This is a genomic window from Bacillus sp. FSL P4-0290, from assembly GCF_037975435.1.
In the GTDB taxonomy this organism is placed as follows: domain Bacteria; phylum Bacillota; class Bacilli; order Bacillales; family Bacillaceae; genus Bacillus; species Bacillus subtilis.
In genome coordinates, this window is record NZ_CP150253.1 from 35001 (window position 1) to 150343 (window position 115343).

At 43.5% G+C, this 115343-nt stretch carries 122 protein-coding genes, 11 tRNA genes, 6 rRNA genes, 1 pseudogene and 2 other annotated features (2 of these 142 cut by a window edge); of the genes and pseudogenes, 139 read left to right on the top strand and 1 reads right to left on the bottom strand.

Annotated features, from left to right (window positions below):
* The 13 genes from csfB to rsmI all read left to right on the top strand — a co-directional run.
* Nucleotides 1-176, top strand: the 3' portion of a protein-coding gene (gene csfB, locus MKY10_RS00180; RefSeq protein ID WP_003243294.1) for an anti-sigma-G factor. It extends 19 nt beyond the left edge of the window; the window shows 176 of its 195 coding nt (coding positions 20-195); its start codon lies beyond the left edge, outside the window; it ends in the stop codon at nucleotides 174-176.
* 119 nt (nucleotides 177-295) lie between these two features.
* Nucleotides 296-910, top strand: a complete 615-nt coding sequence (locus tag MKY10_RS00185) for a 5-bromo-4-chloroindolyl phosphate hydrolysis family protein (RefSeq protein WP_015253019.1) — start codon at nucleotides 296-298, stop codon at nucleotides 908-910.
* Nucleotides 911-928: 18 nt separating this feature from the next.
* Nucleotides 929-2089: a toxic anion resistance protein gene (locus tag MKY10_RS00190; protein WP_015253018.1), complete on the top strand. Its 1161-nt coding sequence runs from the start codon at nucleotides 929-931 to the stop codon at nucleotides 2087-2089.
* An 81-nt stretch (nucleotides 2090-2170) separates the two neighbouring features.
* Nucleotides 2171-3613 carry an aminotransferase class I/II-fold pyridoxal phosphate-dependent enzyme gene (locus MKY10_RS00195; RefSeq protein ID WP_033885429.1) on the top strand — a complete coding sequence of 481 codons (1443 nt, stop codon included), beginning with the start codon at nucleotides 2171-2173 and terminating at the stop codon, nucleotides 3611-3613.
* Nucleotides 3610-4248, top strand: a complete 639-nt coding sequence (tmk, locus tag MKY10_RS00200; RefSeq protein WP_015253015.1) for a dTMP kinase — start codon at nucleotides 3610-3612, stop codon at nucleotides 4246-4248. The genes MKY10_RS00195 and tmk overlap by 4 nt, the downstream gene beginning before the upstream one ends.
* Before the next feature lie 73 nt (nucleotides 4249-4321).
* Nucleotides 4322-4651 (top strand): cyclic di-AMP receptor DarA, encoded by a 330-nt coding sequence (gene darA / locus MKY10_RS00205; RefSeq protein WP_003242755.1) that lies wholly within the window; start codon nucleotides 4322-4324, stop codon nucleotides 4649-4651.
* 12 nt (nucleotides 4652-4663) lie between these two features.
* Nucleotides 4664-5104 carry a YaaR family protein gene (locus MKY10_RS00210; protein ID WP_009966249.1) on the top strand — a complete coding sequence of 147 codons (441 nt, stop codon included), beginning with the start codon at nucleotides 4664-4666 and terminating at the stop codon, nucleotides 5102-5104.
* A gap of 11 nt (nucleotides 5105-5115) precedes the next feature.
* The gene (holB, locus tag MKY10_RS00215; RefSeq protein WP_003226770.1) at nucleotides 5116-6105 is read left to right on the top strand and encodes a DNA polymerase III subunit delta'; all 990 of its coding nucleotides are present in this window, start codon (nucleotides 5116-5118) and stop codon (nucleotides 6103-6105) included.
* A gap of 2 nt (nucleotides 6106-6107) precedes the next feature.
* Nucleotides 6108-6935, top strand: a complete 828-nt coding sequence (gene ricT, locus MKY10_RS00220) for a competence/sporulation regulator complex protein RicT (protein ID WP_003226767.1) — start codon at nucleotides 6108-6110, stop codon at nucleotides 6933-6935.
* A 14-nt stretch (nucleotides 6936-6949) separates the two neighbouring features.
* Entirely contained in the window at nucleotides 6950-7309 is a 360-nt protein-coding gene (yabA, locus tag MKY10_RS00225; RefSeq protein ID WP_003218308.1) for a replication initiation-control protein YabA, read from the top strand.
* A gap of 58 nt (nucleotides 7310-7367) precedes the next feature.
* Nucleotides 7368-8111, top strand: coding sequence for a tRNA1(Val) (adenine(37)-N6)-methyltransferase (locus MKY10_RS00230; RefSeq protein WP_003244526.1), 744 nt, complete (start codon nucleotides 7368-7370; stop codon nucleotides 8109-8111).
* Entirely contained in the window at nucleotides 8098-8397 is a 300-nt protein-coding gene (locus MKY10_RS00235) for a GIY-YIG nuclease family protein (protein WP_046380716.1), read from the top strand. Before MKY10_RS00230 ends, MKY10_RS00235 begins: the two co-directional genes overlap by 14 nt.
* Nucleotides 8372-9250 carry a 16S rRNA (cytidine(1402)-2'-O)-methyltransferase gene (rsmI, locus tag MKY10_RS00240; protein WP_046380717.1) on the top strand — a complete coding sequence of 293 codons (879 nt, stop codon included), beginning with the start codon at nucleotides 8372-8374 and terminating at the stop codon, nucleotides 9248-9250. The genes MKY10_RS00235 and rsmI overlap by 26 nt, the downstream gene beginning before the upstream one ends.
* A 48-nt stretch (nucleotides 9251-9298) precedes the next feature.
* Here the strand turns inward: rsmI and abrB are convergent, their stop codons facing one another.
* Nucleotides 9299-9589, bottom strand: coding sequence for a transition state genes transcriptional regulator AbrB (gene abrB / locus MKY10_RS00245; RefSeq protein WP_003226760.1), 291 nt, complete (start codon nucleotides 9587-9589; stop codon nucleotides 9299-9301).
* A gap of 494 nt (nucleotides 9590-10083) precedes the next feature.
* Between abrB and metG the strand changes: the two genes are divergently transcribed.
* The 126 genes and pseudogenes from metG to MKY10_RS00875 form a co-directional block, all read left to right on the top strand.
* Nucleotides 10084-12078 (top strand): methionine--tRNA ligase, encoded by a 1995-nt coding sequence (metG, locus tag MKY10_RS00250; RefSeq protein ID WP_015382561.1) that lies wholly within the window; start codon nucleotides 10084-10086, stop codon nucleotides 12076-12078.
* Between the two features lie 79 nt (nucleotides 12079-12157).
* The gene (locus MKY10_RS00255) at nucleotides 12158-12925 is read left to right on the top strand and encodes a TatD family hydrolase (RefSeq protein ID WP_014475570.1); all 768 of its coding nucleotides are present in this window, start codon (nucleotides 12158-12160) and stop codon (nucleotides 12923-12925) included.
* A 155-nt stretch (nucleotides 12926-13080) separates the two neighbouring features.
* A complete protein-coding gene (locus tag MKY10_RS00260) occupies nucleotides 13081-14394 on the top strand; it encodes a ubiquitin-like domain-containing protein (protein WP_046380719.1) in 1314 nt (437 codons plus the stop codon).
* A gap of 144 nt (nucleotides 14395-14538) precedes the next feature.
* Complete coding sequence (gene rnmV / locus MKY10_RS00265) at nucleotides 14539-15099, top strand: ribonuclease M5 (protein WP_032725229.1); 561 nt, start codon at nucleotides 14539-14541, stop codon at nucleotides 15097-15099.
* Entirely contained in the window at nucleotides 15092-15970 is an 879-nt protein-coding gene (gene rsmA / locus MKY10_RS00270) for a 16S rRNA (adenine(1518)-N(6)/adenine(1519)-N(6))-dimethyltransferase RsmA (RefSeq protein ID WP_015253009.1), read from the top strand. The genes rnmV and rsmA overlap by 8 nt, the downstream gene beginning before the upstream one ends.
* 161 nt (nucleotides 15971-16131) lie before the next feature.
* A complete protein-coding gene (gene prtG, locus MKY10_RS00275) occupies nucleotides 16132-17004 on the top strand; it encodes a sporulation-specific protease PrtG (protein WP_014475574.1) in 873 nt (290 codons plus the stop codon).
* A gap of 210 nt (nucleotides 17005-17214) precedes the next feature.
* Nucleotides 17215-17475 (top strand): Veg family protein, encoded by a 261-nt coding sequence (locus tag MKY10_RS00280; protein ID WP_003218330.1) that lies wholly within the window; start codon nucleotides 17215-17217, stop codon nucleotides 17473-17475.
* A gap of 159 nt (nucleotides 17476-17634) precedes the next feature.
* Nucleotides 17635-17820 (top strand): small, acid-soluble spore protein, alpha/beta type, encoded by a 186-nt coding sequence (locus MKY10_RS00285; protein ID WP_003218333.1) that lies wholly within the window; start codon nucleotides 17635-17637, stop codon nucleotides 17818-17820.
* A gap of 147 nt (nucleotides 17821-17967) precedes the next feature.
* Nucleotides 17968-18837: a 4-(cytidine 5'-diphospho)-2-C-methyl-D-erythritol kinase gene (gene ispE, locus MKY10_RS00290; protein WP_003226742.1), complete on the top strand. Its 870-nt coding sequence runs from the start codon at nucleotides 17968-17970 to the stop codon at nucleotides 18835-18837.
* A gap of 55 nt (nucleotides 18838-18892) precedes the next feature.
* Entirely contained in the window at nucleotides 18893-19750 is an 858-nt protein-coding gene (gene purR / locus MKY10_RS00295; RefSeq protein ID WP_003218342.1) for a pur operon repressor, read from the top strand.
* Nucleotides 19747-20124, top strand: a complete 378-nt coding sequence (gene ridA / locus MKY10_RS00300; protein WP_003226738.1) for a 2-iminobutanoate/2-iminopropanoate deaminase — start codon at nucleotides 19747-19749, stop codon at nucleotides 20122-20124. Before purR ends, ridA begins: the two co-directional genes overlap by 4 nt.
* A gap of 194 nt (nucleotides 20125-20318) precedes the next feature.
* Nucleotides 20319-20612, top strand: coding sequence for a septation regulator SpoVG (gene spoVG / locus MKY10_RS00305; protein WP_003218346.1), 294 nt, complete (start codon nucleotides 20319-20321; stop codon nucleotides 20610-20612).
* 192 nt (nucleotides 20613-20804) lie between these two features.
* The gene (gene glmU / locus MKY10_RS00310) at nucleotides 20805-22175 is read left to right on the top strand and encodes a bifunctional UDP-N-acetylglucosamine diphosphorylase/glucosamine-1-phosphate N-acetyltransferase GlmU (RefSeq protein WP_015382564.1); all 1371 of its coding nucleotides are present in this window, start codon (nucleotides 20805-20807) and stop codon (nucleotides 22173-22175) included.
* A 22-nt stretch (nucleotides 22176-22197) separates the two neighbouring features.
* Nucleotides 22198-23151, top strand: a complete 954-nt coding sequence (locus MKY10_RS00315) for a ribose-phosphate diphosphokinase (RefSeq protein ID WP_339226038.1) — start codon at nucleotides 22198-22200, stop codon at nucleotides 23149-23151.
* An 84-nt stretch (nucleotides 23152-23235) separates the two neighbouring features.
* A complete protein-coding gene (locus MKY10_RS00320) occupies nucleotides 23236-23850 on the top strand; it encodes a 50S ribosomal protein L25/general stress protein Ctc (protein WP_003243443.1) in 615 nt (204 codons plus the stop codon).
* Nucleotides 23851-23956: 106 nt separating this feature from the next.
* Nucleotides 23957-24523 (top strand): aminoacyl-tRNA hydrolase, encoded by a 567-nt coding sequence (gene pth, locus MKY10_RS00325; protein WP_003226727.1) that lies wholly within the window; start codon nucleotides 23957-23959, stop codon nucleotides 24521-24523.
* A gap of 59 nt (nucleotides 24524-24582) precedes the next feature.
* Nucleotides 24583-24813 carry an anti-sigma-F factor Fin gene (gene fin / locus MKY10_RS00330; protein WP_003243417.1) on the top strand — a complete coding sequence of 77 codons (231 nt, stop codon included), beginning with the start codon at nucleotides 24583-24585 and terminating at the stop codon, nucleotides 24811-24813.
* Nucleotides 24814-24882: 69 nt separating this feature from the next.
* Complete coding sequence (mfd, locus tag MKY10_RS00335; protein ID WP_048654838.1) at nucleotides 24883-28416, top strand: transcription-repair coupling factor; 3534 nt, start codon at nucleotides 24883-24885, stop codon at nucleotides 28414-28416.
* Nucleotides 28417-28551: 135 nt separating this feature from the next.
* Entirely contained in the window at nucleotides 28552-29088 is a 537-nt protein-coding gene (spoVT, locus tag MKY10_RS00340) for a stage V sporulation protein T (protein ID WP_003218365.1), read from the top strand.
* A gap of 181 nt (nucleotides 29089-29269) precedes the next feature.
* The gene (locus MKY10_RS00345) at nucleotides 29270-30868 is read left to right on the top strand and encodes a polysaccharide biosynthesis protein (RefSeq protein WP_046380725.1); all 1599 of its coding nucleotides are present in this window, start codon (nucleotides 29270-29272) and stop codon (nucleotides 30866-30868) included.
* Entirely contained in the window at nucleotides 30858-32327 is a 1470-nt protein-coding gene (gene mazG / locus MKY10_RS00350) for a nucleoside triphosphate pyrophosphohydrolase (RefSeq protein ID WP_017696371.1), read from the top strand. Before MKY10_RS00345 ends, mazG begins: the two co-directional genes overlap by 11 nt.
* A gap of 2 nt (nucleotides 32328-32329) precedes the next feature.
* Complete coding sequence (locus tag MKY10_RS00355; protein WP_003226716.1) at nucleotides 32330-32590, top strand: S4 domain-containing protein; 261 nt, start codon at nucleotides 32330-32332, stop codon at nucleotides 32588-32590.
* Between the two features lie 78 nt (nucleotides 32591-32668).
* The gene (yabP, locus tag MKY10_RS00360; protein ID WP_003226714.1) at nucleotides 32669-32971 is read left to right on the top strand and encodes a sporulation protein YabP; all 303 of its coding nucleotides are present in this window, start codon (nucleotides 32669-32671) and stop codon (nucleotides 32969-32971) included.
* Entirely contained in the window at nucleotides 32968-33603 is a 636-nt protein-coding gene (gene yabQ, locus MKY10_RS00365; RefSeq protein WP_014478604.1) for a spore cortex biosynthesis protein YabQ, read from the top strand. Before yabP ends, yabQ begins: the two co-directional genes overlap by 4 nt.
* 17 nt (nucleotides 33604-33620) lie before the next feature.
* Nucleotides 33621-33998: a cell division protein DivIC gene (gene divIC, locus MKY10_RS00370; protein WP_003243211.1), complete on the top strand. Its 378-nt coding sequence runs from the start codon at nucleotides 33621-33623 to the stop codon at nucleotides 33996-33998.
* Nucleotides 33999-34078: 80 nt separating this feature from the next.
* Nucleotides 34079-34465 carry a S1 domain-containing RNA-binding protein gene (locus MKY10_RS00375; RefSeq protein WP_003218379.1) on the top strand — a complete coding sequence of 129 codons (387 nt, stop codon included), beginning with the start codon at nucleotides 34079-34081 and terminating at the stop codon, nucleotides 34463-34465.
* A gap of 168 nt (nucleotides 34466-34633) precedes the next feature.
* Nucleotides 34634-34710 (top strand) — tRNA-Met (locus MKY10_RS00380).
* Between the two features lie 9 nt (nucleotides 34711-34719).
* Nucleotides 34720-34791: transfer RNA gene (locus tag MKY10_RS00385), tRNA-Glu, on the top strand.
* A gap of 199 nt (nucleotides 34792-34990) precedes the next feature.
* On the top strand, nucleotides 34991-37474 hold the full coding sequence (gene spoIIE / locus MKY10_RS00390) for a stage II sporulation protein E (protein ID WP_046380726.1): 2484 nt from the start codon (nucleotides 34991-34993) through the stop codon (nucleotides 37472-37474).
* A gap of 84 nt (nucleotides 37475-37558) precedes the next feature.
* Nucleotides 37559-38296: a VWA domain-containing protein gene (locus MKY10_RS00395; protein WP_003243782.1), complete on the top strand. Its 738-nt coding sequence runs from the start codon at nucleotides 37559-37561 to the stop codon at nucleotides 38294-38296.
* Nucleotides 38262-39278, top strand: coding sequence for a serine/threonine protein kinase PrkT (gene prkT, locus MKY10_RS00400; RefSeq protein ID WP_015253001.1), 1017 nt, complete (start codon nucleotides 38262-38264; stop codon nucleotides 39276-39278). Before MKY10_RS00395 ends, prkT begins: the two co-directional genes overlap by 35 nt.
* A 103-nt stretch (nucleotides 39279-39381) precedes the next feature.
* A complete protein-coding gene (gene tilS, locus MKY10_RS00405; protein WP_061891274.1) occupies nucleotides 39382-40800 on the top strand; it encodes a tRNA lysidine(34) synthetase TilS in 1419 nt (472 codons plus the stop codon).
* Nucleotides 40797-41339, top strand: a complete 543-nt coding sequence (gene hpt / locus MKY10_RS00410) for a hypoxanthine phosphoribosyltransferase (protein WP_003226700.1) — start codon at nucleotides 40797-40799, stop codon at nucleotides 41337-41339. Before tilS ends, hpt begins: the two co-directional genes overlap by 4 nt.
* Nucleotides 41340-41436: 97 nt before the next feature.
* Complete coding sequence (gene ftsH, locus MKY10_RS00415; RefSeq protein ID WP_003243881.1) at nucleotides 41437-43350, top strand: ATP-dependent zinc metalloprotease FtsH; 1914 nt, start codon at nucleotides 41437-41439, stop codon at nucleotides 43348-43350.
* Nucleotides 43351-43544: 194 nt separating this feature from the next.
* The gene (locus tag MKY10_RS00420; protein ID WP_010886388.1) at nucleotides 43545-44321 is read left to right on the top strand and encodes a type III pantothenate kinase; all 777 of its coding nucleotides are present in this window, start codon (nucleotides 43545-43547) and stop codon (nucleotides 44319-44321) included.
* 11 nt (nucleotides 44322-44332) lie between these two features.
* A complete protein-coding gene (gene hslO, locus MKY10_RS00425; protein ID WP_003226695.1) occupies nucleotides 44333-45208 on the top strand; it encodes a redox-regulated molecular chaperone HslO in 876 nt (291 codons plus the stop codon).
* A 46-nt stretch (nucleotides 45209-45254) separates the two neighbouring features.
* Complete coding sequence (locus tag MKY10_RS00430; RefSeq protein WP_003226693.1) at nucleotides 45255-46148, top strand: peptidyl-prolyl cis-trans isomerase; 894 nt, start codon at nucleotides 45255-45257, stop codon at nucleotides 46146-46148.
* A 75-nt stretch (nucleotides 46149-46223) separates the two neighbouring features.
* Nucleotides 46224-47150, top strand: a complete 927-nt coding sequence (gene cysK, locus MKY10_RS00435) for a cysteine synthase A (RefSeq protein ID WP_003218399.1) — start codon at nucleotides 46224-46226, stop codon at nucleotides 47148-47150.
* A 165-nt stretch (nucleotides 47151-47315) separates the two neighbouring features.
* Nucleotides 47316-48728: an anthranilate synthase component I family protein gene (locus tag MKY10_RS00440; RefSeq protein ID WP_044052656.1), complete on the top strand. Its 1413-nt coding sequence runs from the start codon at nucleotides 47316-47318 to the stop codon at nucleotides 48726-48728.
* 13 nt (nucleotides 48729-48741) lie between these two features.
* Nucleotides 48742-49326 (top strand): aminodeoxychorismate/anthranilate synthase component II, encoded by a 585-nt coding sequence (pabA, locus tag MKY10_RS00445; protein ID WP_014475585.1) that lies wholly within the window; start codon nucleotides 48742-48744, stop codon nucleotides 49324-49326.
* Complete coding sequence (pabC, locus tag MKY10_RS00450; RefSeq protein ID WP_003244544.1) at nucleotides 49326-50207, top strand: aminodeoxychorismate lyase; 882 nt, start codon at nucleotides 49326-49328, stop codon at nucleotides 50205-50207. Before pabA ends, pabC begins: the two co-directional genes overlap by 1 nt.
* A complete protein-coding gene (gene folP, locus MKY10_RS00455; protein ID WP_003242672.1) occupies nucleotides 50189-51046 on the top strand; it encodes a dihydropteroate synthase in 858 nt (285 codons plus the stop codon). Before pabC ends, folP begins: the two co-directional genes overlap by 19 nt.
* Nucleotides 51039-51401, top strand: a complete 363-nt coding sequence (gene folB / locus MKY10_RS00460; RefSeq protein ID WP_014478613.1) for a dihydroneopterin aldolase — start codon at nucleotides 51039-51041, stop codon at nucleotides 51399-51401. The genes folP and folB overlap by 8 nt, the downstream gene beginning before the upstream one ends.
* The gene (gene folK / locus MKY10_RS00465) at nucleotides 51398-51901 is read left to right on the top strand and encodes a 2-amino-4-hydroxy-6-hydroxymethyldihydropteridine diphosphokinase (protein WP_003226679.1); all 504 of its coding nucleotides are present in this window, start codon (nucleotides 51398-51400) and stop codon (nucleotides 51899-51901) included. The genes folB and folK overlap by 4 nt, the downstream gene beginning before the upstream one ends.
* Nucleotides 51853-52062 (top strand): helix-turn-helix transcriptional regulator, encoded by a 210-nt coding sequence (locus tag MKY10_RS00470; RefSeq protein ID WP_003226678.1) that lies wholly within the window; start codon nucleotides 51853-51855, stop codon nucleotides 52060-52062. The genes folK and MKY10_RS00470 overlap by 49 nt, the downstream gene beginning before the upstream one ends.
* A 23-nt stretch (nucleotides 52063-52085) precedes the next feature.
* A complete protein-coding gene (gene dusB, locus MKY10_RS00475; RefSeq protein ID WP_014475588.1) occupies nucleotides 52086-53087 on the top strand; it encodes a tRNA dihydrouridine synthase DusB in 1002 nt (333 codons plus the stop codon).
* A gap of 91 nt (nucleotides 53088-53178) precedes the next feature.
* Nucleotides 53179-54678, top strand: coding sequence for a lysine--tRNA ligase (gene lysS / locus MKY10_RS00480; RefSeq protein ID WP_003226674.1), 1500 nt, complete (start codon nucleotides 53179-53181; stop codon nucleotides 54676-54678).
* A gap of 310 nt (nucleotides 54679-54988) precedes the next feature.
* A 16S ribosomal RNA gene (locus MKY10_RS00485) occupies nucleotides 54989-56538 on the top strand.
* Nucleotides 56539-56708: 170 nt separating this feature from the next.
* Nucleotides 56709-59636, top strand: a 23S ribosomal RNA gene (locus MKY10_RS00490).
* Nucleotides 59637-59691: 55 nt separating this feature from the next.
* A 5S ribosomal RNA gene (gene rrf / locus MKY10_RS00495) occupies nucleotides 59692-59807 on the top strand.
* A gap of 22 nt (nucleotides 59808-59829) precedes the next feature.
* Nucleotides 59830-59905, top strand: a tRNA-Val gene (locus MKY10_RS00500).
* 4 nt (nucleotides 59906-59909) lie between these two features.
* Nucleotides 59910-59985 (top strand) — tRNA-Thr (locus MKY10_RS00505).
* Between the two features lie 36 nt (nucleotides 59986-60021).
* Nucleotides 60022-60097 (top strand) — tRNA-Lys (locus tag MKY10_RS00510).
* 6 nt (nucleotides 60098-60103) lie between these two features.
* A tRNA-Leu gene (locus tag MKY10_RS00515) sits at nucleotides 60104-60186 on the top strand.
* A gap of 40 nt (nucleotides 60187-60226) precedes the next feature.
* Nucleotides 60227-60301 (top strand) — tRNA-Gly (locus tag MKY10_RS00520).
* Between the two features lie 14 nt (nucleotides 60302-60315).
* A tRNA-Leu gene (locus tag MKY10_RS00525) sits at nucleotides 60316-60401 on the top strand.
* Between the two features lie 9 nt (nucleotides 60402-60410).
* Nucleotides 60411-60487, top strand: a tRNA-Arg gene (locus tag MKY10_RS00530).
* Nucleotides 60488-60514: 27 nt separating this feature from the next.
* Nucleotides 60515-60591, top strand: a tRNA-Pro gene (locus MKY10_RS00535).
* 7 nt (nucleotides 60592-60598) lie between these two features.
* A tRNA-Ala gene (locus MKY10_RS00540) sits at nucleotides 60599-60674 on the top strand.
* Between the two features lie 171 nt (nucleotides 60675-60845).
* Nucleotides 60846-62395, top strand: a 16S ribosomal RNA gene (locus MKY10_RS00545).
* A gap of 170 nt (nucleotides 62396-62565) precedes the next feature.
* Nucleotides 62566-65493 (top strand): 23S ribosomal RNA (locus tag MKY10_RS00550).
* A gap of 55 nt (nucleotides 65494-65548) precedes the next feature.
* Nucleotides 65549-65664: ribosomal RNA gene (gene rrf, locus MKY10_RS00555) — 5S ribosomal RNA — on the top strand.
* Together the 16S, 23S and 5S rRNA genes with 9 tRNA genes alongside form the textbook arrangement of a ribosomal RNA operon.
* A 240-nt stretch (nucleotides 65665-65904) precedes the next feature.
* Nucleotides 65905-66369, top strand: a complete 465-nt coding sequence (gene ctsR, locus MKY10_RS00560) for a transcriptional regulator CtsR (protein WP_003225724.1) — start codon at nucleotides 65905-65907, stop codon at nucleotides 66367-66369.
* Between the two features lie 13 nt (nucleotides 66370-66382).
* Nucleotides 66383-66940 carry a protein-arginine kinase activator protein McsA gene (mcsA, locus tag MKY10_RS00565; RefSeq protein ID WP_015252993.1) on the top strand — a complete coding sequence of 186 codons (558 nt, stop codon included), beginning with the start codon at nucleotides 66383-66385 and terminating at the stop codon, nucleotides 66938-66940.
* Complete coding sequence (locus MKY10_RS00570) at nucleotides 66940-68031, top strand: protein arginine kinase (protein WP_003235007.1); 1092 nt, start codon at nucleotides 66940-66942, stop codon at nucleotides 68029-68031. Before mcsA ends, MKY10_RS00570 begins: the two co-directional genes overlap by 1 nt.
* A complete protein-coding gene (clpC, locus tag MKY10_RS00575) occupies nucleotides 68028-70460 on the top strand; it encodes an ATP-dependent protease ATP-binding subunit ClpC (protein WP_014475592.1) in 2433 nt (810 codons plus the stop codon). Before MKY10_RS00570 ends, clpC begins: the two co-directional genes overlap by 4 nt.
* Nucleotides 70461-70551: 91 nt before the next feature.
* Nucleotides 70552-71928 (top strand): DNA repair protein RadA, encoded by a 1377-nt coding sequence (gene radA / locus MKY10_RS00580; protein WP_015252992.1) that lies wholly within the window; start codon nucleotides 70552-70554, stop codon nucleotides 71926-71928.
* A 3-nt stretch (nucleotides 71929-71931) separates the two neighbouring features.
* Nucleotides 71932-73014 carry a DNA integrity scanning diadenylate cyclase DisA gene (gene disA, locus MKY10_RS00585; RefSeq protein ID WP_003225736.1) on the top strand — a complete coding sequence of 361 codons (1083 nt, stop codon included), beginning with the start codon at nucleotides 71932-71934 and terminating at the stop codon, nucleotides 73012-73014.
* A 115-nt stretch (nucleotides 73015-73129) separates the two neighbouring features.
* Complete coding sequence (locus MKY10_RS00590; RefSeq protein WP_003235014.1) at nucleotides 73130-74230, top strand: PIN/TRAM domain-containing protein; 1101 nt, start codon at nucleotides 73130-73132, stop codon at nucleotides 74228-74230.
* A gap of 14 nt (nucleotides 74231-74244) precedes the next feature.
* Complete coding sequence (gene ispD, locus MKY10_RS00595; protein ID WP_015252991.1) at nucleotides 74245-74943, top strand: 2-C-methyl-D-erythritol 4-phosphate cytidylyltransferase; 699 nt, start codon at nucleotides 74245-74247, stop codon at nucleotides 74941-74943.
* Nucleotides 74936-75412, top strand: coding sequence for a 2-C-methyl-D-erythritol 2,4-cyclodiphosphate synthase (ispF, locus tag MKY10_RS00600; protein WP_003225745.1), 477 nt, complete (start codon nucleotides 74936-74938; stop codon nucleotides 75410-75412). The genes ispD and ispF overlap by 8 nt, the downstream gene beginning before the upstream one ends.
* A gap of 90 nt (nucleotides 75413-75502) precedes the next feature.
* Entirely contained in the window at nucleotides 75503-76954 is a 1452-nt protein-coding gene (gene gltX, locus MKY10_RS00605; protein ID WP_004399675.1) for a glutamate--tRNA ligase, read from the top strand.
* Between the two features lie 2 nt (nucleotides 76955-76956).
* Nucleotides 76957-77187 (top strand) — a binding site (T-box leader).
* A 68-nt stretch (nucleotides 77188-77255) separates the two neighbouring features.
* Nucleotides 77256-77909, top strand: a complete 654-nt coding sequence (cysE, locus tag MKY10_RS00610) for a serine O-acetyltransferase (protein WP_003225749.1) — start codon at nucleotides 77256-77258, stop codon at nucleotides 77907-77909.
* Complete coding sequence (cysS, locus tag MKY10_RS00615; RefSeq protein ID WP_014478619.1) at nucleotides 77906-79306, top strand: cysteine--tRNA ligase; 1401 nt, start codon at nucleotides 77906-77908, stop codon at nucleotides 79304-79306. Before cysE ends, cysS begins: the two co-directional genes overlap by 4 nt.
* A gap of 3 nt (nucleotides 79307-79309) precedes the next feature.
* Nucleotides 79310-79741 carry a mini-ribonuclease 3 gene (locus MKY10_RS00620; RefSeq protein ID WP_004399685.1) on the top strand — a complete coding sequence of 144 codons (432 nt, stop codon included), beginning with the start codon at nucleotides 79310-79312 and terminating at the stop codon, nucleotides 79739-79741.
* Nucleotides 79725-80474, top strand: coding sequence for a 23S rRNA (guanosine(2251)-2'-O)-methyltransferase RlmB (rlmB, locus tag MKY10_RS00625; RefSeq protein ID WP_014478620.1), 750 nt, complete (start codon nucleotides 79725-79727; stop codon nucleotides 80472-80474). The genes MKY10_RS00620 and rlmB overlap by 17 nt, the downstream gene beginning before the upstream one ends.
* Before the next feature lie 6 nt (nucleotides 80475-80480).
* Nucleotides 80481-80993 (top strand): ribosome-dependent mRNA decay endonuclease Rae1/YacP, encoded by a 513-nt coding sequence (gene rae1, locus MKY10_RS00630; protein ID WP_003235032.1) that lies wholly within the window; start codon nucleotides 80481-80483, stop codon nucleotides 80991-80993.
* Nucleotides 80994-81055: 62 nt separating this feature from the next.
* Nucleotides 81056-81712, top strand: a complete 657-nt coding sequence (gene sigH / locus MKY10_RS00635; protein WP_003225758.1) for an RNA polymerase sporulation sigma factor SigH — start codon at nucleotides 81056-81058, stop codon at nucleotides 81710-81712.
* 92 nt (nucleotides 81713-81804) lie between these two features.
* A complete protein-coding gene (gene rpmG / locus MKY10_RS00640; protein ID WP_003156421.1) occupies nucleotides 81805-81954 on the top strand; it encodes a 50S ribosomal protein L33 in 150 nt (49 codons plus the stop codon).
* A 33-nt stretch (nucleotides 81955-81987) separates the two neighbouring features.
* Nucleotides 81988-82167 (top strand): preprotein translocase subunit SecE, encoded by a 180-nt coding sequence (gene secE / locus MKY10_RS00645; RefSeq protein ID WP_004399676.1) that lies wholly within the window; start codon nucleotides 81988-81990, stop codon nucleotides 82165-82167.
* Nucleotides 82168-82345: 178 nt separating this feature from the next.
* Nucleotides 82346-82879: a transcription termination/antitermination protein NusG gene (nusG, locus tag MKY10_RS00650; protein ID WP_003225764.1), complete on the top strand. Its 534-nt coding sequence runs from the start codon at nucleotides 82346-82348 to the stop codon at nucleotides 82877-82879.
* Nucleotides 82880-83046: 167 nt separating this feature from the next.
* Nucleotides 83047-83472, top strand: coding sequence for a 50S ribosomal protein L11 (gene rplK, locus MKY10_RS00655; protein ID WP_003156430.1), 426 nt, complete (start codon nucleotides 83047-83049; stop codon nucleotides 83470-83472).
* Nucleotides 83473-83566: 94 nt separating this feature from the next.
* Nucleotides 83567-84265, top strand: a complete 699-nt coding sequence (rplA, locus tag MKY10_RS00660) for a 50S ribosomal protein L1 (protein WP_003235040.1) — start codon at nucleotides 83567-83569, stop codon at nucleotides 84263-84265.
* A 45-nt stretch (nucleotides 84266-84310) separates the two neighbouring features.
* Nucleotides 84311-84451: a sequence feature (ribosomal protein L10 leader region), on the top strand.
* Between the two features lie 65 nt (nucleotides 84452-84516).
* Nucleotides 84517-85017, top strand: a complete 501-nt coding sequence (gene rplJ / locus MKY10_RS00665) for a 50S ribosomal protein L10 (protein WP_003235042.1) — start codon at nucleotides 84517-84519, stop codon at nucleotides 85015-85017.
* Nucleotides 85018-85062: 45 nt separating this feature from the next.
* Nucleotides 85063-85434 carry a 50S ribosomal protein L7/L12 gene (rplL, locus tag MKY10_RS00670; protein ID WP_003156436.1) on the top strand — a complete coding sequence of 124 codons (372 nt, stop codon included), beginning with the start codon at nucleotides 85063-85065 and terminating at the stop codon, nucleotides 85432-85434.
* 89 nt (nucleotides 85435-85523) lie between these two features.
* Nucleotides 85524-86129: a class I SAM-dependent methyltransferase gene (locus MKY10_RS00675; protein WP_015252989.1), complete on the top strand. Its 606-nt coding sequence runs from the start codon at nucleotides 85524-85526 to the stop codon at nucleotides 86127-86129.
* Nucleotides 86130-86374: 245 nt separating this feature from the next.
* Nucleotides 86375-89956 carry a DNA-directed RNA polymerase subunit beta gene (rpoB, locus tag MKY10_RS00680; RefSeq protein WP_009966326.1) on the top strand — a complete coding sequence of 1194 codons (3582 nt, stop codon included), beginning with the start codon at nucleotides 86375-86377 and terminating at the stop codon, nucleotides 89954-89956.
* Between the two features lie 61 nt (nucleotides 89957-90017).
* Entirely contained in the window at nucleotides 90018-93617 is a 3600-nt protein-coding gene (rpoC, locus tag MKY10_RS00685; RefSeq protein ID WP_004399688.1) for a DNA-directed RNA polymerase subunit beta', read from the top strand.
* A gap of 178 nt (nucleotides 93618-93795) precedes the next feature.
* On the top strand, nucleotides 93796-94044 hold the full coding sequence (locus MKY10_RS00690; protein ID WP_003225778.1) for a 50S ribosomal protein L7ae-like protein: 249 nt from the start codon (nucleotides 93796-93798) through the stop codon (nucleotides 94042-94044).
* 113 nt (nucleotides 94045-94157) lie between these two features.
* Nucleotides 94158-94574, top strand: coding sequence for a 30S ribosomal protein S12 (gene rpsL / locus MKY10_RS00695; protein ID WP_003225781.1), 417 nt, complete (start codon nucleotides 94158-94160; stop codon nucleotides 94572-94574).
* Between the two features lie 41 nt (nucleotides 94575-94615).
* Nucleotides 94616-95086 carry a 30S ribosomal protein S7 gene (gene rpsG, locus MKY10_RS00700; protein ID WP_003225784.1) on the top strand — a complete coding sequence of 157 codons (471 nt, stop codon included), beginning with the start codon at nucleotides 94616-94618 and terminating at the stop codon, nucleotides 95084-95086.
* 53 nt (nucleotides 95087-95139) lie between these two features.
* Nucleotides 95140-97218 carry an elongation factor G gene (gene fusA / locus MKY10_RS00705; RefSeq protein ID WP_003235056.1) on the top strand — a complete coding sequence of 693 codons (2079 nt, stop codon included), beginning with the start codon at nucleotides 95140-95142 and terminating at the stop codon, nucleotides 97216-97218.
* A gap of 119 nt (nucleotides 97219-97337) precedes the next feature.
* Nucleotides 97338-98528, top strand: coding sequence for an elongation factor Tu (gene tuf, locus MKY10_RS00710; RefSeq protein ID WP_003235058.1), 1191 nt, complete (start codon nucleotides 97338-97340; stop codon nucleotides 98526-98528).
* Between the two features lie 98 nt (nucleotides 98529-98626).
* A complete protein-coding gene (locus MKY10_RS00715; RefSeq protein ID WP_048655195.1) occupies nucleotides 98627-99583 on the top strand; it encodes an alpha/beta hydrolase in 957 nt (318 codons plus the stop codon).
* A 236-nt stretch (nucleotides 99584-99819) separates the two neighbouring features.
* The gene (gene rpsJ, locus MKY10_RS00720) at nucleotides 99820-100128 is read left to right on the top strand and encodes a 30S ribosomal protein S10 (RefSeq protein WP_003156464.1); all 309 of its coding nucleotides are present in this window, start codon (nucleotides 99820-99822) and stop codon (nucleotides 100126-100128) included.
* 39 nt (nucleotides 100129-100167) lie between these two features.
* On the top strand, nucleotides 100168-100797 hold the full coding sequence (rplC, locus tag MKY10_RS00725; protein WP_004399671.1) for a 50S ribosomal protein L3: 630 nt from the start codon (nucleotides 100168-100170) through the stop codon (nucleotides 100795-100797).
* Between the two features lie 27 nt (nucleotides 100798-100824).
* On the top strand, nucleotides 100825-101448 hold the full coding sequence (gene rplD / locus MKY10_RS00730; protein WP_003225792.1) for a 50S ribosomal protein L4: 624 nt from the start codon (nucleotides 100825-100827) through the stop codon (nucleotides 101446-101448).
* Nucleotides 101448-101735 (top strand): 50S ribosomal protein L23, encoded by a 288-nt coding sequence (gene rplW, locus MKY10_RS00735; protein WP_003156467.1) that lies wholly within the window; start codon nucleotides 101448-101450, stop codon nucleotides 101733-101735. The genes rplD and rplW overlap by 1 nt, the downstream gene beginning before the upstream one ends.
* A gap of 31 nt (nucleotides 101736-101766) precedes the next feature.
* Nucleotides 101767-102600 (top strand): 50S ribosomal protein L2, encoded by an 834-nt coding sequence (gene rplB / locus MKY10_RS00740; RefSeq protein WP_003225795.1) that lies wholly within the window; start codon nucleotides 101767-101769, stop codon nucleotides 102598-102600.
* A gap of 57 nt (nucleotides 102601-102657) precedes the next feature.
* Complete coding sequence (gene rpsS / locus MKY10_RS00745) at nucleotides 102658-102936, top strand: 30S ribosomal protein S19 (RefSeq protein WP_003156472.1); 279 nt, start codon at nucleotides 102658-102660, stop codon at nucleotides 102934-102936.
* A 16-nt stretch (nucleotides 102937-102952) separates the two neighbouring features.
* Complete coding sequence (gene rplV, locus MKY10_RS00750) at nucleotides 102953-103294, top strand: 50S ribosomal protein L22 (protein ID WP_003156475.1); 342 nt, start codon at nucleotides 102953-102955, stop codon at nucleotides 103292-103294.
* 3 nt (nucleotides 103295-103297) lie between these two features.
* Nucleotides 103298-103954, top strand: a complete 657-nt coding sequence (gene rpsC / locus MKY10_RS00755) for a 30S ribosomal protein S3 (protein ID WP_003242001.1) — start codon at nucleotides 103298-103300, stop codon at nucleotides 103952-103954.
* A gap of 1 nt (nucleotide 103955) precedes the next feature.
* Nucleotides 103956-104390 carry a 50S ribosomal protein L16 gene (gene rplP, locus MKY10_RS00760; RefSeq protein ID WP_003225801.1) on the top strand — a complete coding sequence of 145 codons (435 nt, stop codon included), beginning with the start codon at nucleotides 103956-103958 and terminating at the stop codon, nucleotides 104388-104390.
* The gene (gene rpmC / locus MKY10_RS00765; RefSeq protein ID WP_003156482.1) at nucleotides 104380-104580 is read left to right on the top strand and encodes a 50S ribosomal protein L29; all 201 of its coding nucleotides are present in this window, start codon (nucleotides 104380-104382) and stop codon (nucleotides 104578-104580) included. Before rplP ends, rpmC begins: the two co-directional genes overlap by 11 nt.
* A 22-nt stretch (nucleotides 104581-104602) precedes the next feature.
* Nucleotides 104603-104866, top strand: a complete 264-nt coding sequence (gene rpsQ, locus MKY10_RS00770) for a 30S ribosomal protein S17 (RefSeq protein WP_003225804.1) — start codon at nucleotides 104603-104605, stop codon at nucleotides 104864-104866.
* A gap of 40 nt (nucleotides 104867-104906) precedes the next feature.
* Complete coding sequence (rplN, locus tag MKY10_RS00775; RefSeq protein WP_003225805.1) at nucleotides 104907-105275, top strand: 50S ribosomal protein L14; 369 nt, start codon at nucleotides 104907-104909, stop codon at nucleotides 105273-105275.
* 36 nt (nucleotides 105276-105311) lie between these two features.
* The gene (gene rplX, locus MKY10_RS00780) at nucleotides 105312-105623 is read left to right on the top strand and encodes a 50S ribosomal protein L24 (protein ID WP_003156486.1); all 312 of its coding nucleotides are present in this window, start codon (nucleotides 105312-105314) and stop codon (nucleotides 105621-105623) included.
* Nucleotides 105624-105649: 26 nt separating this feature from the next.
* Nucleotides 105650-106189, top strand: coding sequence for a 50S ribosomal protein L5 (gene rplE, locus MKY10_RS00785; RefSeq protein ID WP_003225809.1), 540 nt, complete (start codon nucleotides 105650-105652; stop codon nucleotides 106187-106189).
* Nucleotides 106190-106211: 22 nt separating this feature from the next.
* Nucleotides 106212-106397 carry a 30S ribosomal protein S14 gene (gene rpsN / locus MKY10_RS00790; RefSeq protein WP_003156488.1) on the top strand — a complete coding sequence of 62 codons (186 nt, stop codon included), beginning with the start codon at nucleotides 106212-106214 and terminating at the stop codon, nucleotides 106395-106397.
* Nucleotides 106398-106428: 31 nt separating this feature from the next.
* A complete protein-coding gene (rpsH, locus tag MKY10_RS00795) occupies nucleotides 106429-106827 on the top strand; it encodes a 30S ribosomal protein S8 (RefSeq protein ID WP_003241998.1) in 399 nt (132 codons plus the stop codon).
* A 29-nt stretch (nucleotides 106828-106856) separates the two neighbouring features.
* Entirely contained in the window at nucleotides 106857-107396 is a 540-nt protein-coding gene (gene rplF / locus MKY10_RS00800) for a 50S ribosomal protein L6 (RefSeq protein ID WP_004399690.1), read from the top strand.
* A 32-nt stretch (nucleotides 107397-107428) separates the two neighbouring features.
* Nucleotides 107429-107791, top strand: a complete 363-nt coding sequence (gene rplR / locus MKY10_RS00805; protein ID WP_003225816.1) for a 50S ribosomal protein L18 — start codon at nucleotides 107429-107431, stop codon at nucleotides 107789-107791.
* A 24-nt stretch (nucleotides 107792-107815) separates the two neighbouring features.
* The gene (gene rpsE, locus MKY10_RS00810; protein WP_003328273.1) at nucleotides 107816-108316 is read left to right on the top strand and encodes a 30S ribosomal protein S5; all 501 of its coding nucleotides are present in this window, start codon (nucleotides 107816-107818) and stop codon (nucleotides 108314-108316) included.
* 13 nt (nucleotides 108317-108329) lie between these two features.
* Nucleotides 108330-108509, top strand: a complete 180-nt coding sequence (gene rpmD / locus MKY10_RS00815) for a 50S ribosomal protein L30 (RefSeq protein WP_003156497.1) — start codon at nucleotides 108330-108332, stop codon at nucleotides 108507-108509.
* Nucleotides 108510-108539: 30 nt separating this feature from the next.
* Nucleotides 108540-108980 carry a 50S ribosomal protein L15 gene (gene rplO / locus MKY10_RS00820; protein WP_003225819.1) on the top strand — a complete coding sequence of 147 codons (441 nt, stop codon included), beginning with the start codon at nucleotides 108540-108542 and terminating at the stop codon, nucleotides 108978-108980.
* Nucleotide 108981: 1 nt separating this feature from the next.
* Complete coding sequence (gene secY, locus MKY10_RS00825) at nucleotides 108982-110277, top strand: preprotein translocase subunit SecY (RefSeq protein ID WP_004399662.1); 1296 nt, start codon at nucleotides 108982-108984, stop codon at nucleotides 110275-110277.
* A gap of 54 nt (nucleotides 110278-110331) precedes the next feature.
* Nucleotides 110332-110985: an adenylate kinase gene (locus MKY10_RS00830; RefSeq protein WP_004399686.1), complete on the top strand. Its 654-nt coding sequence runs from the start codon at nucleotides 110332-110334 to the stop codon at nucleotides 110983-110985.
* The gene (gene map, locus MKY10_RS00835; protein WP_015252982.1) at nucleotides 110982-111728 is read left to right on the top strand and encodes a type I methionyl aminopeptidase; all 747 of its coding nucleotides are present in this window, start codon (nucleotides 110982-110984) and stop codon (nucleotides 111726-111728) included. The genes MKY10_RS00830 and map overlap by 4 nt, the downstream gene beginning before the upstream one ends.
* Nucleotides 111729-111793: 65 nt before the next feature.
* Nucleotides 111794-112062, top strand: a pseudogene (locus MKY10_RS00840) (ribosome-binding protein ybzG).
* Nucleotides 112040-112258 (top strand): translation initiation factor IF-1, encoded by a 219-nt coding sequence (gene infA, locus MKY10_RS00845; RefSeq protein ID WP_003156508.1) that lies wholly within the window; start codon nucleotides 112040-112042, stop codon nucleotides 112256-112258. Before MKY10_RS00840 ends, infA begins: the two are co-directional and overlap by 23 nt.
* Nucleotides 112259-112291: 33 nt before the next feature.
* Nucleotides 112292-112405 (top strand): 50S ribosomal protein L36, encoded by a 114-nt coding sequence (rpmJ, locus tag MKY10_RS00850; RefSeq protein WP_003156543.1) that lies wholly within the window; start codon nucleotides 112292-112294, stop codon nucleotides 112403-112405.
* A gap of 22 nt (nucleotides 112406-112427) precedes the next feature.
* Nucleotides 112428-112793, top strand: a complete 366-nt coding sequence (gene rpsM / locus MKY10_RS00855) for a 30S ribosomal protein S13 (protein ID WP_003235095.1) — start codon at nucleotides 112428-112430, stop codon at nucleotides 112791-112793.
* A 20-nt stretch (nucleotides 112794-112813) separates the two neighbouring features.
* Nucleotides 112814-113209, top strand: coding sequence for a 30S ribosomal protein S11 (rpsK, locus tag MKY10_RS00860; RefSeq protein WP_009966385.1), 396 nt, complete (start codon nucleotides 112814-112816; stop codon nucleotides 113207-113209).
* A 176-nt stretch (nucleotides 113210-113385) separates the two neighbouring features.
* Complete coding sequence (locus MKY10_RS00865; RefSeq protein ID WP_003225835.1) at nucleotides 113386-114330, top strand: DNA-directed RNA polymerase subunit alpha; 945 nt, start codon at nucleotides 113386-113388, stop codon at nucleotides 114328-114330.
* A 77-nt stretch (nucleotides 114331-114407) separates the two neighbouring features.
* Entirely contained in the window at nucleotides 114408-114770 is a 363-nt protein-coding gene (gene rplQ, locus MKY10_RS00870) for a 50S ribosomal protein L17 (RefSeq protein ID WP_003225836.1), read from the top strand.
* A 127-nt stretch (nucleotides 114771-114897) separates the two neighbouring features.
* On the top strand, nucleotides 114898-115343 hold the 5' portion of the coding sequence (locus tag MKY10_RS00875; protein ID WP_004399689.1) for an energy-coupling factor ABC transporter ATP-binding protein. 400 nt of this gene lie beyond the right edge of the window; the window shows 446 of its 846 coding nt (coding positions 1-446); the start codon lies at nucleotides 114898-114900; its stop codon lies beyond the right edge, outside the window.

The following is a 115343-nucleotide window of genomic DNA, read 5'->3' on the forward strand; positions in this document are numbered from 1 at the left end:
TTAATCATACATGTGTGATTTGTGATCAAGAGAAGAATAGAGGCATTCATCTTTATACGAAATTCATATGCTTAGATTGTGAGAGAAAAGTAATTTCTACATCAACTTCTGATCCTGACTATGCGTTTTACGTAAAAAAACTAAAGAGCATTCATACACCGCCATTATATTCATAGACCTGAAAAGGTCTTTTTTTGTACTCTTAATAATAAAAAGAAGATGAAACTTGTTTAAGGATTGAACGTAGTAGATAATAATATTAAAACTGAGTATAGACACAGGAGTCGATTATCTCATGCAGAGATTTTTTCACTTTTTGATGTGGAGTTTAACTAGCAGTGCGACTTTTGTTTTCATTGGAATATTGAGCTTTTTTGGTTTAAACCAGTCGCTTTTTTTATCTATTGTTTATGGGCTTGCTTCTGGAGCAGCCGTATATATAGCTGGCATCTGGAATGCAAGACGGTTATTTCTTAAAAAGCATGAATTGACAGGAAGAGAGTATGCTTACATTAAGAAAAACTTAGAGGAAGCAAGGCAGAAAATGATCCGTCTTAGGAAAGCCTTGTTTCAGGCTAAAAGCATTCAAATGTTTAAGCAAAATGCAGAAATGCTAAGGATTGTGAGAAGGATTTATCTCCTCACCAAAAAAGAGCCAAAGCGGTTTTATCAGGCAGAACGATTTTTTTATCAAACTCTCGATTCGGTTGTTGAATTGACAGAGAAGTATGCTTTTCTATCATCTCACCCAAAAAAAAGCAAAGAACTGTCGATGTCGTTAAGTGAGACACGCATCACTCTTACTGAATTGACCAAGCGTTTAGAGGAAGATTTAACTCAAGCAATGGGTGATGAAATTGACGAGTTGCAGTTTGAATTAGACGCAGCAAAACATTCATTAAAGAAATAAGGGAAGAGGGTAAGAGCGATGAACCGAGACCAAAGCGACCTTCATATAGATGAATTATTGGCAGATCCTTTTGGTGGTAACATAGAGATACCAGGTTCGGAGGCTGTAAAAGCAGAGAAAGAGCAAGTACGGCTTGTTGATGTTCTTCCTGAGGAAAACAAGAAAAAAGCAATTCAGCTTGCTGGACAGATTGATCATAAAAATATGCAAAGCATTGTCTTATACGGTTCACAAGCTCAATCTAAACTGCTGAACTTTTCTCATGATATGATTAATCATGTTCAAAAGAAGGATGTCGGGGAGATTGGCGAAATACTTGGAGAGCTGATGAAAAAGCTGGAGCAAGTAAATCCTGATGATCTCCAATCTAAGAAAAAGGGTTTTTTGGCACGCATGTTTGGAAGAGTATCAAGTTCTCTTCAAGAGGTGCTGTCTAAATACCAAAAGACCAGTGTGCAGATAGACAAAATCAGCTTGAAGCTGGAGCACTCTAAAAATGCTTTAATTAGTGACAACAAGCTGTTAGAGCAGTTATATGAAAAAAATAAAGAATATTTTGCCGCGCTGAATGTTTATATTGCTGCAGGAGAACTGAAGCTGGAGGAATTAAAAACAAAAACGATTCCTGAACTGAAGCAACAGGCTGAATCGAGTGATCATAACCAAATGGCCGTTCAAGAGGTGAATGATTTAATTCAATTTGCTGACCGGTTAGATAAAAGGGTGCATGATTTGCTGCTGAGCAGGCAAATTACAATCCAAAGTGCACCGCAAATCAGGCTGATTCAAAACACAAACCAAGCGTTAGCAGAAAAGATTCAGTCATCCATTGTGACAGCGATTCCGCTATGGAAAAATCAAGTTGCCATTGCACTGACGCTTTTAAGGCAGCGCAATGCAGTGGATGCACAACAGAAAGTATCTGATACAACCAATGAGCTTTTGCTGAAAAATGCGGAGCTTTTAAAAAACAATACAATTGAAACTGCACGGGCAAATGAAAGAGGCCTTGTTGATATAGATACCTTGAAGAAGGTGCAGGAAAGTTTAATAAGCACGCTTGAAGAAACACTGACTATACAAGAAGAAGGACGAATCAAACGCCGTCAGGCAGAAGAAGAGCTCATGATGATGGAAGGCGACCTGAAGCAAAAGCTGATTACAATAAAGGAAAGATAGTTACCAGTAAGTCTGGCTTTAAGTTCTGTCAGAGGCACGATATAATAAGGTGTAAGAAGACACATTCAAAGGATTGTTTTCATGAACACACCTTTATATAAAGCATTAATTCAACATGCGAGAAGAAATTCTCATTCATTTCATGTTCCGGGACATCACAATGGAGATGTCTTTTTTGATGACGCTAAGTCAATATTCGATCCGCTTCTCACCATTGATGTAACTGAACTGGCAGGACTGGATGATCTCCATCATCCTTCTGGGGTGATTAAGGAAGCTCAGGAGCTTGCCAGTCAATTATATGGATCGGCGGAAAGTTTTTTTCTGGTAAATGGTACGACTGTCGGAAACTTAGCGATGATTTTATCTGTTTGTGAACCTGGTGATACAATTCTGGTTCAAAGAAACTGTCATAAATCTGTATTTCATGCTGTTGATTTGTCCGGTGCTGAGCCGGTTTATCTTGCACCTGACGTTGATTCAGCGATGCATGTGCCTACGCATGTTCCGCTTGGAACAATTAAAGAGGCCCTGGAAGCATATCCAGATGCGAAAGGCTTGGTACTTACCAATCCGACATATTACGGACATAGTGCTGATTTGACTGAGATCATTACTGAAGCCCATCATTACGGGATTCCTGTTTTGGTCGATGAAGCGCATGGCGCACATTTTATTTTAGGTGAGCCTTTTCCGGTCTCAGCTTTAAAAATGGGGGCAGATATTGTTGTTCAGTCGGCCCACAAAACGTTGCCTGCCATGACGATGGGTTCTTATTTGCATCTCAACAGCAGCTGCAGGATTAACAGGGATCGGGTGGCAGAGTATTTAAACCGATTACAAAGCAGCAGCCCGTCTTATCCGATTATGGCTTCGTTAGATATTGCCCGCGCTTATGTACAGCATATTATAGAAGAACAAAAGCTTTCTGACATTCTGCAGCGGATACAAACACTTAAACAAACGTTTGATTCACTTACAAATGCTGAAGCTGTTAACCCTGCTAATCCACTGATCATCACGGACCCGCTGAAGCTCACAATTCGTTCAAAACGCGGGCATTCTGGCTATACGCTGCAAAGCATATTAGAGCGTGCCAACATATTCACTGAGCTTGCTGATGAAAATCAAGTTCTGCTCGTTCTCCCATTGGGAGGAAAACGGAGAATAAACGGTGAAACCATTAGAAGCATCGATGAAGAGATTGAGAAAACGCCTCCGGATCAGACGTTTGTTTCTGCAGAATGGGGTGTGCAGCCTGTTACTGTCTTGCCTTATCCAAAAAAGGTCTTACATTCGTTTAAGAAAGAATATGTGAGCTTTGAGGAAGCAGCTGGCCGGCTGAATGCAGAAGATATCATCCCTTATCCTCCGGGTATCCCGATGATTATGGCGGGAGAAAGAATAACAAAAGAAAGTGTGCAAAAGCTCAGCCGCTTGATCAGCATGAAAACGCATGTTCAAGGGAATATGAAAATCAAAGAGAAACAACTACTTGTTTATATAGAAGAGGAGAAATCATGAGCGGTTTATTTATTACATTCGAAGGTCCTGAAGGTGCAGGAAAAACGACTGTTCTGCAGGAGATCAAAAACATACTGACAGCAGAAGGCCTTCAGGTTATGGCAACTCGAGAGCCAGGCGGAATAGATATTGCAGAACAAATTCGAGAGGTTATTCTGAATGAGAACAACACATTAATGGACCCAAAAACAGAAGCTCTCTTATATGCGGCTGCAAGGCGCCAGCATTTAGTTGAAAAAGTAAAACCTGCTTTAGAACAGGGGTTTATCGTTCTTTGCGACAGATTTATAGACAGTTCTCTTGCGTATCAAGGATATGCAAGAGGACTTGGAATTGATGAGGTTCTGTCGATTAATGAATTTGCCATTGGAGATATGATGCCCCATGTAACGGTTTATTTTTCAATTGATCCGGAAGAAGGACTGAAGCGTATTTACGCAAACGGCTCACGGGAGAAAAACAGGCTCGATTTAGAAAAACTGGACTTTCATACAAAAGTACAAGAAGGTTATCAAGAGCTGATGAAGCGATTTCCGGAAAGATTTCATTCAGTTGATGCCGGGCAATCCAAAGACCTCGTCGTTCAGGATGTTCTAAAGGTGATCGATGAAGCGTTGAAAAAAATTCAATTGTGACCTGTTTCCCAATAGTTGATATAATAATGTAAACGAGATCACGTTGTTTCCAATCTAAAGGAGGCCTTCACAGATGAAATTGATAGTGGCAGTTGTACAAGATCAGGACAGCAACAGACTTTTGAAAACCTTAACGGATCACAACTTCAGAGTCACAAAGCTTGCGACGACAGGAGGATTTCTTAAATCAGGCAATACAACGTTTATGATCGGTGTCGAGGATATACGCGTCAATAAAGCGTTGAGTCTCATTAAAGAAAACGGGCAGAAACGTGATCAGATGATTGCCCCTGTATCTCCAATGGGCGGAAATGCTGATTCCTATGTCCCTTATCCAGTCGAAGTTGAAGTTGGCGGAGCGACAGTATTTGTCCTTCCAGTCGATGAATTTCATCAATTTTAAGGATCTGAAACTGTGAAAATTAATAAAGATATACGTACATTTATAGATAATAAGCAGATTCCCTCTGTGAAAACATCTGAGATCACAGCATCGTTTAAAACATCAATGGAAAACCAAAGCAGCAAAATGAAGCTTGATCAGCTTACCAGGCTGTTATCTGATATAGAGGCATTCGGAAAAAGGCTAACGAAATCTCGGAATTTTAAAGACTTAGCGAGATTTAAAGGACTTGTGAAACGTTTTGTCAAAGAAGCTGTGGACAGCGGCCTTTCACATGAAACATCGAAAAGCTTTGACCTTTATGGGAACAGCAGAACGCTGGGACTTGTGAAAGAAATAGATGACAAATTGATACAGCTTACGGAAGAGATGATGGATCAGGAAAAACCGGCAATTGATTTGCTGGAGCGTATTGGCGAAATAAAAGGTTTATTAATTAACCTTTACACATAGAGAGTGATACAATGGCAATATCCTGGAAGGAAATGAACGAGCTTCAGCCCAGAGTGATGAAGCTTTTATATAATAGTATTGAGAAGGACAGACTATCACACGCTTATTTGTTTGAGGGGAAAAAAGGAACAGGCAAGCTTGATGCCGCGCTGCTTCTTGCAAAAAGCTTCTTTTGTCTGGAGGATGGCGCGGAGCCTTGTGAGAGCTGCCGAAACTGTAAACGGATAGAGTCAGGGAACCATCCTGATCTCCATCTTGTTCAGCCTGATGGCTTATCAATCAAAAAGGCGCAAATTCAAGCGCTCCAAGAAGAGTTTTCTAAGACAGGACTTGAATCGCATAAAAAGCTGTATATTATTTCGCACGCAGATCAAATGACAGCAAATGCGGCGAACAGCCTGCTGAAATTTTTAGAAGAACCGAACAAAGACACAATGGCCGTCCTCATCACTGAGCAGCCCCAAAGGTTATTGGATACCATCATTTCAAGATGCCAAACCCTTCCTTTTCAGCCTTTGCAGCCGAAAGCAATTGAAGACAGACTGATCGAACAGGACGTCTCGCCTCATATGGCAAGGCTTCTGGCCAACATGACTAATAATGTAGCAGAAGCAGTCGAATTAAGTCGAAATGATGAGTTTGCAGAGTCTAGAGCGAAAGTGATAAAATTGTATGAAGTCCTACACCAGCGGAAAGGACATGCTTTTTTCTTTATTCAAGATCAATGGATGCCCTTTTTCAAAGAAAAAACCCATCAAGAAATGGGTCTTGATATGCTCTTATTGATATATCGTGATGTGTTGTCCATCCAAATAGGAAATGAAGATAAATTGATTTATCAAGACTTATTCCAATCAATAAAACAGCATGCGCTACAATCAACACAACAAAGCGTTACGAATCAGATACTTGCTGTTTTAGAAGCAAAGAAACGGCTTCATTCCAATGTGAATGTACAAGGATTAATGGAGCACTTGGTGTTAATGTTGCAGGAGGGATAAGCTTGTACAATGTAATTGGTGTCCGCTTTAAGAAAGCGGGTAAAATATATTATTTTGATCCGAATGGATTTCATATAGAACATGACAGCTGCGTAATTGTAGAAACTGTCAGAGGCGTTGAGTACGGCCAGGTCGTAATTGCAAATAAACAGGTGGATGAGCATGATGTGGTGCTTCCCCTTCGAAAAGTGATACGTGTAGCTGACGAGCGCGATCTTCTCATTGTAGAAGAAAATAAACAGGAAGCACTATCAGCATTTGATATCTGCCAAAAGAAAGTGATTGAGCATGGCTTGGATATGAAGCTGGTCGATGTTGAATTCACGTTTGATCGCAATAAAGTCATTTTTTACTTCACTGCTGACGGCCGAGTCGACTTTAGAGAGCTTGTAAAGGATTTGGCTTCTATCTTTAAGACAAGAATTGAGCTGCGCCAAATCGGAGTGAGGGATGAGGCAAAAATGCTCGGAGGAATCGGTCCTTGCGGAAGAATGCTTTGCTGTTCAACGTTTCTTGGAGATTTTGAACCCGTTTCCATTAAAATGGCCAAGGATCAGAACTTGTCTTTAAATCCTACGAAGATTTCGGGCCTTTGCGGACGATTGATGTGCTGTCTAAAATATGAGAACGATGAGTATGAGACGGCAAAAGAACAGCTTCCGGATATAGGAGAAATGATTACGACAGCAAACGGTCCCGCGAAGGTCGTCGGACTAAATATTCTGGAACGGGTGCTTCAGGTGGAACTGATAAACCGTGAAAAAGTGATAGAATATACTTGGGAAGAGCTCTTGGAAGAGGGCGTCGTATCCGCACAAACCACAGATTAACGAGGTGTGGAACCTTGGATAAAAAAGAGTTATTTGATACAGTCATTAACTTAGAAGAACAAATTGGTTCACTGTACCGGCAGCTGGGGGATTTGAAGCAGCATATCGGTGAGATGATTGAGGAAAATCATCATTTACAGCTTGAAAACAAGCATTTGCGCAAACGGCTGGACGATACGACGCAGCAGATTGAAAAGTTCAAAGCTGATAAAAAAGAATCAAAAACACAGAAGACAGAGCAAACTGATATAGGGGAAGGATATGATAATCTGGCACGTCTGTATCAAGAAGGATTTCATATCTGCAATGTCCACTATGGAAGTGTTCGAAAAGAGGATTGTCTTTTCTGTCTGTCATTCTTAAATAAAAAATAGGGAAAAGGCTTCCGCATAAGACGGGAGCCTTTTTCAAAGGTACTGAAAGGATAAGAAGATGGTTTCATTACATGATGATGAAAGATTAGATTATTTGCTGGCAGAGGACATGAAAATCATACAAAGCCCAACAGTGTTTGCTTTTTCGTTGGACGCTGTGCTTCTGTCCAAATTTGCATACGTTCCGATTCAAAAAGGGAAAATCGTTGATTTATGCACCGGCAATGGTATTGTGCCGCTGCTGCTCAGTACAAGATCAAAAGCAGACATTCTGGGAGTCGAAATACAAGAAAGGCTGCATGATATGGCTGTTCGCAGCGTGGAGTATAATAAGCTGGATGATCAGATCCAGATCATACATGATGACCTGAAAAACATGCCGGAGAAACTTGGACATAATCGATATGATGTTGTCACCTGCAATCCGCCGTATTTTAAAACGCCGAAACAAACTGAACAAAACATGAACGAGCATCTCCGAATCGCAAGACATGAAATCCACTGCACATTGGAGGATGTCATTTCAGTCAGCAGCAAGCTGCTCAAGCAAGGGGGAAAAGCAGCTCTTGTTCACCGGCCGGGAAGGCTTCTGGAGATTTTTGAACTGATGAAGGCTTATCAAATCGAGCCAAAACGTGTACAATTTGTCTATCCGAAGCAAGGGAAAGAAGCCAATACCATTTTGGTTGAAGGTATTAAAGGCGGGCGTCCGGATTTGAAAATTCTTCCTCCCTTATTCGTTTATGATGAACAAAATGAATATACAAAAGAAATCAGGACCATTTTATATGGAGACAAATAACCATTTCTTCTACGTCGTGAAATGTAAGGACAATAGCTGGTATGCCGGATATACCAACGATCTGCATAAACGAGTGAAAACGCACAATGATGGAAAGGGCGCAAAGTACACAAAAGTAAGACGTCCGGTTGAATTAATTTTTGCCGAGAGCTTTTCAACAAAGCGGGAAGCTATGCAGGCGGAATATTATTTCAAAAAACTAACTCGGAAGAAAAAAGAGCTTTATATAGAAGAAAAGCGGAAAGGCAAGGAGGCTGTATATGTTAAGGCGCCAAATGAGCTTTAATGGAAAGTCGGACATGGGGATTCTTTACTTGGTCCCAACCCCAATCGGAAATCTAGAGGATATGACATTCCGGGCGATCGACACGCTGAAATCGGTGGATGCGATTGCTGCGGAAGATACGAGGCAAACGAAAAAGCTTTGTCATGTATATGAAATTGAAACACCGCTCGTCAGCTATCACGAACACAATAAAGAAAGCAGTGGGCACAAAATTATTGAATGGCTGAAGTCGGGAAAAAACATTGCTCTTGTCAGTGATGCCGGTCTGCCGACGATTTCTGATCCCGGAGCGGAAATTGTAAAGGATTTTACGGATATAGGCGGTTATGTTGTTCCGTTGCCGGGAGCAAATGCCGCATTAACAGCTCTTATTGCTTCAGGTATTGTACCGCAGCCTTTTTTCTTTTACGGTTTTCTCAACAGACAGAAAAAAGAAAAGAAGAAGGAGCTTGAAGCCCTTAAAAAACGGCGGGAAACGATCATTTTTTATGAAGCGCCTCACAGATTGAAGGAAACCTTGTCAGCGATGGCAGAGATATTAGGAGATCGGGAAATTGCTGTAACGCGTGAACTCACTAAGAAATATGAAGAGTTTATCCGAGGAACGATATCCGAGGTCATTGGATGGGCAAACGAGGATCAGATACGCGGCGAGTTTTGTCTTGTTGTAGAAGGAAGTAATAATGAAGAGATAGATGAGGAAGAACAATGGTGGGAAACCCTCACTGCGAAAGAACATGTCGAGCATTACATCTCGAAAGGCGCTACGTCTAAAGAAGCCATTAAAAAAGCAGCAGTCGATCGCAATGTACCAAAGCGTGAAGTGTACGATGCTTACCATATTAAGCAATAAAAAAACGTTCTTGTGTCATAACAAGAACGTTTTTTGTACAAGAAATGATTATTTAAGGTTTTGAAGCTGGTTTTGGATTTCGCTGATGATTTGCTCAGCGCCTTCTTTACTAAGAACCAATTTACCGCCTGCAAGTTTAAGGTTATCATCAGAAACTTCACCAGTTACTTGGCAAGTCATGTTTGGTTTATATTTTTTAAGGATGATTTTTTCATCATCAACATAGATTTCAAGAGCATCTTTTTCTGCGATTCCAAGAGTACGACGCAGTTCGATAGGAATAACTACACGTCCTAATTCATCAACTTTACGTACAATACCAGTAGATTTCATAAACATTCTCCTCCCAAGAGATACTTATTTGTTTAAATTATATTTTTCTTCGTCATTATTCGACAAAATCCTTACCTTCATAGCATAACAAGGTTTCCAATAATCGTCAATCATTTTGTTTACTATTGATTGTAAGAATTAGTTCTTATAGTCAGTAATGTCTTAGAAACTACCGAAATAACAGCATTTTATAAATATTTAATAAAGCTATTATCCTACTAAAAATCCTTTTAAATCAAGACTTTCGAACCAAAGTTTTTTATTTCATTTGATTATATACGACAAAATTCGACACGAACAGACTTTTTTTATTTTCATTAAAGATTTTTAATTTTAATTATTCTTTTTCAGGGCGTATGTATATATTCTTGATCTTAAAGGCTAAGATGGTATCATAGATAAAGGATAAATATAAATAATATTCATATATGATTTGCACTTATCGCCGCTCTCGTCCTTTGGGCGGGAGCTTTTTGACATTCTGATTAGGAGGTTTCAAGATGCCGCAAGAAAACAATACATTTTACATTACAACACCGATTTATTATCCGAGCGGAAAATTACATATCGGCCATGCATATACGACAGTCGCGGGAGATGCAATGGCACGTTACAAAAGATTAAAAGGGTTCGATGTTCGCTATTTAACGGGAACGGACGAGCATGGACAAAAGATCCAGCAAAAAGCTGAACAGGAAAACATTACACCTCAGGAGTATGTGGATCGTGCAGCGGCAGATATTCAAAAACTGTGGAAGCAGCTTGAAATCTCAAACGACGACTTTATCCGCACAACAGAAAAACGGCATAAAGTTGTCATTGAAAAAGTGTTTCAAAAGCTTCTTGATAACGGGGACATCTATCTTGATGAGTATGAAGGCTGGTACAGCATCCCTGATGAAACGTTCTACACGGAAACTCAGCTCGTTGATATTGAGCGGAATGAAAAGGGAGAGGTCATCGGCGGAAAAAGCCCTGACAGCGGTCACCCAGTTGAATTGATCAAAGAGGAATCTTATTTCTTCCGCATGGGGAAATACGCGGATCGACTTCTGAAATACTATGAAGAAAACCCGACATTCATTCAGCCAGAATCACGCAAAAACGAAATGATTAATAACTTTATCAAACCTGGACTTGAGGATTTGGCAGTATCACGTACCACTTTTGATTGGGGCGTGAAGGTGCCGGAAAATCCAAAGCATGTTGTATATGTTTGGATTGACGCACTATTTAACTATTTAACGGCACTCGGTTATGATACAGAAAATGATGAGCTTTATCAAAAATATTGGCCTGCCGATGTTCATTTAGTCGGTAAGGAGATTGTACGATTCCATACTATTTACTGGCCAATTATGCTGATGGCGCTGGATCTTCCGCTGCCAAAGCAAGTATTCGCGCATGGATGGCTTTTGATGAAAGACGGAAAAATGTCGAAATCAAAAGGAAACGTTGTAGATCCGGTTACATTAATTGAACGCTATGGTTTAGACGAACTTCGCTATTACTTGCTTCGCGAAGTGCCGTTCGGATCAGACGGTGTTTTCACGCCGGAAGGATTTGTTGAGCGAATCAACTATGATTTAGCGAATGATTTAGGAAATCTATTGAATCGTACTGTTGCGATGATCAATAAGTATTTTGACGGACAAATTGGTTCTTACAAAGGTGCTGTTACGGAATTTGACCAAACGCTCACTTCTGTTGCTGAAGAAACAGTGAAAGCTTATGAGAAAGCAATGGAAAATATGGAGTTCTCGGTAGCACTTTCGACTTTATGGCAGCTCATCAGCCGCACAAACAAATACATTGACGAGACAGCTCCATGGGTGCTTGCGAAAGATCCGGCAAAAGAAGAAGAATTGCGATCAGTTATGTATCATCTCGCTGAATCATTGCGTATTTCAGCGGTACTGCTTCAGCCATTCTTAACAAAAACACCTGAAAAAATGTTCGAGCAGCTGGGCATTACTGATGAATCTTTAAAAGCTTGGGACAGCATTACAACTTTCGGCCAGCTGAAAGATACAAAAGTACAAAAAGGCGAGCCATTGTTCCCTCGTTTAGAGGCAGAAGAAGAAATTGCTTACATCAAAGGGAAAATGCAAGGTTCAGCACCAGCGAAAGAAGAAACAAAAGAAGAAGAGCCTCAAGAGGTCGATCGTTTACCTGAAATTACGATTGATCAATTTATGGATGTAGAGCTTCGCGTAGCTGAGGTCATTGAGGCAGAGCCAGTGAAAAAAGCAGACCGTTTATTGAAGCTGCAGCTTGATCTTGGTTTTGAAAAGCGCCAAGTGGTATCCGGCATTGCGAAGCATTATACGCCTGAAGAGCTTGTTGGAAAAAAACTCGTTTGTGTAACAAATCTAAAACCGGTTAAACTCAGAGGAGAGCTTTCTCAAGGTATGATCCTTGCAGGAGAAGCAGACGGCGTTTTAAAGGTCGTGTCTATCGATCAGTCGTTACCAAAAGGCACAAGAATTAAATAATGATAAAACAAAAGGTGTTTCACGTGTAACAATTCGTCGAACACCTTTTGTGTTTCGACAAGAAAGGAGTTTTTCACTTATGTTGTTTGACACACACGCGCATTTAAATGCAGAACAATATGATACTGATCTTGAAGAGGTTATTGAACGGGCAAAAGCTGAAAAAGTTGAACGAATTGTCGTAGTTGGTTTTGACCGTCCGACGATTACCCGTGCGATGGAAATGATTGAGGAATATGATTTTATTTATGCAGCCATTGGCTGGCACCCTGTTGACGCTATTGACATGACAGAGGAAGACTTAGCGTGGATTAAAGAGCTTTCTGCTCATGAGAAAGTGGTAGCGATAGGGGAAATGGGACTGGATTATCATTGGGATAAATCACCTAAAGATATTCAAAAAGAGGTGTTTAGAAAACAAATCGCCTTAGCGAAAGAGGTCAATTTGCCTATTATCATTCATAACCGTGATGCAACGGAGGATGTCGTGACCATTTTAAAAGAGGAAGGCGCAGAAGCTGTGGGCGGAATCATGCACTGCTTTACAGGAAGTGCGGAAGTGGCAAGAGAATGCATGAAAATGAATTTTTATTTATCATTTGGGGGACCGGTGACATTTAAAAATGCGAAGAAACCGAAGGAAGTAGTGAAGGAAATTCCCAATGACCGGCTGCTGATTGAAACGGACTGCCCGTTTCTCACACCGCACCCTTTCCGCGGGAAAAGAAATGAGCCAAGCTATGTGAAATATGTGGCAGAACAAATCGCCGAATTAAAAGAAATGACCTTTGAAGAGATTGCTTCCATCACGACTGAAAATGCGAAAAGACTTTTCCGTATAAACTGACAAAAAACGCTAGCGGGTTTTGTAAGAGCTTGTCCCTTACAGCGTTTTTCTATAAAAGTTCTACATGCTTTCTTCTCCTCATAGGATAGGTTTGTCGACAAGTCTTTCTTCCGTTTCTCAGTGTATTTCAGGATAATGAAGAGGACACTGAGCTTTTGGGAGAAAGAGAAGGGAGGGTTGACAGCCTTTTAGATACTCTATATAATCTCTCCGAGGAGAAGGAGGCGTTTTTCATCACACAAAAAATGAAAAAGCTGTTTTCCGTAAAGCTTAGCAAAAGCAAAGTCATTCTGGTTGCTGCTTGTTTGCTTTTGGCAGGAAGCGGGACTGCGTACGCGGCTCATGAGCTGACGAAACAATCAGTCTCAGTTTCTATCAATGGCAAAAAGAAACATATACGCACACATGCAAATACAGTCGGTGATCTTTTGGAGACGCTTGATATAAAGACAAGAGACGAAGACAAGATCACACCTGCTAAACAGACAAAGATAACAGCAGACATGGACGTTGTGTATGAGGCTGCAAAACCTGTGAAGCTTACAATAAACGGGGAAGAAAAGACGTTATGGTCAACAGCAAAAACGGTCGGTGCATTACTGGACGAACAAGATGTTGATGTGAAAGAACAAGATCAAATTGATCCCGCAATAGATACAGATATTTCGAAAGACATGAAGATTAACATAGAGCCCGCATTTCAGGTTACTGTGAATGATGCAGGGAAACAAAAGAAGATCTGGACGACTTCGACTACGGTCGCTGACTTTTTAAAACAGCAAAAGATGAACATAAAAGACGAAGATAAAATCAAGCCTGCGTTAGATGCAAAGCTGACGAAAGGAAAGGCTGATATTACAATTACTCGTATCGAAAAGGTCACCGATGTAGTTGAAGAGAAGATTGCGTACGATGTGAAAAAGCAAGAAGACGCTTCTCTTGAAAAAGGGAAAGAAAAGGTCGTCCAAAAAGGAAAAGAAGGCAAGCTAAAAAAACATTTCGAAGTCGTTAAAGAAAACGGTAAAGAAGTGTCCAGAGAGCTTGTAAAAGAAGAAACAGCTGAACAAAGCAAAGATAAAGTGATTGCTGTCGGCACAAAGCAAAGCAGTCCAAAAGTTGAAACGGTCAGTGCTTCAGGTGATTCAAAAACAGTTGTGTCCCGCAGCAATGAATCAACAGGCAAAGTCATGACTGTATCATCTACGGCTTATACGGCAAGCTGCAGCGGTTGTTCAGGACATACAGCGACAGGCGTCAATTTAAAAAATAATCCGAATGCCAAAGTCATCGCTGTGGATCCAAATGTCATTCCGCTAGGCTCCAAAGTCCACGTGGAAGGCTATGGATATGCTATTGCTGCAGATACCGGTTCAGCGATTAAAGGGAACAAGATAGACGTCTTTTTCCCAGAGAAATCATCGGCGTACCGATGGGGAAATAAAACAGTCAAAATTAAAATCTTAAATTAGTATATACTTATGTATTCAGAGGGTTTTGCGCCCTCTGTTTTTTTCGTTATAATAGACAAAGTGCATTTTCTGCTTATTAGACGCTCGACATAAGAAAAAGTTTCATGAATATACAAAAGTTTTTATTTTGTCTTGGAGGAAATAATGAAAATTAAAGAGATCATTGTGGTCGAGGGGCGTGATGATACGGCCCGCATCAAATTGGCTGTTGATGCAGACACAATTGAAACAAATGGTTCAGCCATCGATGATCATGTGATTGACCAAATCCGTTTGGCCCAGAAGACCAGAGGCGTCATTGTTTTAACGGATCCGGACTTTCCGGGAGAGAAGATTCGCAAAACCATCTCAGAGGCTGTACCCGGCTGTAAGCATGCATTTTTGCCAAAACATCTTGCCAAACCTAAAAACAAGCGGGGAATTGGTGTGGAGCATGCATCGGTTGAAAGTATTAGGGCATGTTTAGAAAATGTGCATGAGGAGATGGAAGCGCAGCCGAGTGACATTTCAGCTGAGGATTTGATTCATGCCGGACTAATAGGCGGACCTGCGGCCAAACGCCGCCGGGAACGACTGGGTGATCTGTTGAAAATCGGCTATACAAATGGCAAACAGCTTCAAAAGCGGCTGCAAATGTTTCAAATTAAAAAAAGTGATTTTATGAGTGCGCTCGATACCGTTATGCGGGAGGAACAGAATGAATAAAGATATTGCGACACCGATTAGAACAAAAGAGATACTGAAGAAATACGGTTTTTCTTTTAAAAAGAGCCTAGGACAGAATTTCTTAATTGATACGAACATTTTAAACAGAATTGTCGATCACGCGGAAGTGACGGAGAAAACAGGTGTCATTGAAATCGGCCCGGGAATCGGGGCTTTAACCGAACAGCTTGCCAAGCGGGCGAAAAAGGTCGTGGCATTTGAGATTGACCAGCGATTATTGCCGATTCTGAAGGATACGCTGTCACCTTACGACAATGTTACTGTCATTCATCATGACGTGTTAAAGGCTGATGTCAAATCGGTCATTGAAGAACAATTTCAAGATTGTGATGAGATCATGGTAGTTGCCAACCTTCCTTATTACGTAACAACACCGATTATCATGAAACTGCTTGAAGAACATCTTCCGCTGAAAGGGATTGTGGTCATGCTGCAAAAAGAAGTGGCTGAGCGCATGGCGGCTGATCCTTCATCTAAGGAATACGGCTCGCTTTCAATCGCGGTGCAGTTTTATACAGAAGCCAAAACGGTGATGATCGTTCCGAAAACCGTATTTGTTCCTCAGCCTAATGTCGATTCCGCAGTCATCCGTCTGATTCTCCGAGACGGCCCGGCAGTGGACGTGGAAAACGAATCCTTTTTCTTTCAGCTCATCAAGGCAAGCTTTGCACAGCGCCGTAAAACGCTGCTCAATAACTTAGTTAACAATCTGCCTGAAGGAAAAGCGCAAAAATCAACGATTGAGCAAGTGCTCGAAGAAACAAATATTGACGGTAAGCGCCGAGGTGAATCCCTGTCTATTGAGGAGTTCGCAGCGCTGTCTAACGGATTGTATAAAGCCCTTTTCTAAAAGGGCTTTTTGTTTTGCGCACCACATGGACTGCCGCTACATAGGCTAGAGAAGGACCTTTCATTCAATGATAAGAAAAAACTTGGACTCAGCGAAAAAAGGCGCTTTCTCAAGGCTCTTTCTTTCATGATGAGGCTTAGTCTATGTGTGGAGTGAGGAACGTGCAATTTCAAATAGGGGATATGGTAGCCAGAAAATCCTATCAGATGGATGTTTTGTTTCGAATTATAGGAATAGAGCAAACAAGCAAAGGAAATTCAATTGCCATTTTGCATGGAGATGAAGTCAGGCTGATTGCTGATTCGGATTTTTCTGATCTGGTGGCAGTGAAAAAGGATGAGCAGATGATGCGGAAAAAGAAAGATGAGAGCAGAATGAATGAGTCGCTCGAATTACTCCGCCAAGATTATAAGCTGCTCCGAGAAAAGCAGGAGTACTATGCGACAAGCCAATATCAGCATCAGGAGCATTATTTCCATATGCCGGGCAAAGTGCTTCATCTGGATGGTGACGAAGCATATCTGAAAAAATGCCTGAATGTCTATAAAAAAATTGGAGTGCCGGTCTATGGCATCCATTGCCATGAAAAGAAAATGTCTGCTTCTATTGAAGAATTGCTCGACAAATATCGACCTGATATCCTGGTGATCACAGGGCATGATGCGTATTCGAAGCAAAAGGGCGGCATTGATGATTTGAATGCGTACAGACATTCTAAGCACTTTGTTGAAACTGTTCAAACAGCCCGAAAAAAGATCCCTCACTTAGATCAGCTTGTTATTTTTGCGGGGGCCTGCCAATCCCATTTTGAATCACTCATCAGAGCGGGTGCGAATTTTGCAAGTTCACCGTCAAGAGTCAATATTCATGCGCTTGATCCGGTATATATCGTCGCGAAGATCAGCTTTACGCCGTTTATGGAACGGATTAATGTATGGGAAGTGCTCCGTAATACGCTGACAAGAGAGAAAGGGCTTGGAGGTATTGAAACAAGAGGAGTTCTGAGAATTGGTATGCCTTATAAGTCCAATTAACAGTTGAAAACCTGCATAGGAGAGCTATGCGGGTTTTTTATTTTACATAATGATACATAATTTACCGAAACTTGCGGAACATAATTGAGGAATCATAGAATTTTGTCAAAATAATTTTATTGACAACGTCTTATTAACGTTGATATAATTTAAATTTTATTTGACAAAAATGGGCTCGTGTTGTACAATAAATGTAGTGAGGTGGATGCAATGGCGAAGACGTTGTCCGATATTAAAAGATCGCTTGATGGGAATTTAGGTAAAAGGCTGACGTTAAAAGCAAACGGTGGCCGCCGAAAAACGATTGAGCGTTCGGGCATTTTAGCTGAGACGTACCCTTCTGTTTTTGTGATACAACTAGATCAAGACGAGAACTCGTTTGAAAGAGTTTCATACAGTTATGCTGATATTTTGACTGAGACTGTTGAGCTGACATTTAATGATGACGCCGCAAGCTCAGTGGCATTTTAACGGGCAGTGAACCTTTTGTTTACTGCTTTTTGTTTTGCCCTTTTTTGGTTTCCAGTAATTTAAACGAAAGTTCCTTCTGATTTAACAAAAGATAAAACAGTCACATATTATCGTGACGTGCACGAATGGCTATCACTTCTAAAAAAGGGGTTGTTTCGTTTGGGCAGACGTCGTGGAGTTATGTCAGATGAGTTTAAATATGAGCTTGCTAAAGACCTTGGTTTTTATGACACAGTAAAAAATGGCGGCTGGGGCGAAATTCGGGCTCGCGATGCCGGTAACATGGTAAAGCGCGCTATAGAAATCGCCGAACAGCAAATGGCTCAGAATCAGAATAACCGATAAGGATGTGACCCGGGGGACGTACTGTTCCCTGGTTTTTTTATTTTGGATATAAATACATAATGGGCTGAATATGGATATGTTCATCCTGTACTTCAAATGTGATACAATGTTCATACTTATGTTTAGATGGAGAAGTAGGTGAAAGCTATGCGTATTTTAGAAAAAGCGCCAGCTAAGATCAATCTGTCACTTGACGTCACCCGAAAACGCCCGGATGGCTATCATGAAGTCGAAATGATCATGACGACAATTGATTTAGCTGATCGAATTGAATTGACGGAGCTTGCAGAGGATGAAGTGAGGGTTTCCTCCCACAACCGATTTGTGCCTGATGACCAAAGAAACTTAGCTTATCAGGCTGCCAAGCTGATCAAGGACAGATACAACGTGAAAAAGGGAGTTTCCATCATGATTACGAAGGTAATTCCGGTGGCTGCCGGTCTTGCCGGCGGAAGCAGTGATGCGGCGGCGACACTCAGAGGGCTGAACAGACTTTGGAATTTAAATCTGTCTGCGGAAACGCTTGCTGAGCTTGGAGCAGAAATTGGCTCTGACGTTTCATTTTGTGTCTATGGCGGAACTGCATTAGCAACAGGGCGCGGCGAGAAAATTAAACATATCAGCACGCCTCCGCACTGCTGGGTCATTTTAGCGAAGCCGACAATCGGTGTTTCAACTGCTGAAGTGTACAGAGCGTTGAAACTGGATGGTATAGAGCATCCCGATGTACAAGGCATGATCGAGGCGATAGAAGAAAAGAGTTTTCAGAAGATGTGCAGCCGGTTAGGCAATGTGCTTGAATCTGTTACACTCGATATGCATCCTGAAGTTGCGATGATCAAAAACCAGATGAAACGCTTTGGTGCAGATGCCGTGTTAATGAGCGGGAGCGGCCCGACAGTATTTGGACTGGTTCAGTATGAGTCGAAGGTGCAGAGAATTTATAACGGGTTAAGAGGCTTCTGCGATCAAGTTTATGCGGTGAGAATGATTGGCGAACAGAATGCTCTTGATTAAATCCGTATGTTAAGTTATATTGATCTTAAAATATTCGGATTTTGGGGGTAAGTTCATGAAGTTTCGTCGCAGCGGCAGATTGGTGGACTTAACAAATTATTTGTTAACCCATCCGCACGAGTTAATACCGCTAACCTTTTTCTCTGAGCGGTATGAATCTGCAAAATCATCGATCAGTGAAGATTTAACAATTATAAAACAAACCTTTGAACAGCAGGGGATTGGTACTTTGCTTACTGTTCCCGGAGCTGCCGGAGGCGTTAAATATATTCCGAAAATGAAGCAGGCTGAAGCTGAAGAGTTTGTGCAGACACTTGGACAGTCGCTGGCAAATCCTGAGCGTATCCTTCCGGGCGGTTATGTATATTTAACGGATATCTTAGGAAAGCCATCTGTACTCTCCAAGGTAGGGAAGCTGTTTGCTTCCGTGTTTGCAGAGCGCGAAATTGATGTTGTCATGACCGTTGCCACGAAAGGCATCCCTCTTGCGTACGCAGCTGCAAGCTATTTGAATGTGCCTGTTGTGATCGTTCGTAAAGACAATAAGGTAACAGAGGGCTCCACAGTCAGCATTAATTACGTTTCAGGCTCCTCAAACCGCATTCAAACAATGTCACTTGCGAAAAGAAGCATGAAAACGGGTTCAAACGTACTCATTATTGATGACTTTATGAAAGCAGGCGGCACCATTAATGGTATGATCAACCTGTTGGATGAGTTTAACGCAAATGTGGCGGGAATCGGCGTCTTAGTTGAAGCCGAAGGAGTAGATGAACGTCTTGTTGATGAATATATGTCACTTCTTACTCTTTCAACCATCAACATGAAAGAGAAGTCCATTGAAATTCAGAATGGCAATTTTCTGCGTTTTTTTAAAGACAATCTTTTAAAGAATGGAGAGACAGAATCATGACAAAAGCAGTCCACACAAAACATGCCCCAGCGGCAATCGGGCCTTATTCACAAGGGATTATCGTCAACAATATGTTTTACAGCTCAGGCCAAATCCCTTTGACTCCTTCAGGGGAAATGGTGAACGGCGATATTAAGGAGCAGACTCATCAAGTATTCAGCAATTTAAAGGCGGTTCTGGAAGAAGCGGGTGCTTCTTTTGAAACAGTTGTAAAAGCAACTGTATTTATCGCGGATATGGAACAGTTTGCGGAAGTAAACGAAGTGTACGGACAATACTTTGACACTCACAAACCGGCGAGATCTTGTGTTGAAGTCGCGAGACTCCCGAAGGATGCGTTAGTCGAGATTGAAGTTATTGCACTGGTGAAATAATAAGAAAAGTGATTCTGGGAGAGCCCGGGATCACTTTTTTATTTACCTTATGCCCGAAATGAAAGCTTTATGACCTAATTGTGTAACTATATCCTATTTTTTCAAAAAATATTTTAAAAACGAGCAGGATTTCAGAAAAAATCGTGGAATTGATACACTAATGCTTTTATATAGGGAAAAGGTGGTGAACTACTGTGGAAGTTACTGACGTAAGATTACGCCGCGTGAATACCGATGGTCGCATGAGAGCGATTGCATCCATCACGCTGGATCACGAATTTGTTGTACATGATATTCGTGTGATTGATGGAAACAATGGTCTTTTCGTTGCGATGCCGAGTAAACGCACCCCTGATGGAGAGTTCCGCGATATTGCTCATCCTATTAATTCAAGCACGCGAGGAAAGATTCAAGATGCCGTGTTAAATGAGTATCATCGTCTGGGTGACACTGAAGCATTAGAATTCGAAGAAGCTGGAGCTTCTTAAAAAATAACCAAAAAGCAAGGACTGCTGAAAGGGCTGACATAAGCCTTTTGCCGGCGGTCCTTTTTTAATTCTGATTTTTCAAACTTAGTTGCACTCAATAGAAAATTCTTGCACTTCATGAAGTCTCCTTGAAATCAGAAGATATTTAGGATATATTTTTCTATGGATAAAAGGGATATTGGAGGCCAATAAATGGATAAGCGGTTTGCAGTTGTTTTAGCGGCTGGACAAGGAACGAGAATGAAATCGAAGCTTTATAAAGTCCTTCATCCAGTTTGCGGTAAGCCTATGGTAGAGCACGTCGTGGACGAAGCCTTAAAATTATCTTTATCAAAGCTTGTCACGATTGTCGGACATGGTGCGGAAGAAGTGAAAAAGCAGCTTGGTGATAAAAGCGAGTACGCGCTTCAAGCAGAACAGCTTGGCACTGCTCATGCTGTAAAACAGGCACAGCCATTTCTTGCTGACGAAAAAGGCGTCACAATTGTCATTTGCGGAGATACGCCGCTTTTGACAGCAGAGACGATGGAACAGATGCTGAAAGAACATACACAAAGAGAAGCGAAAGCTACGATTTTAACTGCGGTTGCAGAAGATCCAACCGGATACGGCCGCATTATTCGCAGCGAAAACGGAGCGGTTCAAAAAATCGTTGAGCATAAGGACGCCTCTGAAGAAGAACGTCTTGTAACTGAGATCAACACCGGTACGTATTGTTTTGACAATGAAGCGCTATTTCGGGCTATTGATCAGGTGTCTAATGATAATGCCCAAGGCGAGTATTATTTGCCGGATGTCATAGAGATTCTTAAAAATGAAGGCGAAACTGTTGCCGCTTACCAGACTGGTAATTTCCAAGAAACGCTCGGAGTTAATGATAGAGTTGCTCTTTCTCAGGCAGAACAATTTATGAAAGAGCGCATTAATAAACGGCATATGCAAAATGGCGTGACGTTGATCGACCCGATGAATACGTATATTTCTCCTGACGCTGTTATCGGAAGCGATACTGTGATTTACCCTGGAACTGTGATTAAAGGTGAGGTGCAAATCGGAGAAGATACGATTATTGGCCCTCATACGGAGATTATGAATAGTGCCATTGGCAGCCGTACGGTTATTAAACAATCGGTAGTCAATCACAGTAAAGTGGGGAATGATGTAAACATAGGACCTTTTGCTCACATCAGACCTGATTCTGTCATCGGGAATGAAGTGAAGATCGGGAATTTTGTAGAAATTAAAAAGACTCAATTCGGAGACCGAAGCAAGGCATCTCATCTAAGCTATGTCGGCGATGCTGAGGTAGGCACTGATGTAAACCTGGGCTGCGGTTCAATTACTGTCAATTATGATGGAAAGAATAAGTATTTGACAAAAATTGAAGATGGCGCGTTTATCGGCTGCAATTCCAACTTGGTAGCCCCTGTCACAGTCGGAGAAGGCGCTTATGTGGCGGCAGGTTCAACTGTTACGGAAGATGTACCTGGAAAAGCACTTGCTATTGCCAGAGCGAGACAAGTAAATAAAGACGATTATGTGAAAAATATTCATAAAAAATAATCCTAAATTCGGAGGTTTATCCATGTCTAATCAATACGGAGATAAGAATTTAAAGATTTTTTCTTTGAATTCGAATCCAGAGCTTGCAAAAGAAATCGCAGATATAGTTGGAGTTCAATTAGGGAAATGTTCTGTCACAAGATTTAGTGACGGGGAAGTCCAAATTAATATCGAAGAAAGTATTCGCGGATGTGATTGTTACATCATCCAGTCTACAAGTGACCCCGTTAACGAGCATATTATGGAACTGCTGATTATGGTAGATGCGTTAAAACGCGCTTCTGCAAAAACGTTTAACATTGTTATTCCTTATTACGGTTATGCGCGTCAAGACAGAAAAGCAAGATCCCGTGAGCCAATCACAGCTAAACTTTTCGCTAACCTGCTTGAAACAGCCGGTGCGACTCGTGTGATTGCACTTGACCTGCATGCGCCGCAAATTCAAGGATTCTTTGATATACCGATTGACCACTTAATGGGTGTTCCGATTTTAGGAGAATATTTTGAAGGCAAAAATCTTGAAGATATCGTCATTGTTTCACCAGACCATGGCGGTGTGACACGTGCCCGCAAACTGGCTGACCGACTAAAAGCGCCAATTGCGATTATCGATAAACGCCGTCCGCGTCCAAACGTGGCGGAAGTCATGAATATTGTAGGTAACATCGAAGGGAAGACTGCTATCCTCATCGATGACATTATTGATACTGCAGGTACGATTACACTTGCTGCTAATGCGCTCGTTGAAAACGGAGCGAAAGAAGTATATGCATGCTGTACACACCCTGTACTATCAGGCCCTGCGGTAGAACGGATTAATAATTCAACAATTAAAGAGCTTGTTGTGACAAACAGCATTAAGCTTCCTGAAGAAAAGAAAATTGAACGCTTTAAGCAGCTTTCAGTCGGACCGCTTCTGGCCGAAGCGATTATTCGCGTTCATGAGCAGCAATCAGTCAGCTATCTGTTCAGCTAAACCATTTTTCGAGGTTTAAATCCTTATCGTTATGGGTATTGTTTGTAATAGGACAACTAAAACGACAATAGGATGGTGCTGAATATGGCAACTTTAACGGCAAAAGAAAGAACGGACTTTACTCGTTCGTCTCTTCGGAATATCCGTACTTCAGGACATGTTCCAGGTATCATATATGGGAAGGATACGGGCAACAAACCTGTGTCATTAGACAGTGTGGAGCTCATCAAAACGCTGAGGGACGAAGGCAAAAATGCAGTCATTACGCTTGAGGTCAGCGGAGAAAAACACTCCGTCATGGTAACAGACCTGCAGACGGACCCGCTGAAAAATGAAATCACTCATGCTGATTTTCAAGTAGTTAATATGAGTGAGGACATTGAAGTGGAAGTTCCGATTCATCTGACCGGAGAAGCCATTGGAGTGAAAAACGGAGGCGTACTGCAGCAGCCGTTATATGCACTTACTGTAAAGGCCAAGCCAAAAGCCATTCCGCAAACGATTGAGGCTGATATTTCAAGCCTCGATGTAAATGAAGTACTGACGATTGCAGATTTGCCTGCTGGCGGTGACTACTCCTTTAATCATGAGTCAGATGAGGTTGTGGCTTCAATCCTTCCTCCGCAGCAGCAGGAAGCAGCTGAGGTCGATGAAGAGGAATCTGCCGATGCTCAGCCAGAAGGTGAAAACGAACAATAATAGCTTAAGGCGTAACCCTCCCGCGGTTACGTCTTTTGTGCTAGAATGAGAAGAATTATAGCCCGTTTATGAAGACGGGAGTTATGTGACTAAGGGAGGATTCGCCATGCTTGTGATTGCCGGTCTCGGAAACCCGGGGAAGAACTATGAAAATACACGGCATAATGTCGGATTTATGGTGATAGATCAGCTTGCAAAGGAATGGAATATAGAGCTGAATCAAAATAAATTTAACGGATTATACGGAACCGGATTTGTTTCCGGCAAAAAGGTTCTACTTGTTAAACCGCTTACATATATGAATTTATCAGGAGAATGTTTGCGGCCTTTAATGGACTACTATGATGTCGATAACGAAGATTTGACAGTCATTTACGACGACCTTGACCTTCCGACTGGCAAGATCCGTTTAAGAACGAAAGGAAGCGCCGGAGGGCACAATGGCATCAAATCACTGATCCAGCATCTTGGTACATCCGAGTTTGACCGTATCCGCATCGGAATCGGCCGGCCTGTAAACGGCATGAAGGTCGTTGATTATGTGTTAGGCTCCTTTACCAAGGAGGAGGCACCTGAGATCGAAGAAGCGGTTGATAAATCTGTGAAGGCTTGTGAGGCTTCTTTGAGTAAACCGTTTTTAGAAGTCATGAACGAATTTAACGCAAAGGTATAAAATGTAACAACAAAGTCCATACTACACCAAAATGACTTTTTCATCAGGAGGTCCCTTGTATGGCTTTGCATTATTATTGTCGTCATTGCGGAGTGAAAGTAGGCAGTCTCGAATCTTCAATGGTATCGACAGACTCACTTGGATTTCAGCACTTAACAAATGAGGAAAGAAACGATATGATTTCTTATAAAGAAAATGGAGATGTCCATGTTTTGACGATATGTGAAGACTGCCAAGAGGCGCTTGACCGAAATCCGCATTACCACGAATATCACACATTTATTCAATAAAAAGCTTTGGTGTAGACACTAGACCAAAGCGTTTTTCTGTTCTCGCAGGAAACAGAGAGGAGGGGCCATATGGACAACATTCAAACCTTTATAAAAGAAAGCGATGACTTTAAATCCATCATCAACGGTTTACACGAGGGCCTGAAGGAACAGCTGCTCGCGGGTCTGTCGGGTTCCGCGCGTTCTGTTTTTACTTCTGCTCTGGCTAATGAAACGAATAAGCCTATCTTTCTAATCACCCATAACTTATATCAAGCCCAGAAAGTAACAGATGATCTGACTTCACTTCTAGAGGATCGGTCTGTCCTTTTGTACCCCGTCAATGAACTCATTTCATCAGAAATCGCAGTTGCAAGCCCTGAATTGCGGGCGCAGCGATTAGATGTCATTAATAGACTAACGAATGGAGAAGCGCCAATTGTCGTTGCTCCGGTAGCGGCAATCAGAAGAATGCTGCCGCCTGTTGAGGTGTGGAAAAGCAGCCAGATGCTCATTCAAGTAGGCCATGATATCGAACCTGACCAGCTTGCCTCACGGCTGGTAGAGGTAGGGTATGAGCGGTCTGATATGGTTTCTGCGCCCGGGGAATTCAGTATTCGCGGGGGAATCATTGACATTTATCCGTTGACTTCAGAGAATCCGGTGAGAATTGAACTTTTTGACACCGAGGTGGATTCAATCCGCAGCTTTAATTCAGATGATCAGCGGTCAATTGAGACCCTTACCTCAATCAATATCGGTCCCGCGAAGGAATTAATTATCAGACCGGAAGAAAAAGCGCGGGCGATGGAGAAAATCGATAGTGGTCTTGCCGCGAGCCTGAAAAAATTAAAGGCTGACAAACAAAAAGAAATACTTCATGCGAATATTTCTCACGATAAAGAACGCTTGTCTGAAGGCCAGACAGATCAGGAGCTCGTGAAGTATCTCTCATATTTCTATGAAAAGCCTGCTAGTTTACTAGATTATACACCTGATAATACACTTCTGATTTTGGATGAAGTCAGTCGGATTCATGAGATGGAAGAACAGCTTCAAAAAGAAGAAGCGGAGTTTATAACAAATCTTCTTGAAGAAGGGAAGATTTTGCATGACATTCGTTTGTCATTCAGCTTCCAAAAAATAGTGGCTGAGCAAAAACGGCCTCTGCTGTACTACTCTTTATTTTTGCGGCATGTACACCATACGAGCCCGCAAAATATCGTCAATGTGTCAGGCCGGCAAATGCAGAGTTTCCATGGCCAAATGAATGTGCTTGCGGGCGAAATGGAACGTTTTAAAAAATCAAATTTCACTGTTGTGTTCTTAGGAGCAAACAAGGAACGTACACAGAAATTGTCATCTGTTTTGGCTGATTATGATATCGAGGCTGCCATGACAGACAGCAAAAAAGCGCTTGTTCAGGGACAGGTCTATATCATGGAAGGCGAGCTCCAATCGGGATTTGAGCTGCCGTTAATGAAGCTTGCCGTTATCACGGAAGAAGAACTGTTCAAAAACCGTGTAAAGAAGAAGCCGCGAAAACAGAAGCTTACCAATGCAGAGCGCATCAAAAGCTATTCTGAGCTTCAAATTGGAGATTATGTCGTTCATATTAATCACGGGATCGGAAAATACCTGGGGATTGAAACTCTTGAAATCAACGGCATTCATAAAGACTATTTAAATATACATTATCAGGGCAGTGACAAGCTTTACGTTCCTGTAGAACAAATTGATCAGGTCCAAAAATATGTCGGCTCCGAAGGAAAAGAGCCAAAGCTGTATAAATTAGGCGGAAGTGAATGGAAGCGGGTCAAGAAAAAAGTAGAGACATCCGTTCAGGATATTGCTGACGACTTAATTAAGCTGTATGCCGAAAGAGAAGCGAGCAAGGGCTATGCGTTTTCTCCTGACCATGAGATGCAGCGTGAATTCGAATCGGCTTTCCCTTATCAAGAGACTGATGATCAGCTCCGTTCGATTCACGAAATCAAAAAAGACATGGAAAGAGAACGTCCGATGGACCGCTTGCTGTGCGGAGATGTGGGCTACGGTAAAACAGAGGTTGCCATACGTGCCGCGTTTAAGGCGATCGGTGACGGAAAGCAGGTAGCTCTGCTCGTTCCGACAACAATTTTGGCACAGCAGCACTATGAAACCATAAAAGAGCGCTTCCAGGACTATCCGATTAATATCGGCCTTCTCAGCAGGTTCAGAACGAGAAAAGAAGCAAACGAAACAATCAAAGGGCTGAAAAACGGAACGGTTGATATCGTCATCGGGACGCATCGGCTGCTATCAAAGGATGTCGTGTATAAAGATTTAGGGCTCCTCATCATTGATGAAGAGCAGCGTTTCGGTGTAACCCATAAAGAAAAGATCAAGCAAATAAAAGCCAATGTTGATGTATTAACGTTAACAGCAACGCCGATTCCGCGTACGCTGCATATGTCTATGCTTGGCGTAAGGGACCTTTCAGTCATCGAGACTCCGCCGGAAAATCGGTTCCCTGTACAGACGTATGTTGTGGAATACAACGGAGCTCTTGTCAGAGAGGCAATTGAACGTGAGCTTGCACGCGGGGGCCAAGTCTATTTCTTGTACAACCGGGTAGAGGACATTGAGCGGAAAGCGGATGAAATTTCAATGCTAGTCCCTGACGCGAAGGTAGCATATGCGCATGGGAAAATGACAGAAAATGAATTAGAAACCGTTATGCTAAGTTTCCTTGAAGGAGAATCAGACGTTCTTGTCAGCACAACCATTATCGAAACTGGCGTGGACATCCCGAACGTCAATACGCTGATCGTATTTGACGCCGACAAGATGGGACTTTCTCAGCTTTACCAGCTGCGGGGGCGTGTCGGCCGTTCTAACCGTGTGGCGTATGCGTACTTCACGTATCGCCGGGATAAAGTGCTGACAGAAGTGGCTGAAAAAAGGCTGCAGGCTATTAAAGAATTCACAGAGTTAGGTTCCGGTTTTAAAATCGCAATGCGTGACTTAACGATTCGCGGAGCTGGGAACCTTCTTGGTGCCCAGCAGCATGGCTTCATCGATTCGGTCGGATTTGACCTCTATTCACAAATGCTGAAGGAGGCCATTGAGGAGCGTAAAGGAGACACAGCGAAGACAGAGCAGTTTGAAACAGAAATTGATGTCGAGCTTGATGCGTATATTCCGGAAACTTATATTCAAGACGGCAAACAGAAAATTGATATGTATAAACGCTTCAGGTCTGTGGCGACAATCGAAGAGAAGAATGAGCTTCAAGATGAAATGATCGACCGCTTTGGAAACTATCCAAAAGAAGTCGAATACTTGTTTACTGTTGCAGAAATGAAAGTCTATGCGAGACAGGAACGTGTCGAGCTGATTAAGCAGGATAAAGATGCTGTCAGATTGACGATTTCTGAAGAAGCAAGTGCTGAAATTGACGGACAGAAGCTGTTTGAGCTTGGCAATAAATATGGCAGACAAATCGGACTGGGAATGGAAGGGAAAAAACTCAAAATCTCCATACAGACGAAAGGCCGTAGTGCCGATGAATGGCTCGACACCGTGCTGGGCATGCTGAAGGGCTTAAAAGATGTGAAAAAGCAAACCATTTCATCAACGTAAATTTTGTTACTCTCTGGTGTATATTACATTTGATGTGACGGATACTAATTTCAAGCGAGGCGGAAGGTACATAAAGTAACTGCTTTAGGTCTTTCCCACATGTATATACCATCAAATGAAAGAGAGGCACCAGAGATGAAAGCAACCGGTATCGTACGTCGTATTGATGACTTAGGTCGGGTCGTGATTCCTAAAGAAATTCGAAGAACTCTGAGAATCAGGGAAGGCGATCCGCTTGAGATTTTTGTAGATCGTGACGGAGAAGTGATTTTGAAAAAGTACTCTCCGATCAGTGAGCTTGGAGACTTTGCAAAGGAGTATGCAGACGCGCTTTACGACAGCCTCGGCCATTCAGTGCTGATTTGTGATCGTGATGTATATATTGCCGTGTCCGGCAGCTCCAAAAAAGATTACTTAAACAAGTCAATCAGTGAAATGCTGGAAAGAACAATGGATCAGCGCAGCTCCGTGCTTGAGAGTGATGCGAAATCAGTACAGCTTGTGAATGGAATTGATGAGGACATGAATTCTTATACTGTCGGCCCAATTGTGGCGAACGGTGATCCGATAGGTGCTGTGGTGATCTTTTCAAAAGACCAGACAATGGGCGAAGTAGAGCATAAAGCCGTTGAAACAGCAGCTGGATTTTTGGCTCGTCAAATGGAACAGTAGGTCTTATTCCTTTCTTCGAAAATAGGTATGTAAAGAACAGCTCTCCTTGGGACGCTGTTCTTTTTCATGCGTGCCGAAAAAGGAATCCAAGGGTTGGGATGTGGTATAATAACCTCGTTTTTATTTGTGCCGCGGTAATACGTGAACCGTATTGCCCCTGACGTTGGGAAGGAGCTTTTGGATGGACGATTCAATAGGCGTTAAACGGCATTGGATTTGGCAGGGGGCTTTTGTTTTAATTCTGGCAGGCGTCATCACAAAAATTTTAAGCGCTGTTTACAGAGTCCCGTTTCAAAACATTGTCGGCGATGTTGGATTTTATATATATCAGCAGGTATACCCCTTTCTTGGTATTGCGGTCATGCTGTCCACATCAGGATTTCCAGTCATTATTTCAAAGCTGATGAATGATTATAGTGAAAAAAATCATCACACCATATTAAAAATATCAGCGTTATTTTTGTCTTTAATCGGTATTTTATTATTTCTTTGTTTATATCTGGGTGCTGTTCCTATTGCACTCTTTATGGGGGATTCGCATCTAGCCGTGTTAATTCAAGTGGCCGCGTACGCGTTTCTGCTGTTCCCATTTGTCGCATTGCTTAGAGGCGGTTTTCAGGGGCGGCACGAAATGCTCCCTTCAGCCTTATCACAGATGACAGAGCAGTTTCTGCGTGTTGCGGTGCTCTTGGGTTTATCATTTTGGCTCGTGAAAAAGGGAGCCTCGCTTTATACTGCGGGAGCGGCAGCCGCTTCAGGCTCTCTTGCCGGAAGTTTGGTTGCATTGATAATACTGGGGTTTTTTTGGTTCAAAACGAAAAGAGACAACCAAACGGATAGGCAAAAAGAAAATGTCATCACAACAAAAGAATTGACGAAAAAACTGCTTTTATATTCGGTTACAATTTGTGTAAGCAGTTTGCTGCTTTTGTTTATCCAGCTTGTTGATGCTTTGAATTTATATGCATTACTTTCGGGTGGTGAGGCAAGCGAAGAAGCAAAACGCCTAAAGGGGATCTATGATCGGGGACAACCCTTGTTGCAGCTCGGTTCAGTTTTTGCCGTAAGCATTGCGACGTCACTCGTTCCGTATATTTCTATGGCTGTAAAAAACAAAGAGCTGAAGATCATGAAAGAAAAAATCACGTCATCTTTGAAACTATGCCTTGTGCTCGGTACAGGCGCATCGGCTGGGTTGATTTGCATTCTTAAGCCGGTTAATATCATGCTGTTTCAAAATGGAGAAGGGACAGGTGCGTTACAAGTATTTAGCTGCTCCATTTTGTTTGCATCCTTGGCGGTAACGGCAGCGGCAGTCTTACAGGGAGCGGGGTACACAGTTTTTCCTGCGATAGCGGTGGGCGCGGGTGTTGCGGTGAAATGGGTGTTAAACACACTTTTGGTTCCGCGCTATGGGATTGAAGGCGCATCGCTTGCGACAGCGGCTTCCTTTGCGGCTGTCGCCGGCCTTAACTTGTATCAGCTTCGGCAAAAGGAATGGCTCGATAAGCTTAGAGGCGTTTTGATTCCGATTATTGGATCTGCTCTTTTGATGTCAGCTGGATTGCTTGCGTATATCCGTTTCTGGACTTTTTTGTTTCCTGCTACAGGAAGAGGAGCGGCTGTGATTGAGAGTCTTTCTGCTGTTGCCATTGGTGGCGCGGTGTTTATTTATTGTATGATGAGATTGGGAATATTTACAGATGAAGAGCTGAACAGTGTGCCATTCGGCAGCAAGTTAAGCAAATTCATGAGAAGGAGAGAACAAAATGGCGGGTAAAATTACAGTCGTCGGACTTGGTGCCGGAGACATGGACCAATTGACAATTGGTATACACAAGCTGCTGACGAAGGCAGATACGCTGTATGTCAGAACCAAGGATCATCCTTTAATTGAGGAGCTTGAAAAAGAAACGAAGAACATCCGTTTCTTTGATGATATATATGAGAAACATGATCAGTTCGAGGCGGTATATGAAGAAATTGCGGATACCCTCTTTGAAGCGGCGCGGCGTGAGGACGTGGTTTATGCTGTGCCGGGACATCCGTTTGTCGCAGAAAAAACAGTTCAGCTGCTGACGGAGCGGCAGGAAAAGGAAAACGTTCAAGTGAAAGTCGCGGGGGGACAAAGTTTCCTTGATGCCACATTCAATGCCTTGCAAATTGACCCGATTGAAGGTTTTCAATTTGTGGATGCCGGCACATTGTCCGCGGATGAGCTTGAGCTCAGACATCATCTGATCATATGTCAGGTTTACGACCAAATGACGGCTTCTGAAGTCAAGCTGACATTGATGGAGAAGCTGCCTGATGATTATGAGGTCGTCATTGTGACTGCAGCAGGCAGCCGTGGCGAGGAGATCAGGACAGTGCCATTATTTGAGCTGGACCGCAATGTCGCCTTGAACAACTTAACAAGTGTGTATATTCCGCCGATTAAAGAAGAGAAGCTGCTTTATCACGAATTCTCCACGTTCCGAAGCATCATCAGAGAGCTTCGCGGACCTAATGGATGTCCGTGGGATAAAAAGCAGACGCATCAGTCATTAAAGCAGTACATGATTGAAGAATGTTATGAGCTTCTCGAAGCTATTGACGAAGAAGACACAGACCATATGATCGAAGAGCTTGGCGACGTTTTGCTTCAGGTCTTGCTTCACGCGCAAATTGGTGAAGATGAAGGTTATTTCACAATTGATGATGTCATAAAAGGAATCAGTGAAAAAATGGTCCGAAGACATCCCCATGTGTTTAAAGATGTTAAGGTTCAGGATGAAAACGATGTTTTAGCCAATTGGGAAGATATAAAAAAGGCCGAAAAAAATACATCTGAATCATCATTACTAGACAGCGTACCGAAAACCCTTCCAGCTCTTTCGAAAGCAGCTAAATTGCAGAAAAAAGCAGCGAAGGTCGGTTTTGACTGGGAAGACGTCAGCGATATTTGGGAAAAGGTAAGTGAGGAAATGAAGGAATTTTCTTCTGAGGTTTCTGAAGCTCCTCACGAACACAATCTTAAAGCTGAGTTTGGCGACATTTTGTTCGCGCTGGTGAATGTAGCCCGCTTCTACAAAATAGAGCCAGAGGAAGCGCTGACCATGACTAATGACAAATTCCGGAGACGGTTCTCGTACATTGAGGAAACAGCGAAGGAAGAGGGAGTCGAGTTGGCTGATATGTCCCTTGAGGACATGGACAAACTGTGGAATGAAGCAAAAGAAACTGAGAGGAGATCATAGATATGAGATTAGATAAATTTTTGAAAGTATCACGGCTGATCAAACGGCGTACACTAGCGAAGGAAGTAGCTGACCAAGGACGAATCTCTATTAACGGAAACCAAGCTAAAGCTAGCTCTGACGTAAAACCGGGAGATGAACTAACGGTCCGCTTCGGCCAAAAGCTTGTAACGGTTCAAGTTAATGAATTGAAAGACACGACGAAAAAAGAAGAAGCTGCAAACATGTACACGATTCTAAAAGAAGAAAAACTCGGCGAATAGGCTTGTTCTAAAAAAATCCCCTACCTCATACAATGCAGTAATAATGCTAAAAGTATCGAGGATATGGGGGCTGAATAGATGAATTCATATTATGATCAAAAAGGTTCTTCGTCTGTTCCGGAACAGCATGATGTGACAATGAAAGGCCGGAAGCATTTAGATATTTCTGGGGTTAAGCATGTGGAGAGTTTTGATAACGAAGAATTCCTGCTGGAAACGGTGATGGGAATGCTCTCCGTCAGAGGCCAAAACCTGCAAATGAAAAATCTTGATGTGGAAAAAGGGATTGTTTCGATTAAAGGCAGGGTATTTGATTTAGTGTACTTAGACGAACAACAAGGGGATAAAGCTAAAGGGTTTTTTAGCAAGTTGTTTAAATGACGCTGACGACACAATTCTATACAATGCTGGCGATGTCCGGTATGGGTCTCTGGCTTGGTGCTTCGCTTGATACATACCGGCTCTTTGTCATTCGTGCCAAAACAGCCAGATGGCTATTATTTATTCATGATATTCTTTTCTGGATTGTGCAAGGGCTGCTTTTCTTTTATGTCTTGCTTCATGTAAATGAGGGAGAATTCAGGATTTACATCTTTTTAGCGGTTCTGCTGGGCGTTGCGACGTATCAGAGCCTTTGCAAACGAATCTATATAAAAATACTGAAATTCGTCATTTACCTTGTTGTTTCTGTTTATCAATTCTTCAAAAAACTCATTCAGCACGTGTTATTTCGTCCTATTGTGTGGACATGCGGAGCGATCATCTGGCTGGCGGCATTTTTATTCAAGAAAACATACAGCCTGATAGGTTTTCTCCTGCTGTGTCTATATAAAATAGTCATGGTTCTGTGTTTTCCGATCCGTTTTATCGCGAAACAATGTTTGAAACTTCTTCCTGTGAAAATGCGTCTAACTTTTAGACGTTATTTTGAAAAAGGTGCAGGATTTCTCAAAAAGAAGAAGAAACTATTGATAACCATAAGAACGACCATTACACGGTTTTTGAAGAAATGAAAGGAGGACCGTCTGGTTTGAATTTTTCCAGGGAACGAACGATAACTGAAATACAAAACGACTATAAAGAACAAGTAGAACGGCAAAATCAGCTGAAGAAACGAAGACGCAAAGGGCTGTACAGACGGTTAACTGTATTCGGCGCCCTAGTATTCCTGACGGCAATTGTGCTGGCAAGCTCTGTATGGTCCCAAACATCTTCCCTTAGTGCAAAAGAAGAAAAGAAAGAACAGCTTGAAAAAGAACTGAAAAGTTTAAAGACAAAACAAACGGATTTAAAAGAAGAAATATCCAAATTGAAGGATGAGGATTACGTCACAGAGCTTGCCAGAAGGGACTTATTCATGTCTGGAGACGGAGAAATTATCTTCAATGTGGAGAAGAAGAGCAAGTAGCCTTGTTGACACTTAAATTTTTATTTAGGTATAATTAAGCAAACGATCTTTTTATAAGCCTAAGGAGGAGCACTTTTTTTATGTCGATTGAAGTTGGCAGCAAGTTGCAAGGGAAAATTACAGGTATTACAAATTTTGGAGCATTTGTTGAATTGCCTGGAGGCTCAACCGGTCTCGTTCACATTAGTGAGGTAGCTGATAATTATGTCAAAGACATTAACGACCACTTAAAAGTCGGCGACCAAGTTGAAGTGAAAGTCATCAACGTTGAAAAAGACGGGAAAATTGGTTTATCTATTAAAAAAGCTAAAGACCGTCCGCAAGCCAGACCTAGAAATGATTTCCGTCCGAAAGAATCTTTTGAACAGAAAATGAATAAGTTTTTAAAAGACAGCGAAGATCGCTTGTCATCTTTAAAACGCAATACGGAATCAAAACGTGGAGGGCGCGGAGCAAGAAGAGGATAACTTGCTGCTTTCTATAAAATAAATGAAGCATCCGTTCATCCCGACGGATGCTTTTTTATTATCCTCATCCTCTTTAAGAGTCAGAAAATTACAACATTAAAGTTTCTGTTGACGAAAGAGACAAACCTTTGTATTATATAACTTGTGCTTAGAAGCACAAAACAATATGGCGGTGTAGCTCAGCTGGCTAGAGCGTACGGTTCATACCCGTGAGGTCGGGGGTTCGATCCCCTCCGCCGCTACCATATTTGTTTGGCCCGTTGGTCAAGCGGTTAAGACACCGCCCTTTCACGGCGGTAACACGGGTTCGAATCCCGTACGGGTCATCCTAAAAAATCGGTTTCTCTTGCAGAAGCCGATTTTTTTCATTTTTAGACAACATTCCAGAAATTCTTTTGATAAACGAATATCAAGGCAGAAACCGTCGAAGATTTCTTTGGTATTGTTACCTTCTTTTGACAAAATCCTATCTGTGCTTTCGCTATAATGACAGGCAACGAATATAACAGGTGGGAGATGAGAGGAATGGAAAAAGCAGAAAGAAGAGTGAACGGGCCAATGGCGGGACAAGCTTTGGAAAAACTCCAATCGTTTTTTAACAGGGGCACGAAGCTGGTGACTCATCATTTGCATTCACTGTTTTTCTATAAAGGATTCATTTATGTTGTCATCGGATTTTTGCTTGGACGGGCTTTCATATTATCCGAGGTGCTTCCTTTCGTACTTCCTTTCTTTGGAGCGATGCTTCTTATCAGAAGAGACAAAGCGTTTTATGCGGTTTTGGCTGTGCTTGCAGGTGCGCTGACCATATCTCCAAAGCACTCATTGCTCATACTGGCGGCATTGCTGGCATTCTTCGTATTTTCTAAAGTGGCTGCCTTCATTACCGACGATCGTGTAAAAGCACTCCCGATTGTCGTGTTCTTCTCGATGGCTGCAGCAAGAGCCGGGTTTGTTTATGCCCAAAATGGCGTATTTACAACCTATGATTATGTAATGGCTATCGTTGAGGCTGGACTATCGTTTATCTTAACACTGATTTTCCTTCAGAGCCTTCCGATTTTTACTGTGAAAAAAGTGAAACAATCATTAAAAATAGAGGAAATCATTTGCTTTATGATTCTTATTGCCTCTGTTTTAACGGGGCTGGCCGGCTTGTCCTACCAAGGGATGCAGGCAGAACATATATTGGCTCGTTATGTTGTGTTGAGTTTTTCCTTTATTGGCGGAGCAAGCATCGGCTGTACGGTTGGGGTTGTGACCGGCCTGATTCTTGGCTTGGCGAATATCGGAAACCTATATCAAATGAGTCTGCTTGCTTTTTCCGGTTTATTGGGCGGTTTGCTGAAGGAAGGGAAAAAAGCGGGTGCAGCAATTGGTTTGATCGTTGGATCACTTCTTATATCTTTATATGGTGAAGGCTCTGCCGGTCTGATGACAACGCTCTATGAGTCATTAATCGCAGTCGGCCTGTTTTTGCTCACACCTCAATCTATTACGAGGAAAGTGGCGAGATATATTCCGGGAACTGTCGAGCATCTTCAAGAGCAACAGCAATACGCTAGAAAAATCCGTGATGTCACTGCTCAGAAGGTAGACCAATTCTCCAATGTATTTCACGCGCTGTCTGAAAGCTTTGCAACCTTTTATCAAGCATCAGACGAACAGACAGATGACAGCGAAGTTGATCTGTTCTTAAGCAAAATCACGGAGCATTCCTGTCAGACGTGCTACAAGAAAAACAGGTGCTGGGTACAGAACTTTGATAAAACATATGATTTAATGAAACAAGTTATGCTTGAAACAGAGGAAAAAGAATATGCATCAAACCGAAGGCTGAAAAAAGAGTTTCAACAGTATTGTTCTAAATCCAAGCAGGTTGAAGAGCTGATTGAGGATGAGCTCGCACATCACCATGCCCATTTGACTCTCAAGAAAAAAGTCCAGGACAGCAGACGCCTTGTTGCTGAACAGCTTTTAGGCGTTTCTGAGGTTATGGCCGACTTTTCTCGGGAAATAAAAAGAGAGCGAGAACAGCACTTTTTGCAGGAAGAGCAAATCATAGAAGCGCTTCAGCATTTCGGAATTGAGATTCAGCATGTCGAGATCTATAGTCTTGAACAAGGAAATATCGATATTGAAATGACCATTCCGTTCAGCGGACATGGAGAAAGTGAAAAAATCATTGCCCCTATGCTGTCTGACATTCTGGAAGAACAAATTCTTGTGAAAGCCGAACAGCACTCTCCGCATCCGAATGGATACAGCCATGTCGCCTTTGGATCAACAAAATCATACAGGGTGTCCACGGGAGCTGCTCACGCTGCGAAGGGCGGCGGCCTTGTCTCCGGCGACAGCTACAGCATGATGGAGCTTGGAGCCAGAAAATATGCTGCAGCAATCAGTGACGGAATGGGCAATGGCGCAAGAGCGCACTTTGAAAGCAATGAAACGATCAAGCTTCTTGAAAAAATCCTTGAATCGGGAATTGATGAAAAAATAGCAATTAAAACGATCAACAGCATACTGTCTCTAAGGACAACTGACGAAATATATTCCACGCTTGACCTGTCTATTATCGATCTTCAAGATGCCAGCTGTAAATTTTTGAAGGTTGGATCGACGCCTAGCTTTATCAAACGGGGTGACCAGGTCATGAAAGTTCAAGCGAGCAATCTGCCAATCGGTATTATTAATGAATTCGATGTGGAGGTTGTGAGTGAACAGCTGAAAGCGGGTGACCTCTTAATTATGATGAGTGATGGCATTTTTGAGGGGCCTAAGCATGTGGAAAATCACGACTTATGGATGAAACGTAAAATGAAAGGGTTGAAAACAAATGACCCGCAGGAGATTGCCGATTTGCTTATGGAAGAAGTCATCCGCACAAGATCCGGCCAAATTGAGGACGATATGACTGTTGTTGTTGTCCGGATTGATCACAATACACCGAAGTGGGCATCCATTCCTGTTCCGGCAATCTTTCAAAACAAACAAGAAATTTCATAACGCTTCCGTATAAATCAAATTTCTTCTGGCGAAGATGGGAATATATGAATCTGAGAATCCTCGTATTCTCCAGGAGGAATGAATGTGAACAACGGACATTTAAATCAAATTTTGCTGATAACGGATGGCTGCTCAAACCATGGGGAAGACCCGCTTGCAATGGCTGCTTTTGCTAAAGAGCAGGGGATTACGGTAAATGTCATTGGTATAATGGAAGAAAATCAAATTGACCCTGAGGCAATGAAGGAAGTCGAAGGGATTGCACTTGCCGGAGGAGGTGTGCACCAAGTCGTTTATGCATCTCAGCTTTCACAAACTGTTCAAATGGTAACAAAGAAAGCGATGACGCAAACCTTACAAGGTGTAGTCAATCAAGAACTGAAACAGATTCTCGGAAAGAATGTGGAAATGGAAGAGCTTTCTCCAGAAAAACGCGGCGAAGTCATGGAAGTGGTAGACGAGCTTGGAGAAACGGTGCATCTTCAGGTTTTGGTTCTTGTTGATACAAGTGCAAGTATGGCGCCAAAGCTTCCAACAGTAAAAGAGGCGCTGATTGATTTGTCTGTAAGCCTCAATTCCCGAATCGGGAATAACGAATTTGCGATGTGTATATTTCCCGGGAAAAAACAAGAGGTCGAGCTTGTGCTGAACTGGACACCGAAGCTGCAATCTCTTTCCACACTCTTTGCAAAGCTTTCGACAGGCGGCATCACGCCGACAGGTCCGGCAATTCGTGAAGCGACACTGCAGTTTGAAAAAATACGCTCAAGAAGGGGCATGCTGGCAGATGATGAACGACGCTTTGACGAGTTTGGCATGTAGCCTCAAGCCGGGTACGACAATCAAAGGCAAGTGGAATGGAAACACTTATACATTGCGTAAACAGCTTGGTAAAGGGGCCAATGGAATTGTGTATTTGGCAGAAGCATCAGATGGACATGTTGCCTTAAAGGTGAGTGATGACAGCCTGTCTATTACTTCTGAAGTGAATGTCTTGAAATCTTTCTCAAAGGCCCAGTCCGTTACGATGGGGCCTTCTTTTTTTGATACGGATGATGCTTATATTCCCGGTACCAATACGAAAGTTTCATTTTATGCAATGGAATACATAAAAGGGCCGCTGCTTTTGAAGTATGTCAGTGATAAAGGAGCAGAGTGGATACCTGTATTAATGATTCAGCTGTTATCCAGCTTATCGGTGCTTCACCAGCAAGGATGGATATTCGGCGATCTTAAACCTGATAATCTGATCGTAACTGGTCCGCCCGCAAGGATCCGCTGCATTGATGTGGGCGGCACGACAAAGGAAGGCCGGGCGATAAAAGAGTATACGGAGTTTTATGACAGAGGCTATTGGGGGTATGGAACAAGGAAGGCAGAGCCATCCTATGATCTGTTCGCAGTTGCCATGATTATGATCAACAGTGTGCATAAAAAAGAATTTAAGAAAACGAACCAGCCCAAAGAACAGCTTAGGTCTCTCATCGAAGGAAACCCGCTGCTTCAAAAGTATAAAAAAGTGCTTTTTTCAGCCTTGAACGGAGATTATCAATCCGCAGATGAAATGAAAAAGGATATGCTAGACGCGGGGCAAAAAGCAGCACAAAGAAAACAGCCTATAAAAGCATCACCGCAGCCTGCCACACGACAAAGACAGCAAAAACCGCGCCAAGGAAAAATAACGAAGACGCGATATACCCCAAAACAGAAACCGGCTAAGTCGGGGGGGTTATTTGAAACAACGCTTATCGTGATCAGTGTTTTAGCGCTTTATTTCGCCTATATTATCTTTTTCTTAATCTGAATGGTGCAAACTGCAGAGCCTATGCTTCTTCTTTGCTTGGAGGGGTTGAAAGTGTTAGGATATGAATATCTTTAAAATACCTGCTCATTGTGAGGAGGACATTGTGAAAAGTGTCAAAGATTTTTTAAACAAACACAATCTTACGTTAAAAGGGGCGACAATCATTGTAGGCGTTTCCGGCGGTCCGGACTCAATGGCTCTTCTTCACGCGTTGCATACGTTATGCGGCCGTTCAGCGAATGTTATTGCAGCTCACGTTGACCATCGGTTCAGAGGTGCGGAATCCGAGGAGGACATGCGTTTTGTCCAAGCTTATTGTAAAGTTGAACAGCTCGTGTGCGAAACGGCTCAAATCAATGTAACCGCATATGCACAGGAAAAAGGACTCAATAAGCAGGCTGCAGCACGCGATTGCCGCTACCAGTTTTTTGAGGAAATCATGTCGAAGCACCAAGCGGACTATCTAGCTCTTGCGCATCATGGTGATGATCAGGTTGAAACAATACTTATGAAACTGGCTAAGGGTACGCTTGGAACGGGACTTGCGGGAATGCAGCCGGTTAGACGTTTTGGGACGGGGCGGATCATCAGGCCGTTCTTAACCATTACAAAGGAAGAGATCCTTCACTATTGCCGTGAAAACGGCTTGAGCTACCGGACGGATGAAAGCAACGCCAAAGATGACTACACAAGAAACAGATTCAGAAAAACAGTGCTCCCGTTTTTGAAGCAGGAATCTCCGGATGTGCATAAAAGGTTTCAGAAAGTGAGTGAAGCACTGACGGAAGATGAGCAATTCTTACAGTCATTAACGAAAGATGAAATGAATAAAGTAATCACAAGCCAGTCTAATACATCAGTTGAAATCAATTCCTCTCAATTGCTTGCCCTCCCGATGCCTTTACAAAGAAGAGGAGTTCAACTAATATTAAACTATCTTTATGAAAACGTTCCATCATCCTTTTCGGCCCATCACATTCAGCAGTTTCTCGATTGGGCGGAAAATGGCGGTCCTTCAGGAGTACTGGACTTTCCGAAAGGGCTGAAGGTGGTCAAATCATATCAGACATGTTTGTTTACATTTGAACAATGGCAGTGCAAAAATGTTCCCTTTGAATACCAAATTAGCGGAGCTGCTGATGAAACGGCAGTGCTCCCTAATGGATATCTGATAGAGGCAAAGCATTATGCGGACTCGCCTGAAGAACATGGGAATGCTGTTTTTATCACAAGTGAAAAAAAGGTGCGATTTCCCTTAACAATCCGGACGAGAAAAGCTGGAGACCGGATCAAACTAAAAGGGATGAACGGCTCAAAAAAGGTAAAGGATATATTTATTGATAAGAAACTGCCTCTCCAAGAAAGAGACAACTGGCCGATTGTGACGGACGCAAGCGGTGAAATTATCTGGATACCTGGCTTGAAAAAATCAATTTTTGAAGATCTTGTGATTCCAAACAGCGACCGCATTGTATTACAATATAGACAGCATGAAAAGTGTAGGGGGCAAGCAAAATCATGATGAAACATGATATCGAGAAAGTACTGATCTCAGAGGAAGAGATACAAAAGAAAGTAAAAGAGTTAGGTGCAGAATTAACGAGCGAGTATCAAGATACATTTCCGTTGGCAATCGGTGTGTTAAAAGGAGCACTTCCTTTTATGGCGGATCTTATCAAGCATATTGATACATATTTGGAAATGGATTTCATGGATGTATCAAGCTACGGAAATTCTACGGTTTCTTCTGGAGAAGTCAAAATCATTAAAGATTTGGATACATCTGTAGAGGGCCGGGACATCTTAATTATTGAAGATATCATCGACAGTGGGTTAACCTTAAGTTATCTCGTAGAGCTCTTCCGATACCGTAAAGCAAAATCAATTAAGATTGTTACCCTTTTGGATAAACCGAGCGGAAGAAAAGCGGACATCAAAGCAGACTTTGTCGGTTTTGAAGTTCCTGACGCATTTGTAGTGGGTTACGGACTTGATTATGCTGAGCGCTATCGCAATCTGCCTTATATCGGAGTGTTAAAACCGGCAGTTTATGAAAGCTGATCGGCAGCCTGCTTCCGAGATGGTTATTGTTTGTATTGGAATGATTTTCTATGGTACTATTGAACATAGTTGTGCTTACTGTGGGAGGAGGTAAGGAATGAATCGGGTCTTCCGTAATACCATTTTTTATTTACTTATTTTATTAGTAGTAATCGGGGTTGTGAGCTACTTCCAGACCTCAAATCCGAAAACAGAAAATATGTCGTACAGTACGTTCATCAAAAACCTGGATGACGGGAAAGTTGATAGCGTATCGGTTCAGCCTGTCAGAGGTGTTTATGAGGTAAAAGGGCAGCTGAAAAACTACGACAAAGATCAATACTTTTTGACTCATGTTCCTGAAGGAAAGGGAGCAGACCAGATATTTAACGCTTTGAAAAAGACAGACGTAAAGGTTGAGCCCGCTCAAGAAACAAGCGGATGGGTGACGTTCCTGACGACCATCATCCCATTTGTCATTATCTTTATTCTGTTTTTCTTCCTGCTCAATCAGGCTCAAGGCGGCGGCAGCCGTGTCATGAACTTTGGCAAGAGTAAAGCGAAGCTGTATACAGAGGAAAAGAAACGCGTCAAATTTAAAGACGTTGCAGGGGCTGACGAAGAAAAGCAAGAACTTGTTGAAGTTGTTGAGTTTCTGAAAGATCCCCGCAAGTTTGCCGAGCTTGGCGCCAGAATACCGAAAGGCGTGCTTTTAGTGGGGCCTCCGGGTACCGGTAAAACATTGCTTGCCAAGGCTTGTGCAGGAGAAGCCGGCGTACCTTTCTTCAGCATCAGCGGATCTGATTTCGTTGAAATGTTTGTAGGGGTCGGTGCTTCCCGTGTGCGTGACTTGTTTGAAAATGCTAAAAAGAATGCGCCTTGTTTGATCTTCATTGATGAAATTGACGCAGTCGGACGTCAGCGTGGCGCTGGTCTCGGCGGTGGACACGATGAACGTGAACAGACGCTAAACCAATTGCTTGTTGAAATGGACGGATTCAGCGCTAATGAAGGAATTATCATCATTGCTGCGACGAACCGTGCGGACATCTTGGACCCAGCCTTACTTCGTCCGGGACGTTTTGACCGTCAAATCACAGTGGACCGCCCAGATGTCATTGGCCGTGAAGCTGTATTGAAAGTCCATGCGAGAAACAAACCGCTGGATGAAACGGTTAACCTAAAATCAATTGCCATGAGAACACCAGGCTTCTCGGGCGCTGACTTAGAAAACCTCTTGAATGAAGCTGCGCTTGTAGCAGCTCGTCAAAACAAGAAAAAAATCGATGCGCGTGATATTGACGAAGCGACGGACCGTGTAATTGCCGGACCCGCTAAGAAGAGCCGCGTTATCTCCAAGAAAGAACGCAATATCGTGGCTTATCACGAAGGCGGACACACCGTTATCGGTCTCGTTTTAGATGAGGCAGATATGGTTCATAAAGTAACGATTGTTCCTCGGGGCCAGGCTGGCGGTTATGCTGTTATGCTGCCAAGAGAAGACCGTTATTTCCAAACAAAGCCGGAGCTGCTTGATAAAATTGTCGGCCTCTTGGGCGGACGTGTTGCTGAAGAGATTATCTTCGGTGAAGTCAGCACAGGGGCGCACAATGACTTCCAGCGTGCGACGAATATTGCAAGACGAATGGTTACGGAATTCGGTATGTCAGAAAAACTGGGACCGTTGCAATTTGGACAGTCTCAGGGCGGTCAGGTATTCTTAGGCCGTGATTTCAACAACGAACAGAACTACAGTGATCAAATCGCTTACGAAATTGATCAGGAAATTCAGCGCATCATCAAAGAATGTTATGAGCGTGCGAAACAAATCCTGACTGAAAATCGTGACAAGCTTGAATTGATTGCCCAAACGCTTCTGAAAGTTGAAACGCTTGACGCTGAACAGATCAAACACCTTATCGATCATGGAACATTACCTGAGCGTAATTTCTCAGATGATGAAAAGAACGATGATGTGAAAGTAAACATTCTGACAAAAACAGAAGAAAAGAAAGACGATACGAAAGAGTAATCCGCTTTCTTTCTAAAAAAACTGCCGGCTGACGCTGGCAGTTTTTTTATGTAAATTATGGGCTCAGGTGCGGCTTTTGCAATCATCCAATTCTGGTATCGATTTGTTTACAAATGAGCCGCTGATCGTGTATGGTATTGTAGAATGTTTGTAAAAAGTAAAGTAGAGAAACTATTCAAAAGTGGTGATAGAGGTTGTTACTGGTTATCGATGTGGGGAACACCAATACTGTACTTGGTGTATATCATGATGGAAAATTAGAATATCACTGGCGTATAGAAACAAGCAGGCATAAAACAGAAGATGAGTTTGGGATGATTTTGCGCTCCTTATTTGATCACTCCGGGCTTATGTTTGAACAGATAGATGGCATTATTATTTCGTCAGTAGTGCCGCCAATCATGTTTGCGTTAGAAAGAATGTGCACAAAATACTTTCATATCGAGCCTCAAATTGTTGGTCCAGGTATGAAAACCGGTTTAAATATAAAATATGACAATCCGAAAGAAGTGGGGGCAGACAGAATCGTAAATGCTGTCGCTGCGATACACTTATACGGCAATCCATTAATTGTTGTCGATTTCGGAACCGCCACAACGTACTGCTATATTGATGAAAACAAACAATACATGGGCGGGGCGATTGCCCCTGGGATTACAATTTCGACAGAGGCGCTTTACTCGCGTGCAGCAAAGCTTCCGCGTATCGAAATCACCCGGCCCGACAATATTATCGGAAAAAACACTGTTAGCGCGATGCAATCTGGGATTTTATTTGGCTATGTCGGCCAAGTGGAAGGAATCGTTAAGCGAATGAAATGGCAGGCAAAACAGGAACCAAAGGTCATTGCGACAGGAGGCCTGGCGCCGCTCATTGCAAACGAATCAGATTGTATAGACATCGTTGATCCATTCTTAACCCTTAAAGGGCTGGAATTGATTTATGAAAGAAACCGCGTAGGAAGTGTATAGGAGGTTTAGTAATGGATTATTTAGTAAAAGCACTTGCGTATGACGGAAAAGTTCGGGCTTATGCAGCGAGAACGACTGATATGGTAAATGAGGGGCAGAGACGCCATGGTACGTGGCCGACAGCATCCGCTGCATTGGGCCGCACAATGACAGCTTCACTTATGCTCGGCGCTATGCTGAAGGGCGATGATAAGCTGACCGTGAAAATCGAGGGCGGAGGTCCGATCGGAGCTATTGTAGCTGATGCCAATGCCAAAGGAGAAGTCAGAGCCTATGTCTCTAACCCGCAAGTTCATTTTGATTTAAATGAACAAGGCAAGCTTGATGTCAGACGTGCGGTTGGAACAAACGGAACGTTAAGTGTCGTAAAAGATTTAGGTTTGCGCGAGTTCTTCACAGGACAAGTAGAAATCGTTTCAGGAGAATTAGGAGATGATTTTACTTACTATCTTGTGTCATCTGAGCAGGTTCCTTCATCAGTGGGCGTAGGTGTGCTCGTAAATCCTGACAATACCATTCTTGCGGCAGGGGGCTTTATTATTCAGCTGATGCCGGGAACAGATGATGAAACAATCACAAAAATTGAACAGCGTCTATCTCAAGTAGAGCCGATTTCTAAGCTCATCCAAAAAGGGCTGACACCAGAAGAAATTTTAGAAGAAGTCCTAGGCGAGAAACCTGAGATTTTGGAAACGATGCCTGTCAGATTCCATTGCCCTTGTTCAAAAGAACGGTTCGAAACAGCCATTTTAGGACTAGGCAAAAAAGAAATTCAAGATATGATAGAAGAAGATGGACAAGCCGAAGCAGTATGCCATTTTTGTAATGAAAAGTACTTATTTACAAAAGAAGAGCTGGAAGGGCTTCGTGACCAAACTACCCGCTAAGCTCTTTAGCGGGTTTTTAATTTGAGAAAAGGGGCTGAAAGCAGGTTTGAAATCAAGAACAATCTGGACCATTATTTTAGGGGCGCTGTTGGTTTGCTGTATTGCTGTTGCATATACGCTGACGAAATCCCAAGCCGGCGCATCGTCATCCGGTGAGTCTATTGCGACTATCGGGGGCAAGAGTGTGACAAGAGAAGAATGGCTGAAAGAAATGGAAGATCAGTATGGTAAGTCAACGCTTGAAGATATGATCAATGTCCGAGTTGTTGAGCAGCTGGCTAAAAAGAACAACCTTAAAATATCCAAAAGCGAAGTTGATCGTGAGTTTTTGCTGATTAAAGCGGTCAATAATTCCTTTTACGAAGATGAACATACGACGGAGAAAGAGTGGAAAGACCAAATTCGTTATAATATCCTCCTTGAGGAATTGTTAACAAGGGATATCGATATCTCAAACAAAGAATTGGAATCATTCTATCATAAAAATAAGGAACTATATCAGTTTGATGATTCGTATCGAATTCGGCATATTGTTGTAAAAGATGAAGAAGAAGCGAGAGAAGTCCTGAAAGAACTGAAGGGCGGATCAAGCTTTGAAGCTGTCGCTGCCGAAAGATCCACTGACAGATATACATCACCATACGGCGGAGATTTAGGTTTTGTCACGGAGGCATCAGACAACATTCCATCAGCATACATTGAAGAGGCGAAAACACTCAAAGAGGATGAATGGTCTCAGGAACCAATAAAGGTCAGCAACGGATATGCCATTATCCAGCTGAAAGAAAAACTAAAGGCAAGAACGTTCTCATTTGATGAAGTAAAGGACCAGATCAGACGGCAAATCGCAATGGATCAGCTAGGCGATAAAGCGACAGTTAAGACACTTTGGAAAGAAGCCGATGTATCTTGGTTTTATGGGGAAAAAAGTACTAAGTGATTGACAAAAAATTTTGAAATTGATAGATTATATACATAATACCAATACAAATAGTCGGAAATTGAGGTGTCGAGAATGGTACGTGTAGCAAACTCCATTACTGAATTAATTGGGAATACACCAATCGTTAAATTAAATCGCCTTGCAGATGAAAACAGTGCGGATGTATATCTAAAACTTGAATACATGAACCCTGGAAGCAGTGTAAAAGACCGTATCGGTTTAGCCATGATTGAAGCGGCTGAAAAAGAAGGAAAATTAAAAGCCGGTGATACAATCATTGAACCGACAAGCGGAAATACTGGAATCGGGCTTGCAATGGTTGCTGCTGCTAAAGGATTAAAAGCCATTTTGGTTATGCCTGATACAATGAGCATGGAGCGCCGCAACCTTCTTCGCGCATACGGTGCTGAACTTGTGCTGACTCCTGGTGCGGAAGGCATGAAAGGTGCCATTAAGAAAGCTGAAGAGCTTGCTGAAAAGCACGGATACTTTGTGCCGCAGCAGTTTAACAACCCTTCTAACCCAGAAATTCACCGCCAAACAACGGGTAAAGAAATCGTTGAGCAATTCGGTGATGACCAGCTTGATGCATTTGTAGCCGGAATCGGAACGGGCGGAACGATTACGGGAGCGGGCGAAGTGCTGAAGGAAGCGTACCCTTCCATTAAGATTTATGCTGTTGAACCGTCAGATTCCCCAGTGCTTTCAGGAGGAAAACCAGGCCCCCACAAAATTCAGGGAATCGGAGCTGGGTTTGTGCCGGACATCTTAAACACTGAAGTATATGATGAAATCTTCCCTGTGAAGAATGAAGAAGCATTCGAATATGCCCGCAGAGCTGCACGTGAAGAAGGAATTCTCGGAGGCATCTCATCAGGTGCAGCAATTTATGCTGCTCTTCAAGTAGCAAAAAAACTCGGAAAAGGCAAAAAAGTATTGGCCATCATTCCAAGTAACGGCGAACGTTATCTAAGCACGCCGCTGTATCAATTCGATTAAAAAAGCCAAAACTCCCGGTCCGCCGGGAGTTTTTTTATATTTCGTGCATCAAATATGCCATGTCTGCGACGAATGTTATTCTTGGAAGAGAAATTCACTTTTTTCACTAACAACATTGCTTTACAATTAAAAACAAGTAAAAAAGAAAATAGAGGAATGATACAAATGGCACAACGCAGACCGGCAGGCAAAAAAATACCTTTTCAAAAAGACTCATTCTTACAACAATTTGAGAAACTTGCGCAATCCCGGAAACATCATGTACTTCTCGAAAGTGCAAGAGGCGGCAGATATAGTATAGCCGGTCTTGATCCAATTGCGACTGTGAAAGGAAAAGACGGAATAACTACAATTAAGCATGGTGATGAGATGCTGTTTAAAGAAGGTGATCCATTACGGGCCTTCCACAGCTGGTTTAAAACGCTGGAAACAGAAACGAATCATGAGTTCCCTGACTTTCAAGGCGGGGCAATCGGGTTTCTCAGCTATGATTACGCACGGTACATTGAAAATTTTAAAATGCTCTCATTAGATGATCTAGAAACACCAGATATTTATTTTCTTGTTTTTGATGATATAGCAGTTTATGACCATCAAGAAGAGTCTCTATGGCTGATTACTCATGTTAATGGTTCTGATCAGGAAACAGCGGATGTGAAGCTATCTGAGTTAGAGCAGATGTGGCTGACTGAGCTTCCCGCTGTCTCTTCGCGAGAGATGAACCCTGAAACAGATGGTTCTTTCGCGGCGCCATTTACCGAGGATGGGTTCTCACAAGCTGTAGAGAAAATCAAACAATACATTGCCAGCGGAGATGTGTTTCAAGTCAATCTATCAATAAGGCAGTCACAGTCACTGTCTGCCCACCCATATCAAATTTACAAAACCTTGAGAGAAGTAAATCCTTCTCCTTATATGGCGTATTTAGAAACACCTGATTTCCAAATCATTTGCGGATCGCCTGAACTGCTTGTCAGCAAAAAGGGCAAGCTATTAGAGACGAGACCGATTGCGGGCACCCGTTCCAGAGGGAAAACAAATGAAGAAGACGAGGCGCTTGCAAACGAATTGATACACAATGAAAAAGAACGCGCGGAACATGTCATGCTGGTTGATCTTGAGCGAAATGATCTGGGAAGAGTATCACGTTACGGGTCTGTGCGCGTAAATGAATTCATGGCAATTGAAAAATACTCGCATGTGATGCACATTGTGTCTAATGTCCAAGGTGAACTGCAGGATGGGTATGATGCTGTAGATATTATTCATGCTGTGTTTCCCGGAGGAACCATTACTGGTGCACCGAAAGTAAGAACGATGGAAATTATAGAAGAACTTGAGCCGACACGCCGAGGGCTTTATACTGGATCTATAGGATGGTTTGGATATAATCACGATCTGCAGTTTAATATCGTCATTCGAACCATTTATGCAACCGGAGGGCAGGCATTTATGCAGTCCGGCGCAGGAGTTGTGATTGATTCTGTTCCGAAGCACGAATACAAGGAATCATTCAAAAAAGCTTTTGCGATGCAAAGAGCATTAGAGCTGAGCAAAGAAGAGACAAAAATTAGATGAGGTGAGCGGAGAAATGATTTTAATGATTGATAACTACGATTCATTCACGTACAACTTGGTACAGTATTTGGGCGAGCTTGGGGAAGAGCTGGTTGTGAAACGCAATGACAGCATCACAATCGAAGAAATTGAAGAACTGTCTCCGGACTTTCTGATGATATCTCCCGGACCGTGTAGCCCTGATGAGGCGGGAATCAGCCTCGAAGCAATTAAACATTTCGCAGGGAAAATTCCTATTTTCGGTGTATGTCTCGGACATCAGTCCATCGCGCAAGTGTTCGGTGGTGATGTTGTTAGGGCAGAACGGCTTATGCACGGGAAAACCTCGGATATCGAGCATGACGGCAAAACCATTTTTGAAGGGTTGAAAAACCCCCTTGTTGCGACGCGATACCACTCGCTGATCGTAAAACCTGAGACGCTGCCAAGCTGTTTTACAGTAACAGCACAAACGAAAGAAGGAGAAATCATGGCTATTCGCCACAATGACCTCCCGATAGAGGGCGTGCAATTTCACCCAGAGTCTATTATGACCTCCTTTGGGAAAGAAATGCTCAGAAATTTTATTGAAACATATCGCAAGGAAGTTATTGCGTGATGATATATGTGAACGGCCGGTATATGGAGGAGAAAGATGCAGTTCTTTCTCCTTTTGACCATGGGTTTTTATATGGGATCGGTGTTTTCGAAACCTTCAGGCTCTACGAAGGCTGCCCGTTTTTGCTTGATTGGCATATAGAAAGGCTTGAACGCGCGCTTAAGGATCTGCAAATCGAATATACTGTTTCAAAGCATGAGATCCTTGAGATGCTGGACAAGCTGCTTAAGCTAAATGACATCAAGGATGGCAATGCCCGCGTCAGACTGAACATATCAGCGGGGATCAGCGATAAAGGCTTTGTCGCCCAGACGTACGATAAGCCGACCGTTTTATGCTTTGTGAATCAGCTGAAACCAGAAAGCCTTCCTTTGCAAAAAGAAGGGAAGGTTTTATCGATACGGAGAAACACTCCTGAGGGATCGTTCCGGTTAAAATCTCATCATTATCTAAATAATATGTATGCGAAACGGGAAATTGGAAATGATCCGCGTGTCGAGGGAATTTTCTTAACGGAGGATGGAGCTGTTGCAGAGGGTATCATATCTAATGTCTTTTGGAGAAAAGGTCGTTGTATCTATACGCCATCGCTTGATACTGGTATTCTGGACGGCGTCACGAGACGTTTTATCATAGAAAATGCAAAGGATATCGGCCTGGAGCTCAAAACGGGCCGATATGAGCTAGAAGCTCTCTTGACAGCTGACGAAGCGTGGATGACGAACTCGGTTCTTGAAATCATCCCGTTTACTAAAATAGAAGAAGTAAACTATGGAAGCCAAAGCGGAGAAGCAACCTCCGCTCTTCAATTGTTATACAAAAAAGAAATAAAGAACATGATTCATGAAAAGGGAGGAAGAGCATGGCGCAGCACACAATAGATCAAACACAAGTAATCCACACTAAGCCCAGCGCTTTATCATATAAAGAGAAGACGCTGGTGATGGGAATTTTAAACGTAACGCCTGACTCTTTCTCGGACGGCGGAAAATATGACAGCTTGGACAAGGCGCTGCTGCACGCGAAAGAGATGATCGATGATGGTGCCCATATCATTGATATTGGAGGGGAATCGACAAGGCCTGGCGCTGAGTGCGTATCTGAGGATGAGGAGATGTCCAGAGTCATTCCGGTGATTGAGCGGATTACGAAAGAGCTTGGTGTTCCTATTTCTGTAGACACGTACAAGGCTTCTGTCGCAGATGAAGCAGTGAAAGCCGGTGCATCCATTATCAATGATATTTGGGGAGCCAAACATGATCCGAAGATGGCTTCCGTTGCAGCTGAACATAATGTTCCAATTGTACTCATGCATAACCGCCCTGAAAGAAACTACAATGACTTATTGCCGGATATGCTGTCGGACTTAATGGAGAGTGTAAAAATTGCTGTTGAGGCCGGAGTAGACGAGAAGAACATTATTCTTGATCCCGGTATCGGTTTCGCGAAAACCTATCACGATAACTTGGCAGTAATGAACAAACTAGAGATTTTCAGCGGGCTGGGGTATCCGGTTCTTCTGGCAACCTCCCGAAAAAGATTCATCGGACGTGTTCTGGATCTTCCGCCTGAGGAGCGGGCTGAGGGCACAGGCGCGACTGTGTGTCTCGGCATTCAAAAAGGCTGTGACATTGTCAGGGTCCATGATGTAAAGCAAATTGCCAGAATGGCGAAAATGATGGACGCGATGCTGAATAAGGGAGGGGTGCACCATGGATAAAGTTTATGTAGAAGGTATGGAGTTTTACGGATATCACGGTGTGTTCAAAGAAGAAAACAAACTTGGCCAGCGGTTTAAAGTCGATTTAACCGCTGAGCTGGATTTAAGCAAAGCCGGACAAACAGACGACCTTGAGCAAACGATCAACTATGCTGAGCTCTATCACGTATGTAAAGATATCGTGGAAGGGGAGCCTGTAAAATTGGTAGAAACGCTGGCGGAACGTATTGCTGGCACTGTTCTCGAAAAATTTCAGCCTGTTCAGCAATGTACGGTGAAAGTGATTAAGCCAGACCCGCCAATTCCCGGACACTATAAATCAGTAGCAATTGAAATTACGAGAAAAAAGTCATGAACAACATAGCTTATATTGCACTTGGATCTAATATTGGAGATAGAGAAACGTATTTAAGGCAAGCAGTGGCTTCACTGCATCAGCATGCTGCGGTGACAGTCACTAAAGTGTCGTCTATTTACGAAACTGACCCGGTCGGATACGAAGATCAAGCTCAATTTTTGAATATGGCTGTTGAAATCAAGACATCATTGAACCCTTTTGAACTCCTTGAACTGACGCAGCAGATAGAAAATGAATTAGGCAGAACAAGGGAAGTAAGATGGGGGCCGCGGACGGCAGACCTTGACATTTTGTTATTTAATCGTGAAAATATTGAAACAGAGCAACTAATTGTTCCGCATCCGAGAATGTATGAGCGTTTGTTTGTCCTTGCGCCGCTTGCGGAAATTTGCCAGCAGGTTGAAAAAGAGGCTACAAGCGCCGAAACAGACCAAGAAGGTGTAAGAGTATGGAAGCAGAAATCTGGGGTAGACGAATTCGTGCATTCAGAAAGCTGAAAGGTTATACTCAAGAAGGATTTGCAAAAGCATTAGGTATATCAGTTTCTATTCTCGGCGAAATTGAACGCGGAAACCGATTGCCGTCAGCTGCCATCATTCAAGATGCAGCAGATGTTTTAAATATAAGTGCGGACGAATTGGCGCCGCCAGAAAAATAGAACAAATGAAAGGAGGAGAAAAATTGTTCAAAATCGGAGATATTCAATTGAAAAACCGGGTTGTGCTCGCACCTATGGCTGGTGTCTGCAACTCTGCGTTCAGATTGACTGTAAAGGAATTCGGAGCCGGATTGGTATGCGCTGAAATGGTCAGTGACAAAGCGATCCTTTACAACAATGCAAGAACAATGGGTATGCTTTATATCGATGAACGTGAGAAACCACTCAGCCTTCAAATTTTCGGAGGAAAAAAGGAAACCCTTGTGGAAGCGGCGAAGTTTGTAGACCAAAACACAACTGCTGATATCATTGACATTAACATGGGATGTCCCGTGCCGAAGATTACAAAATGCGATGCGGGAGCCAAATGGCTTCTCGATCCTGATAAGATTTACGAAATGGTTTCTGCAGTAGTGGATGCTGTTAATAAACCAGTTACAGTGAAAATGAGAATGGGCTGGGATGAAGACCACATTTTCGCAGTGAAAAATGCACAGGCTGTAGAACGTGCGGGTGGTAAAGCAGTTGCGCTTCACGGCCGTACGAGAGTGCAGATGTACGAAGGAACGGCAAACTGGGATATCATCAAAGAAGTAAAACAATCAGTATCGATTCCGGTTATCGGAAACGGCGATGTTAAGACACCGCAGGATGCTAAGCGTATGCTCGATGAGACAGGAGTAGACGGGGTCATGATCGGACGCGCTGCATTGGGCAACCCGTGGATGATTTACCGTACGGTTCAGTATCTTGAAACAGGTGAATTAAAAGAAGAGCCGCAAGTACGCGAAAAAATGGCCGTATGCAAACTGCATCTTGACCGCCTGATTGACTTAAAAGGTGAAAACGTAGCGGTAAGAGAAATGAGAAAGCACGCTGCATGGTATCTGAAAGGCGTGAAAGGCAATGCGAACGTTCGTAATGAAATCAATCATTGCGAGACGAGAGAAGAGTTTGTACAGCTTTTAGATGCATTTACGGTTGAAGTTGAGGCAAAAGAGCTTCAAAATGCAAAAGTAGGATAATACTCACCTCTATTTGCTGCTCACTGCTAGTTTTACGCTGGCAGTTTTTCTGCTTTTTTCATGAAACAATATCTGTAATGGAGTGATAACAATGAGTCAAGAAGAGCATAATCATGAAGAATTGAATGATCAGCTGCAAGTCAGACGCGATAAAATGAATCAGCTGAGAGATAACGGCATCGATCCATTCGGCGCACGTTTTGAAAGAACTCATCAGTCTCAAGAAGTTATTTCGGCATATCAAGATCTAACCAAAGAAGAGTTGGAAGAAAAAGCGATTGAAGTTACAATCGCAGGCCGCATGATGACAAAACGCGGCAAAGGAAAAGCCGGCTTTGCCCATCTTCAGGATTTAGAAGGCCAAATCCAAATCTACGTAAGAAAAGACAGTGTCGGTGACGACCAATATGAAATCTTCAAGTCTTCTGACCTCGGTGATCTTATCGGCGTAACCGGAAAAGTCTTCAAAACAAATGTAGGCGAATTGTCTGTTAAAGCAACTTCCTTTGAATTGCTGACAAAAGCGCTTCGTCCGCTTCCTGACAAATACCATGGTTTAAAAGACGTTGAGCAGCGCTACCGTCAGCGCTACCTGGATCTTATCGTAAACCCAGACAGCAAACATACGTTTATTACACGAAGCAAGATCATTCAAGCTATGAGAAGATACCTTGATGATCATGGATACTTAGAAGTAGAAACACCTACAATGCACAGCATTCCTGGGGGAGCTTCTGCACGTCCGTTTATCACTCACCACAACGCGTTAGACATTCCACTCTATATGCGTATTGCTATCGAACTGCACCTAAAACGTCTAATTGTCGGCGGTTTAGAAAAAGTATATGAAATCGGCCGTGTTTTCCGTAACGAAGGTGTCTCTACACGCCATAACCCTGAATTTACAATGATTGAGTTATATGAAGCATATGCGGACTATAAAGATATCATGAGCTTAACTGAAAACCTTGTCGCTCATATCGCCCAAGAAGTGCTTGGCACAACTACGATTCAATACGGGGAAGAGCAAATCGACCTTAAACCGGAGTGGAAAAGAATCCATATGGTTGACGCAGTCAAAGAAGCGACTGGCGTTGATTTCTGGGAAGAGGTTACTGTTGAGCAGGCGCGTGAATATGCAAAAGAACATGGTGTGGAAATTAAAGATTCTATGACAGTAGGGCATATCATCAACGAATTCTTCGAACAAAAAATTGAAGAAACGCTTATTCAGCCAACGTTTATTTACGGGCATCCTGTAGAAATTTCTCCTCTTGCTAAGAAAAACCCTGAGGACCCGCGTTTTACAGACCGTTTTGAGCTGTTTATCGTTGGCCGTGAACATGCCAACGCGTTTACAGAGCTGAATGATCCTATTGATCAAAGAGAACGCTTTGAAGCGCAATTAAAAGAGCGTGAAGCCGGTAATGATGAAGCTCATCTAATGGATGAAGACTTTGTTGAAGCTCTGGAATACGGTATGCCGCCAACAGGAGGTTTAGGCATCGGTATCGACCGTCTGGTTATGCTGCTGACGAATGCCCCTTCTATTCGCGATGTGCTGTTATTCCCGCAAATGAGACAACGCTAATAAAGAAGAGCGGTATCCTCCATAGGGAAAGGATGCCGCTCTTTTTAAATTCCTTAGTATTTCTTCAAAAAAACTATTGCACTATTATTTACTAGGTGGTATATTATTATTCGTTGCCGCTAAACAAGGCGATAACGAAAAAAAGAACTTCAAAAAAAGTTATTGACTTCACTGAGTCAACGAGTTATAATAATAAAGTCGCTTGAACGAAGTGAACAAAATGATCTTTGAAAACTAAACAAGACAAAACGTACCTGTTAATTCAGTTTTTAAAAATCGCACAGCGATGTGCGTAGTCAGTCAAACTACTTTATCGGAGAGTTTGATCCTGGCTCAGGACGAACGCTGGCGGCGTGCCTAATACATGCAAGTCGAGCGGACAGATGGGAGCTTGCTCCCTGATGTTAGCGGCGGACGGGTGAGTAACACGTGGGTAACCTGCCTGTAAGACTGGGATAACTCCGGGAAACCGGGGCTAATACCGGATGGTTGTTTGAACCGCATGGTTCAAACATAAAAGGTGGCTTCGGCTACCACTTACAGATGGACCCGCGGCGCATTAGCTAGTTGGTGAGGTAACGGCTCACCAAGGCGACGATGCGTAGCCGACCTGAGAGGGTGATCGGCCACACTGGGACTGAGACACGGCCCAGACTCCTACGGGAGGCAGCAGTAGGGAATCTTCCGCAATGGACGAAAGTCTGACGGAGCAACGCCGCGTGAGTGATGAAGGTTTTCGGATCGTAAAGCTCTGTTGTTAGGGAAGAACAAGTACCGTTCGAATAGGGCGGTACCTTGACGGTACCTAACCAGAAAGCCACGGCTAACTACGTGCCAGCAGCCGCGGTAATACGTAGGTGGCAAGCGTTGTCCGGAATTATTGGGCGTAAAGGGCTCGCAGGCGGTTTCTTAAGTCTGATGTGAAAGCCCCCGGCTCAACCGGGGAGGGTCATTGGAAACTGGGGAACTTGAGTGCAGAAGAGGAGAGTGGAATTCCACGTGTAGCGGTGAAATGCGTAGAGATGTGGAGGAACACCAGTGGCGAAGGCGACTCTCTGGTCTGTAACTGACGCTGAGGAGCGAAAGCGTGGGGAGCGAACAGGATTAGATACCCTGGTAGTCCACGCCGTAAACGATGAGTGCTAAGTGTTAGGGGGTTTCCGCCCCTTAGTGCTGCAGCTAACGCATTAAGCACTCCGCCTGGGGAGTACGGTCGCAAGACTGAAACTCAAAGGAATTGACGGGGGCCCGCACAAGCGGTGGAGCATGTGGTTTAATTCGAAGCAACGCGAAGAACCTTACCAGGTCTTGACATCCTCTGACAATCCTAGAGATAGGACGTCCCCTTCGGGGGCAGAGTGACAGGTGGTGCATGGTTGTCGTCAGCTCGTGTCGTGAGATGTTGGGTTAAGTCCCGCAACGAGCGCAACCCTTGATCTTAGTTGCCAGCATTCAGTTGGGCACTCTAAGGTGACTGCCGGTGACAAACCGGAGGAAGGTGGGGATGACGTCAAATCATCATGCCCCTTATGACCTGGGCTACACACGTGCTACAATGGACAGAACAAAGGGCAGCGAAACCGCGAGGTTAAGCCAATCCCACAAATCTGTTCTCAGTTCGGATCGCAGTCTGCAACTCGACTGCGTGAAGCTGGAATCGCTAGTAATCGCGGATCAGCATGCCGCGGTGAATACGTTCCCGGGCCTTGTACACACCGCCCGTCACACCACGAGAGTTTGTAACACCCGAAGTCGGTGAGGTAACCTTTTAGGAGCCAGCCGCCGAAGGTGGGACAGATGATTGGGGTGAAGTCGTAACAAGGTAGCCGTATCGGAAGGTGCGGCTGGATCACCTCCTTTCTAAGGATATTTTACGGAATATAAGACCTTGGGTCTTATAAACAGAACGTTCCCTGTCTTGTTTAGTTTTGAAGGATCATTCCTTCGAAACGTGTTCTTTGAAAACTAGATAACAGTAGACATCACATTCAATTAGTAACACAAGATATCACATAGTGATTCTTTTTAACGGTTAAGTTAGAAAGGGCGCACGGTGGATGCCTTGGCACTAGGAGCCGATGAAGGACGGGACGAACACCGATATGCTTCGGGGAGCTGTAAGCAAGCTTTGATCCGGAGATTTCCGAATGGGGAAACCCACCACTCGTAATGGAGTGGTATCCATATCTGAATTCATAGGATATGAGAAGGCAGACCCGGGGAACTGAAACATCTAAGTACCCGGAGGAAGAGAAAGCAAATGCGATTCCCTGAGTAGCGGCGAGCGAAACGGGATTAGCCCAAACCAAGAGGCTTGCCTCTTGGGGTTGTAGGACACTCTGTACGGAGTTACAAAGGAACGAGGTAGATGAAGAGGTCTGGAAAGGCCCGCCATAGGAGGTAACAGCCCTGTAGTCAAAACTTCGTTCTCTCCTGAGTGGATCCTGAGTACGGCGGAACACGTGAAATTCCGTCGGAATCCGGGAGGACCATCTCCCAAGGCTAAATACTCCCTAGTGACCGATAGTGAACCAGTACCGTGAGGGAAAGGTGAAAAGCACCCCGGAAGGGGAGTGAAAGAGATCCTGAAACCGTGTGCCTACAAGTAGTCAGAGCCCGTTAACGGGTGATGGCGTGCCTTTTGTAGAATGAACCGGCGAGTTACGATCCCGTGCAAGGTTAAGCAGAAGATGCGGAGCCGCAGCGAAAGCGAGTCTGAATAGGGCGCATGAGTACGTGGTCGTAGACCCGAAACCAGGTGATCTACCCATGTCCAGGGTGAAGTTCAGGTAACACTGAATGGAGGCCCGAACCCACGCACGTTGAAAAGTGCGGGGATGAGGTGTGGGTAGGGGTGAAATGCCAATCGAACCTGGAGATAGCTGGTTCTCTCCGAAATAGCTTTAGGGCTAGCCTCAAGGTAAGAGTCTTGGAGGTAGAGCACTGATTGGACTAGGGGCCCCTACCGGGTTACCGAATTCAGTCAAACTCCGAATGCCAATGACTTATCCTTGGGAGTCAGACTGCGAGTGATAAGATCCGTAGTCGAAAGGGAAACAGCCCAGACCGCCAGCTAAGGTCCCAAAGTATACGTTAAGTGGAAAAGGATGTGGAGTTGCTTAGACAACCAGGATGTTGGCTTAGAAGCAGCCACCATTTAAAGAGTGCGTAATAGCTCACTGGTCGAGTGACTCTGCGCCGAAAATGTACCGGGGCTAAACGTATCACCGAAGCTGCGGACTGTTCTTCGAACAGTGGTAGGAGAGCGTTCTAAGGGCTGTGAAGCCAGACCGGAAGGACTGGTGGAGCGCTTAGAAGTGAGAATGCCGGTATGAGTAGCGAAAGAGGGGTGAGAATCCCCTCCACCGAATGCCTAAGGTTTCCTGAGGAAGGCTCGTCCGCTCAGGGTTAGTCGGGACCTAAGCCGAGGCCGAAAGGCGTAGGCGATGGACAACAGGTTGATATTCCTGTACCACCTCCTCACCATTTGAGCAATGGGGGGACGCAGGAGGATAGGGTAAGCGCGGTATTGGATATCCGCGTCCAAGCAGTTAGGCTGGGAAATAGGCAAATCCGTTTCCCATAAGGCTGAGCTGTGATGGCGAGCGAAATATAGTAGCGAAGTTCCTGATTCCACACTGCCAAGAAAAGCCTCTAGCGAGGTGAGAGGTGCCCGTACCGCAAACCGACACAGGTAGGCGAGGAGAGAATCCTAAGGTGATCGAGAGAACTCTCGTTAAGGAACTCGGCAAAATGACCCCGTAACTTCGGGAGAAGGGGTGCTCTGTTAGGGTGCAAGCCCGAGAGAGCCGCAGTGAATAGGCCCAGGCGACTGTTTAGCAAAAACACAGGTCTCTGCGAAGCCGTAAGGCGAAGTATAGGGGCTGACGCCTGCCCGGTGCTGGAAGGTTAAGAGGAGCGCTTAGCGTAAGCGAAGGTGCGAATTGAAGCCCCAGTAAACGGCGGCCGTAACTATAACGGTCCTAAGGTAGCGAAATTCCTTGTCGGGTAAGTTCCGACCCGCACGAAAGGCGCAACGATCTGGGCACTGTCTCAACGAGAGACTCGGTGAAATTATAGTACCTGTGAAGATGCAGGTTACCCGCGACAGGACGGAAAGACCCCGTGGAGCTTTACTGCAGCCTGATATTGAATGTTGGTACAGCTTGTACAGGATAGGTAGGAGCCTTGGAAACCGGAGCGCCAGCTTCGGTGGAGGCATCGGTGGGATACTACCCTGGCTGTATTGACCTTCTAACCCGCCGCCCTTATCGGGCGGGGAGACAGTGTCAGGTGGGCAGTTTGACTGGGGCGGTCGCCTCCTAAAAGGTAACGGAGGCGCCCAAAGGTTCCCTCAGAATGGTTGGAAATCATTCGCAGAGTGTAAAGGCACAAGGGAGCTTGACTGCGAGACCTACAAGTCGAGCAGGGACGAAAGTCGGGCTTAGTGATCCGGTGGTTCCGCATGGAAGGGCCATCGCTCAACGGATAAAAGCTACCCCGGGGATAACAGGCTTATCTCCCCCAAGAGTCCACATCGACGGGGAGGTTTGGCACCTCGATGTCGGCTCATCGCATCCTGGGGCTGTAGTCGGTCCCAAGGGTTGGGCTGTTCGCCCATTAAAGCGGTACGCGAGCTGGGTTCAGAACGTCGTGAGACAGTTCGGTCCCTATCCGTCGCGGGCGCAGGAAATTTGAGAGGAGCTGTCCTTAGTACGAGAGGACCGGGATGGACGCACCGCTGGTGTACCAGTTGTTCTGCCAAGGGCATCGCTGGGTAGCTATGTGCGGACGGGATAAGTGCTGAAAGCATCTAAGCATGAAGCCCCCCTCAAGATGAGATTTCCCATTCCGCAAGGAAGTAAGATCCCTGAAAGATGATCAGGTTGATAGGTCTGAGGTGGAAGTGTGGCGACACATGGAGCTGACAGATACTAATCGATCGAGGACTTAACCATATTTTTGAATGATGTCACACCTGTTATCTAGTTTTGAGAGAACACTCTCAATTTGTTTGGTGGCGATAGCGAAGAGGTCACACCCGTTCCCATACCGAACACGGAAGTTAAGCTCTTCAGCGCCGATGGTAGTCGGGGGTTTCCCCCTGTGAGAGTAGGACGCCGCCAAGCAATTGCACGTTAGTGTAATTATGGAGGATTAGCTCAGCTGGGAGAGCATCTGCCTTACAAGCAGAGGGTCGGCGGTTCGAGCCCGTCATCCTCCACCATTATGCCGGTGTAGCTCAATTGGTAGAGCAACTGACTTGTAATCAGTAGGTTGGGGGTTCAAGTCCTCTTGCCGGCACCACTTTTATATGATATAATATTCAAGTCTCTTGTAGAAGAGCCATTAGCTCAGTTGGTAGAGCATCTGACTTTTAATCAGAGGGTCGAAGGTTCGAGTCCTTCATGGCTCACCATTTTACGCGGGTGTGGCGGAATTGGCAGACGCGCTAGACTTAGGATCTAGTGTCTTTATGACGTGGGGGTTCAAGTCCCTTCACCCGCATTATATAGGATAACAGTTAGAAAAACTGGACATCCTGTCTGCGGAAGTAGTTCAGTGGTAGAACACCACCTTGCCAAGGTGGGGGTCGCGGGTTCGAATCCCGTCTTCCGCTCCAACTATACCATCCACGCCGGGGTGGTGGAATTGGCAGACACACAGGACTTAAAATCCTGCGGTAGGTGACTACCGTGCCGGTTCAAGTCCGGCCCTCGGCATTATGTTTTGCGCCCGTAGCTCAATTGGATAGAGCGTTTGACTACGGATCAAAAGGTTAGGGGTTCGACTCCTCTCGGGCGCGCCATATCTTTTAATAGAATAGATAGGAAATCGGGAAGTAGCTCAGCTTGGTAGAGCACATGGTTTGGGACCATGGGGTCGCAGGTTCGAATCCTGTCTTCCCGACCATTTTTATGGGGCCTTAGCTCAGCTGGGAGAGCGCCTGCTTTGCACGCAGGAGGTCAGCGGTTCGATCCCGCTAGGCTCCACCAAAAGTTTTTAAAAAAGTTGTTGACTTTGAAGAAGTGACGTTGTATAATGATAAAGTTGCTTTAACAAAGCAGACAAACAAAATGATCTTTGAAAACTAAACAAGACAAAACGTACCTGTTAATTCAGTTTTTAAAAATCGCACAGCGATGTGCGTAGTCAGTCAAACTACTTTATCGGAGAGTTTGATCCTGGCTCAGGACGAACGCTGGCGGCGTGCCTAATACATGCAAGTCGAGCGGACAGATGGGAGCTTGCTCCCTGATGTTAGCGGCGGACGGGTGAGTAACACGTGGGTAACCTGCCTGTAAGACTGGGATAACTCCGGGAAACCGGGGCTAATACCGGATGGTTGTTTGAACCGCATGGTTCAAACATAAAAGGTGGCTTCGGCTACCACTTACAGATGGACCCGCGGCGCATTAGCTAGTTGGTGAGGTAACGGCTCACCAAGGCGACGATGCGTAGCCGACCTGAGAGGGTGATCGGCCACACTGGGACTGAGACACGGCCCAGACTCCTACGGGAGGCAGCAGTAGGGAATCTTCCGCAATGGACGAAAGTCTGACGGAGCAACGCCGCGTGAGTGATGAAGGTTTTCGGATCGTAAAGCTCTGTTGTTAGGGAAGAACAAGTACCGTTCGAATAGGGCGGTACCTTGACGGTACCTAACCAGAAAGCCACGGCTAACTACGTGCCAGCAGCCGCGGTAATACGTAGGTGGCAAGCGTTGTCCGGAATTATTGGGCGTAAAGGGCTCGCAGGCGGTTTCTTAAGTCTGATGTGAAAGCCCCCGGCTCAACCGGGGAGGGTCATTGGAAACTGGGGAACTTGAGTGCAGAAGAGGAGAGTGGAATTCCACGTGTAGCGGTGAAATGCGTAGAGATGTGGAGGAACACCAGTGGCGAAGGCGACTCTCTGGTCTGTAACTGACGCTGAGGAGCGAAAGCGTGGGGAGCGAACAGGATTAGATACCCTGGTAGTCCACGCCGTAAACGATGAGTGCTAAGTGTTAGGGGGTTTCCGCCCCTTAGTGCTGCAGCTAACGCATTAAGCACTCCGCCTGGGGAGTACGGTCGCAAGACTGAAACTCAAAGGAATTGACGGGGGCCCGCACAAGCGGTGGAGCATGTGGTTTAATTCGAAGCAACGCGAAGAACCTTACCAGGTCTTGACATCCTCTGACAATCCTAGAGATAGGACGTCCCCTTCGGGGGCAGAGTGACAGGTGGTGCATGGTTGTCGTCAGCTCGTGTCGTGAGATGTTGGGTTAAGTCCCGCAACGAGCGCAACCCTTGATCTTAGTTGCCAGCATTCAGTTGGGCACTCTAAGGTGACTGCCGGTGACAAACCGGAGGAAGGTGGGGATGACGTCAAATCATCATGCCCCTTATGACCTGGGCTACACACGTGCTACAATGGACAGAACAAAGGGCAGCGAAACCGCGAGGTTAAGCCAATCCCACAAATCTGTTCTCAGTTCGGATCGCAGTCTGCAACTCGACTGCGTGAAGCTGGAATCGCTAGTAATCGCGGATCAGCATGCCGCGGTGAATACGTTCCCGGGCCTTGTACACACCGCCCGTCACACCACGAGAGTTTGTAACACCCGAAGTCGGTGAGGTAACCTTTTAGGAGCCAGCCGCCGAAGGTGGGACAGATGATTGGGGTGAAGTCGTAACAAGGTAGCCGTATCGGAAGGTGCGGCTGGATCACCTCCTTTCTAAGGATATTTTACGGAATATAAGACCTTGGGTCTTATAAACAGAACGTTCCCTGTCTTGTTTAGTTTTGAAGGATCATTCCTTCGAAACGTGTTCTTTGAAAACTAGATAACAGTAGACATCACATTCAATTAGTAACACAAGATATCACATAGTGATTCTTTTTAACGGTTAAGTTAGAAAGGGCGCACGGTGGATGCCTTGGCACTAGGAGCCGATGAAGGACGGGACGAACACCGATATGCTTCGGGGAGCTGTAAGCAAGCTTTGATCCGGAGATTTCCGAATGGGGAAACCCACCACTCGTAATGGAGTGGTATCCATATCTGAATTCATAGGATATGAGAAGGCAGACCCGGGGAACTGAAACATCTAAGTACCCGGAGGAAGAGAAAGCAAATGCGATTCCCTGAGTAGCGGCGAGCGAAACGGGATTAGCCCAAACCAAGAGGCTTGCCTCTTGGGGTTGTAGGACACTCTGTACGGAGTTACAAAGGAACGAGGTAGATGAAGAGGTCTGGAAAGGCCCGCCATAGGAGGTAACAGCCCTGTAGTCAAAACTTCGTTCTCTCCTGAGTGGATCCTGAGTACGGCGGAACACGTGAAATTCCGTCGGAATCCGGGAGGACCATCTCCCAAGGCTAAATACTCCCTAGTGACCGATAGTGAACCAGTACCGTGAGGGAAAGGTGAAAAGCACCCCGGAAGGGGAGTGAAAGAGATCCTGAAACCGTGTGCCTACAAGTAGTCAGAGCCCGTTAACGGGTGATGGCGTGCCTTTTGTAGAATGAACCGGCGAGTTACGATCCCGTGCAAGGTTAAGCAGAAGATGCGGAGCCGCAGCGAAAGCGAGTCTGAATAGGGCGCATGAGTACGTGGTCGTAGACCCGAAACCAGGTGATCTACCCATGTCCAGGGTGAAGTTCAGGTAACACTGAATGGAGGCCCGAACCCACGCACGTTGAAAAGTGCGGGGATGAGGTGTGGGTAGGGGTGAAATGCCAATCGAACCTGGAGATAGCTGGTTCTCTCCGAAATAGCTTTAGGGCTAGCCTCAAGGTAAGAGTCTTGGAGGTAGAGCACTGATTGGACTAGGGGCCCCTACCGGGTTACCGAATTCAGTCAAACTCCGAATGCCAATGACTTATCCTTGGGAGTCAGACTGCGAGTGATAAGATCCGTAGTCGAAAGGGAAACAGCCCAGACCGCCAGCTAAGGTCCCAAAGTATACGTTAAGTGGAAAAGGATGTGGAGTTGCTTAGACAACCAGGATGTTGGCTTAGAAGCAGCCACCATTTAAAGAGTGCGTAATAGCTCACTGGTCGAGTGACTCTGCGCCGAAAATGTACCGGGGCTAAACGTATCACCGAAGCTGCGGACTGTTCTTCGAACAGTGGTAGGAGAGCGTTCTAAGGGCTGTGAAGCCAGACCGGAAGGACTGGTGGAGCGCTTAGAAGTGAGAATGCCGGTATGAGTAGCGAAAGAGGGGTGAGAATCCCCTCCACCGAATGCCTAAGGTTTCCTGAGGAAGGCTCGTCCGCTCAGGGTTAGTCGGGACCTAAGCCGAGGCCGAAAGGCGTAGGCGATGGACAACAGGTTGATATTCCTGTACCACCTCCTCACCATTTGAGCAATGGGGGGACGCAGGAGGATAGGGTAAGCGCGGTATTGGATATCCGCGTCCAAGCAGTTAGGCTGGGAAATAGGCAAATCCGTTTCCCATAAGGCTGAGCTGTGATGGCGAGCGAAATATAGTAGCGAAGTTCCTGATTCCACACTGCCAAGAAAAGCCTCTAGCGAGGTGAGAGGTGCCCGTACCGCAAACCGACACAGGTAGGCGAGGAGAGAATCCTAAGGTGATCGAGAGAACTCTCGTTAAGGAACTCGGCAAAATGACCCCGTAACTTCGGGAGAAGGGGTGCTCTGTTAGGGTGCAAGCCCGAGAGAGCCGCAGTGAATAGGCCCAGGCGACTGTTTAGCAAAAACACAGGTCTCTGCGAAGCCGTAAGGCGAAGTATAGGGGCTGACGCCTGCCCGGTGCTGGAAGGTTAAGAGGAGCGCTTAGCGTAAGCGAAGGTGCGAATTGAAGCCCCAGTAAACGGCGGCCGTAACTATAACGGTCCTAAGGTAGCGAAATTCCTTGTCGGGTAAGTTCCGACCCGCACGAAAGGCGCAACGATCTGGGCACTGTCTCAACGAGAGACTCGGTGAAATTATAGTACCTGTGAAGATGCAGGTTACCCGCGACAGGACGGAAAGACCCCGTGGAGCTTTACTGCAGCCTGATATTGAATGTTGGTACAGCTTGTACAGGATAGGTAGGAGCCTTGGAAACCGGAGCGCCAGCTTCGGTGGAGGCATCGGTGGGATACTACCCTGGCTGTATTGACCTTCTAACCCGCCGCCCTTATCGGGCGGGGAGACAGTGTCAGGTGGGCAGTTTGACTGGGGCGGTCGCCTCCTAAAAGGTAACGGAGGCGCCCAAAGGTTCCCTCAGAATGGTTGGAAATCATTCGCAGAGTGTAAAGGCACAAGGGAGCTTGACTGCGAGACCTACAAGTCGAGCAGGGACGAAAGTCGGGCTTAGTGATCCGGTGGTTCCGCATGGAAGGGCCATCGCTCAACGGATAAAAGCTACCCCGGGGATAACAGGCTTATCTCCCCCAAGAGTCCACATCGACGGGGAGGTTTGGCACCTCGATGTCGGCTCATCGCATCCTGGGGCTGTAGTCGGTCCCAAGGGTTGGGCTGTTCGCCCATTAAAGCGGTACGCGAGCTGGGTTCAGAACGTCGTGAGACAGTTCGGTCCCTATCCGTCGCGGGCGCAGGAAATTTGAGAGGAGCTGTCCTTAGTACGAGAGGACCGGGATGGACGCACCGCTGGTGTACCAGTTGTTCTGCCAAGGGCATCGCTGGGTAGCTATGTGCGGACGGGATAAGTGCTGAAAGCATCTAAGCATGAAGCCCCCCTCAAGATGAGATTTCCCATTCCGCAAGGAAGTAAGATCCCTGAAAGATGATCAGGTTGATAGGTCTGAGGTGGAAGTGTGGCGACACATGGAGCTGACAGATACTAATCGATCGAGGACTTAACCATATTTTTGAATGATGTCACACCTGTTATCTAGTTTTGAGAGAACACTCTCAATTTGTTTGGTGGCGATAGCGAAGAGGTCACACCCGTTCCCATACCGAACACGGAAGTTAAGCTCTTCAGCGCCGATGGTAGTCGGGGGTTTCCCCCTGTGAGAGTAGGACGCCGCCAAGCAAGTTTAAACCCAGCTCATTGAGCTGGGTTTTTTGTATTTTGGTTTATTGGTATCATAAAATTCCACTTAACTGTATAATATAATAACTTTATACCGAATTTTAAATCAGCAATCAGGTTTTGTGGACCGAGAAAATGGAAATAATAAAGGATAGAGCGAGAAAGTTGAAAATTCTCGAGAAACGGCTTATAGTAAGATTATAGTCAAATATAGTCAAAGTCAGTAAAGGAGGGGGTTGAGTGGGACATAATATTTCTGACATCATTGAACAATATTTAAAACGAGTGTTAGATCAAAATGGCAAGGAAATTTTAGAGATTAAACGAAGTGAAATTGCAGATAAATTTCAATGCGTTCCTTCCCAAATAAATTATGTCATCAACACCAGATTTACAAGCGAAAGAGGATATATTGTTGAGAGCAAACGCGGGGGCGGCGGTTACATCAGAATCATTAAAATTAAAATGAACAATGAAGTTGTCCTGATCAATAATATAATTTCTCAAATTAATACCCATTTGTCTCAAGCAGCCTCTGATGACATTATTTTAAGGCTATTAGAAGACAAGGTAATTTCAGAAAGAGAAGCAAAAATGATGGTCAGCGTAATGGACCGCTCAGTTTTACACATTGACTTACCTGAACGTGATGAATTAAGAGCGAGAATGATGAAGGCAATGTTGACTTCTTTAAAATTAAAATAAGCGGGTGAAAAGATTGATTTGTCAAGAGTGCCACGAGAGACCAGCCACTTTTCACTTTACAAAGGTTGTTAACGGAGAAAAAATAGAAGTTCATATTTGTGAACAATGTGCCAAAGAAAATAGTGATTCATATGGTATAAGTGCAAATCAGGGTTTCTCTATTCATAATTTACTTTCGGGTTTACTGAACATGGATTCTTCATTTCAAAATGCAGGAACTCAAATGTTCAGTCACTCGGAGCAAATATCTGCTTGTCCGAAATGCGGAATGACTTTTCAGCAATTCAGAAAAATTGGTCGTTTTGGATGTTCTGAATGTTACAAAACATTTCATAGCAACATTACACCAATCCTACGTAAAGTGCACAGCGGAAACACTGTGCATGCAGGTAAGATACCGAAACGAATAGGCGGCAATCTTCATGTCAGACGGCAGATTGATATGCTAAAAAAGGAATTAGAATCCTTAATCCATCAAGAAGAATTTGAAAATGCAGCTCATGTAAGAGATCAAATTCGTTCATTAGAACAATCACTCAAAAGTACAGATAGTGAGGAGGAACAGGAGTAATGTCGCTAAAGCATTTTATTCAGGACGCACTAAGCAGTTGGATGAAGCAGAAAGGACCTGAAAGTGACATTGTACTCAGCAGCCGCATACGTTTAGCAAGGAACTTTGAGCATATTCGGTTCCCTACGCGGTATTCCAATGAAGAAGCCTCATCCATCATACAGCAATTTGAAGATCAGTTTTCAGAGCAAGAAATTCCCGGAATCGGCAAATTTGTTTTGATTAGAATGAATGATGCACAGCCTTTAGAGAAGCGTGTACTTGTTGAAAAACATCTAATCAGTCCGAATCTGACAGAGTCTCCTTTTGGCGGCTGTTTGCTTTCTGAAAATGAGGAAGTAAGCGTCATGCTAAATGAAGAGGACCATATTAGAATTCAGTGTCTTTTCCCTGGATTTCAGCTTTTAGAAGCAATGAAAGCCGCAAACCAGGTCGACGACTGGATTGAAGAAAAAGTTGATTATGCATTCAATGAGCAAAGAGGATACTTAACCAGCTGTCCTACAAACGTAGGTACAGGTTTAAGGGCTTCGGTCATGATGCATCTGCCGGCGCTGGTTTTAACTAGGCAAATAAATCGAATTATACCGGCAATTAATCAATTAGGCTTAGTTGTTAGAGGAATTTATGGGGAAGGCAGCGAAGCAGTAGGGAATATCTTTCAAATTTCAAATCAGATCACGCTTGGTAAGTCAGAGCAGGATATTGTAGAGGATCTTAACAGTGTTGCTGCTCAGTTGATTGAACAAGAACGATCCGCCCGAGAAGCGATTTATCAAACTTCTAAAATCGAACTTGAGGATCGGGTATATCGGTCTTATGGGGTCTTGTCTAATTGCCGGATGATAGAATCGAAAGAAACTGCAAAGTGCCTTTCAGATGTTCGGTTAGGCATAGACTTAGGCATTATAAAAGGACTTTCAAGCAACATACTTAACGAACTTATGATTTTGACGCAGCCAGGTTTTTTACAGCAATACTCGGGAGGCGCTTTGCGTCCGAACGAAAGGGACATTCGAAGAGCGGCTCTCATCAGAGAACGGCTTCACTTAGAAATGAATGGGAAAAGACAGGAGGATGAATCGATATGATGTTTGGAAGATTTACAGAACGAGCTCAAAAAGTACTGGCGCTAGCACAGGAAGAAGCACTTCGGTTAGGTCATAATAACATTGGCACTGAGCATATTTTATTAGGACTGGTAAGAGAAGGAGAGGGCATTGCTGCTAAAGCTCTTCAAGCGCTTGGACTCGGTTCAGATAAAATTCAGAAAGAAGTAGAAAGTTTGATCGGGCGCGGGCAGGAAATGTCTCAAACGATTCATTATACTCCTAGAGCTAAAAAAGTCATTGAGCTTTCAATGGATGAGGCAAGAAAACTCGGTCATTCTTATGTTGGAACAGAACATATTCTTCTTGGACTGATTCGTGAAGGAGAAGGTGTTGCTGCGAGAGTTTTGAATAATCTCGGTGTCAGCTTAAATAAAGCAAGACAGCAGGTGCTCCAGCTTCTAGGAAGTAATGAAACAGGATCATCAGCGGCAGGAACAAACAGCAATGCGAATACGCCTACGCTTGACAGCTTGGCAAGAGACTTAACTGCTATTGCGAAGGAAGACAGCCTTGACCCTGTAATCGGCAGAAGCAAGGAGATCCAGCGTGTCATTGAAGTGTTAAGCCGCAGAACGAAAAACAACCCTGTTCTCATTGGGGAACCAGGTGTAGGTAAAACGGCTATCGCAGAAGGTTTGGCACAGCAAATTATCAATAATGAAGTACCCGAAATTTTGCGTGATAAACGTGTGATGACATTAGACATGGGAACAGTTGTTGCCGGCACAAAATACCGCGGAGAATTTGAGGATCGCCTGAAGAAGGTCATGGATGAAATTCGCCAGGCAGGAAATATCATTCTATTCATCGATGAGCTCCATACATTAATCGGGGCAGGCGGAGCAGAAGGTGCTATTGATGCATCTAATATTTTAAAACCTTCACTTGCTCGCGGCGAACTCCAATGTATTGGTGCAACGACTCTTGATGAGTACCGTAAATATATTGAAAAAGATGCAGCACTGGAACGCCGTTTTCAGCCGATTCAGGTTGATCAGCCATCTGTAGATGAAAGTATTCAAATTTTACAAGGTCTGCGTGACAGATACGAAGCCCACCACCGCGTTTCTATCACTGATGATGCCATTGAAGCTGCGGTTAAGCTTTCTGACAGATATATTTCTGACCGCTTCCTTCCGGATAAAGCAATTGACTTGATCGATGAAGCAGGTTCAAAGGTGAGACTGCGCTCATTTACAACGCCTCCTAACTTAAAAGAGCTTGAGCAGAAGCTTGATGAGGTTCGTAAAGAGAAGGATGCGGCAGTGCAAAGCCAAGAGTTTGAAAAAGCTGCTTCCTTGCGTGATACTGAACAACGCCTGCGCGAGCAAGTAGAGGATACGAAGAAATCATGGAAAGAGAAGCAAGGGCAGGAAAACTCAGAGGTTACTGTGGATGATATTGCGATGGTTGTATCCAGCTGGACCGGTGTGCCTGTATCTAAAATCGCCCAAACTGAAACTGATAAGCTTCTCAATATGGAAAACATTCTTCATTCCCGCGTCATCGGCCAGGATGAAGCAGTTGTAGCTGTTGCAAAAGCCGTCAGACGTGCGAGAGCAGGATTGAAAGATCCTAAACGCCCAATCGGCTCATTCATTTTCTTAGGCCCTACAGGTGTAGGTAAAACAGAGCTTGCACGAGCACTCGCTGAATCCATTTTTGGCGATGAAGAATCCATGATCAGAATTGATATGTCTGAATACATGGAAAAACACTCAACCTCAAGACTTGTTGGTTCACCTCCGGGATATGTGGGATATGATGAAGGCGGTCAATTGACAGAGAAAGTCAGAAGAAAACCTTACTCTGTCGTGCTTCTTGATGAGATCGAGAAAGCGCACCCTGATGTCTTCAATATCCTTCTGCAAGTTCTTGAAGACGGGCGATTGACTGATTCTAAAGGACGCACAGTCGATTTCCGCAATACCATTCTGATCATGACATCAAACGTCGGAGCAAGTGAGCTGAAACGCAATAAATATGTCGGCTTTAACGTTCAGGATGAAACTCAAAATCATAAAGACATGAAAGATAAAGTGATGGGTGAATTGAAACGAGCGTTCAGACCTGAGTTCATCAACCGTATTGATGAAATCATTGTCTTCCATTCACTTGAGAAAAAACATCTTACTGAAATTGTGTCATTAATGTCTGATCAATTAACGAAACGCCTGAAAGAACAAGATCTTTCTATCGAATTGACAGATGCTGCAAAAGCGAAAGTCGCGGAAGAGGGCGTTGACCTGGAATACGGTGCCCGTCCGTTAAGAAGAGCGATCCAAAAACATGTCGAGGATCGTTTATCTGAAGAACTCCTCAGAGGAAATATTCATAAAGGACAGCATATTGTTCTTGATGTAGAAGATGGCGAATTTGTCGTAAAAACGACTGCTAAAACGAATTAATATAGAAGACGGAAATGAGGCATACAGCATGTAAGTGTATGCCTCACTTTCATATCAAGAAATAGAACAAGGGAGAGGTCTTACACTATATATGGCTAAAACAAAATCGAAATTCATCTGCCAATCCTGCGGCTACGAGTCTCCAAAATGGATGGGGAAATGTCCGGGCTGCGGTGCTTGGAATACAATGGTGGAAGAAATGATTAAAAAAGCACCGGCCAATCGGAGAGCGGCTTTTTCTCATTCTGTTCAAACTGTACAGAAACCTTCACCTATTACATCAATCGAAACATCAGAAGAACCCCGCGTCAAAACCCAGCTTGGCGAGTTTAACAGAGTACTCGGCGGAGGTGTCGTTAAAGGCTCCCTCGTTTTAATTGGCGGTGATCCTGGTATCGGAAAGTCAACGCTATTACTGCAGGTTTCCGCTCAATTATCAGGCTCATCAAACAGTGTCCTGTATATTTCGGGAGAAGAATCTGTAAAGCAAACGAAGCTGCGAGCAGACCGTCTCGGCATTAATAATCCGTCACTGCATGTTTTATCTGAAACCGATATGGAGTATATTTCGTCTGCTATACAAGAGATGAATCCAGCGTTTGTCGTTGTTGACTCTATTCAAACGGTTTACCAAAGCGATATTACATCGGCTCCAGGCAGTGTGTCACAGGTCAGAGAATGTACCGCTGAGCTGATGAAAATTGCAAAAACAAAAGGTATTCCGATTTTTATCGTAGGGCACGTAACGAAAGAAGGGTCTATTGCAGGTCCAAGACTGTTGGAGCATATGGTTGACACTGTTTTATATTTTGAAGGAGAACGCCACCATACTTTCCGTATTTTGCGGGCTGTAAAAAACCGTTTCGGATCTACAAACGAAATGGGCATTTTCGAAATGCGGGAAGAGGGGCTCACTGAGGTTTTGAATCCTTCGGAAATTTTCTTAGAAGAACGCTCTGCTGGTTCCGCAGGCTCGAGTATCACTGCCTCTATGGAGGGCACTAGACCGATTCTCGTTGAAATTCAGGCGCTCATCTCGCCAACAAGCTTTGGCAACCCAAGGCGTATGGCAACGGGAATAGACCATAACAGGGTTTCTCTGTTAATGGCTGTGTTAGAAAAAAGAGTTGGACTGCTGCTGCAAAATCAGGATGCTTATTTGAAAGTGGCTGGCGGCGTTAAGCTTGATGAACCGGCAATTGATCTTGCCATTGCGATTAGTATCGCATCAAGCTTTAGAGACACACCTCCAAATCCTGCAGATTGTTTTATTGGAGAAGTGGGATTAACCGGAGAAGTCCGGCGGGTTTCAAGAATTGAACAGCGTGTGAAAGAAGCGGCAAAGCTTGGTTTTAAACGCATGATCATACCCGCGGCAAATCTGGATGGATGGACAAAACCAAAAGGGATTGAGGTTATCGGAGTAGCAAATGTTGCAGAAGCGCTTCGTACTTCATTAGGAGGATAATAGATGGAAAAAGAGAAAAAAGGGGCGAAACACGAGTTAGACCTGTCATCTATATTGCAGTTTGTTGCTCCGGGTACACCGCTCAGAGCGGGGATGGAAAACGTCTTGAGAGCAAATACAGGCGGTCTGATTGTTGTTGGATATAATGATAAAGTAAAAGAAGTGGTGGACGGCGGCTTTCACATAAACACGGCTTTTTCTCCGGCGCATTTATATGAGTTGGCTAAAATGGATGGAGCGATCATTTTAAGTGATTCGGGTCAAAAGATCCTCTACGCGAATACTCAGCTGATGCCGGATGCCACAATTTCTTCATCAGAAACAGGAATGCGGCACAGAACTGCCGAAAGAGTAGCTAAGCAAACTGGCTGTCTTGTAATCGCCATTTCTGAAAGAAGAAATGTCATAACGTTATATCAGGAAAACATGAAGTATACACTAAAAGACATAGGATTTATTTTAACCAAGGCGAACCAAGCCATTCAAACACTTGAAAAATATAAGACAATCCTCGATAAAACGATTAATGCACTGAACGCGTTAGAGTTTGAGGAACTTGTTACCTTCAGTGATGTCTTGTCTGTCATGCATCGTTATGAAATGGTACTGAGAATCAAAAACGAAATTAATATGTATATCAAAGAGCTGGGGACAGAAGGGCATCTGATCAAACTGCAAGTCATTGAATTGATTACGGATATGGAAGAAGAGGCCGCTTTATTTATTAAGGACTATGTAAAAGAAAAGATTAAAGATCCGTTTGTTCTCTTGAAGGAGCTGCAGGATATGTCCAGTTATGATCTGCTGGATGATTCCATTGTGTATAAGCTTCTCGGTTACCCTGCTTCTACTAATCTTGATGATTATGTATTGCCGAGAGGATACAGGCTGTTAAATAAGATACCGCGTCTTCCGATGCCGATTGTTGAAAATGTTGTAGAAGCATTTGGAGTCCTGCCAAGGATTATTGAGGCGAGTGCAGAAGAATTAGATGAAGTAGAGGGAATCGGTGAAGTACGAGCCCAAAAAATCAAAAAAGGATTAAAACGCCTGCAAGAGAAGCATTATTTAGACAGACAACTGTGATTTCGGTTAAAACCTTATGAATACGGGTATATTAATGTTGGTTTTTGTTTATTCTGATATTCGTAGGATGCATAAGACTTTGTGAAATTAAAATGTTAAAAAAGGAGGTGGGGGTATGTTAAAACGAATAGTTCAGGCGTTCTTCATTATTTTTGGCGGCGTTGTTGGTATATTTTTGATACCTGAATTGTTTGTACTGTTAAATATACAGGACATACCTTTAATAACAAACGCATATACGTCTGCGGCAATAGGAGCAATTATCTTTTTTCTCATCAGTATATGGGGTACAGAATACGTTGTGAACTGGGTGAAGTGGATAGAGGATTCATTGTTAAAAGCGCCGGTTCCAGATTTGTTATTTGGAAGTCTTGGCTTAGTTTTTGGACTTATAATTGCTTATCTTATCGTAAATGTTATTCCTTTAGACAATATACCTTACCGCATATTCAGCACAATAATTCCTGTATTTTTGGCTTTCTTCCTCGGTTATCTCGGCTTCCAGGTGGGCTTTAAGAAAAAGGATGAATTGATCAGCCTGTTTTCCATTTCCGCCAGAATGCAAAAGAAAAAAGGAACAGCTGATGAAGAACATGAGGTTCAAGACAAGAAGCTGAAAATTTTGGACACTAGTGTTATTATTGATGGGAGAATAGCAGATATTTGTCAGACTGGTTTTTTAGAGGGAGTTATCGTGATTCCGCAGTTTGTCCTTGAGGAATTGCAGCATATTGCAGACTCTTCAGATGTTTTAAAACGAAACAGAGGACGCCGCGGTCTTGATATCCTGAACCGCATTCAGAAAGAATTAGACATTGAAGTTGAAATTTACGAAGGCGACTTTGAAGATATTCAGGAGGTTGACAGCAAGCTCGTCAAACTTGCTAAGCTGACATCCGGGGTCGTTGTGACGAATGATTTTAATTTAAATAAAGTGTGCGAGCTTCAGAAGGTAGCAGTATTAAACATTAATGACCTTGCCAATGCGGTTAAGCCTGTTGTGCTTCCTGGCGAGGAAATGAATGTTCAGGTCATTAAGGACGGGAAAGAGCATAATCAGGGAGTTGCCTACTTGGATGACGGTACGATGATTGTCGTTGAAGAAGGACGGAATTATATCGGCAAGCATATTGATGTACTCGTCACAAGTGTGCTGCAGACAGCAGCGGGACGAATGATTTTTGCGAAGCCTAAGCTGTTGGAGAAGGCGCTGTAAAGGGAGAAGAAACAATGAGTTATGATGTGGTGATTCCTGCAGCCGGACAGGGAAAGCGGATGAAGGCAGGGAGAAATAAACTGTTCATTGAGCTGAAGGGAGACCCGGTGATCATACACACGTTAAGAGTGTTTGACAGCCACCGGCAGTGCGATAAAATCATTTTGGTGATTAACGAGCAGGAGCGGGAGCACTTTCAGCAATTGCTGTCCGATTACCCGTTTCAAACTTCAATTGAGCTTGTTGCAGGCGGAGAAGAGCGGCAGCACAGTGTGTATAAGGGGCTGAAAGCCGTAAAGCAGGAAAAGATTGTCCTTGTACATGACGGTGCCCGCCCATTTATAAAACATGAACAAATTGACGAACTGATCGCAGAGGCGGAACAGACAGGAGCGGCCATCCTTGCTGTTCCGGTAAAAGATACGATTAAACGCGTTCAAGATTTACAAGTCAGTGAGACGATTGAACGTTCAAGCTTGTGGGCTGTCCAAACGCCACAAGCTTTTCGTCTTTCTTTATTGATGAAGGCTCACGCTGAGGCCGAGCGCAAGGGATTTTTAGGGACGGATGACGCCAGTCTCGTTGAACAGATGGAAGGCGGTTCGGTCCGTGTTGTAGAAGGCAGCTATACAAATATTAAGCTGACGACGCCAGACGATTTGACGTCAGCTGAAGCTATCATGGAATCAGAAAGTGGGAATAAACATGTTTAGAATTGGACAAGGATTTGATGTGCATCAATTAGTTGAGGGCCGTCCTCTCATTATTGGCGGAATTGAAATCCCGTACGAAAAAGGGCTGCTTGGCCACTCTGATGCAGACGTTTTGCTGCATACCGTCGCTGACGCCTGCCTGGGAGCTGTGGGTGAAGGAGACATCGGCAAGCATTTTCCTGACACAGATCCCGAGTTCAAGGACGCAGATTCTTTCAAATTACTTCAGCATGTCTGGGGAATCGTGAAACAGAAGGGGTATGTCCTTGGGAACATTGATTGCACCATCATAGCGCAAAAGCCGAAGATGCTGCCGTACATAGAAGATATGAGAAAAAGAATTGCTGAAGGCCTTGAGGCAGATGTTTCTCAAGTAAATGTAAAAGCAACAACGACAGAAAAGCTTGGATTTACAGGCCGGGCGGAAGGAATAGCGGCTCAGGCGACAGTGCTGATACAAAAAGGCTAACTTGTTTTGATGCCGGGTCTATTTGGTGGTAGAATAGATTCATACATTTTTGCCTGAGGCCATACATGACATGAAAGGAAGTATTTGAAAATGGGAAACGAAGTACGCGTCCGTTATGCACCGAGTCCAACCGGACATTTGCATATTGGAAATGCCAGAACGGCGCTTTTTAATTATTTATTTGCCCGCAATCAAGGCGGTAAGTTTATCATTCGAGTTGAGGATACAGATAAAAAGCGCAATATTGAGGGCGGAGAACAAAGCCAGCTGAATTATCTGAAGTGGCTAGGTATTGACTGGGATGAGAGTGTGGATGTCGGAGGAGAGTACGGTCCATACCGTCAGTCAGAGCGTAACGATATCTATAAAGTGTACTATGAAGAGCTTCTTGAAAAAGGGCTTGCTTATAAATGTTACTGTACGGAAGAAGAGCTTGAAAAAGAGCGTGAAGAACAGATTGCCCGCGGAGAAATGCCTCGTTATTCCGGAAAACACAGAGACCTGACTCAGGAAGAACAGGAGAAATTTATCGCCGAAGGCAGAAAACCAAGTATTCGTTTCCGTGTGCCGGAAGGAAAAGTCATCGCCTTCAACGACATCGTAAAAGGCGAAATTTCTTTTGAATCAGATGGCATCGGCGACTTCGTTATTGTGAAAAAGGACGGAACGCCTACTTATAACTTCGCGGTAGCTATTGATGACTACTTAATGAAAATGACACACGTGCTGCGCGGTGAGGATCATATTTCTAACACACCGAAACAGATTATGATCTATCAAGCATTCGGGTGGGATATTCCTCAGTTCGGACACATGACGCTGATTGTAAACGAAAGCCGTAAAAAGCTCAGCAAACGTGATGAATCCATTATTCAATTCATCGAGCAGTACAAAGAGCTTGGCTACCTGCCAGAAGCGCTGTTCAACTTTATCGGACTGCTAGGCTGGTCACCGGTTGGAGAAGAAGAGCTTTTCACAAAAGAGCAGTTTATTGAAATTTTTGATGTAAATCGTTTATCTAAATCACCAGCTTTGTTTGATATGCATAAGCTAAAATGGGTTAACAACCAATATGTGAAGAAGCTGGATCTTGATCAGGTTGTTGAACTGACGCTTCCGCATTTGCAAAAAGCGGGCAAAGTTGGCACTGAGCTTTCTGCTGAAGAACAAGAGTGGGTTCGTAAACTGATTTCCCTGTATCATGAGCAATTAAGCTACGGTGCGGAAATTGTTGAGCTGACTGATTTGTTCTTTACGGATGAGATCGAGTATAATCAAGAAGCGAAAGCTGTTCTGGAAGAAGAACAGGTTCCTGAAGTGCTCAGCACATTCGCAGCGAAGCTTGAAGAGCTTGAGGAGTTCACTCCGGATAATATCAAAGCATCAATCAAAGCAGTGCAGAAAGAAACTGGCCATAAAGGGAAAAAACTGTTTATGCCGATTCGTGTTGCTGTAACAGGGCAAACTCACGGTCCGGAACTGCCGCAATCAATTGAATTGATCGGTAAAGAGACTGCAATTCAGCGTTTAAAGAATATCTAAATAAATGATTGTTGACAGGGAAGAGTATAAAGCTTTAGGCCATTACAGAAAGGATCTTCATTGGCTGAGAGAGATCCATGAGCCGGGTTTTAGAAGTGCGCCCTTAAGACCTTTGAAGAACGTTTTTTGAAACCAGTATTCAAAGGCGGCCGCCGCCGTTACAGGCTGAAGTTGGGAGAGCAGAAGTCTGCTTTTCAAACAGAGTGGAACCGCGCGGTTAAAGCGTCTCTGTCATGTTTACATGCAGAGACGCTTTTTTTATTGGGTAGAGGAAATCAGATAGAGAAACGGGGGGAAGCATGTGTTTTTTAGAATGCTCAAAGAAGACATTGATACTGTGTTCGATCAAGATCCCGCAGCAAGAAGCTATTTTGAAGTGATTTTAACTTATTCCGGTTTACATGCTATATGGGCGCATCGGATTGCACATGCTTTATATAAACGAAAATTTTATTTCCTTGCACGCCTTATATCTCAAGTAAGCCGATTTTTTACCGGGATAGAAATCCACCCCGGCGCTACAATCGGGAGAAGATTTTTCATAGACCACGGCATGGGGGTTGTCATTGGGGAGACATGTGAAATCGGCAATAACGTAACCGTTTTTCAGGGGGTTACCCTCGGGGGAACGGGAAAAGAAAAGGGAAAAAGGCACCCAACGATTAAAGATGACGCATTGATAGCCACAGGTGCTAAAGTGCTCGGTTCTATTACGGTCGGTGAAGGCTCAAAGATTGGCGCTGGTTCAGTAGTGCTGCATGATGTTCCTGATTTTTCAACAGTTGTCGGTATCCCTGGACGGGTCGTTGTACAAAATGGCAAGAAAGTAAGACGCGATTTAAACCATCAGGATTTGCCCGATCCAGTTGCTGACCGCTTTAAGTCTTTGGAACAGCAGATTTTAGAGCTGAAGGCAGAACTTGAAGACAGAAAAGAAAGGATCAATCAAAAATGACAATCACACTTTATAATACATTGACTAGACAGAAGGAAACATTCGTTCCTCTTGAAGAGGGAAAAGTGAAAATGTATGTATGCGGACCCACGGTTTACAATTACATTCATATCGGGAACGCGCGTCCGGCAATCGTTTACGATACGGTTCGAAACTATTTAGAGTATAAAGGCTATGATGTGCAGTATGTCTCTAACTTCACAGACGTAGACGATAAATTAATTAAAGCGGCAAATGAACTCGGTGAGGATGTACCCACCATTTCAGAGCGTTTTATTAAAGCATACTTTGAAGACGTAGGTGCGCTCGGCTGCCGAAAAGCCGACCTTCATCCGCGAGTAATGGAGAACATGGATGCCATTATCGAATTCGTAGATCAGCTCGTGAAAAAGGGCTACGCATATGAATCAGAAGGTGACGTATATTTCAAAACCAGAGCGTTTGAAGGGTACGGAAAGCTTTCTCAGCAATCAATCGATGAACTTAGATCAGGTGCACGCATCCGAGTCGGCGAGAAAAAAGAAGATGCTCTTGATTTCGCACTGTGGAAAGCGGCAAAAGAAGGAGAAATCTCTTGGGATAGCCCTTGGGGGAAAGGACGTCCGGGCTGGCACATTGAATGCTCAGCAATGGTGAAAAAGTATCTCGGTGACCAGATTGATATCCATGCGGGCGGACAGGATTTAACATTCCCTCACCATGAAAACGAAATTGCGCAATCTGAGGCGCTAACAGGCAAAACGTTTGCGAAGTATTGGCTTCATAATGGTTATATCAATATTGATAATGAAAAAATGTCAAAATCACTAGGCAACTTTGTGCTTGTGCATGACATCATTAAACAGCATGATCCGCAGCTTTTGAGATTCTTTATGCTATCTGTTCATTATCGCCATCCGATTAACTATTCAGAAGAGCTTCTGGAGAATACGAAAAGCGCGTTCAACCGTTTAAAAACAGCGTACAGCAATCTTCAGCACCGTCTGAACAGCAGTACGAATTTAACCGAAGATGACGATCAATGGCTTGAAAAAGTTGAAGAACACCGCAAAGCATTCGAAGAAGCGATGGACGATGATTTTAATACGGCGAATGCCATTTCAGTCTTGTTTGACTTAGCGAAACACGCCAATTATTATCTTCAGAAAGATCATACGGCTGATCATGTGATTACGGCGTTTATTGAGATGTTTGACCGCATTGTTTCTGTCCTCGGTTTTTCGTTGGGTGAGCAGGAACTTCTCGATCAAGAGATTGAAGACTTAATCGAAAAGCGAAATGAAGCGCGCCGGAATCGCGATTTTGCATTGTCAGACCAGATCCGCGACCAGCTGAAAAGCATGAATATCATTCTTGAAGATACGGCTCAAGGCACTCGCTGGAAACGGGGAGAATAACAGATGCTTGAATTTGATACGATAAAAGATTCTAAGCAGCTTAACGGTCTTGCGCTTGCTTATATAGGTGATGCCATTTTTGAAGTGTATGTCAGGCATCACCTGCTTAAGCAGGGCTTTACCAAACCAAATGATCTTCATAAGAAATCAAGCCGGATTGTTTCAGCAAAGTCACAGGCTGAGATCCTATTTTTTCTGCAGAATCAATCATTTTTTACGGAAGAAGAGGAAGCGGTGCTGAAAAGAGGCAGAAATGCCAAGTCAGGGACAACACCTAAAAATACAGATGTTCAGACGTACCGCTACAGTACAGCATTTGAAGCGCTTCTGGGCTACCTTTTTCTAGAGAAAAAAGAGGAACGACTTAGTCAGCTCGTAGCCGAAGCTATACAATTCGGGACGTCAGGGAGGAAAACAAATGAGTCAGCAACATGATTACGTCATAGGGAAAAATGCAGTGATCGAGACGTTAAAATCTGATCGGAAGCTGTATAAGCTGTGGATGGCGGAAAACACCGTAAAGGGACAAGCACAGCAAGTGATTGAGCTTGCCAAAAAGCAGGGAATCACGATTCAATACGTCCCGAGAAAAAAACTCGATCAAATGGTGACAGGACAGCATCAGGGCGTAGTGGCACAGGTTGCAGCGTATGAATATGCAGAACTGGACGATTTATATAAAGCAGCCGAAGAAAAAAATGAACAGCCTTTCTTCCTCATTCTGGACGAGCTTGAAGACCCTCATAATCTTGGTTCCATTATGAGGACAGCAGATGCGGTCGGCGCTCATGGCATCGTCATTCCAAAACGGAGAGCTGTCGGGCTGACAACAACAGTGGCAAAAGCTTCAACAGGAGCAATTGAGCACATTCCTGTAGCAAGAGTCACCAATTTGGCACGGACGTTAGAAGAGATGAAAGAGCGGGGAATCTGGGTTGTCGGAACGGATGCGTCAGCGCGTGAGGATTACCGTAATATGGACGGCAATATGCCTTTGGCTCTAGTCATCGGAAGTGAAGGAAAAGGGATGGGCCGCCTTGTGAAGGAAAAGTGCGATTTTCTCATTAAACTCCCGATGGCCGGAAAGGTAACTTCACTAAATGCATCTGTCGCGGCTGGTCTTTTGATGTATGAAGTCTACCGGAAACGAAACCCTGTGGGAGAATAAAGACCCATGGATATCCTGTTAGTAGACGGGTACAACATGATTGGAGCCTGGCCGCAGCTGAAGGATTTAAAAGCGAACAGTTTTGAAGAGGCGAGAGACGTACTGATTCAGAAAATGGCGGAATATCAATCGTATACAGGAAACAGGGTTATTGTTGTTTTTGACGCGCATCTCGTAAAAGGGCTTGAGAAAAAACAGACCAACCATAGAGTTGAAGTAATTTTTACAAAAGAAAATGAGACGGCTGATGAGCGGATAGAAAAGCTCGCTCAGGCTTTGAATAATATTGCGACTCAAATTCACGTTGCGACCTCTGACTATACTGAGCAGTGGGCGATTTTCGGACAGGGGGCATTGCGGAAATCGGCCCGGGAGCTTTTGAGAGAGGTAGAAACGATTGAAAGGCGAATAGAGAGACGGGTAAGAAAAATCACTTCCGAAAAGCCGGCGGGTAAAATTGCTTTATCGGAAGAGGTTTTGAAAACGTTTGAAAAGTGGAGGCGGGGAGACTTAGATTAAGTTGACGCTTTTTTGCCCAATACTGTATAATATTTCTATCTACGTGCGCCGGGGGGATCGGAGTGAATCTACAGAACAACAAGGGAAAATTCAACAAAGAGCAGTTTTGCCAGTTGGAGGACGAGCAGGTCATTGAAAAGGTTCATGTTGGGGACAGTGATGCGTTAGATTACTTGATTACGAAGTACCGAAACTTTGTTCGGGCAAAAGCAAGATCCTATTTCTTAATAGGGGCGGACAGAGAGGATATTGTTCAGGAAGGCATGATAGGCCTCTATAAGTCTATTCGTGACTTCAAAGAGGACAAGCTTACCTCATTCAAAGCTTTCGCAGAATTATGTATTACCCGCCAAATTATTACCGCAATAAAGACAGCTACTCGCCAGAAACACATTCCTTTGAATTCCTACGTCTCATTAGATAAACCGATTTTTGATGAAGAATCAGACCGAACGCTGCTGGATGTCATTTCAGGAGCGAAAACCTTAAATCCTGAGGAAATGATCATTAATCAGGAAGAATTTGATGATATTGAAATGAAAATGGGAGAACTATTAAGTGATTTAGAGAGAAAAGTACTCGTCTTATATCTCGACGGGAGAAGTTACCAAGAGATTTCTGATGAACTGAACCGACATGTGAAATCGATCGACAATGCCCTTCAGCGTGTGAAACGCAAGCTGGAGAAGTACTTGGAAATTCGCGAAATCAGTTTGTAATAGGAATTTATGCTATATTGACAGTATTTTTCTGACTATGATATGTTACTAAAGATAAGAACTAATGTCTATTTAGAAAAAGGTGTAATGACATGAGAAAAAAGATTACGTTAGCATGCAAGACATGCGGAAACCGTAATTATACGACAATGAAGAGCTCTGCATCAGCGGCTGAGCGATTAGAAGTAAAGAAATACTGCAGTACTTGCAATTCACATACAGCTCATCTTGAAACAAAATAGTTTTTGCGCTTTTAAATTGTGGAGGTCTTTTACATGCGTATTATGAAATTCTTTAAAGATGTTGGGAAAGAAATGAAAAAGGTAAGCTGGCCTAAAGGAAAAGAGTTAACGCGTTATACCATTACGGTAATTTCAACAGTTATCTTTTTTGTTATCTTTTTTGCCCTCCTTGACACAGGAATTTCTCAATTAATTCGTTTAATAGTTGAATAATGATCAGCAATACGTGCTATAATAGATCATAATATTACTTGCCAAAACCCGTTCAGCGGGTTTTTTATTGTGGCTTAAAATGATAGTTATCATAGGCTTGCCGCCTATTTTTTGAAGCGTTATGGTAATTCACTAAAACCAAATGCGGGGAGGGAAGGACTGGACAGTCCTGAATAGAATGGAAAAGAATTGGTATGTTGTTCACACGTACTCTGGTTATGAGAATAAAGTAAAAGCCAACTTGGAAAAACGTGTTGAATCAATGGGGATGCAGGATAAAATTTTCCGTGTAGTCGTACCCGAAGAAGAAGAAACAGATATCAAAAACGGCAAGAAAAAAGTCGTGAAAAAGAAAGTGTTCCCTGGTTATGTGCTTGTTGAAATTGTAATGACAGACGACTCTTGGTATGTTGTCCGAAACACGCCGGGCGTTACTGGATTCGTAGGATCTGCCGGGTCAGGTTCAAAACCGACGCCGCTTCTTCCGGGCGAAGCAGAAACCATTCTGAAGAGAATGGGCATGGATGAACGAAAAACTGATATTGACTTTGAACTGAAAGAGACAGTGAAAGTAATAGACGGACCTTTTGCTAACTTTACAGGATCAATTGAAGAGATTGATTATGATAAAAGCAAGGTCAAAGTTTTCGTTAATATGTTTGGCCGTGAAACGCCGGTTGAGCTGGAATTTACCCAAATCGATAAATTGTAATGTGAAAAAACTTGAAATTGCTATATATAAATGATAATATAGCAAAGGTACGTCTTGGACTTATCCAAGGCAACTAGCATGATATTTCGTCATTCATATAAAGAATGAAACCTTGAGTGGGAGGGTTTACCCTATTACCACATCACGGACTTAAGGAGGTGTGTCTCGTGGCTAAAAAAGTAGTTAAAGTTGTAAAATTGCAAATTCCTGCTGGAAAAGCTAACCCAGCACCACCAGTTGGACCTGCACTTGGTCAAGCCGGTGTTAACATCATGGGATTCTGTAAGGAGTTTAACGCTCGTACAGCTGACCAAGCTGGTTTAATCATTCCTGTTGAAATTTCGGTTTACGAAGACCGTTCATTTACATTTATTACAAAAACTCCACCTGCTGCAGTATTGCTTAAAAAAGCAGCTGGAATTGAGTCTGGTTCTGGTGAACCAAACCGTAATAAAGTGGCAACCGTTAAGCGCGATAAAGTACGCGAAATCGCTGAAACGAAAATGCCTGACTTAAACGCAGCAGACGTTGAAGCGGCAATGCGCATGGTTGAAGGTACTGCCCGCAGTATGGGTATTGTAATCGAGGATTAATTTGTTTCTTGTCGGGTTGCGAGTTTTAACAAGTTCGCAACCCTTATTCGTGGGAGGTTATTCCGCTATAACCACATAAGGAGGAAATTTTAAAATGGCTAAAAAAGGTAAAAAGTACGTTGAAGCTGCTAAGCTTGTAGACCGTTCTAAAGCTTACGACGTCTCTGAAGCAGTAGCTCTCGTTAAAAAAACAAACACAGCTAAATTCGACGCTACAGTTGAAGTGGCTTTTCGTTTAGGGGTTGACCCTCGTAAAAACGACCAGCAAATCCGTGGAGCAGTTGTGCTTCCAAACGGAACTGGTAAAACTCAGCGCGTTCTCGTTTTCGCAAAAGGCGAAAAAGCGAAAGAAGCTGAAGCTGCTGGTGCAGATTTCGTAGGCGATACTGACTACATCAACAAAATTCAACAAGGCTGGTTCGATTTCGACGTTATCGTAGCTACACCTGACATGATGGGTGAAGTTGGTAAAATCGGTCGTGTACTTGGACCAAAAGGTTTAATGCCAAACCCTAAAACTGGTACAGTTACTTTCGAAGTTGAAAAAGCGATCGGCGAAATCAAAGCTGGTAAAGTTGAATACCGCGTTGATAAAGCTGGAAACATTCATGTTCCTATCGGTAAAGTTTCTTTCGAGGATGAAAAACTTGTTGAGAACTTCACAACAATGTACGATACAATCCTTAAAGCTAAACCTGCTGCAGCTAAAGGCGTTTACGTGAAAAACGTTGCTGTAACTTCTACTATGGGACCTGGTGTCAAAGTAGACTCTTCAACTTTTAACGTAAAATAATATTGACATGACATCAACATTCTGATATTATTCAAAATGTTGTAAAATAGAATATCATTTATACCGTAGACAGTAGGGGCCTAACCGCTTAATTATCCTACCGAGGTGTATATTATCACAGCTATTACGTTACGTATGCTTGTATATACAGCCTCCATGTCTCATGGAGGCTTTTTATATGGAATCCGTCGTCTCAGTCGTGATCACCTAACGGTATAAGTGTTACACAAGAATCTACAGGAGGTGTAACCATGAGCAGCGCAATTGAAACAAAAAAAGTTGTTGTTGAAGAAATTGCTTCTAAACTGAAAGAAAGTAAATCAACGATCATCGTTGACTATCGCGGACTTAACGTTTCTGAAGTAACTGAACTTCGTAAACAGCTTCGCGAAGCTAACGTTGAGTTCAAAGTTTACAAAAATACGATGACTCGCCGTGCGGTTGAACAAGCTGAGCTTAATGGTTTGAATGATTTCTTAACTGGACCGAACGCGATCGCATTCAGCACTGAAGATGTTGTCGCTCCGGCTAAAGTTCTTAATGACTTCGCTAAAAATCACGAAGCTCTTGAAATCAAAGCTGGCGTTATCGAAGGTAAAGTTTCTACTGTTGAAGAAGTGAAAGCTCTTGCTGAACTTCCATCACGCGAAGGCTTGCTTTCTATGTTGCTTAGCGTACTTCAAGCTCCAGTTCGCAACCTTGCTCTTGCTGCAAAAGCTGTGGCAGAACAAAAGGAAGAACAAGGCGCTTAATCTAATCAGTTTTTCATAAATTAAAACAAAATGGAGGAATTACAAATGGCTTTAAATATCGAAGAAATCATTGCTTCCGTTAAAGAAGCAACTGTACTTGAATTGAACGACCTAGTAAAAGCAATCGAAGAAGAATTTGGCGTAACTGCTGCTGCTCCTGTAGCTGTAGCTGGCGGAGCTGCTGCTGGCGGAGCTGCTGAAGAGCAAAGCGAATTCGATCTTATCCTTGCTGGTGCAGGATCTCAAAAAATCAAAGTTATCAAAGTTGTACGTGAAATCACTGGTCTTGGCTTGAAAGAAGCTAAAGAACTTGTTGACAACACTCCAAAACCACTTAAAGAAGGTATTGCTAAAGAAGAAGCTGAAGAGCTTAAAGCTAAACTTGAAGAAGTTGGCGCTTCTGTAGAAGTTAAGTAATCTTCACTTACCTGTAGGGGAAGCTCGCTTTTATGAGGCGAGCTTTTTCTTTGCCATTCTTTAAGCCATGAAAAAAGGAGGTTCTAATAATGAGTGAGCACTATTATTCAGAAAAACCTTCAGTAAAAAGCAACAAGCAAACCTGGTCTTTTAGGCTTCGGAATAAAGATTTCACGTTTACCAGCGACAGCGGGGTTTTTTCTAAAAAAGAAGTTGATTTCGGCTCCCGCCTGCTGATTGATTCTTTTGAAGAGCCTGAGGTTGAGGGCGGCATTTTGGATGTAGGCTGCGGATACGGCCCGATTGGTTTATCGCTCGCCAGCGACTTTAAAGACCGGACTATCCACATGATTGACGTTAATGAGAGAGCCGTAGAACTATCAAATGAAAATGCGGAACATAACGGAATAACAAACGTTAAGATTTATCAAAGCGATTTGTTTTCAAACGTTGATTCTGCTCAAACATTTGCTTCTATTCTTACAAATCCCCCAATCCGAGCCGGAAAAAAAGTTGTCCATGCTATCTTTGAGAAAAGCGCTGAACACTTAAAAGCTTCAGGTGAATTGTGGATCGTCATACAGAAAAAGCAAGGCGCGCCTTCTGCCATTGAAAAGCTCGAGGAACTGTTCGATGAAGTTTCCGTCGTTCAAAAAAAGAAAGGCTATTATATCATAAAAGCAAAAAAAGTTTGACTCGGTATTTTAACTATGTTAATATTGTAAAATGCCAATGTATATATTTTGCTTGATATGATGAATTGTCAATATCTATGTATAAATTATACAAGTATGGAAATGCTAATAAAATCGGTATTTGTTTTTGGATGTGGTTTTCTTAATTAGAAACCCTTTTTTCTTTTGTCTTGTAAAAGTATTTTCTTTCTTTGGAAGAAATGCTTATTACACATATAATACGCATGATTTGAGGGGTGAATCAGTTGACAGGTCAACTAGTTCAGTATGGACGACACCGCCAGCGCAGAAGCTATGCTCGCATTAGCGAAGTGTTAGAATTACCAAATCTCATTGAAATTCAAACCTCTTCTTATCAGTGGTTTCTTGATGAGGGTCTTAGAGAGATGTTTCAAGACATATCACCAATTGAGGATTTCACTGGTAACCTCTCTCTTGAGTTCATTGATTATAGTTTAGGTGAGCCTAAATATCCTGTAGAGGAATCAAAAGAACGTGATGTGACTTACTCAGCTCCGCTAAGAGTGAAGGTTCGTTTAATTAACAAAGAAACTGGAGAGGTAAAAGACCAAGATGTCTTCATGGGTGATTTCCCTATTATGACAGATACAGGTACTTTTATCATTAACGGTGCGGAACGCGTTATCGTTTCCCAGCTTGTTCGGTCTCCAAGTGTATATTTCAGTGGTAAAGTAGACAAAAACGGTAAAAAAGGTTTTACCGCAACTGTCATTCCAAACCGTGGCGCATGGTTAGAATACGAAACTGATGCGAAAGATGTTGTTTATGTCCGCATTGATCGCACACGTAAGTTGCCGGTTACGGTTCTTTTGCGTGCTCTCGGCTTCGGCTCCGATCAAGAGATTCTTGATCTCATAGGAGAAAACGAATATCTGCGAAATACGCTTGATAAAGATAACACAGAAAACAGCGACAAAGCGTTGCTGGAAATTTACGAGCGTCTCCGTCCTGGAGAGCCGCCTACAGTAGAAAATGCGAAAAGCTTGCTTGATTCTCGTTTCTTTGATCCGAAACGATACGATCTTGCCAATGTAGGACGCTATAAAATTAATAAAAAACTTCATATTAAGAATCGCCTCTTCAATCAGAGACTTGCTGAAACGCTTGTTGATCCTGAAACAGGAGAAATCCTTGCTGAAAAAGGCCAGATTCTTGATAGAAGAACGCTTGATAAAGTACTGCCATACTTAGAAAACGGAATCGGTTTCCGAAAGCTGTATCCGAATGGCGGCGTTGTTGAAGATGAAGTGACTCTTCAATCAATTAAAATCTTTGCTCCGACTGATCAAGAAGGAGAACAGGTTATCAATGTAATCGGCAATGCTTACATCGAAGAAGAGATTAAAAACATCACGCCTGCTGATATTATTTCTTCAATCAGCTACTTCTTCAACTTGCTGCACGGAGTAGGCGACACAGATGATATCGATCATCTTGGAAACCGCCGTTTACGTTCTGTAGGCGAGCTTCTTCAGAACCAATTCCGTATCGGTTTAAGCCGTATGGAGCGTGTGGTTCGTGAGAGAATGTCAATTCAAGATACGAATACAATTACGCCTCAGCAGCTGATCAATATTCGTCCTGTTATTGCGTCCATTAAAGAGTTCTTTGGAAGCTCACAGCTTTCTCAATTCATGGATCAGACGAACCCGCTTGCTGAATTAACGCACAAGCGTCGTCTGTCAGCATTAGGACCGGGCGGATTGACACGTGAGCGTGCCGGAATGGAAGTGCGTGACGTTCACTACTCCCACTATGGCCGTATGTGTCCGATTGAAACGCCTGAGGGCCCGAACATCGGTTTGATCAACTCACTATCATCTTATGCAAAAGTAAACCGTTTTGGCTTTATTGAAACGCCATATCGCCGCGTTGACCCTGAAACAGGGAAGGTAACGGGCAGAATCGATTACTTAACTGCTGATGAAGAGGATAACTATGTTGTCGCTCAAGCGAATGCTCGTCTTGATGACGAAGGCGCCTTTATTGATGACAGCATCGTAGCTCGTTTCCGCGGGGAGAACACCGTTGTTTCCAGAAATCGTGTAGACTACATGGATGTATCGCCTAAGCAGGTTGTATCTGCTGCGACAGCATGTATCCCGTTCTTAGAAAACGATGACTCCAACCGTGCCCTCATGGGAGCGAACATGCAGCGTCAGGCTGTGCCTTTGATGCAGCCGGAAGCGCCATTTGTTGGAACTGGTATGGAATACGTATCAGGAAAAGACTCTGGTGCCGCTGTTATTTGTAAACACCCTGGTATCGTTGAACGCGTAGAAGCGAAAAACGTTTGGGTTCGCCGTTATGAAGAAGTAGACGGTCAAAAAGTAAAAGGAAACCTGGATAAATACAGCCTGCTGAAATTTGTCCGCTCTAACCAAGGTACGTGCTACAACCAGCGTCCGATCGTAAGTGTCGGCGATGAAGTGGTAAAAGGAGAAATCCTTGCTGACGGTCCTTCTATGGAGCTTGGTGAACTTGCACTTGGCCGTAACGTAATGGTCGGCTTCATGACATGGGATGGCTACAACTATGAGGATGCCATCATCATGAGTGAACGCCTAGTGAAGGATGATGTTTATACATCTATCCACATTGAAGAATACGAATCAGAAGCACGTGATACGAAACTTGGACCTGAAGAAATCACTCGCGATATTCCAAACGTCGGTGAAGATGCGCTTCGCAATCTTGATGACCGCGGAATCATCCGTATTGGGGCAGAAGTAAAAGACGGAGATCTTCTTGTTGGTAAAGTAACGCCTAAAGGCGTAACTGAACTGACTGCAGAAGAACGCCTTCTTCACGCCATCTTTGGCGAGAAAGCCCGCGAGGTTCGTGATACTTCTCTTCGTGTGCCTCATGGCGGCGGCGGAATTATCCATGACGTTAAAGTCTTCAACCGTGAAGACGGAGACGAACTTCCTCCGGGTGTTAACCAGTTAGTACGCGTATATATCGTTCAGAAACGTAAGATTTCTGAAGGGGATAAAATGGCCGGTCGTCACGGTAACAAAGGTGTTATCTCTAAGATTCTTCCTGAAGAGGATATGCCTTACCTTCCTGACGGCACACCAATTGATATCATGCTTAACCCGCTGGGCGTACCATCACGTATGAACATCGGGCAGGTATTGGAACTTCACATGGGTATGGCCGCTCGTTACCTTGGCATTCACATTGCATCTCCTGTATTTGACGGAGCGCGAGAAGAGGATGTCTGGGAAACACTTGAAGAAGCCGGCATGTCTCGTGACGCCAAAACAGTGCTTTACGACGGACGTACTGGAGAGCCGTTTGATAACCGTGTATCTGTCGGTATCATGTACATGATCAAACTGGCTCACATGGTTGACGATAAACTTCACGCACGCTCTACAGGCCCTTACTCACTTGTTACGCAGCAGCCTCTTGGCGGTAAAGCGCAATTTGGCGGACAGCGTTTTGGTGAGATGGAGGTTTGGGCACTTGAAGCTTACGGTGCGGCTTACACTCTTCAAGAAATTCTGACTGTTAAGTCTGATGACGTGGTTGGACGTGTGAAAACATACGAAGCCATCGTTAAAGGCGACAATGTTCCTGAACCAGGTGTTCCGGAATCATTCAAAGTATTAATCAAAGAACTTCAAAGCTTAGGTATGGATGTCAAAATCCTTTCTGGTGATGAAGAAGAAATAGAAATGAGAGATTTAGAAGACGAAGAAGATGCGAAACAAGCTGACGGCCTGGCATTATCAGGTGATGAAGAGCCGGAAGAAACAGCATCTGCAGACGTTGAACGCGATGTAGTAACAAAAGAATAATCTCTAGTTATAAAGGCAAGTGACATCGGTTAATCCGAAGATAAAAAGGGAGGTAGGCCCCTTGCTAGATGTGAACAATTTTGAGTATATGAACATCGGTCTTGCTTCACCAGATAAAATCCGTTCATGGTCTTTTGGTGAAGTGAAAAAGCCTGAAACGATAAACTATCGTACGTTAAAACCTGAAAAGGACGGTCTATTCTGCGAACGCATTTTCGGACCGACTAAGGACTGGGAATGTCATTGCGGGAAGTACAAGCGAGTTCGTTATAAAGGCGTAGTTTGTGACCGCTGCGGAGTCGAAGTAACACGGGCTAAAGTCCGTCGTGAGAGAATGGGGCACATTGAACTGGCTGCCCCAGTTTCCCACATTTGGTATTTCAAAGGTATTCCAAGCCGTATGGGTCTTGTGCTGGATATGTCACCTCGTGCTTTAGAAGAAGTCATTTACTTTGCTTCTTACGTTGTAACTGATCCGGCGAATACACCGCTTGAAAAGAAACAGCTTCTGTCTGAGAAAGAATACCGTGCTTATCTTGATAAATACGGTAATAAATTCCAAGCATCTATGGGTGCTGAAGCAATTCATAAACTTCTTCAAGATATCGATCTTGTCAAAGAAGTTGATATGTTAAAAGAAGAGCTGAAAACTTCACAAGGACAACGCCGTACTCGTGCGATCAAACGTCTTGAAGTTTTAGAAGCCTTCCGTAACTCAGGAAACAAGCCTTCTTGGATGATCCTTGATGTGCTTCCTGTTATTCCTCCGGAGCTTAGACCGATGGTTCAGCTAGATGGCGGACGTTTTGCGACTTCTGATTTGAATGACCTTTATCGTCGTGTCATCAACCGTAACAATCGTTTGAAACGCCTTTTGGACCTTGGTGCGCCTAGCATCATCGTTCAAAACGAAAAGCGTATGCTTCAAGAGGCTGTCGATGCCCTAATTGACAACGGCCGCCGCGGACGCCCTGTAACAGGTCCTGGTAACAGACCGTTAAAATCTCTTTCTCACATGCTGAAAGGGAAGCAAGGCCGTTTCCGTCAAAACCTTCTTGGTAAACGTGTCGATTACTCCGGACGTTCTGTAATCGTTGTTGGTCCTCATTTGAAAATGTACCAATGCGGATTACCGAAGGAAATGGCGCTTGAACTTTTCAAACCTTTCGTTATGAAAGAACTTGTTGAAAAAGGTCTTGCTCACAACATTAAGAGTGCGAAACGCAAAATTGAGCGCGTACAGCCTGAAGTTTGGGATGTACTAGAATCAGTTATTAAGGAGCACCCGGTACTGCTGAACCGTGCCCCTACACTTCACAGATTAGGTATCCAGGCGTTTGAACCAACGCTTGTTGAAGGACGCGCAATCCGTCTTCACCCGCTCGTATGTACAGCTTACAACGCTGACTTTGACGGTGACCAAATGGCGGTTCACGTACCATTATCTGCTGAAGCACAAGCTGAAGCACGCATCTTGATGCTTGCTGCTCAAAACATCTTGAACCCTAAAGATGGTAAACCGGTTGTAACACCGTCTCAGGATATGGTACTGGGTAACTATTACCTGACACTTGAGCGTGCCGGTGCTGTCGGTGAAGGTATGGTCTTCAAGAATACAGACGAAGCGCTTCTTGCTTATCAAAACGGATATGTTCACCTTCATACGAGAGTAGCTGTTGCAGCTAACTCACTTAAGAATGTGACATTTACCGAAGAACAGCGCTCAAAATTGTTAATTACAACTGTCGGTAAGCTTGTCTTCAATGAAATTCTTCCGGAATCATTCCCTTACATGAATGAACCAACGAAGAGCAACATTGAAGAGAAAACACCTGACCGTTTCTTCTTAGAAAAAGGTGCTGACGTTAAAGCTGTTATCGCACAGCAGCCAATCAATGCGCCGTTTAAAAAAGGCATTCTGGGTAAAATCATCGCGGAAATCTTTAAACGATTCCATATTACGGAAACGTCTAAAATGCTTGACCGCATGAAAAACCTAGGTTTCAAATATTCAACAAAAGCTGGTATTACAGTTGGGGTTTCTGACATCGTCGTACTCGATGATAAACAAGAAATTCTTGAAGAAGCGCAAAGCAAAGTTGACAACGTTATGAAGCAGTTCCGCCGCGGTCTTATCACTGAAGAAGAACGCTATGAGAGAGTCATCTCTATCTGGAGTGCTGCAAAAGACGTTATCCAAGGCAAACTGATGAAATCACTTGATGAACTCAACCCGATCTACATGATGAGTGACTCTGGTGCCCGTGGTAACGCGTCTAACTTTACGCAGCTTGCCGGAATGCGCGGCCTGATGGCCAACCCGGCTGGACGTATCATTGAGTTGCCGATCAAATCAAGTTTCCGTGAAGGTCTGACAGTATTGGAGTACTTTATCTCCACACACGGTGCGCGTAAAGGTCTTGCCGATACCGCTCTTAAAACTGCTGACTCAGGTTACCTTACACGCCGTCTCGTTGACGTTGCGCAGGATGTTATCATTCGTGAAACTGATTGCGGAACTGACCGAGGCATTCTTGCTAAGCCACTTAAAGAAGGAACTGAAACAATTGAGCGCTTAGAAGAACGCTTAATCGGACGTTTTGCAAGAAAACAAGTGAAGCACCCTGAAACAGGTGAAGTGCTTGTGAATGAAAACGAACTGATCGATGAAGATAAAGCACTGGAGATTGTCGAAGCCGGCATTGAAGAAGTGTGGATCCGTTCTGCCTTCACATGTAATACGCCTCATGGTGTATGTAAACGATGCTATGGCCGAAATCTTGCAACTGGCTCCGATGTTGAAGTCGGTGAAGCTGTCGGAATCATTGCTGCCCAATCAATCGGTGAGCCTGGTACACAGTTAACAATGCGTACATTCCATACAGGCGGGGTTGCCGGAGACGATATCACACAGGGTCTTCCGCGTATCCAAGAGCTTTTCGAAGCGCGTAATCCGAAAGGTCAGGCAACAATTACAGAAATCGACGGTACAGTCGTTGAGATCAATGAAGTTCGTGACAAGCAACAGGAAATTGTGGTTCAAGGCGCAGTGGAAACACGTTCTTATACGGCACCTTACAACTCCCGCTTGAAAGTAGCGGAAGGAGATAAAATTACTCGAGGCCAAGTACTGACAGAAGGTTCAATCGATCCGAAAGAACTTCTTAAAGTGACTGACCTGACGACTGTTCAAGAGTATCTTCTCCATGAGGTTCAAAAGGTTTACCGTATGCAGGGTGTTGAAATCGGTGATAAACACGTAGAAGTAATGGTTCGCCAGATGCTTCGCAAAGTACGCGTGATTGATGCCGGTGACACTGATGTGCTTCCAGGTACATTGCTTGATATTCACCAATTTACTGAAGCGAACAAAAAGGTATTGCTTGAAGGCAACCGACCAGCTACAGGCCGTCCTGTCTTACTCGGTATTACAAAAGCATCTCTTGAAACTGATTCATTCTTATCTGCTGCTTCCTTCCAGGAAACAACACGTGTCCTTACAGATGCAGCGATCAAAGGTAAGCGTGACGAGCTTCTCGGCTTGAAAGAGAATGTTATCATCGGTAAGCTTGTTCCAGCAGGTACAGGAATGATGAAATACCGTAAAGTAAAACCAGTATCAAATGTTCAGCCGACTGACGATATGGTCCCGGTTGAATAACTGATTTAACTCTGCTGAAAGACTGCAAAAACAGTCTTTCAGCAGATATATTTATGAAAAAGTCACTCTATGAGAAGAACGAATCTAAAAAATGTCATACCTTGTTGACATTCGTCTCCTAGAATGATAATATAACCAAGGTGCTCGAAATAAACCTGTTACTTTGGAGGATATGTTTATGTCTTATGATAAAGTATCACAGGCCAAATCAATTATTATTGGTACGAAGCAAACAGTGAAAGCTCTAAAGCGAGGTTCAGTAAAGGAAGTAGTCGTTGCAAAAGACGCAGATCCGATACTCACGTCAAGTGTTGTTTCACTTGCTGAAGATCAAGGTATCTCTGTCTCAATGGTTGAATCCATGAAAAAGCTCGGCAAAGCCTGCGGAATTGAGGTAGGAGCAGCCGCTGTTGCCATTATTTTATAACGTACTTTTGTTTTTGCGTAAGATTCCATCTTGTGTAAAGACATTGTTTTTTGCCTTTTGATGAACCACCTGGGTATGTGGGTTATAAAACGTAATGAAGGGAGGAAAAATTCATGCCTACAATTAATCAGCTAATTCGCAAAGGACGCGTGAGTAAAGTAGAAAACTCAAAGTCTCCTGCACTTAACAAAGGATACAACAGCTTTAAAAAAGAGCACACTAACGTATCTTCTCCACAAAAACGCGGGGTATGTACTCGTGTTGGTACAATGACACCGAAAAAACCGAACTCAGCACTTCGTAAATATGCTCGTGTTCGTTTGACTAACGGAATCGAGGTTACTGCTTACATTCCTGGTATCGGTCACAACCTGCAAGAGCACAGTGTTGTACTTATCCGCGGCGGACGTGTAAAAGACTTACCAGGGGTACGTTACCACATCGTTCGTGGTGCGCTTGATACTGCTGGAGTTGAAAACCGTGCACAAGGCCGTTCTAAATACGGTACGAAAAAACCTAAAGCAAAATAATATACGAAAATACGCATAATTGATGAAGGGAGGATATTCAGATGCCACGTAAAGGTCCTGTAGCAAAAAGAGATGTTTTACCTGATCCGATTTACAACTCTAAGCTTGTATCTCGTCTAATCAACAAAATGATGATCGATGGTAAAAAAGGTAAGTCTCAAACAATCCTATACAAGTCATTCGATATCATTAAAGAACGTACTGGCAATGATGCAATGGAGGTTTTCGAACAAGCATTGAAAAACATCATGCCTGTACTTGAAGTAAAAGCACGCCGTGTAGGTGGTGCGAACTACCAAGTTCCTGTAGAAGTTCGTCCTGAACGTCGTACGACTCTTGGACTTCGCTGGTTAGTTAACTACGCTCGTCTTCGCGGAGAAAAAACGATGGAAGAGCGTTTAGCTAACGAAATCCTTGACGCAGCTAACAACACTGGTGCTGCTGTTAAGAAACGTGAAGACACTCATAAGATGGCTGAAGCAAACAAAGCATTTGCACACTATCGCTGGTAGGATTTATAGATTAACAAAACACAATTTCCTAATAAGGAAGGAGAAATTACCCAATGGCAAGAGAGTTCTCCTTAGAAAAAACTCGTAATATCGGTATCATGGCTCACATCGATGCCGGTAAAACGACAACTACAGAACGTATCTTGTTCTATACTGGTCGTATCCACAAAATTGGTGAAACTCATGAAGGAGCTTCACAAATGGACTGGATGGAGCAGGAACAAGAACGTGGTATCACAATCACTTCCGCTGCGACAACTGCACAGTGGAAAGGATACCGCGTAAACATCATCGATACTCCAGGACACGTAGACTTCACAGTTGAAGTTGAACGTTCTCTTCGTGTACTTGATGGTGCTGTTGCTGTACTTGACGCGCAATCAGGCGTTGAGCCTCAAACAGAAACTGTTTGGCGTCAGGCAACAACTTATGGAGTACCGCGTATCGTTTTTGTTAACAAAATGGACAAAATCGGTGCAGACTTCCTTTACTCTGTAGGAACTTTAAGAGACCGTCTTCAAGCAAACGCTCATGCAATTCAATTGCCGATCGGTGCTGAAGATAACTTCGAAGGTATCATTGACCTTGTAGAAAACGTTGCGTATTTCTACGAAGATGACCTCGGAACTCGTTCTGATGCAAAAGAAATCCCTGAAGAGTACAAAGAGCAAGCTGAAGAACTTCGCAACAGCCTTATTGAAGCTGTATGTGAGCTTGATGAAGAGCTTATGGATAAGTACCTTGAGGGTGAAGAAATCACAATTGACGAGTTAAAAGCAGGAATTCGTAAAGGTACATTAAATGTTGAATTCTACCCTGTTCTTGTTGGTTCTGCCTTCAAAAACAAAGGTGTTCAACTAGTACTTGATGCTGTTCTTGACTACCTTCCTGCACCAACTGACGTTGCTGCAATCAAAGGTACACGTCCTGATACAAATGAAGAGATTGAGCGTCATTCTTCTGACGAAGAGCCATTCTCTGCATTAGCATTTAAAGTTATGACTGACCCTTACGTTGGTAAGTTGACGTTCTTCCGTGTGTACTCTGGAACACTTGATTCTGGTTCATACGTGAAAAACTCTACTAAAGGCAAACGTGAGCGTGTTGGACGTATTCTTCAAATGCACGCTAACAGCCGTGAAGAAATCTCTACTGTATACGCAGGGGATATCGCAGCTGCTGTAGGTCTAAAAGATACAACTACTGGAGATACTCTATGTGATGAGAAGGATCTTGTTATCCTTGAGTCAATGGAATTCCCAGAACCAGTTATCGACGTTGCTATTGAGCCTAAATCAAAAGCCGACCAAGATAAAATGGGTATCGCTTTAGCGAAACTTGCTGAAGAAGATCCTACATTCCGTACTCAAACAAACCCAGAAACTGGCCAAACGATCATCTCTGGTATGGGTGAACTTCACCTTGATATCATTGTTGACCGTATGAAACGCGAATTTAAAGTAGAAGCCAATGTTGGTGCTCCTCAAGTTGCGTACCGTGAAACATTCCGTACCGGTGCAAAAGTTGAAGGTAAATTCGTACGTCAGTCTGGTGGACGCGGTCAGTTCGGACACGTTTGGATCGAATTCGAACCAAACGAAGAAGGCGCTGGCTTTGAATTTGAAAATGCGATTGTCGGTGGGGTCGTTCCTCGTGAATACATCCCAGCTGTTCAAGCAGGTCTGGAAGATGCACTTGAAAATGGTGTACTAGCAGGCTTCCCGCTTATCGACATTAAAGCTAAACTTTTCGACGGTTCTTACCATGATGTTGACTCAAACGAAATGGCATTTAAAGTTGCTGCTTCTATGGCATTGAAAAATGCAGTTAGCAAATGTAACCCAGTTCTTCTTGAACCAATCATGAAAGTAGAAGTGGTTATTCCAGAAGAATATATGGGAGATATCATGGGTGATATCACTTCACGTCGCGGACGCGTAGAAGGTATGGAAGCACGCGGTAACGCTCAAGTTGTTCGTGCTATGGTTCCTCTTGCTGAAATGTTCGGTTACGCTACTGCACTTCGTTCTAATACGCAAGGTCGCGGTACGTTCACTATGCACATGGATCACTACGAAGAAGTGCCGAAGAGCGTCGCAGAAGAAATTATCAAAAAAAATAAAGGCGAATAATTGATTTTGCCGCTTAACTCAAGTATAACTACTATTGTAAGATGAGGAAGTGAAAGCTTTCTTTCACTTCCTATCACTCTATACATTACTAATTAAAAGCTCTTAAGGAGGATTTTAGAATGGCTAAAGAAAAATTCGACCGTTCCAAATCACATGCCAATATTGGTACAATTGGACACGTTGACCATGGTAAAACAACTTTAACTGCTGCTATCACAACAGTACTTCATAAGAAATCTGGTAAAGGTACAGCTATGGCGTACGATCAAATTGATGGTGCTCCAGAAGAACGCGAGCGCGGTATCACAATCTCTACTGCACACGTTGAGTACGAAACTGAAACTCGTCACTATGCACACGTTGACTGCCCAGGACACGCTGACTATGTTAAAAACATGATCACTGGTGCTGCGCAAATGGACGGAGCTATCCTTGTAGTATCTGCTGCTGATGGCCCAATGCCACAAACTCGTGAGCACATCCTTCTTTCTAAAAACGTTGGTGTACCATACATCGTTGTATTCTTAAACAAATGCGACATGGTAGACGACGAAGAGCTTCTTGAACTAGTTGAAATGGAAGTTCGCGATCTTCTTAGCGAATACGACTTCCCTGGTGATGATGTACCAGTTGTTAAAGGTTCTGCTCTTAAAGCTCTTGAAGGAGACGCTGAGTGGGAAGCTAAAATCTTCGAACTTATGGATGCGGTTGATGAGTACATCCCAACTCCAGAACGCGACACTGAAAAACCATTCATGATGCCAGTTGAGGACGTATTCTCAATCACTGGTCGTGGTACAGTTGCTACTGGCCGTGTAGAACGCGGACAAGTTAAAGTCGGTGACGAAGTTGAAATCATCGGTCTTCAAGAAGAGAACAAGAAAACAACTGTTACAGGTGTTGAAATGTTCCGTAAGCTTCTTGATTACGCTGAAGCTGGTGACAACATTGGTGCCCTTCTTCGCGGTGTATCTCGTGAAGAAATCCAACGTGGTCAAGTACTTGCTAAACCAGGTACAATCACTCCACACAGCAAATTCAAAGCTGAAGTTTACGTTCTTTCTAAAGAAGAGGGTGGACGTCATACTCCATTCTTCTCTAACTACCGTCCTCAGTTCTACTTCCGTACAACTGACGTAACTGGTATCATCCATCTTCCAGAAGGCGTAGAAATGGTTATGCCTGGAGATAACACTGAAATGAACGTTGAACTTATTTCTACAATCGCTATCGAAGAAGGAACTCGTTTCTCTATTCGTGAAGGCGGACGTACTGTTGGTTCAGGCGTTGTTTCTACAATCACTGAGTAATAGTATGGTTTTAAACGAGACCCCTGTGGGTCTCGTTTTTTGTTTGCTTATCTTTTTCTTGTATAATAGGATCTATCATATTCGAGGGGTTAATATTTATGATTCCTGAAAAGAAATCAATCGCAATCATGAAAGAACTAAGCATTGGAAATACAAAGCAAATGCTGATGATTAATGGAGTTGACGTGAAAAATCCATTGCTGCTTTTTTTACATGGCGGGCCGGGAACGCCGCAAATCGGATATGTTAGACATTATCAAAAAGAGCTGGAACAGTATTTTACAGTAGTTCATTGGGATCAGAGAGGATCGGGGCTTTCTTATTCTAAGCGAATTTCGCATCACTCTATGACAATAAATCACTTCATTAAAGATACAATCCAAGTCACTCAATGGCTTTTAGCTCATTTTTCAAAATCAAAACTTTACCTAGCCGGTCATTCTTGGGGGTCAATACTAGCGCTTCATGTTTTGCAGCAGTGTCCTGATTTATTTTACGCGTATTATGGAATCAGCCAGGTTGTTAACCCTCACGATGAAGAATCAACTGCTTATCAACATATTCGTGAAATTTCTGAATCAAAAAAAGCCAGCTTATTATCTTTCCTCACACGTTTCATTGGTGATCCGCCTTGGAAGCAGGATATCCAGCACCTTATCTATCGGTTTTGTGTCGAGCTTAGCAGGGGAGGATTCACTCGTCGTCATCGTCAATCTCTAGCTGTAATATTTCAAATGCTTACTGGCAATGAGTATGGAGTGCGGAACATGCACAGTTTCCTAAATGGATTGCGCTTCAGTAAAAAACATTTAACTGATGAGTTGTACCGGTTTAATGCTTTTACATCAGTTCCTTCTATTAAAGTACCGTGTGTTTTCATTTCAGGGAAACATGACTTAATTGTTCCTGCTGAAATATCGAAACAGTATTATCAAGTGCTTGAGGCACCCGAAAAGCGCTGGTTTCAATTTGAGAACTCAGCTCACACCCCGCATATTGAGGAGCCGGCATTATTCGCGAACACATTAAGTCGACATGTACGACACCATTTATGATAGATCCTTGATAAATAAGAAAAACCCCTGTATAATAAAAAAAGTGTGCAAATCATGCATATTTTAAATAAGTCTTGCAACATGCGCCTATTTTCTGTATAATGGTGTATGTTGGTCTTTGACTGCGATGAAGTGAGAGGTTGCTGACACACCCGGCCGCTTTGCCATGGCAAGGTGTTCAGGTTTTTCTCACGGAGAACTGTCTAACGTGATGTAGGCGAAAAGGAGGGAAAATAATGGCAAAACAAAAAATTCGTATTCGTTTGAAAGCATATGATCATAGAATCCTTGATCAATCTGCAGAGAAGATTGTTGAAACGGCAAAACGTTCTGGTGCCAGCGTATCTGGTCCGATTCCGTTGCCAACTGAAAAATCAGTTTACACAATCCTTCGTGCGGTGCACAAATACAAAGATTCTCGTGAGCAATTTGAAATGCGTACACATAAACGTTTAATCGACATTGTGAACCCAACACCACAAACTGTTGATGCTCTTATGCGATTAGACTTACCATCTGGTGTCGATATCGAAATTAAACTTTAATTCTAAAATATAGAATGATCTTAATAGGAGGTGTGACGAATGACCAAAGGAATCTTAGGAAGAAAAATTGGTATGACGCAAGTATTCGCTGAGAATGGTGATCTTATTCCGGTAACTGTTATCGAGGCTGCTCCAAACGTTGTTCTTCAAAAGAAAACAGCTGAAAACGACGGTTACGAAGCAATCCAGCTTGGTTTTGACGACAAGCGTGAAAAGCTTTCTAACAAACCTGAAAAAGGGCACGTTGCAAAAGCGGAAACTGCTCCTAAGCGCTTCGTTAAAGAATTACGCGGAGTGGAAATGGATGCGTATGAAGTTGGTCAGGAAGTCAAGGTTGAAATTTTCTCTGCTGGAGAAATCGTAGATGTAACAGGAGTATCTAAAGGTAAAGGTTTCCAAGGTGCAATCAAGCGCCACGGACAATCTCGCGGACCTATGTCTCACGGTTCACGCTACCACCGTCGTCCTGGTTCAATGGGACCTGTAGATCCTAACCGTGTATTCAAAGGTAAATTATTACCTGGACGTATGGGCGGAGAGCAAATCACTGTTCAAAACCTTGAAATCGTAAAAGTTGATGCAGAACGCAATCTTCTTTTGATCAAAGGTAACGTACCTGGTGCGAAGAAATCTTTAATCACTGTTAAAAGTGCTGTTAAATCTAAATAATTCTCTTAGGAAAGGAGGAAATTGATTATGCCAAAAGTAGCATTATACAACCAAAACGGTTCTACTGCTGGTGACATCGAATTAAACGCTTCTGTATTTGGTATCGAACCAAATGAGAGTGTTGTATTCGACGCTATTCTTATGCAAAGAGCTTCCTTACGTCAAGGAACTCACAAAGTAAAAAATCGTTCTGAAGTACGCGGCGGAGGTCGTAAACCATGGCGTCAAAAAGGTACTGGACGTGCCCGTCAAGGTTCAATCCGTTCACCGCAATGGCGCGGAGGTGGTGTCGTATTCGGCCCAACACCACGCAGCTATTCTTATAAATTACCTAAAAAAGTTCGCCGCTTGGCAATCAAATCAGTATTGTCTTCTAAAGTGAACGACAACAACATCATCGTTCTTGAAGATCTTACTCTTGATACGGCTAAAACAAAAGAAATGGCAGCTATCCTTAAAGGATTATCTGTTGAGAAAAAAGCTTTAATCGTAACTGCGGATGCAAACGAAGCAGTAGCTTTATCTGCTCGTAACATTCCTGGAGTTACTGTTGTTGAAGCTAACGGAATCAACGTTTTAGACGTTGTCAACCACGAGAAGCTTCTGATTACAAAAGCAGCGGTTGAAAAAGTAGAGGAGGTGCTTGCATAATGAAAGATCCTCGTGATGTTCTAAAGCGCCCCGTCATTACTGAACGTTCTGCCGATTTAATGACTGAAAAAAAATATACTTTTGAAGTTGATGTAAGAGCTAACAAAACAGAAGTGAAAGACGCGGTTGAAAGCATCTTTGGAGTGAAAGTTGACAAAGTCAACATCATGAACTACAAAGGCAAATCAAAACGTGTTGGACGCTACACTGGTATGACTAGCCGTCGCAGAAAAGCGATCGTAAAACTTACTGCAGACAGCAAAGAAATCGAAATTTTTGAAGCTTAATTATCTGTAAAAAGAAGGAGGGAAATTCAAAATGGCGATTAAAAAGTATAAACCGACCTCTAATGGACGTCGTGGTATGACAACTTCAGATTTTGCTGAAATCACGACTGACAAGCCGGAAAAATCCTTGCTTGCTCCCCTTCACAAAAAAGGCGGACGTAACAACCAAGGTAAATTGACTGTACGTCACCAAGGTGGCGGACATAAACGCCAATACCGTGTTATCGACTTCAAACGCGATAAAGATGGTATACCTGGACGCGTTGCTACAGTTGAATACGATCCAAACCGTTCAGCTAACATCGCTCTAATCAACTATGCAGACGGAGAAAAACGTTACATTCTTGCTCCTAAAGGAATTCAAGTAGGTACTGAAATCATGTCAGGTCCTGAAGCTGACATTAAAGTAGGTAATGCACTTCCACTTATCAACATCCCTGTTGGTACAGTTGTGCATAACATTGAATTAAAACCTGGTAAAGGCGGACAGCTTGTACGTTCAGCTGGTACATCTGCTCAGGTTCTTGGTAAAGAAGGTAAATACGTTCTTGTACGTCTTAACTCTGGTGAAGTTCGCATGATCCTTTCTGCTTGCCGTGCTTCTATCGGTCAAGTAGGTAACGAACAGCACGAACTTATCAACATTGGTAAAGCTGGACGTTCTCGCTGGAAAGGCATCCGTCCTACAGTTCGTGGTTCTGTAATGAACCCTAACGATCACCCACACGGTGGTGGTGAAGGACGTGCGCCAATCGGACGTAAATCACCAATGTCTCCATGGGGCAAACCAACTCTTGGATTCAAGACTCGTAAGAAAAAGAACAAATCCGATAAATTTATCGTACGTCGTCGTAAAAATAAATAACGGGGTTGTCTACGGTTCTTTTCGGACCGTAGTGCAATCACGAAGGGAGGTTCCAAAATGGCTCGCAGCTTAAAAAAAGGACCATTTGTCGATGGACACTTGATGACTAAAATCGAGAAATTAAATGAAACAGACAAGAAACAAGTCGTAAAAACTTGGTCTCGTCGTTCTACTATTTTCCCACAGTTTATTGGTCACACAATCGCAGTCTATGACGGACGTAAACACGTGCCTGTATTCATCTCTGAAGATATGGTAGGGCACAAGTTGGGTGAATTCGCTCCAACTCGTACGTACAAAGGTCATGCTAGTGATGACAAAAAAACAAGACGCTAAGAGAGGAGGCTTTTAAATGCAAGCTAAAGCTGTTGCAAGAACAGTCCGTATTGCTCCTCGTAAAGCACGTCTAGTAATGGACCTGATTCGAGGCAAGCAAGTAGGTGAGGCAGTATCAATCTTGAACCTTACACCAAGAGCTGCTTCTCCAATTATCGAGAAAGTATTAAAATCCGCTATTGCAAATGCTGAGCATAACTATGAAATGGACGCTAACAACCTGGTTATTTCTCAAGCATTCGTTGACGAAGGCCCTACGTTAAAAAGATTCCGCCCACGTGCTATGGGACGTGCGAGCCAAATCAACAAACGTACGAGCCACATTACAATCGTTGTATCAGAAAAGAAGGAGGGATAAGTAGTGGGTCAAAAGGTAAATCCAGTCGGTCTTCGTATCGGAGTCATTCGTGATTGGGAATCTAAGTGGTACGCTGGTAAAGATTACGCTGACTTCCTGCACGAAGATTTAAAAATTCGTGAATACATTAGCAAACGCCTTTCTGACGCTTCTGTTTCTAAAGTAGAAATCGAGCGTGCAGCAAACCGCGTTAACATTACGATCCACACAGCTAAGCCTGGTATGGTTATCGGTAAAGGCGGTTCTGAAGTCGAAGCACTTCGCAAAGCCCTTAACAGCCTTACTGGCAAGCGTGTACACATTAACATTCTTGAAATCAAAAGAGCAGATCTTGATGCACAGCTAGTTGCTGACAACATCGCTCGTCAATTAGAAAACCGTGTTTCTTTCCGCCGTGCGCAGAAACAACAAATCCAACGTACTATGCGTGCTGGAGCACAAGGTGTGAAAACAATGGTTTCTGGTCGTCTTGGCGGTGCAGATATCGCTCGTTCTGAATACTACAGTGAAGGAACTGTTCCATTGCACACATTACGTGCGGACATTGACTATGCAACATCTGAAGCTGATACTACTTACGGTAAGCTTGGTGTAAAAGTCTGGATCTATCGTGGAGAGGTTCTTCCTACTAAGAAGAAAACTGAGGAAGGAGGAAAATAATATGTTATTACCAAAACGCGTTAAATATCGCAGAGAGCATCGCGGAAAAATGCGTGGCCGTGCGAAAGGCGGTACTGAAGTACATTTCGGAGAATTCGGTATCCAAGCTCTAGAAGCTTCTTGGATTACTAACCGTCAAATCGAAGCTGCACGTATTGCGATGACTCGTTACATGAAACGTGGCGGTAAAGTTTGGATCAAAATTTTCCCTTCTAAACCTTACACTGCTAAACCACTTGAGGTACGTATGGGATCCGGTAAAGGGGCTCCAGAAGGTTGGGTAGCTGTTGTAAAACCGGGCAAAGTTTTATTTGAAATTTCTGGTGTGTCTGAAGAGGTTGCTCGTGAAGCGCTTCGCCTTGCATCTCACAAATTGCCAATTAAAACGAAGTTCGTAAAACGTGAAGAAATTGGTGGTGAATCAAATGAAAGCTAATGAAATTCGTGACCTTACCACTGCTGAAATTGAACAAAAAGTAAAGTCTCTTAAAGAAGAACTTTTCAATCTTCGCTTTCAATTAGCGACAGGACAACTTGAAAATACTGCTCGCATTCGTGAAGTGCGCAAAGCTATCGCGCGCATGAAAACTGTGATTCGTGAAAGAGAAATTGCTGCTAATAAATAATCACTGAGGGGAGGTCGTGAGCATGAGCGAACGTAACCAACGCAAAGTTTACCAAGGCCGTGTTGTTTCTGACAAAATGGATAAAACCATTACTGTTGTTGTTGAGACATACAAAAAACATACACTTTACGGTAAACGCGTAAAATACTCAAAAAAATTCAAAGCACATGATGAAAATAATCAAGCTAAAATCGGTGACATCGTTAAGATCATGGAAACTCGTCCATTGTCTGCAACTAAGCGTTTCCGTCTAGTTGAAGTTGTCGAAGAAGCTGTTATTATCTAATAAAGTTCGGAATTCTTTTTCCGAAGGGAGGTAACAAATAATGATTCAACAAGAGACTCGTTTAAAAGTAGCTGACAACTCTGGCGCACGTGAAGTACTTACTATTAAAGTTCTTGGTGGTTCTGGACGTAAAACAGCTAACATTGGTGATGTAATTGTTTGCACGGTTAAACAAGCAACACCAGGAGGCGTTGTCAAAAAAGGTGAAGTCGTAAAAGCTGTTATCGTTCGCACTAAAAGCGGAGCGCGCAGAAGTGACGGTTCATACATCAGCTTCGATGAGAATGCATGTGTTATCATCCGTGACGACAAGAGCCCACGCGGAACTCGTATCTTCGGACCAGTTGCTCGTGAATTGCGTGAAAACAACTTTATGAAAATTGTTTCTCTAGCTCCAGAAGTTATCTAATGAAATAAATGCCTTACTCAAGGAGGTGCGATCAGGATGCATGTAAAAAAAGGCGATAAAGTTATGGTTATCTCTGGTAAAGATAAAGGCAAACAAGGAACAATCCTTGCTGCTTTCCCTAAAAAGGACCGCGTTTTAGTTGAAGGTGTTAACATGGTAAAGAAACACTCTAAACCAACTCAAGCTAACCCTCAAGGCGGTATTTCTAATCAAGAGGCGCCAATTCATGTATCAAACGTTATGCCGCTCGATCCTAAAACAGGTGAAGTGACTCGCGTAGGATACAAAGTGGAAGATGGCAAAAAAGTTCGTGTAGCAAAAAAATCTGGGCAAGTTCTAGATAAATAGTATTAAAAGGAAGGGAGGTCTATCTCATGAACCGCCTTAAAGAAAAGTACAATAAAGAAATTGCACCTGCTTTAATGACTAAGTTCAACTATGATTCAGTCATGCAAGTGCCTAAAATTGAAAAAATCGTAATCAACATGGGTGTTGGTGACGCTGTTCAAAACGCCAAAGCAATCGACAGTGCTGTTGAAGAATTAACGTTTATCGCAGGTCAAAAACCTGTCGTTACTCGTGCGAAGAAATCAATTGCTGGATTCCGTCTTCGTGAGGGAATGCCTATCGGTGCGAAAGTAACTCTTCGCGGAGAGCGCATGTATGATTTCCTTGATAAACTTATTTCTGTATCTTTACCGCGTGTACGTGACTTCCGCGGGGTTTCTAAAAAATCTTTCGACGGTCGCGGTAACTACACACTTGGTATCAAAGAACAGTTAATCTTCCCTGAAATTGACTACGATAAAGTAACAAAGGTTCGCGGAATGGACATCGTTATCGTAACAACTGCTAATACTGACGAAGAAGCTCGTGAGCTATTAACTCAAGTAGGTATGCCGTTCCAGAAATAATCAATGAAAGGGAGGCGAAATCGTGGCTAAAAAGTCTATGATTGCGAAACAACAACGTACACCAAAGTTTAAAGTACAAGAGTACACACGCTGTGAACGCTGCGGACGTCCGCATTCAGTCATTCGTAAATTTAAACTTTGCCGTATTTGTTTCCGTGAGCTTGCATATAAAGGACAAATTCCTGGCGTGAAAAAAGCCAGCTGGTAATCCCCAAGAAAGGGAAGGAGGTAATTATATAATGGTTATGACAGATCCAATTGCAGATATGCTAACTCGTATTCGCAATGCAAACATGGTACGTCATGAGAAGCTTGAAATTCCTGCTTCTAAATTGAAAAGAGAAATTGCTGAAATTTTAAAGCGTGAAGGTTTCATTCGTGACGTTGAGTTCGTAGAAGACAGCAAACAAGGTATCATCCGCGTTTTCTTGAAATACGGACAAAACAACGAGCGCGTTATCACTGGTCTTAAAAGAATCAGCAAGCCTGGTTTGCGTGTTTATGCTAAATCTAATGAAGTACCTCGCGTACTTAACGGTCTTGGAATCGCGATTATTTCTACATCACAAGGTGTTTTAACGGACAAAGAAGCCCGTGCAAAACAAGCTGGTGGAGAAGTTCTAGCATACGTTTGGTAAGAAGTTTAACATGAATGGAGGTGTTTGGTATGTCTCGTGTAGGTAAGAAGCTACTTGAGATTCCTTCTGATGTTACAGTAACGTTAAATGATAACAACACTGTAGCTGTGAAAGGACCAAAAGGAGAATTAACTCGTACGTTTCACCCTGATATGGAGATTAAAGTAGAGGACAATGTGCTTACAGTCGCTCGTCCTTCTGATCAAAAAGAGCACCGTGCCCTGCATGGTACGACTCGCAGTCTGCTTGGCAACATGGTTGAAGGTGTATCTAAAGGATTTGAAAGAGGTTTGGAATTAGTCGGTGTCGGTTACCGTGCTTCTAAATCCGGAAATAAACTTGTTTTAAACGTTGGATACTCTCATCCTGTTGAGATCGTTCCTGAAGAAGGCATCGAAATCGAAGTTCCTTCTCAAACAAAAGTAGTTGTAAAAGGTACAGACAAAGAACGTGTAGGAGCTATTGCTGCTAACATCCGCGCTGTACGTTCTCCAGAGCCTTACAAAGGTAAAGGAATCCGCTACGAAGGTGAAGTTGTTCGCCGTAAAGAAGGTAAATCTGCTAAGTAAGATCGCTTAAAGTGAAGAAAGGAGTGACCTAGATGATTACGAAAACTAGCAAAAATGCTGCTCGTCTTAAAAGACACGCTCGTGTTCGCGCTAAACTTTCCGGTACTGCTGAAAGACCGCGCCTGAACGTTTTCCGTTCTAACAAGCACATTTACGCTCAAATCATCGATGATGTAAATGGTGTAACACTTGCTAGTGCATCTACTCTCGATAAAGACTTGAACGTTGAAAGCACTGGAGATACTTCTGCTGCTACTAAAGTTGGAGAATTAGTTGCAAAACGCGCTGCTGAAAAAGGCATTTCTGACGTAGTATTTGACCGTGGCGGATACTTATACCATGGACGTGTAAAAGCTTTGGCTGATGCCGCTCGTGAAGCTGGACTTAAATTTTAATAAAAGAAGGAGGGACACATGATTATGCGTCGTATTGACCCAAGCAAATTAGAGTTAGAAGAACGCTTAGTTACGGTTAACCGCGTAGCGAAAGTTGTTAAAGGTGGTCGTCGTTTCCGCTTCGCAGCTCTAGTCGTTGTCGGTGACAAAAACGGACACGTAGGATTCGGTACTGGTAAAGCACAAGAAGTACCAGAAGCGATCCGCAAAGCTGTTGAAGATGCGAAAAAGAATTTGATTGAAGTACCAATGGTTGGAACTACAATTCCACACGAAATCATCGGACGTTTCGGTGCAGGTAACATCTTGTTAAAACCTGCTTCTGAAGGTACTGGAGTTATCGCTGGAGGCCCTGTACGTGCGGTACTTGAGCTAGCTGGTGTAGCTGATATCCTTTCTAAGTCTTTAGGTTCTAACACACCGATCAACATGATTCGTGCAACACTTCAAGGTTTAAGTGAACTTAAACGTGCTGAAGACGTTGCGAAGCTTCGTGGAAAATCTGTAGAAGAACTGTTAGGATAAGGAGGGAACATTAATGGCTAAATTAGAAATTACCCTCAAACGAAGTGTAATCGGTCGCCCGGAAGACCAACGCGTTACTGTAAGAACACTTGGTTTAAAGAAAACAAACCAAACTGTTGTTCATGAAGACAACGCTGCGATCCGTGGTATGATTAATAAAGTATCTCATTTAGTTTCTGTTAAAGAACAATAAAAATATTTGATCGGATAAGGAGGTGTCCTAATGAAACTTCATGAATTAAAACCTTCAGAAGGTTCACGCAAAACGCGTAATCGCGTAGGTCGTGGTATTGGTTCTGGCAACGGTAAAACAGCTGGTAAAGGTCACAAAGGTCAAAACGCTCGTTCTGGCGGCGGTGTACGCCCTGGATTCGAGGGGGGACAAATGCCTTTATTCCAACGTCTTCCTAAACGCGGTTTCACTAACATCAACCGCAAGGAATACGCTGTAGTCAACCTAGACAAATTGAACGGTTTTGCAGAAGGAACGGAAGTCACTCCTGAACTTCTTCTAGAGACTGGTGTTATTAGCAAACTTAATGCAGGAGTAAAGATTCTTGGCAACGGTAAATTAGAGAAAAAATTAACTGTAAAAGCCAATAAATTCTCTGCTTCTGCGAAAGAAGCTGTTGAAGCTGCTGGCGGTACAGCTGAGGTGATCTAACTTGTTTAAAACAATCTCCAACTTTATGCGTGTGAGTGATATCAGGAATAAAATCATATTCACTTTACTCATGCTTATCGTCTTTCGCATAGGTGCGTTTATTCCTGTGCCTTACGTTAACGCTGAAGCGTTACAGGCGCAGTCTCAAATGGGTGTTTTTGATCTCCTTAATACATTTGGCGGCGGTGCGCTTTACCAATTTTCCATTTTCGCAATGGGAATTACTCCTTATATCACGGCTTCGATCATCATTCAGCTGCTTCAGATGGATGTTGTACCGAAGTTTACCGAGTGGTCTAAGCAAGGTGAAGTTGGCCGCCGTAAATTAGCTCAGTTCACAAGGTACTTTACGATTGTGCTTGGTTTCATCCAAGCATTAGGTATGTCATATGGATTTAACAATCTGGCAAACGGTATGCTGATCGAAAAATCCGGTGTATCGACATATCTTATCATTGCTTTAGTGCTCACTGGCGGAACTGCCTTTTTAATGTGGCTTGGGGAACAAATTACTTCTCATGGAGTAGGCAACGGAATATCGATCATTATCTTCGCGGGGATTGTGTCTAGTATTCCAAAAACAATTGGGCAAATATATGAGACTCAATTTGTCGGCAGCAACGATCAGTTGTTTATTCATATTGTGAAAGTCGCACTTCTTGTGATTGCGATTTTAGCAGTTATTGTTGGAGTTATTTTCATTCAGCAAGCCGTACGGAAAATTGCGATTCAATATGCTAAAGGCACAGGTCGTTCACCTGCTGGCGGAGGTCAGTCTACACACCTTCCATTGAAAGTGAATCCTGCAGGGGTTATTCCGGTAATCTTTGCGGTTGCGTTTTTGATAACGCCGCGGACGATCGCGTCATTCTTTGGAACAAACGATGTGACAAAGTGGATTCAAAACAACTTTGATAATACGCATCCGGTGGGTATGGCGATATATGTTGCGTTGATTATTGCCTTTACGTACTTTTATGCTTTTGTACAGGTAAACCCTGAACAAATGGCTGATAACCTTAAAAAACAGGGTGGCTATATCCCGGGGGTTCGTCCAGGGAAAATGACTCAAGATAGAATTACGAGCATTTTGTATCGACTTACGTTTGTGGGTTCTATATTCTTAGCCGTGATTTCCATTCTTCCTATCTTTTTCATTCAATTCGCTGGATTGCCTCAAAGTGCACAAATTGGCGGAACATCTTTGTTAATTGTTGTCGGGGTAGCCTTGGAGACAATGAAACAACTAGAAAGCCAGTTGGTGAAACGAAACTACCGTGGATTTATGAAAAACTAGAGGAAATGGATTTATCCATTCCCTCTTAATAAAGAGAGGACGGGGGAAATCCGAATGAACTTAGTCTTAATGGGGCTTCCTGGTGCCGGTAAAGGCACACAGGGCGAACGAATTGTTGAGGATTATGGGATTCCTCATATCTCAACAGGAGATATGTTCCGTGCTGCTATGAAAGAAGAAACACCACTCGGACTCGAAGCAAAATCTTATATTGATAAGGGAGAGCTCGTACCTGACGAAGTCACAATCGGAATTGTAAAAGAGAGACTTGGCAAAGATGATTGTGAAAGAGGTTTTCTTCTGGACGGATTTCCGCGAACAGTCGCTCAAGCCGAAGCTCTTGAAGAAATTCTTGAGGAATACGGCAAGCCGATTGATTATGTCATTAACATTGAAGTCGACAAAGATGTTCTGATGGAACGTCTGACTGGACGCAGAATTTGCAGTGTTTGCGGCACAACCTATCATTTAGTCTTTAATCCGCCGAAAACGCCGGGTATTTGTGATAAAGACGGAGGCGAACTCTATCAACGGGCAGATGATAATGAGGAAACAGTCTCTAAACGGCTTGAGGTAAACATGAAGCAAACTCAGCCTTTACTCGATTTCTATTCAGAGAAAGGTTATCTTGCAAACGTGAATGGCCAGCAGGACATTCAAGACGTTTATGCAGATGTGAAGGATCTTCTTGGAGGATTAAAAAAATGATTATCTGTAAAACCCCACGTGAACTTGGTATCATGCGGGAAGCAGGGCGAATCGTGGCTTTAACTCATGAAGAGTTAAAAAAGCACATTAAACCAGGAATCTCGACAAAAGAATTGGATCAAATTGCCGAACGTTTTATTAAGAAGCAGGGTGCAATCCCATCTTTTAAGGGGTATAATGGGTTTCGCGGGAGCATTTGCGTATCAGTTAATGAAGAACTCGTTCACGGCATACCTGGCAGCAGGTTGCTGAAGGACGGTGACATCATCAGTATTGATATCGGTGCTAAATTAAATGGTTATCATGGTGACTCTGCATGGACATATCCGGTAGGAAACATCAGCGATGATGACAAAAAACTTCTGGAAGTGACAGAGGAGTCTTTATATAAAGGCTTGCAGGAAGCAAAACCAGGTGAACGTTTGTCGAATATTTCCCACGCAATACAAACGTATGTCGAAAATGAGCAGTTTTCAGTTGTTAGGGAGTATGTCGGACATGGTGTTGGTCAAGACTTGCATGAGGACCCGCAAATTCCTCATTACGGTCCGCCCAACAAAGGACCACGGCTTAAACCTGGCATGGTTCTCGCTATTGAACCTATGGTGAACGCTGGCAGCCGCTACGTGAAAACATTGGCTGATAACTGGACGGTTGTAACGGTAGATGGGAAAAAGTGTGCTCATTTTGAACATACGATTGCGATTACGGAAACGGGTTTTGATATACTGACGAGAGTCTAGATGATGAAAATAATTCCGAAGACAGATGTTTTTCAAGCTTGATAGGGCAGAAAGCTTGGGTGAACATTGGCAAGACCGAATTCATCTTGCTGCTTGTCGTTGGAATTTTAACCATCATCAATGTACTAACAGCAGACGGAGAAAAGCGTACATTTCATTCTCCTAAGAAAAAGAATATCAATCATTTAACCCTTTATGATTGCGTATCTCCGGAAGTTCAGAACAGTATAAACGAAACAGGGCGTGTGACAAACTTCTTTTGAAATTTGTCAGAAAGCAAGTTACTGATTTGAAGAAGGGAGAACACTTGAATGGCGAAAGACGATGTAATTGAAGTGGAAGGTACTATAGTCGAAACACTGCCAAACGCGATGTTCAAAGTTGAACTTGAAAATGGCCACACTGTTTTGGCTCATGTATCTGGTAAAATCCGCATGCACTTCATTCGCATTTTACCTGGAGACAAAGTTACGGTAGAATTATCTCCATATGACTTAACTCGTGGCAGGATTACGTACCGTTACAAATAAAGCACTCCGGAAACTGAAGGAGGTTGGAAACACATGAAAGTGAGACCATCAGTTAAACCAATCTGCGAAAAATGTAAAGTTATTCGCAGAAAAGGAAAAGTAATGGTGATCTGTGAAAATCCAAAGCATAAACAAAAACAAGGATAATTTATAAGGAGGTGCCCAGAGAATGGCTCGTATTGCTGGTGTAGATATCCCACGTGACAAACGTGTTGTTATTTCTTTAACATACATCTTCGGAATTGGCCGCACAACGGCTCAGCAAGTTTTAAAAGAAGCTGGAGTTTCAGAAGATACTCGTGTGCGCGATCTTACTGAAGAAGAACTTGGTAAAATCCGTGATATTATTGACAAACTGAAAGTAGAAGGTGACCTTCGCCGTGAAGTTTCTCTTAATATCAAACGTCTGATCGAAATCGGAAGCTACCGCGGAATCCGTCATCGCAGAGGATTACCTGTTCGCGGACAAAACTCTAAAAACAACGCGCGTACTCGTAAAGGTCCGCGTCGTACTGTAGCTAACAAGAAAAAATAAGTAAGGGAGGTTCTTAAACAATGGCTGCTGCTCGTAAATCTAACACGCGTAAACGTCGCGTGAAAAAGAATATTGAGTCTGGAATTGCTCATATTCGTTCAACTTTCAATAACACGATCGTTACGATCACTGACACTCATGGTAATGCTATTTCTTGGTCTAGTGCCGGAGCTTTAGGATTCAGAGGTTCTCGTAAATCTACTCCTTTTGCTGCGCAAATGGCTGCAGAAACAGCTGCTAAAGGTTCAATCGAACATGGTCTTAAAACTCTAGAGGTTACTGTTAAAGGACCTGGTTCAGGCCGTGAAGCTGCAATCCGTGCACTTCAAGCTGCTGGACTAGAAGTCACTGCTATCAGAGACGTAACTCCTGTTCCTCATAACGGATGCCGTCCACCAAAACGTCGCCGCGTGTAATTTGTTTGTATAGATTTTGTGTCCCTGTCAATAATGGGTTATGATACAGTTATTTATGAAACGAATGCACCGACTCGTTGCCTGAGCACATACGGGACTAAACAATGGGGAATTTCGGATGGAATCTCATATGATTCTATTCGAGGTTTCGACGTTTTGAAGGAGGGTTTTAAGTAATGATCGAGATTGAAAAACCAAAAATCGAAACGGTTGAAATCAGCGACGATGCCAAATTTGGTAAGTTTGTCGTAGAGCCACTTGAGCGTGGATATGGTACAACTCTGGGTAACTCCTTACGTCGTATCCTCTTATCCTCACTCCCTGGTGCCGCTGTAACATCAATCCAGATAGATGGTGTACTGCACGAATTCTCGACAATTGAAGGCGTTGTGGAAGATGTTACAACGATTATCTTACACATTAAAAAGCTTGCATTGAAAATCTACTCTGATGAAGAGAAGACGCTAGAAATTGATGTACAGGGTGAAGGAACTGTAACGGCAGCTGATATTACACACGATAGTGATGTAGAGATCTTAAATCCTGATCTTCATATCGCGACTCTTGGTGAGAATGCGAGTTTCCGAGTTCGCCTTACTGCTCAAAGAGGACGTGGGTATACGCCTGCTGACGCAAACAAGAGAGACGATCAGCCAATCGGCGTGATTCCGATCGATTCTATCTATACGCCAGTTTCTCGTGTATCTTATCAGGTAGAGAACACTCGTGTAGGCCAAGTTGCAAACTATGATAAACTTACACTTGATGTTTGGACTGATGGAAGCACTGGACCGAAAGAAGCAATTGCGCTTGGTTCAAAGATTTTAACTGAACACCTTAATATATTCGTTGGTTTAACTGACGAAGCTCAACATGCTGAAATCATGGTTGAAAAAGAAGAAGATCAAAAAGAGAAAGTTCTTGAAATGACAATTGAAGAATTGGATCTTTCTGTTCGTTCTTACAACTGCTTAAAGCGTGCGGGTATTAACACGGTTCAAGAGCTTGCGAACAAGACGGAAGAAGATATGATGAAAGTTCGAAATCTAGGACGCAAATCACTTGAAGAAGTGAAAGCGAAACTAGAAGAACTTGGACTCGGACTTCGCAAAGACGATTGACTAGTTTCCCTTGTGAACTAGGATTTTCGTGTGTTTATTATTCAGAAACAGCATTCCAATAAAGGAGGGGACATCACATGTCATACAGAAAACTAGGACGTACGAGTGCACAGCGTAAAGCTATGCTTCGTGATCTTACAACTGATTTGATCATCAACGAAAGAATCGAAACAACTGAAACACGTGCGAAAGAACTTCGCTCTGTAGTTGAAAAAATGATCACGCTTGGCAAACGCGGTGATCTTCACGCTCGCCGTCAAGCTGCTGCATACATCCGCAACGAGGTTGCAAACGAAGAAAATAACCAAGATGCACTTCAAAAATTATTCTCTGACATTGCAACTCGTTACGAGGAGCGCCAAGGTGGATACACACGTATTATGAAGCTTGGTCCTCGCCGTGGTGACGGAGCACCAATGGCAATTATCGAATTGGTTTAATCACATATTTTTGTGTATCTAAAGAAGGGCGGGACAGTTTCTAACTGGATCTATGCCCTTTTTTTAGATACTGCAACTTTTAATAGAGAGAAAAGCAGAGCATTAGCTGAGAGGAGGCCGGTTTTCCATGAATCAAAATCAGTTGATATCGGTAGAGGATATCGTATTTCGATATCGGAAGGACGCAGAAAGACGAGCACTAGACGGCGTCTCCCTGCAGGTGTATGAGGGTGAATGGCTTGCAATCGTAGGTCATAACGGTTCAGGGAAATCAACACTGGCCCGGGCATTGAATGGTTTAATTCTTCCTGAATCAGGCGACATTGAGGTTGCCGGGATTCAATTGACAGAGGAATCTGTTTGGGAAGTGCGTAAGAAGATAGGTATGGTCTTTCAAAATCCGGATAACCAATTTGTCGGAACGACTGTTCGCGATGATGTGGCTTTTGGTTTAGAAAACAATGGTGTACCGCGGGAAGAAATGATTGAGAGAGTAGACTGGGCAGTAAAACAGGTGAATATGCAAGATTTTCTCGATCAAGAGCCGCACCATCTCTCCGGAGGCCAAAAGCA

Bases quoted from the DNA above. Each gene is read 5' to 3' on its own strand.
- pth (WP_003226727.1), top strand. From the start codon at position 23,957: ATGCTTGTGATTGCCGGTCTCGGAAACCCGGGGAAGAACTATGAAAAT.
- rplC (WP_004399671.1), top strand. From the start codon at position 100,168: ATGACCAAAGGAATCTTAGGAAGAAAAATTGGTATGACGCAAGTATTC.
- MKY10_RS00190 (WP_015253018.1), top strand. From the start codon at position 929: ATGAACCGAGACCAAAGCGACCTTCATATAGATGAATTATTGGCAGAT.
- MKY10_RS00355 (WP_003226716.1), top strand. From the start codon at position 32,330: ATGAGATTAGATAAATTTTTGAAAGTATCACGGCTGATCAAACGGCGT.
- folP (WP_003242672.1), top strand. From the start codon at position 50,189: ATGGCGCAGCACACAATAGATCAAACACAAGTAATCCACACTAAGCCC.
- abrB (WP_003226760.1), bottom strand. From the start codon at position 9,589: ATGTTTATGAAATCTACTGGTATTGTACGTAAAGTTGATGAATTAGGA.
- nusG (WP_003225764.1), top strand. From the start codon at position 82,346: ATGGAAAAGAATTGGTATGTTGTTCACACGTACTCTGGTTATGAGAAT.
- rpsJ (WP_003156464.1), top strand. From the start codon at position 99,820: ATGGCAAAACAAAAAATTCGTATTCGTTTGAAAGCATATGATCATAGA.
- fusA (WP_003235056.1), top strand. From the start codon at position 95,140: ATGGCAAGAGAGTTCTCCTTAGAAAAAACTCGTAATATCGGTATCATG.
- radA (WP_015252992.1), top strand. From the start codon at position 70,552: ATGGCTAAAACAAAATCGAAATTCATCTGCCAATCCTGCGGCTACGAG.
- rpsL (WP_003225781.1), top strand. From the start codon at position 94,158: ATGCCTACAATTAATCAGCTAATTCGCAAAGGACGCGTGAGTAAAGTA.
- mazG (WP_017696371.1), top strand. From the start codon at position 30,858: ATGGCGGGTAAAATTACAGTCGTCGGACTTGGTGCCGGAGACATGGAC.
- MKY10_RS00590 (WP_003235014.1), top strand. From the start codon at position 73,130: ATGTTAAAACGAATAGTTCAGGCGTTCTTCATTATTTTTGGCGGCGTT.
- MKY10_RS00230 (WP_003244526.1), top strand. From the start codon at position 7,368: ATGGTTTCATTACATGATGATGAAAGATTAGATTATTTGCTGGCAGAG.
- darA (WP_003242755.1), top strand. From the start codon at position 4,322: ATGAAATTGATAGTGGCAGTTGTACAAGATCAGGACAGCAACAGACTT.
- metG (WP_015382561.1), top strand. From the start codon at position 10,084: ATGCCGCAAGAAAACAATACATTTTACATTACAACACCGATTTATTAT.
- folK (WP_003226679.1), top strand. From the start codon at position 51,398: ATGAACAACATAGCTTATATTGCACTTGGATCTAATATTGGAGATAGA.
- tuf (WP_003235058.1), top strand. From the start codon at position 97,338: ATGGCTAAAGAAAAATTCGACCGTTCCAAATCACATGCCAATATTGGT.
- fin (WP_003243417.1), top strand. From the start codon at position 24,583: ATGGCTTTGCATTATTATTGTCGTCATTGCGGAGTGAAAGTAGGCAGT.
- secE (WP_004399676.1), top strand. From the start codon at position 81,988: ATGCGTATTATGAAATTCTTTAAAGATGTTGGGAAAGAAATGAAAAAG.
- rplO (WP_003225819.1), top strand. From the start codon at position 108,540: ATGAAACTTCATGAATTAAAACCTTCAGAAGGTTCACGCAAAACGCGT.
- purR (WP_003218342.1), top strand. From the start codon at position 18,893: ATGAAGTTTCGTCGCAGCGGCAGATTGGTGGACTTAACAAATTATTTG.
- ispE (WP_003226742.1), top strand. From the start codon at position 17,968: ATGCGTATTTTAGAAAAAGCGCCAGCTAAGATCAATCTGTCACTTGAC.
- rpsK (WP_009966385.1), top strand. From the start codon at position 112,814: ATGGCTGCTGCTCGTAAATCTAACACGCGTAAACGTCGCGTGAAAAAG.
- hslO (WP_003226695.1), top strand. From the start codon at position 44,333: ATGGATTATTTAGTAAAAGCACTTGCGTATGACGGAAAAGTTCGGGCT.
- yabQ (WP_014478604.1), top strand. From the start codon at position 32,968: ATGACGCTGACGACACAATTCTATACAATGCTGGCGATGTCCGGTATG.
- map (WP_015252982.1), top strand. From the start codon at position 110,982: ATGATTATCTGTAAAACCCCACGTGAACTTGGTATCATGCGGGAAGCA.
- yabP (WP_003226714.1), top strand. From the start codon at position 32,669: ATGAATTCATATTATGATCAAAAAGGTTCTTCGTCTGTTCCGGAACAG.
- MKY10_RS00830 (WP_004399686.1), top strand. From the start codon at position 110,332: ATGAACTTAGTCTTAATGGGGCTTCCTGGTGCCGGTAAAGGCACACAG.
- rpsM (WP_003235095.1), top strand. From the start codon at position 112,428: ATGGCTCGTATTGCTGGTGTAGATATCCCACGTGACAAACGTGTTGTT.
- MKY10_RS00440 (WP_044052656.1), top strand. From the start codon at position 47,316: ATGGCACAACGCAGACCGGCAGGCAAAAAAATACCTTTTCAAAAAGAC.
- MKY10_RS00315 (WP_339226038.1), top strand. From the start codon at position 22,198: ATGTCTAATCAATACGGAGATAAGAATTTAAAGATTTTTTCTTTGAAT.
- folB (WP_014478613.1), top strand. From the start codon at position 51,039: ATGGATAAAGTTTATGTAGAAGGTATGGAGTTTTACGGATATCACGGT.
- infA (WP_003156508.1), top strand. From the start codon at position 112,040: ATGGCGAAAGACGATGTAATTGAAGTGGAAGGTACTATAGTCGAAACA.
- clpC (WP_014475592.1), top strand. From the start codon at position 68,028: ATGATGTTTGGAAGATTTACAGAACGAGCTCAAAAAGTACTGGCGCTA.
- rpsQ (WP_003225804.1), top strand. From the start codon at position 104,603: ATGAGCGAACGTAACCAACGCAAAGTTTACCAAGGCCGTGTTGTTTCT.
- prkT (WP_015253001.1), top strand. From the start codon at position 38,262: ATGATGAACGACGCTTTGACGAGTTTGGCATGTAGCCTCAAGCCGGGT.
- MKY10_RS00865 (WP_003225835.1), top strand. From the start codon at position 113,386: ATGATCGAGATTGAAAAACCAAAAATCGAAACGGTTGAAATCAGCGAC.
- MKY10_RS00690 (WP_003225778.1), top strand. From the start codon at position 93,796: ATGTCTTATGATAAAGTATCACAGGCCAAATCAATTATTATTGGTACG.
- rlmB (WP_014478620.1), top strand. From the start codon at position 79,725: ATGAGTCAGCAACATGATTACGTCATAGGGAAAAATGCAGTGATCGAG.
- MKY10_RS00570 (WP_003235007.1), top strand. From the start codon at position 66,940: ATGTCGCTAAAGCATTTTATTCAGGACGCACTAAGCAGTTGGATGAAG.
- MKY10_RS00345 (WP_046380725.1), top strand. From the start codon at position 29,270: ATGGACGATTCAATAGGCGTTAAACGGCATTGGATTTGGCAGGGGGCT.
- rplL (WP_003156436.1), top strand. From the start codon at position 85,063: ATGGCTTTAAATATCGAAGAAATCATTGCTTCCGTTAAAGAAGCAACT.
- rplB (WP_003225795.1), top strand. From the start codon at position 101,767: ATGGCGATTAAAAAGTATAAACCGACCTCTAATGGACGTCGTGGTATG.
- mfd (WP_048654838.1), top strand. From the start codon at position 24,883: ATGGACAACATTCAAACCTTTATAAAAGAAAGCGATGACTTTAAATCC.
- MKY10_RS00620 (WP_004399685.1), top strand. From the start codon at position 79,310: ATGCTTGAATTTGATACGATAAAAGATTCTAAGCAGCTTAACGGTCTT.
- hpt (WP_003226700.1), top strand. From the start codon at position 40,797: ATGATGAAACATGATATCGAGAAAGTACTGATCTCAGAGGAAGAGATA.
- rpsH (WP_003241998.1), top strand. From the start codon at position 106,429: ATGGTTATGACAGATCCAATTGCAGATATGCTAACTCGTATTCGCAAT.
- rplN (WP_003225805.1), top strand. From the start codon at position 104,907: ATGATTCAACAAGAGACTCGTTTAAAAGTAGCTGACAACTCTGGCGCA.
- spoIIE (WP_046380726.1), top strand. From the start codon at position 34,991: ATGGAAAAAGCAGAAAGAAGAGTGAACGGGCCAATGGCGGGACAAGCT.
- rpmC (WP_003156482.1), top strand. From the start codon at position 104,380: ATGAAAGCTAATGAAATTCGTGACCTTACCACTGCTGAAATTGAACAA.
- rplV (WP_003156475.1), top strand. From the start codon at position 102,953: ATGCAAGCTAAAGCTGTTGCAAGAACAGTCCGTATTGCTCCTCGTAAA.
- rpmG (WP_003156421.1), top strand. From the start codon at position 81,805: ATGAGAAAAAAGATTACGTTAGCATGCAAGACATGCGGAAACCGTAAT.
- MKY10_RS00185 (WP_015253019.1), top strand. From the start codon at position 296: ATGCAGAGATTTTTTCACTTTTTGATGTGGAGTTTAACTAGCAGTGCG.
- rplQ (WP_003225836.1), top strand. From the start codon at position 114,408: ATGTCATACAGAAAACTAGGACGTACGAGTGCACAGCGTAAAGCTATG.
- holB (WP_003226770.1), top strand. From the start codon at position 5,116: ATGGCAATATCCTGGAAGGAAATGAACGAGCTTCAGCCCAGAGTGATG.
- rsmA (WP_015253009.1), top strand. From the start codon at position 15,092: ATGAATAAAGATATTGCGACACCGATTAGAACAAAAGAGATACTGAAG.
- rpsE (WP_003328273.1), top strand. From the start codon at position 107,816: ATGCGTCGTATTGACCCAAGCAAATTAGAGTTAGAAGAACGCTTAGTT.
- gltX (WP_004399675.1), top strand. From the start codon at position 75,503: ATGGGAAACGAAGTACGCGTCCGTTATGCACCGAGTCCAACCGGACAT.
- ispD (WP_015252991.1), top strand. From the start codon at position 74,245: ATGAGTTATGATGTGGTGATTCCTGCAGCCGGACAGGGAAAGCGGATG.
- cysK (WP_003218399.1), top strand. From the start codon at position 46,224: ATGGTACGTGTAGCAAACTCCATTACTGAATTAATTGGGAATACACCA.
- rpsS (WP_003156472.1), top strand. From the start codon at position 102,658: ATGGCTCGCAGCTTAAAAAAAGGACCATTTGTCGATGGACACTTGATG.
- rplP (WP_003225801.1), top strand. From the start codon at position 103,956: ATGTTATTACCAAAACGCGTTAAATATCGCAGAGAGCATCGCGGAAAA.
- ftsH (WP_003243881.1), top strand. From the start codon at position 41,437: ATGAATCGGGTCTTCCGTAATACCATTTTTTATTTACTTATTTTATTA.
- tmk (WP_015253015.1), top strand. From the start codon at position 3,610: ATGAGCGGTTTATTTATTACATTCGAAGGTCCTGAAGGTGCAGGAAAA.
- lysS (WP_003226674.1), top strand. From the start codon at position 53,179: ATGAGTCAAGAAGAGCATAATCATGAAGAATTGAATGATCAGCTGCAA.
- MKY10_RS00195 (WP_033885429.1), top strand. From the start codon at position 2,171: ATGAACACACCTTTATATAAAGCATTAATTCAACATGCGAGAAGAAAT.
- rpsG (WP_003225784.1), top strand. From the start codon at position 94,616: ATGCCACGTAAAGGTCCTGTAGCAAAAAGAGATGTTTTACCTGATCCG.
- rplD (WP_003225792.1), top strand. From the start codon at position 100,825: ATGCCAAAAGTAGCATTATACAACCAAAACGGTTCTACTGCTGGTGAC.
- MKY10_RS00280 (WP_003218330.1), top strand. From the start codon at position 17,215: ATGGCGAAGACGTTGTCCGATATTAAAAGATCGCTTGATGGGAATTTA.
- pabC (WP_003244544.1), top strand. From the start codon at position 49,326: ATGATATATGTGAACGGCCGGTATATGGAGGAGAAAGATGCAGTTCTT.
- rplE (WP_003225809.1), top strand. From the start codon at position 105,650: ATGAACCGCCTTAAAGAAAAGTACAATAAAGAAATTGCACCTGCTTTA.
- MKY10_RS00715 (WP_048655195.1), top strand. From the start codon at position 98,627: ATGATTCCTGAAAAGAAATCAATCGCAATCATGAAAGAACTAAGCATT.
- rplW (WP_003156467.1), top strand. From the start codon at position 101,448: ATGAAAGATCCTCGTGATGTTCTAAAGCGCCCCGTCATTACTGAACGT.
- rnmV (WP_032725229.1), top strand. From the start codon at position 14,539: ATGAAAATTAAAGAGATCATTGTGGTCGAGGGGCGTGATGATACGGCC.
- MKY10_RS00375 (WP_003218379.1), top strand. From the start codon at position 34,079: ATGTCGATTGAAGTTGGCAGCAAGTTGCAAGGGAAAATTACAGGTATT.
- rae1 (WP_003235032.1), top strand. From the start codon at position 80,481: ATGGATATCCTGTTAGTAGACGGGTACAACATGATTGGAGCCTGGCCG.
- ispF (WP_003225745.1), top strand. From the start codon at position 74,936: ATGTTTAGAATTGGACAAGGATTTGATGTGCATCAATTAGTTGAGGGC.
- ridA (WP_003226738.1), top strand. From the start codon at position 19,747: ATGACAAAAGCAGTCCACACAAAACATGCCCCAGCGGCAATCGGGCCT.
- rplR (WP_003225816.1), top strand. From the start codon at position 107,429: ATGATTACGAAAACTAGCAAAAATGCTGCTCGTCTTAAAAGACACGCT.
- rplA (WP_003235040.1), top strand. From the start codon at position 83,567: ATGGCTAAAAAAGGTAAAAAGTACGTTGAAGCTGCTAAGCTTGTAGAC.
- rsmI (WP_046380717.1), top strand. From the start codon at position 8,372: ATGTTAAGGCGCCAAATGAGCTTTAATGGAAAGTCGGACATGGGGATT.
- rplJ (WP_003235042.1), top strand. From the start codon at position 84,517: ATGAGCAGCGCAATTGAAACAAAAAAAGTTGTTGTTGAAGAAATTGCT.
- MKY10_RS00320 (WP_003243443.1), top strand. From the start codon at position 23,236: ATGGCAACTTTAACGGCAAAAGAAAGAACGGACTTTACTCGTTCGTCT.
- glmU (WP_015382564.1), top strand. From the start codon at position 20,805: ATGGATAAGCGGTTTGCAGTTGTTTTAGCGGCTGGACAAGGAACGAGA.
- MKY10_RS00675 (WP_015252989.1), top strand. From the start codon at position 85,524: ATGAGTGAGCACTATTATTCAGAAAAACCTTCAGTAAAAAGCAACAAG.
- rpmJ (WP_003156543.1), top strand. From the start codon at position 112,292: ATGAAAGTGAGACCATCAGTTAAACCAATCTGCGAAAAATGTAAAGTT.
- rplF (WP_004399690.1), top strand. From the start codon at position 106,857: ATGTCTCGTGTAGGTAAGAAGCTACTTGAGATTCCTTCTGATGTTACA.
- rplX (WP_003156486.1), top strand. From the start codon at position 105,312: ATGCATGTAAAAAAAGGCGATAAAGTTATGGTTATCTCTGGTAAAGAT.
- MKY10_RS00470 (WP_003226678.1), top strand. From the start codon at position 51,853: ATGGAAGCAGAAATCTGGGGTAGACGAATTCGTGCATTCAGAAAGCTG.
- cysS (WP_014478619.1), top strand. From the start codon at position 77,906: ATGACAATCACACTTTATAATACATTGACTAGACAGAAGGAAACATTC.
- rpmD (WP_003156497.1), top strand. From the start codon at position 108,330: ATGGCTAAATTAGAAATTACCCTCAAACGAAGTGTAATCGGTCGCCCG.
- spoVT (WP_003218365.1), top strand. From the start codon at position 28,552: ATGAAAGCAACCGGTATCGTACGTCGTATTGATGACTTAGGTCGGGTC.
- MKY10_RS00255 (WP_014475570.1), top strand. From the start codon at position 12,158: ATGTTGTTTGACACACACGCGCATTTAAATGCAGAACAATATGATACT.
- MKY10_RS00235 (WP_046380716.1), top strand. From the start codon at position 8,098: ATGGAGACAAATAACCATTTCTTCTACGTCGTGAAATGTAAGGACAAT.
- pabA (WP_014475585.1), top strand. From the start codon at position 48,742: ATGATTTTAATGATTGATAACTACGATTCATTCACGTACAACTTGGTA.
- disA (WP_003225736.1), top strand. From the start codon at position 71,932: ATGGAAAAAGAGAAAAAAGGGGCGAAACACGAGTTAGACCTGTCATCT.